Origin of the sequence: Faecalicatena orotica (assembly GCF_003149245.1) — a bacterium.
Classification (GTDB): Bacteria; Bacillota; Clostridia; order Lachnospirales; family Lachnospiraceae; genus Faecalicatena_A; species Faecalicatena_A orotica.
In genome coordinates this window covers 115343-230685 of record NZ_QGDL01000005.1, presented here as the reverse complement: position 1 = coordinate 230685, position 115343 = coordinate 115343, and the positions used below count along the sequence as shown (strand labels likewise).

Below are 115343 nucleotides of genomic sequence, written 5' to 3'. Positions count from 1 at the left end.
ACCGCCATCCGGCACATCTTGCGGGCATTTTCATAATACCGTTCATCCCACCTTGTAAAATCAAACGTATATCCATCCTTTGTCGCAAACGGGTACAACTTCTGATTCGATGCACAGCGGTCCCACTGGGGCATTGTATTGATCTGGAGCACAGTAAATCCCTGTTCCTTCCGTTTCTTCAGATAGTACTCCCATTCTTCCGTCGTGATGTTCGTAAAAGCGCTCCATACCGTATCTCCAAGGTAAAAGAACGGTTTCCCGTCCAGAACAAAATTACTTTGATTCTGATCCACTTCTAATCTGCTCATCTGATACTCCTCTTCTTCCGCGCTATTTCCCAATACATGCCAGCAGACGTTCCCCCTGCCTGACACTTTCCTGTTTAAATGGCCTGACTTCCAGATATTCTTCTGTATTTGCTATAATTACCGGTGTCGTAATGTCGAGTCCTGCCTCTTTAATCTGAGCTAAATCGGCCACCACCAGAAGTTCACCCATCCGGACCCTCTGTCCTTCCTTAACTTTTATATCAAATCCCTTTCCGTCCAGTGTTACCGTATCCATTCCGATGTGAATCAGAATCTCTGCCCCGGTATCCGAAGTAATACCGATGGCATGACCTGTGGGATACATTACACTGACGATGCCGTCACAGGGGGCACAAACTTTTCCATCCTCCGGGATGACCGCAATCCCCTGTCCTAAAGCACCTCCGGAAAATGCTTCATCCTTCACGTCTGACAGCAAAATGACTTTCCCGCTGACGGGAGCCGCAATCTCGGCATCCGTAATTTTCCCCTTAACTGCACCTGCCTTTTCTTCTCTGGTAACCGATTCAGAAGAAGCTGCATCCTGTTTTGGTTTTGGAAGCATGTTATCACTGTATCCAAAGAAATAGGTCACGATTGCTGATCCGAAGTAAGCGATTGCACAGGCAATCAGAAATCCAACGAATCCGACTCCGATATACCCCGGCAATGTCAGGATACTCGTCCCAAGCAGCGTAGGGGCACCTGTGCCGGCTGCCGCTACGATTGCGCCCGCTATGCCGGAGAACACCGCACCGATGAAAAATGGTCTCTTAAAGCGCAGGGTAACACCATATATTGCGGGTTCTGTGATTCCCGCCAGAACCGCTGAAAGAGCCGCCGGTCCCGCAATTTCCTTCACTGCTTTATCCTTTGTCTTTAAGAATACACCTAATGTTGCACCTGCCTGAGCCATGTTATTTGGTCCCGTAATCGTAAATAAGGTATCTCTTCCATATTCCGCAATGTTATTCATAACAATCGGCACAAATCCCCAGTGTACACCGAACATAACTGCCGCCGGCCAGATCAGGCCGAGTAAGCCTCCCGCAATAACCGGGTTCAGGGCCACAAGTCCTGTGTAGCCGGATGCGAGTAATTTTCCTGCTGTATCCGCAATCGGCCCGATGAGCAGATACGTCGCCGGGACCATGACAGCCAGACTGACAAGTGGTGTCAGGAACGTCTTACAAACAGCCGGTACGATTTTCTTCAGTACCTTTTCCAGCTTACTCAGGGCATACACTGCAATAATAATCGGAATAACAGAAGATGTATAGCTGACAAGGACAACCGGAATCTTTAGGAATGTCAGTGCTTCTCCTGCTGAATACGCCGCCGTCAGGTCAGGATACACAAGGGCCGCCGCAATACCAACCGCAACAAATTCATTCGCCTTGAATTTTTTAGCCGCTGTAAAAGCCAGAAATACCGGTATGAATGTAAATACACCATCTGCCGCCGCATAAAGAATGCGGTAGGTCCCCATATCCGCCGTGAGCCATCCAAATGTCGTGCAGAGAATCAGCAGCGCCTTTAGCATACCTGCGCCGCTCATTGCGCCCAGTACCGGTGCAAAGATCCCGGATATCGTATCCATAAAAGTATTTAACAGATTCTTCTTAGTTCCCTCTTCCGGCTGAGCCTCCTGATTTGCCTGTTTTAAATCTGTATTTTTGAAAACTGCCTCGTAAACGTCTGAAACATGGTTTCCAATTACCACCTGTATCTGCCCGCCGCTGTCCAGCACTGTAATCACACCTTCCAGCTGACTTAAATTTTCTTTATCGACACAGTCATGATCCTTCACCTTGAACCGCAGTCTGGTTGCGCAATGGACGAGGGAAATGATATTTTTCGTTCCCCCTACATATTTCACGATGTCTTTTGACAGAGTATCGTAATTCTTCTTAGCCATGATTTTACCTCCGCTATCTTTCCACTTTTCTTACATTCGATACTAAAGCGCGCTCTCTTTATCTGAATCCACCTTATCATTTTTTCTTTTTACCCTCAATCCCCTTTGCTTTTTTCTATGTTTTCGAGAATTAGAAAATAAATTCCGGGGCCGTGGCTAAAAAAATTTATACAAAAATAACATGTTTTTAAATTTTCTTTAAATGAATGCTAGTGTGTACTGTTTGCATTGCATATTGTTTTTCAATACAAGGGAGGATATAATACAAAGCAACAGGTTACTATGCACGTAAATGGGGGCAGGTATATGCGTATAAAATCAAAGGAAATTGCAGAGGAGCTCGGTGTATCCCCGGCGACCGTCTCTCTTGCATTAAACAACCGTCCGGGAGTGAATGCAGAGACGAAAAAACGGATACTCGAATATATACGGGAAAAAGAAGAAACTTTCTTAAAAGAGACACGCCTGACGGAAAAGTCTCCGAAAGGCGCTGTTATGATGATAAATTATATCAAGAACGGCATTATCATGAACCGCAGTGATGAGAACCACCCTGTCCTGCTTGAAATCAAACGGACCGTCCAGAACAGCGGTTACCAGTTTTACCACAGGGTATTTCTGGAACAGGCACAGAGTCTGGATGAACTGCTCCTGGAATGCCGCAGGCTGGACGTGAAGGGGATCTATATTATGGCTGCGGAAATGCGCCACAGTGACATTTACCCGTTCCTAAAATTAAATATACCGATTGTCACCGGAGATAATCTGTTTTACGAAGAAGGCATTGACAGCTTTCTCATAGATAACAGAGAAGGAATCGGCCGGGCGGTGGATTATCTGGTAGACAAAGGACACAGCCACATCATCTATCTTGCCGAGAATATAGATATTTTTAATTTTATCGAAAGAAGAGAGGCATTTGTACTGGAAATGGCAAAGCGGGAATGCGGGGATGCGAGCAGCCGGATCTGGCATCTGGGAAGTGATGTAGACACAGTATATGAATCGATGTGCCATCATCTGGACGAGGGGCTAAAGCAGACAACCGCCTTTGTTCTGGAAAGCTCGGTCGTATCATTAGGCGTGAGTAAGGCTCTTTTAGAGCGTCATATTCGTATTCCAAGAGACATCTCACTGCTCGGCTTTGATGCCCTGCCCCCGGTCAGCCTCCTGGGCATGGAGCTGACACTTGTGAAAGGGACACATACGAAAAGGCATCTGGCTGCAGTGAAGCACCTGCTGAGACATATTGAAGATGAGAACGAAGAGATCATGAGAGTTTATTATAAGACACGGCTTATTGAGGGCAGCAGTGTTCATAATAAAACAAAATATATTTATACTTAAGGCCGGACCGTTTTCGTGTTCCGGCCTTAAACAGTTTTCATGTATATCAGTATGGATCCGGCGCCCCGGATTCCTGCGCGGATTCGAGACCGGCCTCGGCCTCTTCCTTCTGCATCCTTTTCATCATCATTTTATTCTGGTACATGGCTTCATCCGCCCGTTTGAATACATTATCAACGGACAGGTCAATGTATTCATCATATACGGCAATGCCGCGTGCAATAGACAGTTTGCCGTCGTGTCTTGCATATTCATTAAACTCATCCAGTGCCATCTGGAACCGGTCAAGAAGTTCTTCATAGTGGTCGTAATCACCGTTCTCCAGAATAACCACAAATTCATCCCCGCCGGTGCGGTAGACAGGACTGCGCTTAAAGACCTTGCAAATGACCTTACATGCCTCGATGATAACCATATCTCCAAAGTCATGGCCATAGGTATCATTAACCGTCTTCAGGTTATTGATATCGAGGACAACCATTGCAAACTCTGGCTTTCCTGTCCGGGATTTCTCTTCCAGAAGGGCCACTGCTTCCTGATAAGCCGTTTTATTCTTAACCCCGGTAAGGCCGTCGCGATAGGCCAGACCGTTAATGTAATCAATGTATTTCCTAAGATGGTTGACTGTCTGCTGGAAGCTGTCTGCCAGTGTGCCGACTTCGTCTTTTGTCTGGTAAGACAGGGAAACGGAGAGGTCTCCTCCCGCAATCTTCTGTGCCGCCGTATTAAGTTCACGGAGCGGCTTGATCAGGCGGCGTGTCATATAAATTGTCAGCAGGACCGCCAATAGTGCAATTACCACCGATGCAATACTCATCTGCAAAATCAAAGTATTTTTAGTTGCATTGATCTCAGAGGCAGGGGCAGTAATTGCAAGTCTCATTCCATTAATCAGAGTAGCAAAGGTCATCTCCTTCTTTTCAGATCTCCATGAATAAGGAAACAAGTGATTAATTCCGCCGCCGTTTTTCAGTTCCTCTGCCACCGGCTGAAGAGTGGTTTCCAGACCGGACATGGCCGTTCCTTTTTCCAGTTCTTTATGATACATGATGTTTGCATCCTCATCAGTCAGAAATGCATATCCTGACTGGTAGACCTTGGTCGATGCGATAATTTCTTTAATAACGTTGAAATCAATATCCATACCCACGACACCGATTGTTGTATTATCTGCATAGAGCGGGACAACATAGGAGATCATCTCAACATTGATATTCTTATTTTCATAGGGCTCCAGCCAGGTTGCTTTCCCGCTCTTTACCGGGATGTAATACCAGCCTACATGTTCCACATCATCCGGGCTGTAGCGGGAAAAATCTGTAGGTGTCAGCTGCTGAAAGGTATTATCCAGAGCAGTCCTGCTCCAGAAAAGTCCCGATGTAGGCTCCGTAAATTCTGGGTTGTACCGGACATAAACGGCAAGGGCTCCCTCAGTATTATTGGCTGCATTTACGGCGACAGACCGGATATTTTTAGTATACTCACTGACATAAGCAGGATCTGTCTTGAGCCGTTCCACATCCGTCAGTTCTTCGCTGGCATAGACGGCAAGCGTATTAACGGATTGTTCAATCAGCGAAAGCAGGCCATTGATGTCCTCTGCATTATTCTCACACTGGAGATTCATAATACGTGCAGAATCTTCATCTGCTACTTTCTTGGAACTGAGAATCCCCGCACCTCCGATGACAAATGATGAACTCAGGACACAGCCTAATATTAAAATAATAAATTTTGTCTGAATTGACTTCATAAATTCGATTCCCCCTCCGCGAATTTTGGGACCATTATAGCAGAGAGAGCGCAAAAGAAGCGCAAAAGAAGGGAAAGCAGGCAGAAGACCTACTCCCGCTGTTCCAAAGTGGCCAGTGTCATTTCCGCCCAGCTGTACTGCGACATATATTCCCCATTGTAAGAATTGACCGCATAAGTCTCCCGGCGCAGGAAATCATACAGGTCACAGTCAAGCTGCTGACAGTCAATGGAAAAGCTGTTTCGTTTTTTGATCAGAATTTCTTCCGCTCCGGCATCCGACAGCGTGTGGTTTAAATCGGCTATCAATGTCCGCAGATGGCTCCTGACAGATCGGCTGTCCGGCTTTTGTTCCCATAACACCGCACAAAGTTCACTTGTGTTCACGGCAGAGCCGCGGCGGTCGATCAGGAATGCAAGGAGCTCTTTCGTTTTTGAATGTTTAAAATGGAGCGGCTTACCGTCTGCAAATATTTCAAAATTGCCGAAAGTCTGTACATGGATGCGTCCATAATCCTGCAGTGGGGGGCTTTTTAACTCTTCCAGCTCCGCGCGGACCTTTTTGACGGATACCGGTTTCAGCAAATACCCCCTTGCATGGAGCCGGTAAGCCTCCAGTGCGTACTGGGGATATCCGGTCACAAATACGATATTAGTTTTGTTGGAAACCTCACGGATATGTTTCGCCAGCTCAAGGCCGTTCATTCCGAACATCTCAATGTCCAGGAAAGCCACATCCGGCCGAAGGCCGCCTTCCAGAGCTGCCAGGACTTTTCGTGCACTGCCGAAGCTGTGTATGTCACTGGACGGCTCAGCCTCGGCCAGAACCCGGGTCAGGACACTCAGGACGATTGGTTCATCATCTACAGCAATAAATATCATAGATTTTCCTCCTTCGGGATTGTTATGACTGCCGTTGTTCCCTGCCCCACTGCGCTCTGAATCGTGAGTTCACCGCCGCACTGCGACTGCAGCCTTTTCCTGACATTGGACGTACCGATGTGACGTGCGTTGTCTTTTACAGGTTTGGCCGTATTATAACCAGCCCCATTGTCTGTTACAATAATTCTATAGGCGGATGGTGTTTCTTCGGTAGCAATTATAACCGTCCCCCCGTCCTCACACTTCGTGATGCCATGCCGGACGGCATTTTCTACGATAGGCTGCAGCGTAAGGGGCGGAACCATAAACTGAAGGGCAGGTGTATCGTAGACTACCTTAACCCGTTCGCCGAAACGCATCTGCTCCAGTTCCAGATAATGCTGCGTATGCAAAAGCTCCTGTTCGAAAGGAATCAGATCCGGATTGGTTAAAGAGTCCATATTCCCCCGCAGGAAGTCCGAGAAGTGGTCTACCGCCAGCTCTGCCTGCCCGGGATCTGTCTGGCACAGGCCTTTCACAACAGAGAGGGAATTATATAAAAAATGAGGCTGGATCTGCGAGAGCATAATCGCGGTGCGTTTTTTTTCTAGTTCAAGCTCCTCCTGCTCAAGTTTATGTGACTGCTCCACCTGTATGCTGATATAAATACATAGTGCAGAAAGTGTCGTGGCCAAATACAGGACGGCAACCCCGTAAATAAACATCTGGATCACAAGGGCAATAACCGGCATGGTGATGTATGCCCCCAGAGCGCCCAGTTCCCGGCCCGTCATCCATTTCCTGTAGCGGATCAGGAGGGTACTGTTCAGCAGCATGCAGATGACTCCAAACATCTGGGATACCCAGAACCATTCCTGCCGGTGGTAAATATTCCCATTGTCTATGAAGTAATACATATGTGTAAACTGGGAAACAATGACAAGACAAATGGCCAGAGACGTAAAACACCACATAATCCGCAGTGGGGTCCTCGTAATCTTTGCCCCTCTGGAAGCAATAAAACCGGTCAGATAATCCGTAAACACGGCCAGAAGCACATACCCAAAAACATATACGCAAAAATTCGCAGTCCGCACGGCCCAGAAACAGAAGGTACCGGATCTGCCTTTAAAAAGCCATGCAGCGGCATCGCAGAATAATACTATGGTATTTACAGCAAGAACCCGTATATACAGCCGGCCCAGCTTCTCCTTTGTATGGTTGGACATACAGAGGCAGAGTATAAAAATAAGGGAAAGCAGGCCGCCAAAAAACTCCAAAGCAACATTGATATACCCGATTGTACTCATAAAAGATTCTCCTTGCTGTTTCTTTTGTATAACATTGTATCAAATAATGTATAAAATGTATAGAACTGATCCTGTCAGCAGGCTTTCACCAAAATACTTAACGAGGTATTTCACGAGTTTAGTATTTATGGTATAATATTCAGCAGGAAATGTCATAAAAAAAGGAGAATGTCATTATGAGAGCTTATGAAAGACTTTTGAAGTACGTCACTGTGCGTACACCAAGTGATGAGAGCAGCGAGACTGTTCCATCTTCTGCCTGCCAGTTTGACCTGGCACATGTGCTTGTACAGGAGTTAAAGGACCTTGGGGTGTCTGACGCAAGAGTGGATGAGCAGTGTTATGTATACGGCCACATCCCTGCAACTCCCGGATATGAGGACAAGACAAAGCTGGGCTTTATCGCCCACATGGACACAGTTTCCGATTTCTGTGACCATGATATCATCCCGGTCGTTACAGAAAATTATGATGGAAAAGACTTTGTTCTGGGGACAAGCGGACGTACCATCAGCACAGAAACATTTAAACATCTGCCTGACTTAAAGGGACGCACCCTGATCACAAGTGACGGGACGACCATTCTGGGAGCCGATGACAAAGCCGGCATTGCAGAGATTATGACCATGATCGAGCGTCTGAATGCGGAGAACATCCCGCACGGGCCGTTGTCCATTGCGTTCACACCTGATGAAGAGATCGGTACCGGGGCAGCACATTTTAACGTCGAGGAATTCGGTGCAGAATTCGGTTATACTCTGGACGGAGATACCGAGGGAGAGATCCAGTTTGAGAATTTTAATGCATGCAAGGCGGTTTTCGAAATTGAAGGTGTCAACGTGCATCCCGGTTCCAGCAAGGATACGATGGTCAATGCCAGCCTGGTAGCTATGGAGATCAACTCCATGCTTCCGTCAGGGGACACTCCGCGCGGCACGGAAGATTACGAGGGATTCTATCATCTGGTCAGCATGTCCGGTGAAGTTGGACATGCCGAATTGAATTACATTGTCCGCGACCATGACCCAGCGGTATTCGAAGTACGTCAGGAGACACTCCGCCACATCGAGAAACTCATCAATGAGAAGTGGGGCGCAGGAACGGCAAAACTGACGATTACACAGCAGTACCGCAATATGTCAGAAGTTATCGATGGCTGCAGGCACCTCATCGAGAATGCAAAAAAAGCATGTGAGAATGCCGGAGTCACACCGCTCGTACTTCCAATCCGCGGAGGCACAGACGGGGCACAGTTAAGCTTTAAGGGCCTGCCGTGCCCGAATCTGGGAACAGGCGGACATGGTTATCATGGGCCTTATGAGCATATCACTGCCGAGGGAATGGATCTGGCAGCGGATATCACTGTAGAACTTGTAAAGATTTACGCACAATAGCTGGTATTTTTTATAATCAATGAATGAAAGACAGAGAAAACCTTATTCTATAGGAGCCCAGACGCCCGCGGGAATAAAGCATTCTCTGTCTTTTCTTATATTCCGGCGATTTTTAACAGCTCCCGGAATGACTGTATTTTATAGTCTGCCCGTTCATCTCCTGAAGCGGTTCCGATTCCGGCTGTTTTCATTCCGGCCGCTCTGGCTGCCTCAATCCCTGCATATGCATCCTCCACGACCATGCAGTCTGCCGGTTCGACCCCCAGATATTCAGCCGCCTTCAGGAACACCTCCGGATCCGGTTTGGAACGGGTAATATGGTTCCCATCTGCTATTGCATCGAATATATCCATCAATCCTGTCTGTTCAAGAATAAAAATGGCATTCTTGCTGGATGAGCCCACTGCCAGTTTAAACCCTGCCTCACGCAGACTCAGCAGCGTTTCCCTGACCTCCGGTGAAACATGCTCGGGTGTCATTCCAGAGAGATATTTTCTGTAGATTTGGTTCTTCTCTTCTAGCAGGTCCCTTTTCTCAGAATCTGACAGCAATGCTTTGTCATACTTTTCCAGAATAATCTCCAGACTCTCCGCCCTGCTTATTCCCCGAAGACGGTCATTCACCGACTCGTCAAAGGAAATCCCCATACGGTCTGCAATCGTTTTCCATGCCTGATAGTGGAACCGGTCCGTAAATACCAGCACACCGTCTAAATCAAATATAAATGCTTTCATCTATTTTTTATCTCCTGTATGATTTAAAAATGAATTTTCTGCCTGCATCTGTTCCAGCAGAAGGGTTGCTTTTTCGGCCAGGATTTCGGCTGCTCCTGCATAGAACGGCGAATTCATTGCTTCATATGTACAGCGCTCATACGATTTTTTATCTGCCATATATTTTGCAGAACCATTGACCATAGTGGCAATGATTGTATAAGGGAAGGGCGACCGTTCCTTAATCCCAATGGCTGTAATACAGTTCAGTTCGGGCTTTACTCCTATAACTGCGAGATTCCCGAGGCATAAGGCCTCCACACAAACTTCCCGCTCCTGGTCCGGTACATAGACGTAATCTCTGGCCGGATAAAGGTGTTTCACATTGGCTTCCATTTTCTTGCCGCGAACTCTGAACGAAATCTTTCCCAGTGAAATTTTACCGTTTCCGCGCACACACTGCGTATGCTGTGATATTTCAATCACAGTGCGTCCCAGCTTCCTCCCCAGCTTCTCGCAGACAGAAATTGCTTGTTCCCCCGCATCCGTTATAACCTTGTTTCCATTTTTATATGTTTCAGCAACTGCCTTTTCAACCGGTGCCTGATCCCCTGCCGCCCCGACAAGGAACAGGGCATATGCACCGTCTTCCTCATAATATTTTTCAATAGTATTGCCGGCGATTCCTGTAATGTCCGGTGAAACGACTTTCATTCCTGAACTCAAACGCATTCCGTCCAGGACAGAAGACTGCACGGCATAGTGGTAGAGTATGGCAATTGTCCTGCCATGCCGGCCGAGGAAACGAAGAACAGTAACCTCATGGTCAGTCAGCCCATCCCCTTTCCCGATCCACCATCCGTCCGGAAGTTCGACATCTCTTCCGGTATTGATATCACAGTACCCCGTTCCGATTTGCAAACCTGCGTCCTCCAGACTGTCCGCTGCCATCCGGACTGCCTCTGATACGGCTGTTTTCACAGCTTCCAGATATCCGTATTCCACGGACACTCTATCTTCCTTTTTTCCATCACGGACTATCCCAAGATGTGGCGCGGAAAAGGTATGCGTCGTGCATATCCATATCTGTTCTTCCCCCAGCCCGGTATATCCGGCAATCTCCCGTTTCATCTCATTGGCTTCTGTATCCGGCAGCGATGTCAATTCCAGTGAGACGATCAGTACGCAGTTCACACTTTCGATGAAAAGTGCCCGGGCATGAAGCGGGAGATGAATGCTTCCAAATTCCTCCGGCTCCATGAATTCCTCTTTTAAAATTATTCTCGCTTTCCCCGCACCAACTCGCATATACTGCTCTCCTTTCTACGATTCTGCAATGAGGCGCTTCCGCCCTTTCCATGTTCCGGCCAGATAATAAACCACCTGCGGGACAGCAGTCACATAAGTAGCCAGCGTGTATCCTAAGAAGCATCCAAAGGCACCGAGTCCCAGCTTATTTCCAAACAGCCAGGTCAGGAATATTCTTCCGGCAAATGCATCACACAATGCCAGCGTCATAGACAGCCTTGTATTTCCTACGCCGCTTATCAGGGCGCTCCCGCTCGGCATGAAGATCTTGGCAGGTATTTCAATCAACAGGGTAAACATAAATACGGGTGCATATTCAAGCACTCCCTTATCCGTAGTAAACAGACGGAAGGATGCCTCCGGAAAAAGAAAGAATACAACGGTTATCACGGTTCCGATCGCTGCATTTACCATGCAGCCACTCTTATAGATTTTTGACACCCGATCTGTTAACCCCGCACCAAAGCTCTGCCCGATCATCGCGGTGGCCCCAAGCCCGATTGCCTGCGTCATGATGCCCGGTATATTCCTCAATTTCTGCCCTGCCCCGAATACAGCAGACACAGATACGCCGAGCCCGTTAATCATACTATTAACAAACAGAAATGAAATCTGTACTGCACTGGACTGTAAACCAAGAGGGATGCCCAGACTCAGCAGCATCTTTGCCATTTGCCTGTCTGGTTTGAAATTCTGAAGCTGGAAAGAAAAATAAAATTCTTTCTGATGCCGGTACAAAAAAATGACAGAACATATTACAGAGGATGCCTGTCCAATCACCGTTGCGGCAGCGGCGCCCGCCACCTGCCACTTCAGAACCCCGATGAAGAACAGATCCAGTACAATATTAATAACAGATGCAATGGCGATAAAGAGCAGCGGATGTCTGCTGTCCCCCATCCCCCGGAACACTGCCGCAATCATATTGTAGAATCCTGTAAACAAAATTCCCAGACTGCAGATGGTAACATATGTATGTGCAAGGCCCTCCGCTTCCGGCGGTATATTCAAAATTTTCAGAAATACATCTGCCCCCAGAATACCCACTGCCGTTAAGAAGAGAGCCAGTCCTGCCAGTATTGTACATAGAGTACCGCTGATCCTGCAGACTTTTGCTTCCTGATGCGCCCCCATATGCTGGGAGATGATAATCTGTCCCGCTGTAGAAAACCCGACACAGAATACGGTGATAAGCTCCATAAGCTGTCCGCCCGTCGCTACGGCAGACAAACCTTCCTTCCCGACAAAATTTCCGACCGCCATCATGTCCACCATACTGTACAATGTCTGAAGTAATGTAGAGAGCATAAAAGGAAGTGAAAATACGATCAGTGTATGAAACACACTCCCGCTTGTCAGATCCCTTTTCTCAATATTAGACTGCGTTTTCATGCTTTCAGAACTTCCCCCTGACACTTATCCGGCTTTTCTCTTACTGCCTTACTGAATACCCATGTCACGAGCATGACAACCAGTACGCCGTAACATGTTGAAATGAGCCTGAACACTGCATAGCATATCCTGGCATTTCCGGACAGGGTGCAGGATACCAGTACGAAAGTGACCCCGCCAATCCTCGCATTGATATAAGGTACTTTGGCTGCTTTACACAGGAACAGGGTCAGCAAAACCCCCACCCCGACCATGACAGAAAGCCCCCACTCATTTCCCAGTGCACCATCAATAAGGATGACAGCGATACCGACAATCCCGCCCAGCGCCGTAATGATCAAACGGTTTATTCCTGCCTTCAGGCTGATCTTCGTATTATCCTGGCAGCACAGCAGGCATGCTATACATGCTGTCATTTTCTGTATCACCTCCAGTTTCATCTCTCCAAACGTAAATTTGATTCCAAAATGATTTAGCATTGCCGCAGTCAGGCTGCAGAGCATAACTGCCACCGCTATCCTGACATCCAGCCAGCTTACTTTTACTTCTTCAGGCTGCAATTTCGTTCCCTCCTTTTGGTATTTGTACTGTTATAATCTCGTATCCGTAAGCCCGCAGAATGCATCTACCGGACTCACGCCTTTGAATTCACTTTTTCCCATAATTTTATCGAGTACTGCATAAATGCTATCTTCGGTTGCCGTATAGACATTGATATATGTACGGATTCTTGGGATATCCTGCAAATGGTAAGGATTTGCAAAGGATACAAAAATTGCATCCTCCTCCATAACAAAGCGCGGTATTTCGAGGGCATGCTTCGGACACCACCCGATACGTACCGTTGTCTGGTTGCTCGCCGTTTCCATGTTCGCCAGATACAGTGTCAGCCTGTCTCCGGGAAGACCTTTACTGCCGTGGAGGTCATCCCTGAGAGGTTCGTATACCTCCACCCTGAAGCCTTCCTGTTCAAGATAGGAAACGGCTGTCGCAGTCATACTTTTTCCCCGTATATCATCCCTTCCGATTACAATCAGCCGAATTACGGAGTATTTATCTGTTGTCACCGGCAGAATGTGCTGGATATCCTTTACCAGTGTCACCGCCTTATCTGCACACTCTCTGTGCCATCCGCGGGCATCTGTCTCGGGCTGAACAAATACCTTTTGACACACAGCTGCTTTTAATGCAAGAACACGCAGAACGGCCTCATTCAGTCTTTCTTCTGTCAATGCACCACTTTCTAAAGCATCCATCATATACTGATAATCCTCCTGAAAATCCGTGTTAAAAACAAGCATATCACTGCCCGCCATAACGGAAGCCACGATAGCTTCCCGCCGGGGCATCGTCATACAATAACCGCCCATAATTGTAGCATCGGTTGTTATCACCCCATTAAAGTGGAACTCTTCCCTTAAAACTCCCGTCAGCAGTTCCCTGCTCTGTGATGCCGGCAGGCACTGCCCGATGGTAAGATCCGGATTTTTTTTCATTGCCACATTCGGCTGTACAATATGGCCCGCCATGATACTGAGAAGTCCCTTGTCTATCATGTTTTGGTAGATTCTTCCATAGGATGCATACCACTCTTCTGATGAAAGACTATTATAAGTAGGGTGCAGATGATGATCTCTGAAATCGACACCGTCCCCGGGAAAATGTTTTGCACATGCCGCCACGCCGCATTCCTGTACTGTCTTCATGTAAACCTCGGTAAACGCCATGACGCGCTTTAGGCTGCTTCCATAGGACCTGACATTCGTAATGGGATTCATGAAATTCAGATCCAGGTCCGAAACCGGAGAGAAGGTCCAGTTTATACCGGTTTCCCGCCCCTCTGCCGCACAGACCTGTGCAAATTTCTCCGCCATCGACAAATCATCTGTCGCTGCGACCATCATCGGCCATCCGAACAGTGTTCCCTCCGCAGTTCCTCCCGCACCACCCTCTTCCAGGTTGGCTGCTTTCAGTAACGGTACCGGGGCTGCCTCATCGAGCCTTGCATAGTTCTCCCGGATTTCCCCTGACGGGGCCGGACGGTAGAGCACGGCTCCTACTCCCTGCTCTGCAGCCATATTCGTCAACTCCTCAATACTGTAATCCTGCCCCATAACACAAAACAATTGTCCTATCTTTTGTTTCACAGTAAGTTTCTGATAAGCATCTTCTACCCACTTGATTTGCTCTCCCGTTAAGTAGAACGGGTTCCCTGCCAGATTGATTTTCTCTGTCATCCTTATTTTTACCTCCTTGCATCCTTCCGCAGAACTGTAAATACAGCCCTTCTTTCTTTATATTGTAAACAGGAAATAAAAGTTTGTATGATGCACATTTCAGTCTCTGTAATGCAAAATATAAGGGGCTCTCTCCTTCATATACATTTATAATCAAATAAGAAGAGAAAACTTTTAGGAGGAGATTTTATGTTTCATGGAGATTTTAAAAAACGCAACACCCTTTTTCTGCTGGCGGTCCTTGTACTGATTAGCGTATATTATTTCTTTTATTCCCAGCCCGTTGCCTCCATGCAGTTCTCAGAAAATGACCTTTCCGTCACATTTTCCGGTGGGGAATCTGACTCCGCCACATTTCTTCTGAAGAATGTACAGGAAATCTCATTCGTAGAAGAACCTGATTACGGAAAATGTCTGGACGGCAGTATATCAAACGGCGGTAACATGTACGGTCTGTGGTGCAGTGACCTTCTTGGCACATATCAGGCCTATGCCTCATCCAGAGCTGGCTCCTGTATTCTGATAAAGGATGCGGAAAAAACGGCTGTTTTTAATTATGAAAATACCGATACTACTTACTCGGCATATGAGGAGCTTAGGAAGTATTGGAAAAGGGCCGGAGCAATTTAAATACTGCTTTACCGGCATTTACAGCCAAATAAAAAGAAGGAGCTGTTTTATGGCAGCTCCTCCTTTTCCTTTCAAAACGGCTGTTGTGTCTCTTTTTCCTGTATGTATTCCAATGTCCCAAAAGCGGGGTCTCTTCGGAATCGTTTCAAATATTCCCATACCTGTACAGCCACATTTTTACAATGTATATGGGGAAGTCCCTCTACACTGATAAATCTGGCCACAGGCATCTTCGATACATTTTCATACTGTCCGCAGTACCAGTAGGTTCCCTCCATATAATCCATCCACGTATGATCAAAATCCAGACCAAATTCACGCTTTACTCTGTCCTCAGAGTTATGGAAGATATCCTGAGATCTGGCGAGGCTGATTTGCTGATAGTTTTCTGCCTGTGCAAATTTCAGCATCCATTGATTAAATGTAGTGATATACGCTTCCTCTTCCAGAGGCCAGATATTTTTCCCGTCCATCTTTCCTCCGATGCAGATAAGAGCCTGTTTCGGACAGGACTCTTTCACAGATTCCTTTAAAATTCCTGCGAGCTCACTGCCTCTGAATATATGTGCTCCACATACGAGGCCCGTGCCTGCAAGCCTGTCCTTTAACCGTACTGTCAGTTTGGCCGAAGCCGATGCCCCATAGCCAAAACCAGTTACGTAGATCCGTTCCCGGTCAACGGCATATCCGTTTTCTTCTAACTGATGCATGATATACCGGAAATCATCCTCCAGCCCTTTCAGTTCTTTCAGATGGTACTCGGGATATACGCAGATGAGCTTCTCCTTTGCAATCAGGTCACTATATCCATAAGTCTCGGCACAGAATATGTCATCCGAGCTGTCATGATAGCAGTAGATAACCGGATAGCTTCGCCCCATCTCTGCCTGAAGGGGGGAAAGGACGGAATATACCCTGCCATGATTCCCCAGATCGTATATTTTCTTCTTCACATCACGTGCTTTCCAGTATTTTAAAACATAAGGATGCAGCGGTGCATCCTTATAGCTTTTATAGACATACTGCATTTCAAAAGCATTCATTCCATACTCAAACGTATTGAATGCCCCGGGATCAAATGTTCCATTTGCAAAAGCAGAAATTGCATTCATAGCCTGCCTCCTTATCCGATTTCTTTGTTCCGGCAGCAAGATACAAAGTGTCCTGGTGATACTTCCTCTAATATCTGCGGCTGATGGCATTTTTCCTGCACATACGGGCAGCGTGAGGCAAAACGGCATCCGGGCCGGGGGTTAATTGGACTTGTAATTTCACCCTTCAGCTGAATCCGCTGCATCGGACGATGAATATCTGTAGAAGGGATTGCTGACAGCAGTGCCTTTGTATAGGGGTGCAGTGTATTGCTAAACAACTCTTTCGTACTGCTTTTTTCCACAAGCTGTCCAAGGTACATCACACATATGTTATCGGAAATATGTCTCACAACCGATAAGTCATGGGTAACAAACATATAAGCCATCCCCATCTGCTGCTGCAACTCTTTAAGCAGATTGAGCACTGCCGCCTGTATTGATACATCCAGCGCGGAGACAGGCTCGTCACAGACAATAAATTCCGGATTGAGCGCCAGCGCACGGGCAATACAGACCCTCTGTCTGCGTCCGCCGTCCAGCTCGTGGGGATAGGACATCCGCAGACGTTCATCAATGCCTACCAGCTCCATCAGCCGGGTCGCCTCTTCCCTCAGTTCTGCCTTCGAATGAAAGCGTCCGGAACGCTTTAAAGGCTCCATCACTGTATTTTCTATGCGCAGACGAGGATTCAGGCTGGAATAAGGGTCCTGAAATACAATCTGCATCTTCTCCCTGATTTTTTTCAGTTCTTTTCCTTTTACATGTGTAATATCCTGTCCCTTGAAACAGATATTCCCGTCTGTTGCCTCTAAAAGATGGATCAAAGTACGCCCCAGTGTGCTCTTTCCACATCCCGATTCTCCTACGACTCCCAGAGTCTCACCTTTTTGAATGGCAAAGCTGACATCATCAACCGCATGGTTCGTTCCGGCAGGTACCTTAAAGTATTTTTTCAGATGTTCTACCTTTATAAACTCTTCACCCATCACTTAAGTCCCCCTTTCCTGATGCATGCGCAGAAATGTCCCGGTGAGATTTCCTGCATCGGAATGTCACCCTCCCTGCAGGCCTCTGACGCATAAGGGCAGCGCGGTGAAAAGGCACAGCCCTGCGGCAGATTTGTTGGGTCCGGAGGCATGCCTGCAATCGGATGCAGCATCTCGTCGTCTCCTGCCAGACTGGGCAGTGAATCAAACAGCCCCTTTGTATAAGGATGTGAGGGATGGTCAAACAAGTCTTCTTTCGAGCCTTTTTCAACGATTTTTCCTGCATAGATGACTGCGACATTATCACAGGTCTGGGCGATCACGCCCAGATCGTGTGTAATCAGAATCATGGAGGTCCTGAACTTCTCTTTCAATTGGTTGATCAGATCCAGTACCTGTGCCTGTATCGTAACATCCAGTGCAGTCGTCGGCTCATCTGCCAGAAGCAGCTCCGGGTTACATGCAAGCGCCATCGCAATCACTACCCTTTGTTTCATGCCACCGGAAAACTGATGCGGATACTCTCCATATCTTTCCGCCGGAATCCCTACGGTCTCCAGCATTTCACCTGCACGCTTCATGCCTTCTTCTCTGCCATAATTATTATGCAGAAGCAGAACCTCCAGAATCTGGTCGCCTACCGTCATCAAAGGATTTAACGCTGTCATAGGATCCTGAAATATCATAGCAATTTTCTGTCCTCTGACATCCAGCATTCCTTCTTCCGGTTTTTTCAGCAGCTCCTCCCCATCCATCCAGATTTCCCCGCTTAGTATTTTCGCGGGCGGATCAGGCAGAATCCGAAGAATTGATTTTGCTATCGTCGTCTTTCCTGCACCGGTCTCTCCTACCAATCCCAGTGTTGTACCTTTTGGCACGCTAAAAGATACACCGTTTACAGCATGGACTACCTTATGGGACTGCGTATAAATCACATTCAGGTCTTTTACAGAGAGGAATATTTCCTTTTTATGATCAGACATCTTGTCTCCTCCTTTTATCAGTCTCTCAGTTTTGGATCCAGTGCATCGCGCACGCCGTCACCCATCAGATTGATTGCAAACACCGCCAAAGCAATGATAATCCCCGGAACCAGTATCAGATGCGGATACGTCCTGATATAAGCGCGCCCTTCGGAAAGCATGGCGCCCCATTCCGGATTCGGCGGCTGTATTCCCAATCCGATGTAGGAAAGAGAGGCTGCCATAATGATGCAGGAGCCGATTCCCATTGTCATAGTCACGATAATCGGCTGTATGACATTCGGAAGCAGATGCTTAAACATAATAGAAAGATTACTGCAGTTAATAGACTGGGCCGCTTCTATATATTCCCTGGACCGCTCCGACAGAATCTGGCCGCGTATCATCCGGACGGTTCCCGGCACGCCTCCCACCGTAAGGGCAAGCACGGTTGCGAAGAATCCTGAGCCCATTGCACTGGAAACAAGAATACAAAGCATGGTCCCCGGAAGTGCTGACCATACATCCATCAGCCTCATAATAACCGTCTCGGTCATGCCGCCAAAATATCCGCCGATAGACCCGATGATGACGCCCACTGCCGCCCCGAATAATGAAGCACAGATTCCCAGTGCCAGTGAATACCGCCCTCCATACATCAGACGGGTGAACAAGTCCCTCCCCATCGAATCGCATCCCAGCAGATGCTGTGAGGATGGGCCGGAATACATATTAGCCAGGTCCACGCCGTTCACTTCATATGGGGAAAAGAACGGACCGGCCAAACAGACCAGGACAATGAGTGCCAGAAGGATAATCCCGAGTTTTGCACTGAATGCCTTTGTCATGCGCTGAAAGAATTCCAGCGTCTGACTCTGTTTATGTACCTTTCTGGTCTTTGACATCTACTTCACCTTCTTTCCTTTGCTGTACTGGGCCTTGATCCTCGGATCAAGAAAGGCATAGCACAGGTCCATAATCAGGATTGCCACGGAGCAGAACAGTGCAAAAAAGATAACACATGCCCGCACCACCGGATAATCGTGCTGATTGACACCTGCAAGCATGTAGGCGCCCACACCTGGGATTGAGAATACAGATTCAATCACGGGAGAACCTGCAACTACCATGGCAAGTCCGCCCCCTACGCCTGTTATAATCGGCATCATGGCATTTGGAAGCATATGCTTTCTCGTGATCACTTTTTCTTTCTGTCCCTTAGCCCTGGCCGTTGTTACAAAGTCCGCCCGGATCACCTCCAGCATACTGGAGCGCGCCTGCCTTGCATTCACTGCGATTCCGCCGAGTGCACACGAGATGATCGGAAGAATATAGCAGGCCATACTCTCAATGCCATATGCAGGGAGCCACCCCAGCTTCAGGGAGAACAAAAGGATCAAAAGCAGCGCCACAAAAAAGTCCGGAGCTGATATGAACACCATAGCAATTATCATCACAAGAGAATCCTGCCATTTCCCCTCATGTGTTCCTGCAAATATGCCAAGGAGCGTACCGATCGTAACGTTCAGCACCATAGCGGAAAGTCCGATCAGCAGCGTTCTCGGGAGCCGGACCGCGAGCTCTGCCATGACAGAGCTGCTGAATATCCAGGAATCCCCGAAATCTAATCGTATAAAAGTATCATACATATATCTGCCCAGCTGGACCAGATATGGCTGGTCCAGTCCAAGCACCGTTCGTTTTTGATTAATTACTTCTACAGTGGCTTCTTTTCCCAGCATCAGGCTTGCAACATCTCCGGGAACCAGATATGTCAACGTAAATATTACCACACCGGCGCACCATAGAATGACGATCATCATCAATATTCTTTTGACAATATATCGAAACATAGGACTCCTCCTGTTTTTTATCTAACCCGGAAAGCATATGCCTGCCAGAATTAGTGAATTATTCCTGTCCAATAAATTTTGCTGCACCCGGAGTGTAATATCCTTCGCGGTAATACATCTCTTCCATATTAGCCGTATAGACAAGTGCGGTACTGACATTTGCAATCGAATACAGATATCCCTTATCAATTACATAGTCCAGAACCTCGCGCATATGCTCCGTATCATGGGTTGCATCTGCAGTCGCTGTCTCATACAGTTCCTGAAGCTTCGAATCCTCAATCAGTGAAAATGTAAGCCCGTTGTTTACTTCATTATCCATCAGCAGGTGCCATGAGCCTACCATGCTCGGTCCTCCGATTGTGTTGATCATCATATCCCACTGGTCCGAATACGTTGGACTTGTCATTGTATTATAGGTGTCATTTGTTACCGCATTGATCTCCAGCTTGATGCCAGCCTGTTCTAGCAGCACCTGTATCATCTGCGCTGCCGCTGTGGCCGTCTCATTGTTTACGCAGATAAGTTTCAGTGTTTCCCCTTTATAACCGGCTTTATCCAGATAATCCTTTGCTTTGTCCACATCATAATCCGTAATATAGGTTCCGTCTAATTCCAGGGCTTCATCATAATCTGCATATGCAGAATTGCCAAGGGATGTGGATGGGACATACTGTCCGCCCATTGCCGTTGAGACAGCCTGATTGTCTATTGCATAATAAACCGCTTTTCTTAAATCTTCTCCCATTCGCTGCCCGTTTGGAGCAATATACCAGTAATCGCCCTGTACGACTTCTTCTACTTTATAGCGTGGATCAGAGGTAAACTTTTCTTCATCCGCAAGCGGCACATAACTGCACACATCCAGTGTTCCGTTTTCCAATCCGACAACTGCCGTTGAAGATTCTGTTACTACATCCAGTTCCAGCGTCTGAACCGTAGCTTTGTGGCGTCCCGTCAGCTGGTCCTGATACTTCAGTCCCCAGTAATCGTCATTTGCTTCCATCACAACTTTGGAACCGGTCACAAAGTCCGTCACCTTATAGCAGCCTGTCCCGACCGGAGTCGTTGCCATCCCGCCGTGGTCCTCATAGGCCTTCTGTGAAAAAATCAGGGTTCGTACCAGTGGAAATTCAATTTCTGAAATAGCCGGCGGCACTTCCTTCCAGTTCATTTTAAAGGTATAGTCATCAATTACTTCGATGGAGTCATAATAATCAAAGCGGATCGCCTGCCCGGCTGCAATAATTTTTTCAAAACAATATTTCACATCATTTGCCGTAATATTATTTCCTTCCCAGTCCGTGATGTCATTGTGCAGCTTGACTGTCCAGGATGTTCCGTCTTCTGAAGGCTCGTATGATTCTGCCATACATGGGACCAGCTCCCCGGAATTGTCATCTGCCATGTCAAAGAGAGACTCATAAATGCCATAAATCCAGTAATATCTTGATCCCAGATTGACATCGTCCCCTTCCAGATCCTGTGGATCTTCCGAGATTGCCACGACCAGCTTATCATAACGTCCGTTCTCCAGAATGTGGCTTTTTGCATCCCCGCTGTCCACTTCCGCAGACGTACCTGAGCTTTTCGAATCTGACCCCTTGTTCGTTACGGAACCGCATGCTGCCAGTGTAACTGTCATCGAAACGGCCAAAAGTAATGCTAACATTTTTTTCTTCATTTCATTTTTCCTCCTTTGATTGAATAAATGATTTCTCAAGACGGCTGTTTAATCCACTGTGATCGGTACCCCGTCATCCCCGTGGGGCTCTGCCGCAGTGCTCACTTCATAAGGAACACGCCTCTCTATAGCGGACATTGCAAGTGCGGACAGCACACATGCTAAAAATTGTGCTGCCGCCATAACTGTACCTTTTCCCGATCCTGTCTGGCTCTGAGAAAAAGACAGCAGTACAAACAACGCATCCGCGGCAAAGCATCCTGCCGCGGCCAGCGAAATCCTGCCCAGAGAAACGGATGCACTTTTATATTGCCCGACAGTCATCGCCCTGGGAGCGAACACATAGTTGATCAGCAGTATATAACTAAGTGCTGTCAGCACAAGAACAGTCATGAATTCCGAGATTGTCAGATACCAGGCTGTAGGGGCTAACCTGCATCCTGCCTGGATCAGCATAAATACCATATCTGCCGACAATAGTACGTACAGGATTCGTATCAGCAGATACGGACACAGCGATAGCTTTTGTCTGTACCAGACACCGGTATATTCCCGAACCAGTTTCATCCTTCCATTGGCACCCATTCTCCGATATTCCGTATAATCCTCAAAATGCTTGTGGTAAGAATGGCTGTGAAATCCTCTGAAATCTGCATCCCGTTCATATAGCTTCTGTCTCAGTCTCCGGTTTGTATGGCTTATCCACTTTTTATCCGCCAAATTAATCCCTCCCGTACCTGAATTTTTCATGCTGTTTCCTTGCCCTAAAATGAATTTACCATATGTCTCCTGCTTTTGTTACTTCACAATCTGGATGCTGTGATGCGCAAAACGCATTGTGCATTTTTACTTTATTTTATTTTTATGTGCAGCAGTTTTTTCTATATATCACAAAAAAAGAAGCCTGGTGAAACCAGACTTCTGTATAATATGCCTATCTTTATTCTAATAGTGTTTGATTGATATCTTTATTGTTTATCTTCCATTTCTTTGCAAACCTGATAAATGATTCTGCCGCTTTGGACAGACTTCCGTCATTGCGGTAGCACATAGCGATATTGTACTCTATATTTGGCACAATATCCAGAATTTTCAGGCCCGGACGGCTGGGAGCATACTCTGGTGTTCCGTGGATCAGCGCAATGCCAATCTTTTGTTCTACCATCTTAAGCACATCATTCCCCACCGGCGCCGTGGCCGTAATGTCTGGTGTAAATCCAAGCTTGTTAAAAAACTCCATAAACATATCGCTGAATGTGGCATCCTCTGTCATGGCAACGAACTTCTCATCCTTCAGTTCTTCAAGCGATACGGCGCCTTTGTCTGCCAACGGGTGGGAATCATATACAACTGCAAGCATGCGGATGCTCATAAAAGGATACAGCACGAGTTCATTATCCAGATTATCTGCCCCAGCCATAAAAACAACATCCAGAAGTCCCTCACGCAGCTTCATATCGGCATGCTCCGGATGATAATATTCCAGCGTATACTGTGGATATTTCTTCTTAAAATCGATCAGCAGATCGATGATTTTACCGAATGCCGTAATCTTTATGACATTGCTTTCCTCATCTTCATGGTGCAGCGCCTTATAGCACTGCTGCTGTGCAAATGCAATCTTTTTCGCATATGGAAGAAATGTCTTGCCCGCCTCATTCAGCACAAAGCCAGTCCTTGTCCTGTCAAACAGCGTGATGCCAAACTCCTCCTCAAAAGACTGGATGTGACGTACCAGAGTGGACTGCGATACAAACAGCTTCTCTGCTGCTGCGTAAGAGCTCCCCAGCTCTGCCAGTGCCAGAAAGTCCTGAATATTTTTTGTCTCCATACCCTAACCTCTACCCTCTTTCGTAAAACCACCACATTGTTGATACCAGTATACCAGAATCTCTTTCTGTATTTCAACAGGCAGATTTACACTCTAGGCCCCCAGTTTATCCAGCCAGACTGCAATGTAGTCAAAACAGTTCTTCACTGTATCTCCAAACGGGTACCCCTTTGCGTCCTCCTGTGGGGTAAAATTATGAGATGCGCCTTCTACAAATGCGATCGTTTTATCCTTTCCCGGTGCCTGCTTATATATTTCTTCAGCAGCCAGAAATTCATAGCTTCCCGTCATCCCCATAATCAAAAGAGGGACCCTCACATGCCGGATATTTCCCGGCGTGCAGCTGAAAGAGGAATCCCAGTCAATACCGGACATATGGGTGCTGTCATATCCGAATCCCTTCGTGCGGACGCAGGAGCAGGTCAAATATGTACGGATTGTTGTGATATCTGTGGCGAATTTATTCATTGTCACCATATTCTTATCGAAGTGCGGGCTTCTCAGAGAACAGATCACCTCATTTGTTACGGCTGCGTCTGCATGGATTAAGTCATATTTTTCCTGCGTGTGGGATAAATACCGGATATCCTGCGGGAACAGTTTATTATTCGGTGCAATCTGTGAGCCGCCGGCAATAATAAACGGTTCATCGTCATCAAAATCACCGGCACCTGCTTCAATCTGCTCCAGCCGCTCCAGAGCATATGCTATCAATGCGTTGTTGCGTTCCTCCTGCGCTTTGTGGTAATTCGCAACAAATTCATCGGAGTACCGGGAGCCCTCCGGATGAAATCCGTTTTTCGGATCAAACAGGTCAAATCCGGGCTTCAGGCTGCGGCTTGATGTCTGAGCTGTAATCCCCGGCTCCAGACTTACCAGCGTCATAACGCCATTTCCCCAGTTTGAATCCAGCAGCATCACCGCATCCGCCTGTGGCAGCTTCTTCATGTCTCTCATCTTCACAATCCGGTGTTCATCCTGAAATATAGAAACTCCGTTCTCTGCAACTGCCTGATATGCGCTCATCAGAGTGGCGCCCCCACTGTGCCCCAGAAGCACAGTCCTCTGGATTCCCTCATACGACTGCATATATTCCAGGGCTCTCCCGACATCCTCCAGTTTATCCTCAAAAGGCCCTCTGGATTCCCCTACATTGGATGCCACCACTGTAAATCCTCTTTTAGCAAGCTCTGGTGCCGGAATGAACCCATAGTAGTCTCCGTCCGAATGCATCAGTACAATCCCCGTGCCTGCACGTTCCTCCTGACGGACCGGTTCATAGACCACACCGCCCTGACGGTGGGTTAGTTGTATATATTTATTTTTTATTTCATAATATTGACTGTTCATAATGATTTCCTTCCTGTCTTCATTTTCTCTTATTTTTCTCTCAATCGAATGTCATACGTGATACTCGTCCCTGCATATTCTACCCGGCGCAGATAGGACATATCTGCCCCTTCCCCGTCAAAATGCATATCTTCAGGATGCGGCATCTGCCTGTGATAGGCCCGGCTGCCGTCAGGTGCCGTGATTTCCGGCAGCCTGAACTTATGGGGGCGGGGAATTTCTCCCTCGTGTCCGTCTAAAATGTATTCCGCACATGCCAGCAGTCTGTCAATGACAGCTGCGTCAAAGTGTCCCTGACCTGCACATAATGTATCAAACTCCCCACGGTGTGCCGCAAGTTTTCTTAAATTTTCCGCAAAAGAGGTAAGCCCCCCGTTCAGATGCTTTTCTCCTTCTGTAAGCTCATCTCCGGAGAACAGAAGCCTCTCCCGGCGGTCCAGCAGTACAATGCTGCCGGCTGCATGGTCCGGAAACGCAAAAACCTCCAGATCCCGTTCCCCCAGATGAAAAATGTATCCTTCCCCGATGATAATCCGCTTATAATCCTGCGGAAATGTAATTCCCGCAAAGCTGGGGGAAGGAATCGTCGCCAGACGCCCTGTCTCCTGCGACATAAATGCCTGTTCAAAATAACCGTTATTCGCCGTATGGTCAAAATGATCATGGGTATTCACCACTGATTTGACTGGTTTTTCGGTAAGGCTCTGCATATATTCACGGATATTTCCGGCCCCGTAGCCCGTATCAATTGCAAGCGCTTCATTTTCTCCCTCCACAAGATAAGAGAAATCTCCTGAACTGAGAATTCTCCACGTCCCCGGGGCTGTTTTCACCGACTCAAAGTATGCTTCATCCATATGGCTGAATGAGCCGTCCGGATTCTGAATATACTGCTCATGTCTGCTGGAAAAATCAATTAATTTTACACTTTTCATATTTGCCTCCTATTCCGGACAGTAAAAGGATATATACGATGCCCCCGGCTGTACCGGCCCCTGGCAGGCGGCTGATAACGTACCATCCTTTGCGATCTCGTAGGAAGTCAGTTCACCGCCGACCAGGCAGGCTGACACGATATACCTTCCATTCGGGGAAATCGCCAGGCCTCTCGGCCGGTTCCCGGGCACCGCAAGATTCTGAATCCGTGTTAAAGCCCCGCTCTCCTGATCGATCGCCATCACTGCGATGACATCGGCCGCATTGATTAATGTATACAGGTACCTTCCTTCGGGATCAATCACAAACCCCTGCTGCTCCAGCCTCGTCGTTTTCTTTACAGGAAGACTCTGGTCCAGTGCATTTTCTATACAGATTTTTTCCACATTTCCGTCTTCCTCATAACGAAAGGCCGTCACATAACATTTGCCGTCGTATGACGCCTCATGGTTCACAAAAAGATACGGTTTTTCCGGGTGGAATACGACATATCGCGGAGAGGCATTCCCGGTATCTGTTAATGTCCTGCTCAGCAGTCTTAACCTTTTTTGATTGTAGTCAAATGAATACAGATACAGGAACCCATTTCCCTTGTCTGCCACTGCAATCAGCTTCCCGGAGGGCGAAAATACCGCACAGTGCGGATGTGCTTCCTTCTTTCCGGTTTCGTCCCCGTGATTGACATTTTCTACCAGGCGCACCGGATTCCCGGCTTCATTCAGGCTGTATACCTGCAGATCGGCCTCCGCATAAGTCACTTCTGTTTCTATTGTACCGTCCGCGCTTCTTCTATGAACCGCTACTCCCATTGGGAATGAATGATGTGCCTCAAATAAATACATCCCGGTTGGATCTACCGTAACATAAGCCGGATTGGGGCACTCCGTAACAAGTCTCATATTTTCCTTTGCTTCGCCGCTTACGGGGTCTAAATCATATATGAAAATACGCCCGGAAGAGCAGGGTGCACCCATGAAATGCATGACCTCGTTGTTCACATACAGTTTGTTTTTCCGGCTGTCAATATATGAGCCGTTAAACGACTCCTTATTACTGATCTGCCTGACAAACCTGATCTCTCCGTTTTGCTGATCAAACGTATACTGTCCCAGGCCCGGAACACCGCCGTGCTCTGCCCAGGAACTGACATACATAAATACTAAATTCTTGTCCATGATTCTGCTGCTCCTTTCTTTTCTTTTTTTCAGAATACACGAAGAAAAGGAAAATATATCAGCCAATAGTTGCAAGTCCTGATTCATATTATGAATCACAAAATTGTCAAATGAGGTACCGTAAACCCTGTGGATATAGTACAATACAGGTAACCGTTCAGAATCCTGATCGGACACATCCTGGGAGGTATGATCAGCATGGAATCCGGCAAACAAGCAAAGGTTTCTGCCCTGTCGAAAACTGCATATGGTCTGGGCGATGCATCAACTACTTTACTAAGGCTGGTTCAGATGTCGTATCTTACCTACTTTTATACTGACGTGGCCGGCATTCATCCGGCAGCCGTAGGTACTATGTTTCTGGCTGCCAGAATTTTCGATGCGGTCAATGATCCGTTTTTCGGTTATCTTGTAGATAATACACACTCCCGAAAGGGGAAATGCCGTCCCTGGTTTTTAGGCGATGCAGTCCCTCTCGGAGTTTTCGGAGCGCTGTGTTTTCTCTCTCCAGACATGTCCGGGGGCTTTAAACTGGCATTTGCCTACATCACATATATCGGTTATGGCATTGCAGCCACAGCGGTTAATATTCCTCTTGGCGCCATTTTGCCTAATATGACTAACGACCCGCAGGAGCGCACAAATGTAAACACCTGGAGGATGGTCTTTGGACAGCTTGCCGGAGCCGTCTCTTCTGTCATCACAATACCGTTAGTTGCATATCTGGGCCGCGGAAATGAAAAGACCGGCTATTTTAAGACAGCTGCCCTCTACGGAATTTTTGCCGGTGCCTGTCTGTTATTCTGTTATACTATGATTCGGGAAACTGTGCCTGAGAAGCAGGCGCATGCGAAGCTGGGGGTAAGGGACTCCCTGCGCGGATTAAGGGGCAATGTACCACTGTACTGCCTGATGGCGCTGACGTTTTTTCATAGTGTGTATATGACTGTCTATAATTCCGGAGCCATGTACTATCTGAAATACAAGGTCCATAACATCGCACTGATGTCTACACTTTCGCTCATGAACTATGCTTCTGTCATTGCAATGCTGACCATACCACGCCTGAACAGAAGATTCGAAAAGAAATCTTGTATGCTTTGGATTTTTTCTGGGGATTCTTGGAAGGATTTTGATTCTGATCTGCAGCAAAGTGCCTGTTTTATATATAGGAATGTTTATTTCGGGATTTGGAAATGGATTTGCAACCGGACTTTTATATGCTATGATTGCAGATGCGATCGATTATGGAGAATACAAGTCAGGAATCCGCACACAGGGAGTCACCTTCTCCGCAGCCACTTTTATGGAAAAGCTTGCGTCCAGTACCGGAGGCGCCCTGACAGGATTTGTTCTTTCAATCGGAGGGTATAATCAAAAACTGTCTGTGCAGTCCCCCTCCGCCATACATTCTATCGAGGCTGTTTACCTGGTAATACCTATTGCTCTATGCGCTGGCGCGATTTTTATAATGCATTTCTATCATTTAGATAAAGAAATGTCCGCAGTTGAAAATGCTTTATAGGATGTACATCCTATGAAACAAAAAAGTCCGGGCGGGAGTCCGGACTTTAACTGATTAGATATACTTTTATAACAAATTCTATCTATGACTACTCATGTTTTTCACTCCTACCGAAAAAGATTTATAAACTTCTCCCATGCACTTTCTTTTTTTGTATCTTCTGTCCCCGGCTTCTCAGTCTCCGGCCTGCTGATCCCTTCTGTAGAGAGTACGAACTGTACCGCCCCGACATTTCTGTTTTTAACAGATGTAAAAGATACCGGCTTAAAATCATTGTTCGTATATTTATCCAGCATTTCATCAATGCCTTTCCTGATTTCTTCCGGCAGCTTTGCCGCGGACTCATTCAGAGTGTCCAGCCCTCCTGACAGCTGGGCCGCCCCGTCCGACAGTTCCTTTGCCCCGTCATCCAGACTGTTTACACCGCCAAGCAGGCCGGATGCACCATCTGCTGTCTGGCTGATACCGCCTGACAGTCCTGCAGTTCCTTCCACCAGACTGCCGATACCGCTGTGAATTTCTGCATATCCCCCTGCAAGGCTTTTTACTCCGTCCATATATTGGGACAGTCCCTCATGGAATCCTGCGTACTGGCCGGCAAGCTGTGTCATCCCATCAGACAGCGTTTTCAGGCCTTCCGGGTCCATACCATCCAAAGCTCCTAGCTGCGTGGACATTCCCCGCAGATTCTGCACCATCTCTGTCATCCCGCCCTGAAGCTGTTCCAGATTTTGTTTGATTCCCTGATAAGTTCCGATTACAGCCATAGCTGCTGTATAGTTGTTTACCAGTTTCCCAAACACCGCCTGTGTCTCAGGAGATGTTCCTTTCAGTTCTTCCGAAGCCGCATATAATTCTTCTGCCGTGACATCCTGCATTGGGTACTGTGCGATAACCTGGTCCATTACCTGAAACAGGCCGGCATATCCTGTCTGCACCTGTTCCAGCGCACCGGCCAGACTGTCCAGTCCTCCGGGCAGCTCCTTCAGCGGTGTAAGATCAAGGTTTCCAAGATCCTGTACCCCTGCTTTCAACATCTGCAGTGCCTGATTGATTTCCCCGGAACCGTTAAGCAGTTCATCGGAGAGGGACGCCATCTGGTTCAGACCTTCCTTAAACTCACCCGACCCTGACTGTAAAAGCCCTGCACCGCTGCTGATACTCTCGGCACCTTCTTTCAGCCGGCCAATCCCCTGATTAAACTCGTTCACACCACTTTTGAGTTCCGCGGTGCCTCCATGCAGGGCCGACGCACCGTTTTTTAACTGTTTTGCCCCGCTGTCCAGTTCTGTTACCCCCTGGCTTAGCTGGTTCAGTCCGTCTGTAAGCCTGTCGATTTCACCGATATCAATCATGTCCGCCCCCGCCGAAAATGGGACGGCCGCTATAGAAATCCCACTCATGGAAAATGTATCCGCATCTGTACTGATCCGCATCTTTCCAGCAGTCTCAGGCATGACAGTAAACGTGATCTGCTTATCTGACCCGGCATTTGCCAGCACCGCATCCTCTGCCTTTATATTACGGCAGATAGACGTATCCAGTGTTATTGTTACCTGCAGCATATATTTTTCATAAAATATCTTATCCGCCTCCGGGTTCTGCCTTGTGTCAATCCCGATTCCGATTTTCCCTGATGCGCCGCCAAGTTTTTCCGCAGGGACCGCTTTTCCGTCCAGAGTATAAGTAATCTCTATTACCCACGGAAGATTTTTTCCAGTCATATTCCCCTGATAATAAAATCTTCCCTTTCTGGCATCCACACTCACTTTATCACCTGTATAATGAAGTTCACCCATATCCGTCAGGTTTTCCAGAAGGGCATAGTCCCCATAGTCCGTAATTGTGCCGTCCTGAGGCATATCAAATGCATTTACAACGTATATTTCCTTCACCTGCCCGTCCGGCTTCATTGAAGAATATACGACCTCTTCCTTCGTAATCTGCGCGGGCTCCCCGGCATGCACCTGCATGCCCGTCATGCAGAGTGCTGCAGACAACAGGATTGATATCGCGGACAGGAATCTGCCTGTCCCCGTTCTATGTTTTCTCATTTCTTCACCTCCCGGTAAAATGTACAGTGGTACGTTACTGCCCCGATTGCCTTGTCCAGCAGAAGCAGCAGCATAGGAAGTATGACGGCAACCATCGCCAGTGAAAGGAATGTCCCCCGGCCCAGCAGCAGTCCCAGCTCGGCTACGATGGGGTTGGAAGAGGTCAGTTTCAGGCAGAACCCCGCGGAGGCGAGGATCAGCGCAGAAGTCATGATTGCAATGAGGTTCCGGTTCAGCACACCCGTTATTGCCTCTTTCTTCCCCATTTCCTTTCTGCGGTTCATGTAATTGCTGGTAATAAAAATCGCATAGTCTATGGTTGCGCCCAGCTGTACCGTATTGATGACAAGGAAGCCGATGTATACAAGAGAATTCCCTGCAAAATATGGCACCGACAGGTTAATCCAGATGGCTGCTTCTATAATGAACAAAAGGATAACCGGAATGAGCAGTGACTTAAAGGTCAGGAAAAGTACGAGGGCAATCGCCGCAATTGCAATGCCATTTACCAGTTTCGTATCACTGGATACGACCTGCTTCATGTCATACAGATTCGTGCTCTGACCGCATGAATAGTACTCACTGTAATAGCTCCCTGCCGTCTTCCTGATTTTGCTTACCAGATCAAATGCTTCTTTCCCTTCCTCCTTTGTATCCGTATCGACCACAATCCGTGCATAGTGCTCCGAATAGAAGTTATCTAAAATCCGGCTGTCCAGATACCCTGGCGGAATCGTACTGCCTACACTTACCGCATAGGAAACGACACTGTTCACATGGTCCATCTTTTCCAACTCCCTGCTCAGCAGAAGTTCCTTCGCCATATCGCCCTTCGGCACCAACAGCACGACAGACGTCGACTGTCCGAATACTTCGTTGATTTTCCGGCTGTCCTGTCCCAGCTTCATGGCTGCATTGGCTTCCCCCATGCCATAGATGAAATTCGATCTGGCCTGCGCCAGGTAGCATGGAACAATCAGCAGAAGCACAACGATAAATGCCGGTATCCGCAGCTTAAGCAGCACACCCCCTGCCCGTTTCAGTTCCGGAATAAGCTTCCTGTGTTTCGTCCGGTCAATCAGACCACAGCATAATAATGTAAGCGCCGGCAGGAACACCATAACCGACAGATAACTGAAGATTATGCCTTTTACAAGGTTCAATCCCAGATCTGAACCGATCCTGAAGCGCATAAACATCAGCGCCATAAAGCCGAACAAAGTAGTTGCCGCACTCGCCGCTACCGAAGGAAATGCCAGATGCATCGCCTTTACCATCGCACTCTCCACATCATCCGTGAGTTTACGCTGCTCTTCAAAGTTATGAAGCAGGAAAATCGCGTAGTCCAGAGATACCGCCATCTGGAGAATCGGGCTTATTGCCTGGGTAATATAAGAGATTTCCCCGAGGAAGAAATTACTTCCCATATTAATCAGGACTGAGATCCCGATGGTCGCAAGAAAGAGAACCGGCTCAATCCAGGAAGATGAGGTCAGCAGCAGAATCACAATAATCAGGGGAACCAGAATCATCATCGCGTTCATCGATTCCTTCACCGAGATTTTCTGTGAGAATGCATTGGAGGCTGCGTCTCCGTCGACAGCATTTTCTTCGCCAATCAGCTCATAGACTGCATTGGTGGCATCCATCTCTTTTCCCTTATGTACCGTCACTGTAAACAGCGCATTCCCGTCCCTATAGTAGGACTGCACCGTATCTCTGTCCTGTGTTTCAAGGGGTTCCTTCAGGTTTACCACATCATCCAGCCACATCACGGCATCCACGCCGTCAATTGCTTCGAGCTGTTCTTTATACTCCAGCGCCTCCGGTAAAGTGACATCATAGATCATGACCCGCTCGTTCGGCACTGCTGCATGGAACTCCTTATCCATAACCTTGAGGGCCACCGTAGATTCTGCATCTTCCGGCAGATAATCTGCTAAAGTATAATTGACCTTTACCTTTGTCATCAAAACAGCGCATATGCAGGTGAGCACAAGGAAAATCCACACGACCAGCTTCCTGTGTATCGTCACCTTGCGGGCTATCCGTTCCATTCAACCACCTCCCGGTCAGACGTGTACAATGAATTATGAAATCGAAATATTCTGATTTTTCAGTTATTTATATTAATATAATTTTACTCTTTTAGTTTTATTCCGTCAATTGATATACATTATATTTCATTTGGGATTGTAAAAGATATGATAGTAATACTCATAACGAAATACATCGTCCGACTGGTTACCGGACGATGTATTCTTAAATATTTAGGAGCAACACTAATAGAAGTAACGGAAAAGTTTCTATTCTTCCTTGAACCCTTCCCCCACAACCTCGTTAGATTCCATGATGACCGTGAATGCTGAAGGATCAACCTCCCGTACCATCTTGCGGATGGTATACATCTGCTTATTGTTGCAGGCACACATAACCACCTCTTTTTCAATTCCTGAATAACTGCCGCGTCCTTTCAGAAGGGTAGACCCCCTGCCGGAATACTTGTCTATCTTGTCAGCCACTTCCTGTCCTTTTTCCGTTACGATAAGAGTCATCTTTCCGGAATCAATACCGTACATAATCTTATCAATAACAAGGGTCAGCAGATAGGTAATAATAAATCCATAAATCGTCCCATCCACATCTTTAAAGATTGCCCCGCCGATAGCTACAATAATCGCATCTGTTATGAATACGATTCTCCCTAATGTAAGGTGCGGACGCTTCACCTTGATTGCAACCGTAATGAAATCCATCCCCCCTGTGGAAGAGTTGTTCATGAAGATCAGTGCATATCCGAGCCCTGAAAAAATACCGGTACAGATAGCAGCCAGCATCCTGTCACCGGAATATACAGGCAGAAGCGGCACTACATAGTCAATGATCAGGGATGTAATAATAACCGACCTTACCGACCGGATGAAGAACTCCTTCCCAAGAGTCTTGTAACACCCAATCGCGATCGGCACATTTAGAAGCATGGTCACCCAGCCAATCGGAAGTCCGAATAAATGATAGAAAATCAGGGCAATACCTGAAATTCCCGCCAGTGGAAATGACGCGTTTGCCGCAAAATTGTAAATACCGATACCGATCAGAATGCCTCCGGCCACGTCAATCATAATATCATACGCAAGTTTTTTTATGTTCGTTTTTTTCATCTGTCTCACCTCTCTGAATCATAGTTTTCCCCAATTAAGCACAAAAAAGAACACCTACAAATTATAAATTATAATTCGCATGTGCTCTTCTATCCTTTAGTCTAATCTAATTCCGTTCTTTTGTCAACACCCGCAAAAGGAATTTCTTTTCCAATACAAGAGTTACCGCTTACGCACCTTCTATCTACAGTCTTTCGCCGTCTTCGCGCATAAACTTGTACTCTGCAACAGATGTATCAAACCCTTTGATATGTCTGTACAGCCATTCAATCACGTTCTTATTCACCTGCTCAACAAATGCTGCTGATGGTCCTTCTTCTTCCTCGAGCATCTCGTAGAGTTCTTTTACGACTATTCTGAGCTTTTCATGCTCTTCTTTATGTTTCTCAATCCCCGGATACTCAATCTCAGCCTGAAGTTTTTCTTCCTCACCGAAATGGAATTCTGTGTAGTCAGCCAGAAAATCCAGCGTCTTGATCGCTGCTACTTTTCCCTCGCCGGTCTCACAACTGTCCAGCAGCTTATTGATCTTGTCAATCAGCTCCTTGTGCTGTGCGTCGATCATTTCATTTCCTGTTACCAAAGATTCATCAAATTCTGCTCTCATATTACGTTCCTCCTATACCTCTCCATTTTTAAATTTCATAATCATCTCGTTTGTCAGGCTGTCCCGGGATGGTTCCACAGGGATATCTTCCCGCTCAAACCACTCGGCGAGTGCAAGCTCTTCCTCGTCCAGCGTAATGCTGTCTTCCCCGTCCAGATCGCAATAGAACCCCATAAGTAACGTATCGCTGAAGGACCACGGCTGGCTCTTATAGTAACGTATGTTCTTTACCTTCAGGCCGACCTCCTCCATGACTTCCCGCTTAACCGTCTCTTCCACCGTCTCACCGATCTCGACAAATCCGGCAAGCAGTGCATACTTCTTATAAGTTCTGCCTGCATACTTTGACATCAGTATCCTGTTACCATCCGTCACTCCGATAATCGTAGCCGGACAGATCTTCGGATACTCCATATTATGGCACTCTTCACAATAGAGCATCCGCTCCTTTGTATCTTTCTTCATCATCGTACCACAGTGCCCACAATATCTGTGGTTCTTGTACCAGGTATAAAGCTGGTATCCGGTGATGCCCGCGAACGCACGGTACTGTGGTTCACCTGCCCTGAAGAGCTCTGTATTTTCCATCGTAAAAGGCGACAGGCGCTCCCGGTTTATCTCTTCGACCAGATAATATCGCTCATTGTCTATGGAAAATAAATATGTATAATCCTCATAAATCTCTTCATTTAAATGCTCCAGATCTGCAAACGTCGGGTATTCGATCCCTTCTGCTGTCTTCTTCATTAGTACGGTATGGTCTTCATAATACAGCGCGATACTGTCTTTCTCGGGAGGCAGAGGCCTGTACTCGTTCCTATACTCGTGTGGTGCTATGTCCTGAATCATGTTTTCTCCCTGCTTTCATAAATTCCTCTTCCATCATACCACACTTTCATATGGACTTAAATATAAAAATAGAGATTCCACCGGATACATCATGTTGACATTTACTCTGGACTAATAAATAATAGAGATATTAATAATGTATTCTATTACAATTATTTTAGTATATGAAGGGAGTCTTATATGAAAATCGTATTTCTGGATGCAAAAACAATTGGGGAAGATATTGACCTTTCCCGCTATGACAGGCTCGGTCAAGTTGTTAAATACCCCTTTACCTCCGCTGCAGAAGTTCCTGAGAGAGTCACCGATGCCGATGTACTCGTGGTCAACAAAATACAGATTAATGAGGAAACCATCCACACGGCCCGGAACCTGAAGCTGGTCTGCGTCACTGCCACGGGCACTAATAATCTGGACAAGGACTATCTGGAAAAAAGAGGCATTGCCTGGCGCAATGTAGCCGGCTATTCTACGGAGTCAGTCGCACAGCATACCTTTGCCATGCTCTTCTATCTGATGGAAAAGCTCCGCTATTATGACGACTATGTAAAAAGCGGGCGGTATGCGGGTGATACCGACTTCTCTCATTTCGGGGAACACTTCCATGAACTGCATGGCATGACCTGGGGCATCATCGGGCTCGGCAATATCGGGCGCAGGGTAGCTGACATTGCCAGCCTCTTCGGCGCAAAAATCATCTATTACTCACCGTCAGGCGCCGCACCGCAGGAAGGTTATCAGCAGACAGATCTTGACACACTGCTGTCCTCCTCTGATATTGTATCTGTCCATGCCCCTCTGAATGAACATACTAACGGTCTTATGAATCAGTCAGCATTTCAAAAAATGCAGCCGCATGCCATCTTCCTGAATCTTGGCCGTGGCCAGATTGTATTAGAAGACGCGCTTGCCGCTGCATTAAATAAAAATCAGATCGCTGCTGCCGGTCTGGATGTGCTCTCAGAGGAACCGATGTCAAAGCACAGTCCTCTCCTTCAGATCCAGGACAGCAAAAAACTCTTTATCACGCCCCACATCGGCTGGGCGAGTGTGGAATCACGCACCCGGCTTATGGATATCATTGCGGGCCAGATCAGTTCTTTCTTTTCTTAACATGGAACAGCGAGGACAAAACCATTAAAATACTGCCCCCGAGGATGAAAAAATCACCGAGATTATACGTAATTTCTGTGATTTTTTTCCATTTGGTACGAAAACCCACGTAATCAATCACATATCCGCGGATCCACCTGTCAAATATATTACTCCATGCCCCCGCTGTCATCAGTGAGAGTCCCGCCTTTTTCAGGAAATGCTTTTTCCGCATCAGAGTGATCAGCTGGTAAATCGTAAGGAGCATTGCTACTACCGTGGATGACACCTTTACAAACTCAGGTTCATTCTCCAGCAGGTTCAGGCACATTCCCTTGTTATACTCCTTGCGCAGGATCACTTTCCCGCCTCCAAAAGTACGTTCCTCACCACGTTTCATGTAACCTTCCACATATGATTTCGCAGCGATATCAATCAGAGTCAAACAGAGGGTCAGACTCATAATAACCAGGATAGCCATAAAATCCCCCCTAATCTTCCATCATCTGTTTTACTTTTTCCTCGGCCTCTTCCGCCATCTTCTTAGCAGATTCTGCAAAGTCCGCTGTCTTATCTTTCACCAGATCGGCCGCGTCTGCCGTTTTGTCCCGCATCATATCCGCTGCATCAGACGCTTTTTCTTTTATTGTTTCAGCCGCATCTGCCGTCTTTTCTTTTATCGTTTCAGCCGCATCTGCTGTCTTTTCCTTCACAGTCTCTGCTGCATCTGCCGTCTTTTCCTTCACAGTCTCTGCTGCATTGGCTGTCTTTTCTTTGACAGTCTCTGCTGCATCCTCTGCCTTATCTTTGACAGTCTCCGCCACATCTTCAGCTTTTTCCTTCACTGCATCGGCATAATCTGCTGTCTCCTGCGCTGCTTTCTCAGGAGCTTTTGCTCCACAGTACGGACAGTAAGCCATGTCCCTTGCCACAGACTTTCCGCATCCGTCACAGGTCACATCGCCTTTCACATCGGAAATCTGCTGCTCATACTTTCCAATACTCTCCTCCCTGTTCTGGATCGCTTCGCAGATACCGATTGCCTCCGCATCTACGACTTCCCCTTCTTTATAATGGTCATATACCATCTTTCCCAGATCCATATAATCTCTCTCATTGCCGCGTTCCAGTGTCCTGATCTGATTCTTCAGGCGCTGTACCTCAACTGCCTCACCCGCTTTATTTGTCACTGTCTCCGCAGTCTCACCAATCTTTCTCCCCAAGTCTTCAAAAAATGATTTCATGTCTGTCAGTCTCCCTTCGTATTTGAATCCGTTATCTTTCCGGATTATAGTCCGGAAACACAATGCAGCGATTCCTTATTTATATACATTATACCCCATAAATGCACAACTTCAACCGATTTTCTTTTATTTAATATTAATATAATAACTTGCCAGCGGGTTATAATTCCAGATGTACCATACATATATTGTTTATAAAAAATGATAGGAAAACAATTATGGATCCTACTATATGCAAAGAACGTATCTTATCCGAAGACTATCGTGATTTTATTATTTCTAAAACCCGCCCTCTTAATATTGGAGAAATTCCTCCTGATCAGCTGTGCGAACAGGAGGCAGACTTCGATTACCGCTGTATATATCTTCCGAAATTCCTTGCTGACCCGCTCAATCTCGACCGCTTTTTTTATACATCAATCCCAAAATGTTATACTCTTTTAAGCATGGACGCAATGAACCAGGCAGGTATTCTGCCAATACAAAATTATCCAACGCTCCAATTGAAAGGAAATAATGTCATGATCGGCTTTGTCGATACTGGCATCGATTATACAAGCCCCCTTTTCCGCAATTTAGACGGCAGCACCCGCATTGCCGGAATCTGGGATCAGACAATCCAAACCGGTATCCCCCCAGAAGACTTTGTCTACGGTTCAGAGTATACAAGAGAAATGATCGACCAGGCATTGAGATCAGATGCTCCAAAATCCATTGTCCCATCGGAAGATATAAATGGCCACGGAACCTTTGTCGCCAGCCTGGCGGCTGGAAGCGGAGAACCCGCAGAACAATTTATCGGTGCCGCCCCCGAATCAACATTGGCAGTTGTCAAACTGAAGCCTGCCAAGCAATACCTGCGCGATTTCTATTACATACCCGACACTGCCCCCTGTTTTCAGGAAACCGATATCCTACTCGCCCTCAAATATCTGAGTGACCTTGCAGCACGCAATAACATGCCTCTGGTCATGTGTACTGCAGTGGGTACTAATATGGGCGGACATATCGGTGTTCTGCCGCTCTCTACTATTTTTGAATATTATGGTACTTCAACGAACCGGATCCCGGTTATCGGCGTCGGTAATGAGGCAGACCAGCGCCATCACTACTCACATACCCTCCGGGACGGCTCCCCTACGGATACAGTCGAAATAAGGGTGGGAGAAAATGTAACCGGTTTTACAATGGAATTATGGACGGAAATCCCTAATATCCTCTCCATATCGCTTATCTCACCTACCGGGGAAGCCACACCGACAGTCCCGCTCCAGACTTCGGCTTCCTCTGTCCTTGATTTTATACTTGACAGGACCCGGGTCACTGTTGATTATCGGATCATTGTTGAGAGAAGCACCTCCGAACTGATCTATTTCCGGTTCAGTACGCCTACGGCCGGTATCTGGAAACTGATCGTAGAACCTGTACGCGTAATCAACGGACTTTTCCACATCTGGCTGCCGGTGAAAGAATTTTTGAGTGGTGAAGTTTATTTCCTGCAGCCTGACCCATACTATACCCTGACGAATCCTGCAAATACCATAAGTACGATTGTTGTATCTTATTATGATGGAAGTAATAACAGTATTGCCCTCAGTTCGGGCAGGGGCTACACGCGGAATGAACGGATAAATCCGGATATTACCGCCCCCGGCATCAATGTAAAGGGAGCGCTTCCCGGCGGGCGTTTTGCCGTGCGCTCAGGCTCCAGTATTTCAACCGCCATCACTGCTGGCGCCGCCGCCCTTCTCATGGAATGGATCATCTACCAGATCGGCACCCCGGGAATCGACTCCTATCAGATCAAAAGCCTGTTTATACTGGGAGCCATGCGGCCAGGATTCATGACATACCCCAACCGGGAATGGGGGTATGGGCAGCTCAATGTGTATAATATTTTCGAAGAAATACGCAGTATATAAAACGTCCTGAAAATAACGAAGGACGCCTTATCAGCGTCCTTCTCCACGTATTTCATTTGCATTTTCATAATAACTTGTAACCATCTCGCTCTCAGGAATCAGCTGCTCCTGTACGGGTGCTGTTCCCGGCCTGAACACGACTTTCAAAAATACCGGTGTAATGATTGTCGTGATTACTACCACAATAATAATCGGACCGAGAAATGCCGTTCCCAGCAGCCCCAGACTCGCTCCCTTGCTTGCAACGATCAATGCGACCTCACCTCTGGAGATCATTCCCACACCAATACGTTTCGCCTGATAGTTCTGGTATTTACACATTTTAGCACCTAAGCCGCACCCGACAACCTTCGTCAGGATTGCCACGATTGTCAGGACAACCGCAAATCCGACGATCGATCCGGACATTTCAGGCAGCACAACTTTCAGACCAATGCTGGCAAAAAATACCGGTGATACGAGCAGATATGAGATCGTATCAAACTTACTCTGTAAATAATCGGACCGCCTTACATTGGAAATAATCAGTCCTGCAATAAATGCGCCTGTAATATCTGCCACGCCAAAGACTTCCTCAGCAATATATGACATCAAAAGGCAGAATACAAAAGCAATGATCGTATGGCGGTGCAGCTCTTTTTTAGCCGTATCCACCCAGTTTTTATATAAACGGTAGAAAATAAATCCGACCACTCCGGCAAACACAAAAAAACCGACAATCTTCAGCATGACCGTCCCCAGCTTTACAGAAGAATCCGCCAGACTTGTCACAACCGTCAGTGCGATAATACCGAGAATATCATCTATAATTGCAGCCCCCAGAATTGCATTGCCAGAACGTGTCTTCAGCTTGCCAAGCTCCTTTAGGGTCTCAACCGTAATACTTACAGATGTCGCTGTCAGAATGACTCCGATAAATATATTCTGCAGGAATACGCTTGCATCTGCATCTGAAACGATCATTCCCGGTTTATTGAAGAAATATGCCGCCGCAAAACCACCCACAAGAGGTACGATGACACCACAGAGGGCGATGACAAAGGAAGCCTTTCCGCTTGCTTTCAGTTCTTTAATATCGGTTTCCATACCGGCACAGAACATCAGTACAATGACTCCGATCTCCGCAATTTCATGGATAAATGACGTCTCACTCAAGATTCCAAACCCTGCCGGTCCTAGAATCAGACCCGCCAGAAGCGCCCCGACGACCTGCGGCATCTGGACCCTCTTCGTCAAAAGGCCCAACACTTTCGTGAATAACAAAATAATTGCCAAATCTAACAAATAACTGTAGCTGCTCATAATTATTTTCCTCACATTTCTTACTCTCATCAACTCGAACAGATACAAGAATACACCTTTTGTATAAGATTTTCAAGCATTTTACGACTATTTTTATGTGTTTTCTACATAATAAAAGAAAAAAAGACAAGCAGATAATTCCGCCTGTCTCTTTGCCATATTTGCTTAACTCAATCTTGGGATCGCCTGTTGTCCGCGAAGCTGTATAATCGGCCCTCCGGTTCCCTCTATATATGCCCTCGTAATGGTAACCTGACCTATATTATCATCCTTTGGTATCTCATACATGATGTCCAGCATGAATTCTTCTATGATCGCACGCAGTGCTCTGGCACCGGTATCTTTCTTCATTGCTTTCTCCGCAATTGCTTCGAGTGATCCGTCGTCAAATTCCAGATTCACCTCATCGAGCGCAAGAAGTTTCTTATACTGCTTAAGGATTGCATTTCTTGGTTCCTTCAGGATCTTCACAAGCATGTCTTTATCAAGCCCTTTCAGGGTAAAGATAATCGGCAGTCTTCCAATGAATTCAGGTATCATGCCGAAGGTTCTCAGATCTTCTACCGTTACTTTGGAAAGAATCTCCTTGTCATGCTCATATTTATCCTTTAACTCTGCATTGAATCCCATCGATGTCTTGTGAGAAAGTCTCTCTTTAATAATCTCTTCCAGATCCGGGAATGCACCCCCGCAGATGAACAGGATATTCTTCGTATTAACCGTCGTAAGAGGCACCATCGCATTCTTGCTGTTTGCACCCACCGGCACTTCCACTTCGCTTCCCTCCAGAAGCTTCAGAAGCCCCTGCTGCACAGACTCACCGCTGACATCACGCTGGCTGGAGTTCTTCTTCTTCGCAATCTTATCGATCTCATCGATAAAGATAATCCCCTGTTCCGCCTTTTCCACATCATTGTCTGCGGCAGCAAGCAGCTTGGAAACAACACTTTCTATGTCATCGCCTATGTATCCCGCTTCCGTAAGGGAAGTCGCGTCCGTAATGGCAAGCGGCACATCCAGAAGCTTTGCAAGAGTCTTGACCAGATATGTCTTACCGCTTCCTGTCGGCCCGATCATCAGCATATTGGACTTCTCTATCTCTATATCATCCATCGTATCTGTAGCCACACGCTTGTAATGATTATAAACCGCTACAGACATCGCCTTCTTGGCATACTCCTGTCCTACCACATATTCATCCAGCTGTGCCTTAATCTTATGCGGGGCCGGGATATTGTTAATATCAAGTTTACGGAACTCTTTTGGTTTTTCTTTTTTCTTCTTAATCTTCTGACTCTTCGGGGTCATGTTCTCGAGATCAGACATATTCATAAATTGAATCCCCGGTGTATTAAACAGCTTCGTATAATCGATGGAACCATTCGTCATTGCATCAAAACTCTTCTGCATACAGTCAGAGCAGACTGTAATATTATTCGGAAGATCGATCATCTTGCCGGCAACACTCTCCGGACGGTGACAGATCAGACAGTATTTCTCATATCCGTCGTCATCCTTGTCCGCTTTCTCCTGCGTTACTACAGAATGTCCCTTCTTCTCGTCTGCCACATCGACATCATATTCATCCTTTTTCTCATTTTCCAGTTCATCTATAATTATAAAATCTTTATCTGACATAATTCTCCCTTCTTTCAATAACAAATTATGTCTTACATTATAACTCAGAATATCGTTATATACAAATGAAGTTTTTCTAAAGCCGCTGACAGGGAGATTAATTCCCCTCCAGCAGTTTCAGGAAATCTTCCTCCGATATGATCGGGATCCCAAGGTCTCTTGCTTTTTTATTTTTAGACGAGGTGGACTGCACATCATTGTTGATCAGGTAGTTTGTCTTTGATGTGACCGATCCGGTTACTTTGCCGCCCTTTGATTCGATGAGTTCCTTTACTTCGCTGCGGTTGGTAAAGTGCTCCACGCTTCCCGTGATTACAAAGTTCATGTTCTGGAATATCTGTTCTTCTTTCTCTACTTCTTCTTTCGGGATGTTAACCTCTTTCAAGAGCTTTTCAAAGATTTTACGGTGTTTTTCATCCGCAAAGTAATCGACGAATGTTTTCGCAATAACTCCCCCCACCCCGGAGATTTCGTTTAGCTCTTCTATGGTTGCACTGTACAGTCTGTCCACATTATAATCAAGGGCCCGGCATATGACTTTTGCGTTTGCAAGCCCTATGTTTGCAATACCTAGACTATAGACCAGTTTCGGGAGGGTCGTTGTTCTTGAGTTTTCCACACTGTTAATCAAATTTACATAGGATTTTTCACCAAATCCTTCCATTGTTTTGATTTCTTCCTCATAACGGTCCAGATGGAAGATGTCTGCAAAGTCTTTGATGTATCCCCTTACGATAAACTTTTCAAGGGTTGCCTCGGAAAGCCCCTCTATATTCAATGCATCACGGCTGACGAACAGGGCGAAAGATTTGATCTGTTTTGCCTGGCACTCCGGGTTTGTACAGTATAAAGTCTTTGTGTCATTCTCCATCGAAATCTTTGTCGCGCCTCCGCAGACCGGACAGGCACATGGTATGTCTTTTACTCCGCTGCGCGTCAGGTTTTCTGCGATCTGGGGGATGATCATGTTCGCCTTGTATACCTGAATCTTGTCGCCGACTCCCAGCTCCAGTTCCTCCATAATACTGATATTATGGACACTCGCACGGCTGACAGTTGTCCCCTCCAGCTCGACCGGGTCAAAGATCGCGACGGGATTGATGAGTCCTGTACGCGACGGGCTCCACTCGATCTCCTCAAGCGTGGTCTCTTTTATTTCATCGGCCCATTTAAACGCATAGGAATCACGCGGGAACTTGGCCGTCGTTCCCAATGACTGCCCGTATGCGATGTCATCATAAATCAGTACGAGGCCGTCGGATGGGAAGTCATTACCGGCTATTTCCCCTGCAAACCACTCAACTTCTTTTTCTATTGTATCTGCTGTTACCATGTGGTGCTCAACTACTTCGAACCCCTGCCGTCCCAGCCATTCAAGCTGTTCATAGCGGGAGTTTTTAAAGTCTGCCCCTTCTGCACTCACAAGCGTAAATGCAAAGAAACACACATTTCTCTTTGCGGTGATTTCATTATTCAACTGACGGACGGAACCGCTGCACAGGTTACGTGGATTTTTATACTTTGCGTCTACATCCTCAATCTCTGCATTGATCTTTTCGAAATCCTTATATCCAATGACAGCCTCTCCGCGCAGGATCAGTTCCCCTTTAAACGGAATATGAAGGGGCAGGTTTTTGAACACCCGTGCATTATTCGTAATGACCTCTCCCACCTCGCCATTTCCTCTTGTAACAGCTTTCGAAAGCGTCCCGTCCTGATAAGTCAGCACGATTGTCAGTCCGTCCAGTTTCCATGAAATAACGGCCTTTTGATCCCTTAGGAAATCTTTAAGCTGTTCTACTTCTTTTGTCTTATCCAGTGACAGCATAGGCCTTTCATGGCGTTCCTTCGGGAGTTCACTCAGCACCTCGTAGCCTACATTAATGGTAGGACTGGATGCAAGAGTCGTTCCCAATTCCTGTTCCAGTCCCAGTAATTCATCATATAATTTATCATATTCAAAGTTGCTCATGATTTCCGTGTCTTCCTGCTCATATGCACGGCGCGCATGATTCAGAAGCTCCACCAGCTCCTGCATTCTTTTATTCTTGTCTGCCATATATACTCTCCTGCCTGTTCTTAATCTCTTCCATCTATCACCGTTTCACTGGATGAGTCCTTGATCTGCTCATAGAGTTCATTCAGTTCCCGGTCGGTCAGCTTCCGGTATTCCCCTTCTCTTAGCCTTCCCAATTCTATGTTCATGATTCGCGTTCTCACAAGATCTTTCACCTGGTATCCGAGTGCCTCGCACATCCTTCTAATCTGTCTGTTTAGCCCCTGCGTAAGAATAATCGTAAATGTATACTTTCCGATCTTTTTTACGGTACACGGCCTCGTCACAGTATCCAGAATCGGAACTCCATTGGACATCTTTTCGATAAATGCCGGTGTCAGTTCTTTGTCCACGGTCACTTTGTACTCTTTCTCATGCCGGTTGCCCGCACGCATCATTTTATTAATGATATCGCCGTTATTAGTCATAAGAAGCAGGCCTCTGGAGTCCTTGTCCAGACGGCCCACATATGTTATCCTGACCGGATAATTCAAAAAACGGATGATGCTGCTGCGTTCCCTGCGCTCTTCTGTGCAGACAATCCCCTTCGGTTTATTTACCGCAAGCACGACCATCTCTTCACTGCGGGACACAGTCTTTCGCCCGACCTTCACGGTCTGCCCCGGGGACACCTTCATCCCCATATCCGCCCGTTTCCCGTCAACGCTCACCTGTCCGCTTTCGATCAGCCTGTCTGCCTCCCGTCTGGAGCAGACGCCTGCCTCGCTTAAATATTTATTCAGCCTTACTGGCTCCTTTTTCTCTGTAAACTCCTGTTTAATCCGATTGCTCACTGCTCAGTACTCCGCTTATATTATTGTCCTGGAAAAAAGTATTGCCGTTGTAAAGGAATAAAACATCCGTAATGTTATATGTATCCATCACATCCTGTATATTCCCTGTATAGTATCTTGGATCCAACATGACGATTTCCCTGAAGTAAGGAGTCAGAAACGGAACAAAACTGTTGGCGTAGGAATCCTTTACCACCAGAAGCCGTTTCTGTCCCGGCGCCAGTGTTTTAATGTCGATAAGAGACGTATTGCCGCCAAGGAAAACTGCGTATTTATCCCTTGTTTTCAGCATATCTGCCTCATAAAGCGTCGTCTCCTTCACCTGCTCATCCACATAATTCACGATGACATCATTATCCGCATCCTTCGGCACATAGATGTCAATCTCTTCTTTTTCACCCATCCTGCACCCGCTCTTTGCCGCCAGTGTCCCGTTAAAATCTGTGGCTACCGGGTAGGAAACGAAGGAACTGGATACATCTGTACTGATTCCCAGCGTCGGTGCTGCTTCCTGAAAAGTATAAAAAGCACCAAGCGTGGTCCAGTGATGATCTGTCTTATAGTATATCTTTTCTTCCTTATGCTTATTCATTGCCTGTACGGCATCGATCCACTGTACAGAACTGCCCAGTTCCTTTTTTACCTGGCTGATGCATGCATTCTGGTCTGCAACGGACGCAAGCGAAGGCAGTCTGCTGCTTAACACACTTGCCGCATCCGGTACAAGAATCATGCTGACCGGAATATCATCGTAAGATTCCGCAAAGTTCTTAATTGCATCAACATTACTTTTTAAAGAGTCTTGTTCAGGCACAGCTATATCTTCCAAAAGCTGCCCCTTTTTCCCGATGAATACGCCGTTCTCTTCCTTGCTGCCACCGATCCGGTTCAGAGTGACTTTCAATTTCCTAAGGAAATTACGTCCTATAAACTGGTCCGCCTGATAGCTCTCGTACTGTTTCATATAACTGCCTGAAACCAGACCACTTACCGTCATTTTCGGCCTTTCTGTCAGCATTCTATTCTCTTCTGTAGATTTCTTTTTCGAAGGATACAAAAGATTTGCCGCAATCAATACAAGCAGGCAGATTATAAATGCCTTACCAACAAAGCTTTCCGGCCATCTTTTCTTTTTTCTCTTATTATTGTTCATATTCCCACCTAGAATCTAAAGTATAAAAATGGATTGAATGTCTCTGTCACGAGATATGCCACCGAAATCAGAAATATACTAATGTAGACTACTCCTGCAGCCACTTTTCTGATCCGGGCGCTGTTAAACCCACCAATTATCTGCTTTAAGAGGTTTAATCCAAGGGCAGAAGACCCAAGAATTGCAATCAGGTAAAGCAGCCAGTGTGTAAACACGTAGAACAGTGCCTGTTTGTCGGCAAACGCACTCGCCCCGGCGCCGAACATCACTCCGATATAATTGAATGCATACCCAAGGCTCGGACTAAAGAAGAACACCCACCCGATGAGAACGAATACCATCGAATAAATATGCTTTGCAGCTGAAGGGAGCCGCTCCAGCTTCCTGCCCCACACAAACTTCTCCAGCACAAGCAGTATACCGTAGTAAAGTCCCCAGAAAAGGAAGTTCCATGCCGCCCCGTGCCATAACCCTGTCAGCATCCATACAACAAGCAGATTCATGATCTGTCTGGACTGTGTGCACCTGTTGCCTCCCAGCGGTATGTACACATATTCCCGAAACCATGTGCTTAAGGATATATGCCACCTTCTCCAGAATTCGGTGATACTGGTAGAAATGTACGGATAATCAAAGTTTTTCCGGAATTCGAAACCAAACATTTTCCCGAGCCCGATAGCCATATCCGAGTATCCACTGAAGTCAAAATAGATCTGGAATGCATAGGAGATACAGCCGACCCATGCAGTTAAAACGGAAAAGCTTCCCATCTGCAGACTAGCGATCTGCTCATAAATCTGGCCGATAGAGTTGGCCAGAATCACTTTCTTCGCCAGACCGATAATAAAATACTCGGCACCAAGGCCAAACTTCCTCATGGAAAGCACCCTGTTCTTAAGCTGCGCTTCGATATCGACGTAACGTACAATCGGACCTGCTATCAGCTGTGGAAACATACTGATATACAGAGCAAAATACAGAATATTTTTCTGGCTTTTCGCCTCTCCCCTGTAAACATCTATGATGTACGACATTGCCTGAAATGTATAGAACGAAATCCCTATCGGCAGCGGCAGGTCCCTGTAAGGAATATCAACAGGCAGCACCGCATTCAGACTGTCCAGCAGGAATCCGTAATATTTGAAAAATCCCAGCAAAAGCAGATTCACCACTACCGCAAATATCAGGCTTCTGCGCATCTTCCGGGGATCATCCCGCTTATCTTCAATGTCCAGACCACAGATATAATTCAGCAGTATAGACAGAACCATCAAAACAATATAGATCGGCTCGCCCCATGCGTAGAAAATCAGGCTGGCAATCAGCATGATTACGTTTCTGAACTTTTGAGGGACGATATAATACAATGCCATTGTAACCGGCAGAAACACAAATAAAAAAGTAACACTGCTAAATAACATCTTTTAGCTTCCTCTCCCCGTATTTAAAGACTCTTTGCAAAGGCATCCTTGTAGGCTTCTGCCTTAGGAGCAATGGCCAGGAAAAGGTATTTTCCCCGCACAGACAGCTGCGCCTGCTCAAGCAGCTTTACCTGCTCAGGCGCATACCCCTCAAAATCATTCTTCCTGTTCTCAATTCTCTTCTGGACCGCATCTCTTACGTGCTGCATCTGCCCGTCATTCTTCACCTTAATCAGAAGGACTTCCTCTGTCGACATACTTTTCTGTGAACTGTAAAGCATAACACCGTCATAGTCCGCGCTGTTAAGCCCGTAGTAACGCTTAAGGCCCTGAACATCCACTTTCGTGAGATTTTCCGTATCAAGGGACGACTCAACAGCCTGTTCAATCTTATCGAACGACTTGGTGCTGCCACTCGTATAAATCATAAGGACGACGATATAAGCAATGATCATCACCAATACGAAGTATTTCAGTATCATATTCTTTCCGGGTCCACGCCTCTGTATATTTTTCTCCTGCATCATAATGCGGCCACCTCCGCCATCCGGTTCAGCCAGTAAGGATAGAATTCTGCCTTAAAATGCACACCATCCTCTTCATAATCACTATCTGAAGCCAGATCTGTATTGTCGATATAGGCGATTTGTCTCTTGTCACAGAGTTCACGCAATACTTCATTATAATCGGCCAGCTTTTCATAAACCGGCTGCCTCTCTATCTCCTGATCCTGAACCGGGAAAATCGAATTCACAAACAGCTTCGTGTCCGGGAGCTTCTTTTGCAGCTCCTTCAACAGGGCGTCATACTGCTTCACGAACTCATCTGTATTCCCATTTGTCGCGATAATATCATTCATACCGTATGACAGGAAAATCACCTGCGGATTCAGCTTCTCCACCTTAGCCACCTGGTCATCCAGTTCATCCAATTCCACACCGATCTTCGCAATCACACTTGAGGCGTTCAGAATATCATACTCTGTAAATGCCTCTGAGATAGAGTCTCCCATAATCACGGCGTTTGCGAATATCGCTTTATAGTTTCTGTCTGTATCCTCATCTTCCTTGTCTTTCTCCTTGTTGTCCGCCTTATCCTTCTCCTCCAGCTTCTCAATCTTATTCTCTATCGCAGTCACATCTGCTTTCTTAGCCTGCTTTATAATCTTGAGTCCCTCCGAAGTATCAACCTTCCCGCGGGACAGGCTGCTGATTCCTTCTGCAATCAAAATTCCAAGGATCAGAACGCCTACAGCTATACAGCAGTATTTAGCCACTTTATGTTTCTTTTTCTTCATCATCCGTATTTAAGACCTCTCCTGCAAAATACCTTCATTATTTATAACATAGTAAATATACATTTTATCATACTTTTTTTGCCTGCAAAAGTCAACGTTTCTGTCCCGTGGGAACCGAATTTTAAGAAAATCATAAAAACTTAACGAGGTATTTCACGAGTTTCGTATTTATGGTATACTATTTACACTTAGCGAGGTATTTTCGAGCTTAGTGGAAATGCATACCTGAACACTTGATGAGGTACTTTCGAATCTAGTGTTCACGGTATACTATTTATACTTAGCGAGGTATTTTCGAGCTTAATTCAAGAACACACTACGGAGGTTAACATATATGATATCCCTGCACCTTACCAGCGTAAAAGATTTTATGTCCCACTTACTGTTATCCGAAACATTCGACAGTTTCCTATTTATAGAAGGGGAAATCGTAACCTTCAACACCTTTACAATAGACGGCTTCATCCAGAAGCCCTTCTTCCCCGAAGAAGAGGACCTGCCTGAATACTCCAGCTGGAAATCTCTGCGGGACTATTGTTTTTCCCTTATCAAAGGCAAAAAGACTCCATTAAGTTTCAAATTCATATTCAGTCTGTCCCCTAAAAATATAGCCCGGCTCATCGAGCAAAATAATTTAGATTTCCACCCCGGCCAGGTACAGGGGCTTTACATGAATATACGCTATGACGGAACCATGCTCCAGTGTATTACCGGAACTTCCCTGAAAAGCTTCTCGATGGACAAGTCTCTGGAGCACGCATGGGACAATATGGTGCAAAGATACCTTGCACAAAAACAGATTCCTTTCGAAAGTTTATCCTGATGCAGTTATGATTACGATGAACTATATAAAATGAAGAAAAGCCCTGACGGGCCCCATCCGTAATTTCAGTCTACAGATGGGCCCGTCAGGGCTCTTCTTTTATATAAATAGTCTTTTACTTCGTAAGCAGCAGCATAATCTCATTACTGCGCTGTACGAATGCGGTCATCTCTTCCGGACTCAGCGGCTTATGTGCCAGCATCGCCAGATCATAGAGCTGTTTGCAGATTACCGGTACACTCTTACTGCGTTTATGCTCCACAACAAACTGTACCAGCGGATGGTTCGCATTCAGGATCAGTGTTGCCTGGCTTCCGAACATACCTGCATCCATTCCGCCCATGCCGTACATCTTCATCATCTCTTCCATACGTCTGGACTGTTCCGGCAGCACTGCCATAGACGCAACATTATCATCTTTGAGCTTTTCAACTTTTACGTCCAGTTTATCATTGTTCAATTCCTTACGGAAAATTTCTACCAGACTGTCTGTTGTTTTCTGGAATACTTCCTTCTCTTCCTCTGTCACTTCATCTTTCAGTGAATCATGCACCTCTGCATCAATTCTCTGGAAGCTTACATTCTGATTGCGCTGCTCCAGATAAGTGATAAATGCGGAATCGATATTATGCGTCAGCAGGATCGCATCCTGTCCCTGTTCCTTGAACATCTTGATATACTGGCTCTGCTGCTGTTCATTTGTTACATAGTAAATATTTGTCTTCTTTTCTTCTGCTTCATTCTCGTCAGCATTCTCTGCCGCATCGGAATCTTTATTTTCTGCCTCTGGCTCCGCTGCAGTGTCTTTTCCCTCTTCCGGAGTCTCTTCCAGACCGCCATTAGCCTTAATGCACTCTTCCAGAGTCAGGTACTTGTGGTCCAGATTCTTAAAGATGATGGAATCTTTGATCTTTTCACCAAATTTCTCGTCTTTCAGGCATCCGAACTTGATAAACGGACTAATATCGTCCCAGTATTTTTCATAATTTTCTTTGTCGGTCTTGAACATACCGTTCAGCTTGTCTGCAACCTTCTTGGAGATGTAATCTGCAACCTTATTTACGAATCCGTCATTCTGCAGCGCACTTCTTGATACATTCAGCGGCAGGTCCGGACAGTCGATCACGCCCTTTAAGACCATCAGGAATTCCGGAATCACTTCTTTGATATTGTCCGCAATAAAGACCTGGTTATTGTACAGCTTGATTGTTCCCTCGATGGAATCATATTCTGTGTTGATCTTCGGGAAATAGAGGATTCCTTTCAGGTTAAACGGATAGTCCATATTCAGGTGGATCCAGAACAGTGGTTCTTTATAATCCATAAATACCTTGCGGTAGAAATCAATATATTCTTCTTTCGTACATTCACTTGGACTCTTCGCCCACAATGGGTGGATATCGCTTAAAGAAACAGGACGTTTCACGATCTTTGCTTTCTTCTTCGGCTCGCCCTCTTCTCCTTCTTTTGGTTCCTCCGTGATATGTTCTACAACTTCATCTGTATCGAGAATGTCTTCTTCGTCGATTGTCTCATATTCAGGCTCTGCATTCGCCTTTGACAGGAAAATTTCCACTGGCATGAAGGAACAGTATTTCTCAAGCACTTCTCTTGCCCTGTATTCATTGGCAAACTGGAGGCTGTCCTCATTCAGGAACAGTGTGATCTCAGTTCCGACTTCTGTCTTATTCCCTTCCTGCATCTCATATTCGGTACCGCCTTCACTTACCCAGTGTACCGGAGCGGCATCCTTCTGGTAAGATAAAGTATCGATGTGAACCTCGTCAGCAACCATGAATGAGGAATAGAATCCCAGACCGAAGTGTCCGATCATATCATCTTCTGTCGTCTTGTCTTTATATTTCTCTAAGAACTGTGTTGCACCTGAGAACGCGATCTGTGTAATGTACTCTTCTACCTCGTCGGCCGTCATTCCAAGACCGTTATCAATAAACTTTAAAGTCTTCTCTTCCGGATTGACAATTACCTGAATCTTAGCCTTGTAATCATCCGGCAGTTCATATTCTCCCATCATATCAAGCTTTTTCAGCTTTGTGATGGCATCACAGCCGTTTGATACAAGCTCACGCATAAAAATATCATGGTCAGAATATACCCATTTCTTAATAATCGGAAATATATTCTCACTGTCAATGGATAAGTTACCTTTTTTTGTTCCCATATATAACACTCCTTTTCATTATAGTACAAGTTTATGTGACCCTTTGTCATCTAGTAGATATTCTAATACACTGGTTTTTAAAAGTCAATAAGAAATTAGCACTCTTTTGGAGTGAGTGCTAATAAAATTATTAAAAATATAAAATATTTATAAACTTCCCGGACATTTACCTTTCACCGTAAAAAGTGTTATACTTATTTACAGCTATTTTAGCATGTATTTGATTCATACACAGTATGTTTCATCTTATTTAATTATTATACATAAAAGGAGTATCAACTATGACCGACACATTTCAGACAATCAAAGTAGACACCGACAATCAGGTTGAAGAATTAGCCGCACTGGCAGACATCATCTGGCATGAACATTTTACACCGATCATCGGAACCGGACAGGTAGAATACATGGTAGACAAATTCCAGTCTGTACCGGCCCTGAAATCCCAGCTGGGAGACGGATATGAGTATTACCAGCTTTTTGACGGCGGGGAATTCTGTGGTTACTGCGGCATACACCCAGAGAACGGGAAACTGTTCCTGAGCAAACTCTATGTAAAAAAAGAATGCCGCGGACGCCGGCTGGCATCAAAGGCATTTGACTTCTTAAAGGCACTGTGCAGGGAAAGAGGGCTAACCTCCATATGGCTCACCTGCAACAAACATAATGATGGAAGCCTGGCTGTATACCGTCATTTAGGCTTCGAGACAATCAACACACAGCAGGCTGATATAGGTAATGGCTATATCATGGATGACTATATTATGGAATATGTAATCTGATATGGAAAGAATTTGTTTACAAAAAAGGCGCACCGGCCTGTCATGGGCCGGTGTGCCATTTCCTTTTACGATCATCCTTCAATCGCTATATAGTCGTTCTTCTCTACAGCAGGTGCATCCTTTTTCGGAACCTGCAGGCGCAGAATACCGTCTTCATACTTCGCATGTATATCCTCCTGCGTTACTTCTTCTCCAACATAGAAGCTTCTGCTCATGCTGCCCGCGTAGCGTTCACGGCGGATATATTTACCATTCTCGTCCTTCTCATCTTTGTCAAGTCCTTTTGCTGCGGATATGGTAAGATATCCATTCTCCAGTTTCGCATTAATCTCCTCTTTCTTGAATCCCGGAAGGTCAATGTCTACTTCGTATCCATTGTCCGTCTCACGGATATCGGTCTTCATCATGTTCCTTGCATGCTTTCCATACAGCGGGTTCTTGCCGCCAAAGAAGTCCTTCTCAAACGGGAAATCCATCAGGTCATCAAATAAATTTTCTCCAAAAATACTAGGCATCATCATAAGTCATATCTCCTTTCCTATTAAACCTTTCATGCTGCCGCATATCTTCCCAGGGTCTCAAACAAAGATCTCTGGGTATGACATTAGTTGATCTTGTTACATAGCACTGTCGGAGAAATCCGAGGTGTTATCTATTTAGAAAGAACAAGAAGGAGATTACATTTATCTCTTTTTGTTCTACTTGTAATATAACACGCATTTTTAGCACTGTCAACCCCTGAGTGCTAATTCTAACAAAATATAAATAGCCAGAACCATTAATTTTCTGGTTCTGGCTATATGGTAACTAACTATTCAGCGCCGCAATGAGCTGCTCCAATGTTTCTTTCTGAATCCCCGGCACAAAGCTTAAGAGCTGTCTGAGCGGCATGCCGTCCATCATGGCTTCCATCATTTCTTTGCCGATGGCTCCTCCGCCGTCATCTTCAGCCATTGTATCCGGCACCATTCCGCCGGACAAAGCCCCCATTGCCTGTTCCAGAATTGCTTTACCTTTCGGGTCTGCAAGGATCTCACCCATTGTGGAGTTCATGTTATACTCCTTTGGTATCACAGTCCCGGATTCCACCTTCACATTCTCTTTCAGGACGATCTCACTGGCTGACTTTCCAATCTGTATTTCATAATTTCCGCTTTCCACATGCCAGTTATGGATATACATATTCCAGTATGTGTAAGCACGTGCATCAAGTTCGAAACGGACTGTCTTCGTCTCTCCCGGGTTAAGTGCAATCTTATCAAATGCACGCAGTTCTCTTACAGGGCGTATCACCTTGCTGTCTTTTGCCGATACATAGAGCTGGACCACTTCTTTTCCGGCGCACTTGCCGGTATTGGTCACATCGACAGAGACACAGAGCTTTTCACTTTCCTTAATTTCTTTCTTGTCAAGTACCAGATTGCTGTACTCAAATGTTGTATAGGAAAGCCCATAACCGAATGGAAATAATACCGGCATATCCTTTGATGTATAATAACGGTATCCAACAAAGACACCTTCCGTATATGCAGACTTATCATGCTCTCCGCCATATGTCAGATAGCACGGTGTATCATTCAGGCGTACCGGGAAGGTCTCTGCCAGCCTGCCGCTCGGATTTGTCCTGCCGTACAGGATGTTGACAACCGCGCCTCCGACTGCCTGTCCGCCCAGATAAGCTTCTACAACCGCTTTCACTTTACTGAGCCACGGCATTTCCACAGGGGCGCCATTGTGCAGAACAACAATGACATTAGGCTGAACTTCTGTAACTGCTTCAATCAGACGATTCTGGCAGTCCGGCATCCTCATATGCTTTCTGTCATATCCTTCGGACTCAAAGTTATCCGGAAGTCCTGCAAAGATTACGGCAGCATCTGCATTCTTCGCGTTTTCCACGGCTTCTTTTAAAAGTGCCTCATCTGTCTCATCCTTGATATCGTCAAATCCCTTTGCATAGGAAACTTCTATACCGGCAGACTCTTCCAGTCCGCGGGCAGCCTCGAGAGCTGATTCTACTTTAAAGCTGTTAATATGGGAACTTCCGCCGCCCTGATATCTCGGTGTCTCAGCATACTTCCCGATAAATGCAGCTTTCATATTGCCACTCAGAGGCAGGATCGAATCCTCATTCTTTAGAAGCACGATGCACTCTTCTTCAACTGTACGTGCTTTCTCATGGTCCTCTTCCAGATGGAAAACAGCTTCCTTATCCCTGTTGTCTTCAAATCTGTATACAATGTTCAGGATTCTCTCACAGGCCCGGTCCAGTACTTCCTCTTCTAGTGTCCCGTCCTGTACCGCCGCTGCGATCTGTGCGTCCGTGATTCCGTGTGAAGCAGGCATCTCAAGGTCACAGCCTGCCTTTAACGCGGTTACGCGGTCATTCATAGCACCCCAGTCTGTCATGACGTATCCGTCAAATCCCCACTCTTCCCTCAGAATGTCTGTAAGCATTTCTTTATTTTCACAGAGGTAGGTCCCGTTCAGACGATTGTAGGAATTCATGATGGTCCACGGTTTTTCTTTGCGGACCATCCCCTCAAAGGATGCCAGGTAAATCTCTCTCATCGTCCGCTCATCCATCTCGGAAGAATTGGTCATTCTGTGGTACTCCTGGTTATTTGCCATAAAATGCTTGGGGCTCGTACCTACATTTTTACTCTGCACGCCATGTACAAATGCCCCCGCTATCTCGGAGGATAAAAACGGGTCTTCTGAATAATACTCAAAATTACGTCCGCACAGTGGAGAACGCTTGATATTCATTGCCGGCCCGAGTAATGTACTGACTCCCTCTGCCTGGCACTCTTCTCCAAGAGTCTCTCCCATCTGCTCCACTAATTCCCTGTTGAAACTGGATGCCGTGGCACAGCCTGCCGGGAAACATACCGCCTTAATACTATCATTGACTCCCAGATGGTCCGCTTTATCATCCTGTTTTCTCAAACCGTGAGGTCCGTCGCTTACCATTGCTGACGGAATACCAAGGCGTTCTACTCCTTTCGTATGCCAGAAATCCGCACCGGAGCATAACCCAGCCTTTTCCTCTAACGTCATCTGTGCAATCAATTCTTTTAATTTCTGTTGTTCCATATTGCTGACTCCCTTCTTTTACATGATCTTCTGATTATAAAATTATCATCATAACTAATGCTGCTTTATATAAAATAACATATAGCCGCCCGGAAGTATTGTAATTATAATCATTTTATTATAAAATCATCTCATCAGGGAAAATATCGCCATCACAGCATTCATACGATTATCAGATACCGAAAGGAGTTTATCCATAAATGATTGAGAATCTAAAAGAGTTTTGCCGCCTGTTTTATGCGTCTACTTTTATACCTGTTAGTGTGTGCAAGACCCCTGGAAATGTACTCTATTCTTATCCCACAGTTTTCGAGGGCCTGCACGATACGCACTCATCGCTTCCGTCACTCCTTCATTTTGAAAAGAACCCGGACTACGTGATTATGCAGTCCTTCAGTTATTTTGGATATGTGGCCCGTGAAGGCCATGACGAATTCATCGTGATCGGCCCTGTCTTCAGTGTGCCTGTCACTGAAAGCACGGTTCGGATGTTTATGAAAGAATGTACAATTTCCATGCAGTACAAAGATTTTATCACAAACTTCCTGACGAATACTCCTCTGATTTCTTTCAACCAGTTTATGCAGATACTGGCATATCTTGACTTTTGCCTGAACAACCGGGTAACAGACCCGGAACAGCATTTCCGGCTGACAGATATACCGTCATCAAAGGATATCTCAGCCATGCATTCGGCTAATGTGTATGAGGCGAAAGAGGGGCATATCTACCATAATACATATTCCTTTGAACAGCAGTATCTGGAATGCGTCCGTGAGGGTGAGACCTGGCGTTTAATGAAGATGATAGAAGAGGCAAAGCACAATCTGGTTACCGGCCTGATTGGTGATACCCCGTTAAGAAATGCCAAAAATCTGCTGATTGCATGCACAACCCTTACCACCAGGGCAGCAATTGCAGGAGGCATGGATATCGAACAGGCTTACCAGCTCAGTGACATATATATCCAGGAGGGGGAAAAGATGCAGACTGTGGAGGCCGTACTTGGGCTCCAGCGCACAGTCATTTATGATTTTACGGAGAGAGTTGCCCAAAGTAAGATTCCCCAGGGCCTGTCGAGGGATATTTTTGACTGTGTACAATTCATCTCGCAGCATACGAATGAACTGATACGAGTCGATGATGTTGCGGCATTTCCGGAAAAAGCAGGTCCTACATCACACAGAAATTCAAGAAAGAACTCGGCTTCGATATCAGCAGCTTCATTATGCGCTGTAAACTGGAGGAAGCGAAAAGTTTACTCTCCTACTCCGACAAGACTCTGAGCGAAATCAGTAATTACCTCTGTTTCTCCAGTCAGGCCTACTTCCAGAATGTGTTTAAGAAAACATATGGCCTGACACCGAAGCAGTATCGGAATCAGACCATATAGTGTCTCTGTTTGAAATGATTGCAAATTATGAATCACTTTCTGTGACTGCCTGTTTGAGCATCTGGCTGACCATCTGGGGATTTGCCTTCCCTTTCATTGCCTTCATCGCCTGACCTACAAGGAAGCCGATTGCTTTCTCTTTTCCACCCTTGTAATCGGCCACGGATTGTGGGTTATCTGCGATGATTTTTTCTATGACTGATTTCAGGGCCCCCTCATCGTTTACCGTTTTCAGGCCATTTTCTTCCACATACCGCTCTGGGTCTGTATTGTCAGCGAATATTTTTTCAAACACTTCCTTCGCCACAGAGCTGTTGATCGTGCCCGCCTCTGTAAGATCTACAAGCTTTGCCAGATTCCCCGGTGAAAAACGGATGTCCTGCGGCTCCATATTATGTTCCTTCAAGAGACGCAGTGTTTCCACCATCAGCCAGTTGGAGACTTTTTTCGGTTTTCCACATAAAGCTGCCGCCGATTCAAAGATATCCGCAATGATTCTGGAATCTGTGATGATTTCCGCATCATATTGGGGGATATCGTATTCTCTTTTATACCGCTCCAATTTTTCAGAGCGCAGTTCCGGCTGCTTCGCTTTTATTTCTTTGATCCATTCCTCGCTGATCACAATCGGGACAAGGTCCGGCTCCGGAAAATAGCGGTAATCCTGTGCATCTTCTTTCGAACGCATCGCATAAGAATGCTCTTTATTATCATCCCAGCGCCTTGTCTCCTGAATTACCGGTTTTCCTGCCTCCAGCAGTTCGATCTGCCGATTGCGCTCACCGTCAATGGCTCTGGCAATCGCTTTGAAAGAGTTCAGGTTCTTCATCTCGGTTCTTGTACCAAACTGCGTGCTTCCTGCCTCCCGCACGGAAAGATTGACATCCGCCCGCATAGAGCCTTCCTGAAGCTTACAGTCAGATGCCCCCAGATACTGGATGATCGTGCGCAGCTTCTCTAAATAGCTGATCACCTCGTCTGCCGAACGCATATCCGGTTCTGAGACGATTTCCACCAGAGGGATGCCGCTCCGGTTATAGTCCACCAGTGTTGTATCATCCCACTCATCATGAATTAATTTTCCGGCATCCTCTTCCATGTGCATCTCATGGATTCTCACTTTTTTGGGGACACCACCGCTCTCTATTTCCACATATCCGTTTCTGGCAATCGGCAGATAAAGCTGTGAAATCTGGTAGTTCTGCGGATTATCAGGATAGAAATAATTCTTCCTGTCAAATTTGCTTACCCTGGTGATCTCACAGTTTGTCGCCAGGCCAATTGCCATCGCGTATTCTACTACCTGTTTATTCAAAACCGGAAGTGACCCCGGCTGTCCAGTACACACTGGGCATGTATGGGTATTGGGCGCGCCCCCGAACGCAGTGCTGCACCCGCAGAATATTTTTGTCTTTGTCGCCAGTTCCACATGGACCTCTAATCCGATGACGGTCTCATACTGTTTTCCCATATTATTCACGCCCCTTTCCTGCTGCCGGAGTAACAAACTGTTTCTCTGTCTCACATTCAAAAGTGTAGGCTGCGCGAATCAGCGTTTTTTCCTGAAAACTGTTTCCTATTAGCTGCATCCCGATGGGAAGCCCCCTGCTGTCTTTTCCGGCCGGAACGGACATCGCGGGAAGTCCGGCCAGATTGACCGCTACCGTATAGATATCCCCCAGATACATTTTCAAAGGATCTTTCAGTGATTCACCGAGCTTTGGCGCCGTAGAAGGAGCCGCCGGGCCAAGGATCACATCGTATTTTTCAAATGCCCGGTCAAAAGCCTGCTTGATCAGCGCCTTTGTCCGCAGCGCCTTCAGATAGTAGGCATCATAGTAACCGGAGCTTAATACATAAGACCCCAGCATAATCCGCCGCTTCACTTCCGGCCCGAAGCCTTCTGAACGGGTCTTCTTGTACATATTATGGAGCCCTTCATAGTCCCCCGCCCGATATCCATATTTCACACCGTCAAACCGTTCAAGGTTGGAGCTTGCCTCCGCAGATGCGATCACATAGTAAGCCGGGATCGCATATTTCACAAGGCTTAAGTCAAACTCCTCGACAACCGCCCCTTTTTTCCAGAGAAGCTTTGCCACATCCAGAAGCGCCTGCCTGACTTCCTGATCCAGCCCTTCCCCGATATAATCTTTCGGGATTCCGATACGGAGCCCCTTTACATCTGCCTTTAAGGCATCGGTAAAACGGATGTCCTCACGTTTCACTGAAGTACTGTCCTTCACGTCATGGGAAGCGAGTGTCTCCAGTATGGCCGCACAATCGGCAACATCCTTCGCAACCGGCCCGACCTGGTCCAGAGAAGAACCGTAAGCGATCAGCCCATAGCGGGAAACCGTCCCGTAGGTTGGTTTCAGTCCCACAACCCCGCAGAAAGCACTCGGCTGGCGTATGGAACCGCCTGTATCGGAACCAAGCGCGTACCAGCACTCCTGGGCTGCCACGGCCGCACAGGAGCCGCCGGAAGAACCGCCCGGAACATGTTCCGGATTATGCGGATTCCTCGTAGGGCCAAAGTAAGACGTCTCTGTCGTACTGCCCATAGCGAACTCATCCATATTTGTCTTTCCTAAAATGACCGCCCCTGACTTCTGAATATTTACGACTGCCTGTGCCGTAAATATAGGCCTGAAGTTGGATAAGATTCTGGAACTGCACGTGGTAAGCTGTCCCTCGATGCACAGATTATCCTTTACTGCTGCCGGCACACCTGCCAGCGGTCCTGTTAATACACCATCTTCTATCTTCTTCTGAATCTCTTCTGCACGTTGTACGGCGCCTTCCTCATCCAGTGTCACATAGCTGTGAATCTTCGGCTCCACGGCCTTTGCCTGTGCAATGGCTGCTTTTGCCGCCTCCACTGCTGAAATCTCCCTATCCTGAATCTTTTTTGCAAGTTCTAAAGCTGTAAGACTTAATATCCCCATCTTTCCTGTCTCCTCCTAACCAATCGTTTTCGGTACTTCAAAGCTGTCATCCTTCCTAAGAGGTGCGTTTTCCAATATTTTCTCCCTGTTGTCACCATTGGTAACAACATCCTCACGGAAAACATTATTTACAGGGAATACGTGGGACATCGGTTCGATCCCGTCCGTGTCCAGTTCGTTTAATATATCGATATAATCCAGCATCTTCTCCATGTCTGCCTTTGCGTCCTCCTTCTCCTCACCGGACAGCTCCAGTTTGGAGAGGATACCCACATATTCTATTGTCTCGTCTGAAATCTTGTTGGACATAAAAACCACCTTTCATTTACTCTCAGGGTCATACCCCTTTACATGTTCTGACTATCTGTACTCATCATAGTAAGCATCGTAATCTTCTGTCTCTATCACTTCACTCGGTATAAGGCGTGCATCTGCATCCAATGCGCATATCTTCGTCCCCCCGGGGAGAACGGTGTTGCGGTATACGGAATCAATCTCGTCGGCCGATACAAATCTGCTGCGGCTTAAGAAATTCATCTCCTCATCCTCATAATCTGTATATAAAGGAACCTCGTACCTGATGTTGGTCCACCCGCCGCCGGACCCTATGTCATAAACTCCGGCCGGGAAGTCTTTCCCTGCCGTTAACTCGGTGCCCTTTTTCAGTACTACCTGTTCTGTCAGAGGATTCTTTGTCTGCTCTTCCATGCAGTCGGTCCGGCCATTTTCTGTCATAAATTCTACACGCAGGTTACCACTTACTTCCACCATCGCGCCCTGATACAGCCTCACATCAATCCATTCCTTAAGCTCATCGTACTCCTCATCCGGTCCGATCCCCTGCCACAGGTAGATAGAATTCTCATAATCGTCTACAGATACTGTCCCGCTCCCATCATCCAGAATTACCTGGTAATTCCCTTCCGGGAGATGTACACCGACCCGGTATTCCCCGGGATCCAGCGTAACACGATAGTCTTCTCCCTCAGCTAACAACTCCCTTTCGGCAAACTGATACGGATCTTCATCCTCTACTAAAGTTACATTCCCATAATCAGCAGGAAGGCTCTCATCATATTGCTTTTTCATATTGAAAACAATTCCTGATACCATGACTACTAATACAAGAATCATGCCAGCCGCTTTTAGCACATTTCCATTCTGCTGCGTCCCTGCCTTTTTCCCCAGACTTACAGGAGGATTGATTCTGTCCGTACTGCTCTTATGCTTTGCAGCACGCGGGGCATTTGTATTGTCTGCACTTTTCTGGCCCTCCCCGCTCCTGTCATGCTTCCCCCATGTAGATTCAATGTGGGAACGCTCCTTCGCCATCCTTGAGCTGCTGCTCTGGTTCAGGCGGTACGTCATCTTCTCATTTCTTGTATTATCGAGTCCGCAGTCTATACATTTTCCATCTGCAAGTTTCCCTCCGCATAAATAACATCTCTTTTCAAACATAGGCCCCTCTCATTCCGTATCCGGTCTCTTTTGCAAAGGTGTCTGTGCCCTGCAGTTCAGCCCGGTATCTGAAAACTGTTTATGGTTCCAGCCTGCCTAAGTCTCTTGGGAACAATGTTGTCTCTCGTACGTTCTCTTCTCCAACCAGTTTCATGGTCAGCCGCTCCAGCCCTATACCAAGGCCTCCGTGCGGCGGCATGCCATGTTTGAATGCACTCAGGTACTGCTCCATCCCTTCATCTTCCATCCCCCTGGCCTCCATCTTAGCCATTAGGGATTTGTAATCATGGATACGCTGTCCGCCTGTTGTAATCTCCATTCCCCTGAATAAAAGATCAAAGCTTAAAGTACAGGTCTCATCTTCCGGGTCATCCATTGCGTAGAACGGACGTTTTCTGGATGGATAGTGAGTCACAAATACGAAATCTGCATCCCATTCCTCTTTTGCATATCGGCTTATTAATTGTTCTTCCTCCGGCTCAAGATCGTATGGAGTCCTGATCTTCCGGCCGTATTTTTCCGCTGCCTTCTTCTTAATCTCATCAAATCTGACTGCCGGGATCTCATCCACTTTCGGGAGTTCGACATCCAGAAGCGCAAGCTCTGCCGCATAATCCTTCTCGAGAAGCTTCATCGTGTATTGAAGAAATCCAGTCTCCATCGCCATGATATCTTCAAAACCATCGATAAATCCCATCTCGAAATCCAGGCTCGTGTACTCGTTCAGATGCCGTTTCGTGTTATGCTTCTCGGCCCGGAATACCGGTGCCGTCTCAAACACTCTGTCAAACACGCCCACCATCATCTGCTTATAGAACTGCGGACTCTGCTGGAGGATCGCCGGTCTGTGGAAGTAATCGAGCTTAAACAGGTTCGCCCCTCCTTCTGCGCTCTTTGCCCCGATCTTCGGTGTGTGGATCTCTGTGAATCCTTCCTCATACAAAAAGTCCCGAAATCCCCTGACAATGCCCTCCTGTATCTTAAACTTCGCCCGCTCCCTGACATTGCGAAGTGCAATCGGCCGGTAATTCAGCTTTGCCTCAAGGGAAGTCTTCATCTTCCACTTTGCGATTGGCAGCGGCATCGTCTCTGCCGGACTGCTCAATACTCTTATATCTTCAATCCTGATCTCAATGCCCCCGGGAGCCTTTTCTGACTGTGCAGGTATTCCTGTTACTTCGACTGTATCAGCTTCCCGCAGATCCTTCAAGTCAAATTTTGAAAATCCCTCCTCAAAAATGCATTGTACCAGTCCCTCACGTTTTCTCAAAATGATGAATGCTACCGTTTTCATGTCCCGGATTGTATGGACTGTACCGTTTACTTTGACACGATTGCCAGTAATTCCCTCTCTAAGCAGTTCATGAAGTTCCAGTGTGTCTTTTTTCATTCTTCCAGTTACAATTTCCATTTTCTTTCTCCTTTCTGTCTCATATTTTGATACATCCCGGATTGAAATGGTATTTCTGTAAACACAAAAAGTCCCGGGATGCATCTGCATCCCGGGACGGATTCTTATCATATAATCCGCGGTACCACCCGCATTGAACAGGCAATAAATAACACCTATCCCACTTTTGTGCATGTAACGTATGCAAAACGTACCGGCCTACTTTGAATCATTCAGCGGGTCAGCTCCCAAGTGTTCCCTTAATCTTCTCCACTGTCCGGCGCTCTCAGTCGGTGACGCCTGCTTCCTGTCAGCTTCTGAAAATCAGAGTCTTGTTCACAGCCTTTTTCGTTTAACACTTTAATCTGTTAAAACTTTTACCAATAATAGCACACAACTTTCCAAATTGCAAGAGGAAATTTATTCCCCCTTAATAACTTCCAGAGCCTTATCAAGCTGGTTATCTGCTTCTTTATTGTTTTCATCGGCCGTAAATTTTACTTCTACATCGGGTGTAATCCCTTTTTTATGAATGTTTCTGCCGTTTGGTGTGAAGTATTCTGAAATCGTTACCTTCAGGCAGGTTCCGTCCCCGAGGTCAAAGAGCTGCTGTACAATTCCTTTTCCATAAGTGGTGACGCCTACTATCTGCCCTGTTCCGTAATCCTGCACGGCTCCGGCGAATATTTCGGCTGCACTCGCACTATACTGGTTTACCAGAACAGCAAGCGGTTTCTTAAATTCGTGGTCTTCTTCGTTTGAATACTCGGTTGTATTACCGTACTTATCTTTCGTGGATACAATCATTCCCTTTGGCAGTATCAGTTTCAACATATCCACGGCAGTATCCAGATTCCCTCCGGGATTAGAACGAAGGTCAATCACAAGTCCGGTCATGCCCTGATTCTCCAGATCAGCCAGAGCATTCTTAAACTGCTCGTAAGTAACCGTATCAAACTCGGTCACACGGATATATCCGGTACCGCCGTCCTTCATTTCATACTCTACAGTCTGTGCTTCCACTACGCCGCGTATCGCTTTGCATTCTACCTTTTCCAGCTTATCCCCGCGGTAAACGTGCAGTGTCACACCGGTTCCTTCGTCCCCCTTGATCCACGACACAATTTCTGTCAGGTCCTCATCCGCAATCTCGTGGTCATCTACCTGATACAGAATGTCACCGTCTTCCAGTCCGGCCTTCTCCGCCGGCGAATCTTTGTATACATTTACAATTGTGACCAGACCAGTAGTAAGATCCTTTGTCAGGACGGCTCCCACTCCTGAATACTCACCCGTTGTCGATTCCATCAGGTCTTTTGTCTGTTCCTCGTTGTAATACACGGTATAGGGGTCGCCAAGGCCGCTTACATAACCGCTGTAAATGCCGTCCTGAAGAGCCTTTGTATCAATATCATCGGAATACAGATAGTTTTTATCAATCAGCTCTCCCAGCTGTTTTAATTTCTCATCTGTTGCACTGTCTGACTCCGCTTTTACGGCTGCCGAACCCGGGGACTGGGTCCTGTCACTCACAAACCTCCATGCACAGCCGCCCATTGTAACGATTAATAGCATAATGAGGGCGCCATACAGCGCCCCCTTTATAAAACTTTTATTACGATTCTCCATATTCTATGTCCAATCTTCGAGATTTTCATATACGAAAGCCCATTGGCTTTCCTTCCTCTGCGGATACCCGTAATCTCTTACAGATACCCCTGCGGATCAACTGCCACATCATTCAGTTCCACCTGAAAATGCAGATGTGCCCCGAATGAATTTCCAGTATTTCCTACGTATCCGATCTGCTGTCCTTTGGATACTGTCTGTCCTGCTGAAACAGCAAGAGCTGAGTGGTGCATATACTTTGTTACCAGTCCGTTTCCATGATTGATAACAACCCAGTTCCCGGCGCTGTCGCTCCAGCCTGCAATGACAACATAGCCGTCCGCCGCTGCATATGTAGGGGTTCCTTCTCCGGCTGCCAAATCCAGCCCCTTATGGAAAGCTCCGTCAAAATCTCTGTATCCAAATGTACTGGATATCGATGAGCCGGGGCAGGGATTCGTAAACTGTCCGCTTCCGCTGATTACCGGCGTACTGCTAGGTGGTGCGTAGCTTCCGCCCCCACCGCTGTTATTCGCCGCGGCCCTTGCCGCCTCCTGCTGCTGAATCTGCTTCTGGCGCTCCTCCTCGGCCTGCTTGATCAATTCATCAAGCTTCGCCGCGTTCTCCCCGATCTGCTTATCCAGACTGGAGATCTGAACCTTCTTATCCTCCAAAAGTGTCTGAACTTCATTCTGCTTCGCGATCAGGTCATCCTGCAGTCCCTTCAGCTCTGTATATTCACTCTGAAGTGCCTCTTCTTTAGCCTCTACATCTTTTACAACATCCTGAAACTCAACGAGCATCTCTCTATCATATGCAGATATCTGAGAAACATACTCCGCCTTATTTAAAAAATCACCAATATTATCACTTTCTATCAAGATTTCAATCAACTGGGAATTACCGTTCTCATACATAAACTTGATACGCTTCTTCATGCTTTCGTATTGGTTGTTCTCATCAACCTTAGCCTGCACAAGCTCTTCTTCTGCCTGCTCGATCTCAGCCTGCTTCTTTTCCAGTTTTTCCCTCATCTTATCCATGTCACTGATGACTGCATTCAGCTGTGCGGCAAGTGCTTCTTTTTCTTTTTCCGCCGCATTCTTCTTGTCTTCCAGCTCCTGTGCCTTCTTCTTTGCCTCATCGACTGTCTCGGCATTCACATTCAAAGCCATGCCAAAACAAAGGACAATCACCAGTACCGCGCTTATTATACTCCTCTTTCGTCTGTTCATAGGCTCCCCCTATACTTTTAAGTGCTTGCGTACTGTGAAATAACTTCCGATAAAACCAATACCAACACCTAATAACAAACCAATCGGAAGCAGGAAACGATATACATACGTTACCGGCAGGAAATTGATAATGTTATTCAGTATCTGGAACTTCGTCAGTACATACTCTACCGCCTTGCCATACAATCCGTACAGTAATGCCAGCGGTATAACCGCACCAATCAGACCCATGATCAGACCTTCAATTACGAACGGTGAGCGGACCACAAAGTCCTTCGCACCAATATATTTCATAATTGCAATCTCTTCCTTGCGGACCGTAATACCCATCGTAACCGTATTACTGATCAGGAAGATGGAAACACCAAACAGGATGATGATAATTGCAATGGAAACATATCCGACGAGCACATTCACGCTGGACAATGTATTTGCCACAACATCAGACTTGTTGACCTTTCTGACCCCGTCGAGACTCTTTGCAAACTTCACAAGATCCTGCTGTGTCGCCGCAAGAGACTTGCTCCTGACCGAAAGGCTCTCTTCATCATTATCACCTGTCTTCATATATACTTCATAGTTATCAGATCCGGCCAGCGGGTTATCATTCTTAAAACCGTCCGCCAGTTCTGCATTATCACCAAAATAATCATTCTTAAATTTGTCCCATGCATCATCTGCTGAAACAAACTTCACATCTGCAACATCGTCTCTGCTCCTTAACTGCTCCCCGATGTTGTCGATCTGGTCCTGTGTTGCCTCATCATCAAAAAATACGGTGATGGCCACCCCTTCCTCTGCTGACTTAATAATATGCTGGAAGTTCAGCAGGATGGAGAAGAACAGACCAAACAGGAAGATACAGGCTGACATCGTTGCGACAGATGCAAGCGAGAACATCTTATTCCTGCCGATATTCTTAACACCTTGTTTTCCTACGTATCCTAAAGTACTAATCCTCATCGAAATACCCACCTTTTTGTTCATCACTGACGATAACGCCCTGTTTCATCGTTATGACGCGCTCGTTCATCTCGTTTACGATTTCCTGGTTGTGAGTAACAACCAAAACAGTTGTCCCTCTCTCATTCGCCTCTTTCAACAGACTCATGATCTCCCATGAATTTGTTGGATCCAGGTTACCAGTCGGCTCGTCGGCCAACAAAATAGCAGGTTCATTTACAATTGCCCTTGCAATTGCTACACGCTGCTGCTCTCCCCCTGACAGCTCCTTCGGGAATGACTTATACTTCTGTGCCAGTCCCACAAGTGAAAGTGCCGCCGGCACCTTCCTTTTGATCACACGCGTAGGTGTCTCTGTAACACGCAGTGCAAATGCAATGTTCTCATAAATATTACGGTCTTTCAACAGACGGAAGTCCTGGAAAACGACTCCCAGCCCCCTTCTGTACTTTGCAATGTGACGATGTCTCATCCGGTTCAGGTTCTGCCCGTTAACGATAATCGTCCCTTCCGTCGGATCCAGTTCTTTCATAATCAGGCGAATCAGAGTTGATTTACCTGAACCGCTGTCTCCCACAATGAAAACGAATTCGCCACGCTCAATTTTTACAGACACGCCGTTTAGCGCAGCATTGCCTTTAGAGTACTCCTTCGTTACATTTCTTAATTCAATCATATGTTCCTCCTAATTATTCATACTCCGTGTATATCATCCCAAGCGGTCCCCATGCGTCCCGCCCCTCTTATCTGATAGATTCTAGTATTCCAATGATTCCATATACTTCATGTACTTCACTACCATAAGGGCAATCTTGAACGTGATCGCATCCTCAAAGACACGAAGGTCAAGGCCTGTGCTCTTCTGCAGCTTATCAAGCCGGTATACCAGAGTATTTCTGTGAATATACAGCTGTCTTGACGTTTCTGATACATTCAGGCTATTCTCAAAGAACTTATTGATAGTCGTCAATGTCTCCTCATCAAAATCGTCCGGAGATTTCCCCTCGAATATCTCCTTGATAAACATCTTGCAAAGCGGAATCGGAAGCTGGTAGATCAGTCTGCCGATACCGAGCGTGCTGTATGCCACTATGTCTTTCTCATCGAAGAAGATCTTGCCTACATCCAGTGCAAGCTTTGCCTCTTTGTAAGACTTGGAAACTTCCTTGATATCGCTGACGATGGTTCCATATGCAATATGGATATGTTCTTCATCACTCTCATCCCTCAGTGTATCAAGCATATCTTTTGCCATCTTCTCAAGTTCCCTGCCGCCGTCTTTGTCAGAAAGTTCCTTTACGACAATAATATTCTTCTCGTCAACAGCTGTAATAAAGTCCTTGGACTTTCCTCCGAGAAGGTTCCTTACATTGTCGAGTGCCACGCTGTCTTTTTCATGAGATGTCTCAATAATAAAGATAACACGTTTTACTTCTGTGTCAATATGTAATTTTTTGGCCCTGTTATAAATGTCCACCAACAGAAGGTTATCCAGAAGAAGATTTTTAATAAAGTTATCTTTGTCAAACCTCTCCTTATAAGCAACTAACAGGCTCTGAACCTGAAATGCTGCAATCTTGCCGACCATGTATACTTCTTCGCTCTCACCGCCGGCAAGCAGTACATACTCTAACTGCTGCTCGTCAAAAATCTTAAAAAACTGGCATCCCTGAATCACCTGGCTGTCAGCAGGAGATTCTACAAAAGATAAGACAGCACTCTCATATTCCTTCGAATCATCAAATGTAGTGGCAAGCGCCTTCCCTTCCGTATCCAGAACACAGAAATCAATTCTGGAAATCCCTTTAAGGCCTTCAATCGTGTTTTGAAGTATTTGATTTGAAATCATACTTTATCTCCTCCGCTCATTCTCATGTGCATTTTTCACAAAGTTTTAGTTCCCGTAAGATTGAGAACGCACATATATAAATTATATATTAATGCATAACGTCAAAAAAATAAAGAGGAAATCCACCTTTTTTATGCATTTCCTCATATATTTTACAAAAAATTCATATTTTCGAAACTATACATAGTTCACAAAATTATTCTTCGTTCAAAAATGCTTCCATAATTTTCCGGGGCCGCCGGAGAGTCCGGGCTGCTTTTTAACAGTAACTTTTAATTCTCTTTCTTTTCTTTTTCCACCCTGTAGCGGAATATCTTTTTGATAAAAAACCGGCGTACCCTGCCCGTCTGTCTCTCGCCGTAATTGCGGACAAGTGTCTGGCCACACCCCAGCCACACTCTGGCATTGAGCAAAGCACTGTTATTTACAATGAACTCTTCCTGAAGCGGTGACGGCAGCACGGAAAATATACAGTCCGTCTCCGCGCCGTTCACTTCATTGATCACTTCTTCCTTTGATTTTCCTTCAGCATCCAGGATGCCGGTTCCAACGACTATGATTCCTTTATTATACTTCTCAAGGGCCTCTCTGAGTTTCTCAAGCTCCTGTTCTGAACCTGCAACCAGAAATATCCGCTTCCTGTTCCTCTGGAGATAACGGAGGAACATCTTTAAAAACATTTTATTTGTAACATCTTTCAATAAACTTTTATCCAGTATCTCAGCGGCTTCCAGGATTTCTTTTTCACCTGGGAGCACGAGGTCTATCTCTTTCGTCTCTTCTTTCCATTCAGGGCTGTCCTGTCCCTGCATGAGCATATCCAATGTAACAATTTCTATCGTATTGATGGACTCACTCTGCATGTACTCAACGGCCGCCTTCATGGCAGCCTTTGCTGTGAAGCCGTCAATCTCCACATCAAAGATATTAATCCTCTTTTCCATTCACATCACCTATGCTTCTTCTCCCCAGTCGTACAATTGTATCAAAAAATCATAGTTTTTTCAACTCTTTCGTTTTCTTTTCGTAATGAGGCCTCCGATCCTGCCTGTTTCTTTTGAGGATAATGAACGCCATCCTTCCGCCATCACTTTATCAAGAAGCCCTAATTCTTCGGCTATTTCGTACTTTACTTTTTCATCCGGTTCCAGATTTTTCAAGTCTATTGGTTTTTCTTTTTTTGCTGACATATTTTTTTACCTACCTTTCTTGTTTGGTAGGAGTATTGCCTGTATGCCGGAAGACATTCAAAGAAGGTGCAGAAAAAATGATAGAATGCATAAAAACCGCCGCGGAACCGTTTGCTTCCCGCGGCGGATTTTTATGTTTCATATCCTGATATTATACTGTGCCGTTTACCGTAGTCCATCTGGCACAGCGCCTGTTTTCAAGATGCTTTGTATTAAACCGGCTCATCCGGAATGATGATAGCGGCTATAAAATACGCCACAATCCCTGACCCTGTACAGCCCAGCAGGACTAACAACAGACGTACCAGAGTTGCGTCAATATTGAAGTACTCCCCTACGCCTCCACATACTCCACAAATCATGCGGTTGCTTCTTGAACGGTATAATTTTTTCTGTGACATAATGATTCCTCCTCTATTATTGATACTAAATGTGATTGGTTCTCCCGTAACTGCAAAGGACAGGGGACTTTATAATGATGCTCCGAAGGATACTTCTATTTCTCCTATACCGCAGTCTATCTCCATTTTTTTGCCGGTGCCATTGTCTATATGGCGCTTATTGCTCAGACCGGTGTAGCTGTCATTTCCCACTTTCAACTGGCCTATACCACAGTCTAATTCATAATCATAATCGTTTTGACCGTCTGTCAGGGCGAGTTCTATACGGCCTACCCCGCACTCAATTTCTGAATTGCGTGTTACGGTCCCAGATAATTTTGCCTCACCGGCACCACAGTCAACATTGAGATCCTTTACTTCAAACTGCTTCACAACTGCCCTGCCTGCCGACACATTGAGATCCAGGCACCCGGCATTTATACTTTCTATTGAAAGCTGGCCCGCGCCTACTTCCAGCGATACATCTTCCAGGGCCCTGTCCTTCGGAACCTGAATGACCATTGTCCCTGCATCTTTTATGCTGATTTTTTTCCATAGGTTATGAGTTGTTTGATCTTCTATTTTCAATTCACCGTCTTCCTGTTCCAGAATCAGGCGGTCTTTCAGCTTTTCATTTACATCACTTGTGTCTACTATGACTGAATCACCACTGCCTTCCTTGACAACTACCTGCATGTAACTGAGCTCCAGATCAATTTCTCTGATTCCCTGAAAGTTATGCACATCCTGTCCAGACGCTGACACATGCGATTCTCCATCGTAATAGTCCTCATGGTCTTCCATGTCATAATGATCGTAATCGTCGTAATCTTCCCAATTATTATGGTACCATAAAACTCCGTGTCTGTAGTATTCCTCTGTTCCGTAGGCACTGCGGACTTCCGACAGCGTAGCCCCCATAATAGTGCCTGCAATACATAATACGATGCCTGCGCCTAAAACAGATATACACACAATCCAGAAAATCTTCCATCCTTTTTTCATTGGTTATGACACCGCCTTTCTGTGGAACGGCCATCTGCAGATATTCACAATGCATCTGAAAATTGCCGGGTATACTATAAAGCAGAGTCTGACCGACGCTACAACGGCAATCAGGCCCAGAATAAAGATGATTAATCCTGATCCGCTTGTCAAAAGTGCAACCGGAAGTGCAGCAATTATCTTGGTCAGGCCCAGAATAAAGATGAAAAGTCCCGCTCCCATCAATACCAGGGCACCTATAACTAATCCGGCGAACAGTCCAAACGAGGCACATACAAGTCCGATGCAGATTCCCACGATACCGAGCAGGATCGGCCATCCTACAGGGATAACCGCCAGAGCGATCAGGATAATCAGAACAATTTTTAACGTCTTGCTTGTTCTGGGCCCTTCTTTGTATTCTTCCCCGTTCTTATATGAATCACTGCCGTAGCCCTGCTTTCCATATGACTGGCCGCCGTCTGTACTGTGGTAGGTATAGCCGCCCTCTGCCCTCTTATAACGGTTCGGCCTCGGTACCGGGTTGTTTTTCTGGTCAAATCTGGAATCTGAGTATCCATGTTCCGTAAATTCACCGCTGTCACTGTTATCACCCTTTAAATCAGCTTTGATCATCGCAGCTACCTGCTCCGGGCTTCCTAGTTCTTTTATCACCTGTGCCTCATTCTCTTCCCCGGCATCTTCAAAGTAATCCGTATAAAACTGAAGAGCCTCACTTCTCTCCTCCGCCGGAATTACTGCCAGCAATGCCTCAAGCCTATCCATAAATTCTTTTCGACTCATGCCGTTACACCTCCCTCAAATATCTCGTTAATCTTGTTCGAATAAGTCTTCCATTCAACTCTGTACAAATTCAGCTGTGCCATTCCCTTTTCTGTTACTTTATAGTATCTCCTGTTGCGGCCGTCAAACTGTCTGTCATAAACTTCCAGGCATTCATCCTTCTGAAGACGCCTCAGTACGGGATACAGCGTTGATTCCGATACATCAATCGCCCTGCGTACGTCCTGGGTAATTTTATAACCGTAAGTACCTTCACTTTCTCTGGAGACAACCGCAAGGACAATTGCATCCAACAGTGCTGCACCGGTGTTAAATACCATATAATCACTCCCTTATCATAGTATTATGAATCTTTTAATATTATCATGTGCTTAATATTACGAACTCATTAATATTATTTATTTTTCTATATTATATTATGTATAATATCATCTGTCAATCATTATTATAAACCTTTAGAATATCTTTAGGAATCTTTGGAAGATTTTTATGAATAAAACAGTATGAACCGTACCAGAAGGGCGGCATGAAGCAGTATGATTATGGGGATTCCGATTTTGAATTTGATTTTTTGGGTTTTGTGACGGAAGGTCTGCATTGCGAGGTATGCCCCTATGGAGCCGCCGGAGAGGGCAAGTAGGATAAGGGTATTTTCAGGAATGCGCCATTTGTTTTTTCTGGCTTTTTGTTTGTCGGCACCGTAAGTGAAAAAGGTAATGAGGTTTATTAGTATCATGTATATGATGATGTATTTATGCTGCACTATCGTTCTCCTCTCTTGTAGTTTTTTTGGCGGCTGAATCATTGCTGTGCCCCCTGCGGGTGTGCAGAATAGTGATTCAGCCGCCTATTTTAAACCTGAATTTCTTTTTTCAGGGTGAATGAATAGATAATTTTTTCTTTCACTTTCTTTCCGAGAAGCTGCTCCAATGCCTGAGCGTAGTAGTCGAGCTGGGCATGGTATTTTTCTTTGAGCTCCAACGCAGTACGCACCTTGTCGGTCTTGTAGTCGAGCACGGTCAGGGCACCGTCTTCTTCAAAATATACGTCTATGATTCCCTGAACAAGGATGGTCTCGCCACTTTGTTCTTCGGGATAGATTTCTTCGGCTTTTACGCCCAGCACGAACGGCTGCTCTTTTCTTAGCTGATTTCTGGCAGCGGCCTGATGCATTCTCTGCCCGCTTTCACAGTTCAGGAAGCCCAGTATGTCTGCTATGCGTATACACTGCGCCATGTCTTCGGAAAGTCTGCCTTCTTTTGCCAGCCTTTCGATCTCCTGCCCCAGTGTTTCTTCATTATATTGTTGTCTGAAATCCAGAAGCTCGAGCAGCCTGTGGTAAGCGCTTCCCCGGGATGCACCGCTGAGTTCGGCTTCCTCTTTCAGAAATCCGGGGAGAAGAGGTACGACCTCAGCCTCTTTGTATAACTCCTCTGCCGGCTCTTCTTCGAGGTAGGCACGTTTCTTTAACTCAGATACGGTAAACTTAAGCTTCAGTTTTCCTTCCAGCTCATACGGGTAAATATACCCCAATTGTTCCTTCAATTGATTTCCAAGCTGTTCATGATAAACTTTCCCAGTATCCCAGTGCTGAAGCACGTCTTTTGCTATTTCTTCGGCTTTTCTGTCCGCGGTTTCATTCACAGACAGATTCCAGCAGTCTTCTATACGGACTTCCAGAGGGATTTCCTCCGTAACCAATGGAACCAGCGGAAGGACCCAGTCCAGATAAGACCGGGCACTGGCCAGCATGTAGTACGGAAGGGCCTCTGTCTGCTTTCCCTGCCGCGGGTCTGCGCTTAATTTTTCCAGTACTTCCCGGGCATGGGGAAGCTGCGCCGTCATGATTAGTTTTTCCTTTGCCCTTGTCAGGGCAACATAGAGCACCCGGAGTTCTTCACCGAGATTCTCCCTTGTGATCTCTTCCTGAATCACTTTTTTCAGAATTGTCGGAATCTTTGTCCGTTTTTCCAGATCGATGGAATCAATTCCCACTCCCCACTCAGGGTGGATCACAATACTGCCTTTTACATCCTGTGTGTTAAACTGTTTTCCCATCCCCGCAACGAACACGATCGGGAATTCCAGTCCTTTACTCTTGTGGATCGTCATGATTCGCACCGTGTCGGACTGCTCATCTGCTATATTCGCCTCCCCGTAATCCACGTCGTATTTCTGAAGCTGCTCAATATAGCGCACAAAATTAAAAAGACCCTTATAACTGGTACCTTCGAAGGCCGACGCTTTCTCTACCAGCATCTCTACATTTGCCATACGCTGGGCACCGCCTGGCATGGACGCGATATAGATGCCGTAGCCGGTATCTTCAATAATATGCCAGAGAAGCTCATGGATTGCCGTGTATGGCACGGTATCGCGAAACTGCCGGTACACCTTTAAAAACTGCTGAAGTTTTTTTCTGATCTCAGAGTTTATTTCTGGTCCGTCCTCTGTGTGAGCACTTTCGTCTCCTGCATTTTCCAATGCTTCACAGGCATATCTGTTGACTGCATCATAAAACGGGACCTCCGGGAATGTGTTCCGGATATCTGCGAGCTGTTGTGCATCCAGTCCTGCAAATGGTGATGTCAGCACCGCCGTCAGCGGAAGTTCCTGACGGAAGTTATCCAGAATCTGGAGATAATCCAGCAGAATGCTGACCTCATAAGTTTCAAAATACCCCTCCCTGCTCCCCGCATAGGCCGGTATTCCCTCCTCCCCGAGTACTTCGGCAAACACATCCGCCCAGCCTTTGATGCTTCTGGTCAAAATCACGATGTCTTTATACATGGGAGTGCGGTAATTTCCCGTTGCCTTATCGAGAACACGGCCGGACTGCATCAGCTCTTTGATGCGCTTTGCCACAGCCCGGGCCTCCATCTGTTTTCCGGTCCCTTCTATAATATCCATGCTGTCGTCTGCATTCTCACGTACCCCATCCGGTATCTGGTCCGCGGACGTATCCACCAGCAGAAGTTCGGCCTGATTGATTGTGTTCCCCCGTTCATCTGTCTGGGGGTCGTAAGCAGCCCCCGGATAAAGTGCCGCCTGCTCATCATAGAGTATTCCGCCCAATTCTTTCCGCATGATATGTTCAAAAATAAAGTTGACACTGCTTAAGACTTCCTCCCGGCTTCTGAAGTTCTTGTGTAGATCAATCCTCTGCCGGTCGCTGTCTTTTTGACTGTAAGTGTCGTATTTCTCCATAAACAGCTCCGGCCTTGACAGACGAAACCGATAGATACTCTGCTTCACATCACCGACCATGAACACATTATTTTTCCCTCTGCTCACGGTAGAGACACTTGTCAGGATTGCCTCCTGAATCAGGTTGCTGTCCTGATACTCGTCGATCATGACCTCTGTGAACTGTTCCTGATATTCACGGGCTACCGGGGACGGGACAAGCTCCCCGTCCTTTGTAACGGTCAGTATCTTCAATGCAAACTGCTCCATATCGCTGAAGTCAATCATATTTTTGCTCTGTTTTTTCTCCGAAAAATGATCCCCGAACTGCTGTACCAGTCCTGACAAAACGGCCATCGAATCTGCCGCCTCCTGCATATCCTGCATGATTTCCTGTGGTTCTTCATAAAAGTACATAGCCGCCATGTCTTTGCACATTTTTTTGACTTTTTCACGCATGGCCTTGACTTTTTCTCTTTTATCCACATCAACAGACTCATCTTTCTTCACAGAGAGCCGTTTCCAGGTGGTCTGCCCCACTGCCTGATACATTTCCTCAAAGGAACCGGCCTCTGCTATCCGGCCAATCACACTCCGGTCAGCTTCGAGCATGTCCCCGTACATATACGGGCCATCCGGCATATCGCACACCACGAGCCCTTCTTCTAATATAGAAAGCATGTCCCCCGCCTTCTGGCGGACAAGTTCCTTTACGCGCCTCATACATGCAGATTCTTCCAGGTCTTCCCCGTGGGTCCTGTAATCCTGTGCACAGCCTTCCAGCCACGCGTCTGGCTGTGGATAACTTCTGGAATATTCATATAGTTTGAGGATAATTTCCTCAATCTTCCTGTCATTCCTGCCCGTCCCAAACTTTTCGACAAATTCCAGAAATGGAATCCCACCTTCTGCGTAGCGCTCTTCCAGCAGTTCATCCAGAACATCCTGCTTGAGAAGCTTCAGCTCCCCTTCTTCCGCGATGCGGAATCCCGGGTCAATGTCCAGCACATGGAAATGGTCACGGATTACCGACAGGCAGAAGCTGTGTATAGTTGTGATCTGGGCACTGTGTATGAGAGTTGCCTGACGCTGGAGATGTACATTTTCAGGATGTTCCTCCAGAGATTTTTCGATCGCCTCACGGATTCTCTCTTTCATCTCGGCGGCCGCAGCCTCGGTAAAGGTCACGATGAGGAGCCTGTCCACATCCACCGGATACTCTGCATCTGTAAGCATCTGGATGATTCTTTCTACCAGAACGGCCGTCTTTCCGGAACCTGCTGCTGCCGAAACGAGTATATTCCGTTCTCTTAAATCAATGACCTGCTGCTGTTCGCTTGTCCACTTAACGCCCATTTTCCTGACCCTCCTTTCCTGTTTTCTGTTTCATCTGTTCCACAACCTCTTCCTTACTCAGCTTTTCGAGCCGTTGATACTCGTATCCTTCCAGTCCGGGCTCAAATCCGCAGATGTCGCGGTAAGCGCAGTAGTCACACCCAGTACTGTTTCCCATTTCAAACGGCCGTGCCCCTGCCTCTCCGTTCATGATCCGTGTTCTTAGTTCCTGCTCTTTCTGTTTCGTATACTCTAACAACGTGGAAAACTCTGCCGGAGCAAGCACCTTAGAATAACGGTTCAGGCTTCCGTCTTTATTTTTTCCGACTGGGATCAGATTCGAGGTCCCGCTCAATCCCTTCTCCAAATGTTCAATTACGGCATCGTCTGCATTGACAAGTCCGTCCAGCTTCAGCTCCTTCAGTAATTTTTCCTCCAACAGTACCTCATTCTTCTCTTTCTCCACTATGGGGTCCTTCATGCGGTAATAAAAAACTCCGGCCGGCAGGATTTCCTGCCCGGGATGGCGCTTTTTCTCGATGTCCATCGCCGCATTGAGGTACACCGGGAGCTGCATCTGCAGGCCGTGGTAAAAGGATGTGATGTCAAAACTTTTGGAGCCGGTCTTGTAGTCCGTGACTTTCACATAGACTTTATTCTCGTCCTCGCATGTATCAATCCTGTCGATCTTGCCGCTTCCAAATTTCATCTCATAACCGCTCGGCACAAAATCACCTTTTTTAAGCTGTTCTGTCAGTGCCCATACGGAACGGTGGATCAGTTTTTTAATCCTCGTTACCATATACTCGTTTCTCGCGCTGCTGAAAAGGACCGTATTTCCGTAGTCCACAATACTTTCCTCCACACTCTCTTCAATCAGCTGCGTGCGCATCTTTTCATCCATATCCGGCCATGTAACCCTGCCTGCATCTGCCTTCCTGGCAAACCGTTCCATCGACTGATGTGCGATGTTTCCGAGATCAATTGCCTCAAACTGGTACTGTTCCCTCTCTGAAAGCCGCAGCCCGTATGTGAGAAAATGTGCATAAGCGCAGGATGCAAAACGCTCCAGCCTGGTGACACTGAATCTGGATGCATCACCGTACAGAAGTTCCGCCGCTTTTTTCGTCAGTCTGTCCGGCTCTTTCCTGAAAAACGCGGCTTCCAGCATCATCTCTGCCGCACCTTTGCCGCTGTCTTTCAGACGGTTCTGTGTTTCGCTGGCAATATACCATGAATAGAGTTCCTTCCATTCCCCGCTCAGTCCGAAAGCACGGCTGCGAAGACCATCGATCAGGTATTCCATTGCGGTCTTTTGGGTAAGCTCCTGATCCGTAAGTCCCATCTTCTCCTCATCCACAATCTTCAGTTCAGGGTACAGACGCCTGATATCCTGAATCAGATAGGCTGGGCGGAGGCTTTTTCCTTCCGCCGAAACTTTACTGAAAGAGAGCGACAGATATTCTGTCGGTTTGGTCAGGTTCATGTATAAATAGAATTTTTGAATATAGGTCTTTTCTTTTGATCCCGGTGAGAGTGCGATTTTTTTCTCCGTAAAATGCTCCCTGTCACGCTCCGACAAAAGCCCGCCCTGCCCCAGATTTCCCGGCAGGAGTGTGTCATTGGCCCCCACGAAAAATAAGGCTTTTACATCCTTTAAACGTGTTCTCTCCACATCGCCGATCACCACCTGGTCAAGACTGGGCGGGATGACTCCGACTTTTGCTTCTTCCAGCCCTGCATCCAGAAGTTCACAGTACTCTTTTAAGGAAATCTGCTCATCCCCCAGAAGTTCTACAAACTTATCGAACAGTTCGATGACGATCCTGTATACCTGGGCATACTCCTTGGCAAGTGCAAGCTCCCCCTGCTCCTGAAAGCGGTCTTCCATTTCCTTTAACCGGATCTGGCACTGTTGTTTTACGAGAAACGTGTAAATCGCGGCGGTGATGTCCTTCACGGTCTTTCGCCGCTGCTTTAGTACGTAGACCAAAGCATCTATATTTTCCACAAAGCGGACCCTCAGATGGTTCAGTGTGGCAAGCTCTTCCTCCTCAACCCCGGCCGTCCGGCGTACCCATGCGCCCTGCCATTTCTTATACCCTTTCAGGCCCAGGGCGAGCACATAGTTCTCCATCCGGTCCACTTCCTCGTGGGTAAATCCCGCCATCTGTGTCCGGAGAAACCGGAAGACACTCTCATAAGAAAATCCCTGTTCAGCCATAGCCAGCAGGCTTCTTAAATATTCTACAAAAGCATTCAGGAGAATGCTTTTCTTGTGGTCCATAAACACAGGTATCCCATAACTGTCACAGGCCTTTTCCAGACAAACGGCATAGGCATTCAGGTCACTGGCGATTACCGCGATATCCCGGTAACGCATTCCTTTCTCCCTGACCAGATACCGGATCCGGGAGGCCGTATATTCCGCCTCTTTCTTCGGGTTTCTGGCTGCATGCACAGTAAGCACGTCCTGTTCCCTTTCATACTGCCGCTTCGAATACCGGAAGATTTCCGACTCCAGAAATCCAAGCACCTCGTTGTCTTTAAAGCGGTAAAGGGGCCGCTTGTACAGACAGACCGCGTCTTCAATCTCCACATGGCAGTCTCCGGCAATCTTCACCAGACTCGTAACCATCTGCTTGCTCAGCGCAAAAAGCTGGTAAGGGTGCTGGTACACATATGGGTCTTCCCGCCCATCCAGCACCGCCGTAACCATAACCTTCCTGCAGACACGCATCAGTTCTCCGAGCAGCTTATTCTGCACAGGGGTAAATCCCGTGAACCCGTCCAGCACAACCACACTATCCTTCAAAAGAGCAGACTGCGGAACCGCATCACTCAAAACATCCAGCAGTTCCTCCTTTGTAATATATTGATCCGCCAGATACTCTTCAAAACCTTCATACACCTTCCGGATATCCTGGAGTTTATAGTAAAGATAACTCTCCGGCTCAATTTCCTCCATAAACTCATCCAGCTCATCAAACCCGATGCCATACTGGGTAAACTCCGAAATAACAGACTTCACCTCACTGATATACCCCTGTTTCTTCAGATTCCCCTTCAAAACCTTCAGGTCCTCCTCATAATCCCCCGCAATCTTGCGCAGGATCAGATTCTTCCCCTCATCATCCAGCACCCGCTTCGTATCCCCTCCCGTTTCCTCAAAGATACGGTGCGCCAGCCTTCCAAAGCTCAGTATATCAATATTCATAATCCCATGCCGGGGATGCATCGTACACAGATCCTTCTGCGTCTGCATCGTAAACTGCTCCGGAACAAGAACAAGATAATTCAGGTCCGAATTCTTCATAGATTCTTCAATAACCGTCTGATATAAATAATAGGACTTCCCTGCACCGGAATTCCCGAAAATAAACTGTAATGACATAGTATCCTCCTTTTCACTAACTACATTATTCTAACATAGGTATGAAGATAAACGCAAACACGCAAAGGGGTCAGACCCCTTTGCGCTCCGTTTTCTGAATATTCTAAAATGTATGAATTGTTTTTAACTTCCGTCCCCTGTTGGACCGCCATTGGTATATGATTTTGTATTGACTTCCCAGATTTTTTCTGATACGATATTTTCAGATTATAAAGACAGGAGATGAAAGAATGAAGACTTTTTCTTGCTAATGACACACGCATAACAAAACAGACAGACGAGAGGACATTGTCCGTTTTTTTGTTGTGCAATCGCAGGAAAGTCTATTCATTTTTCTTCTCATAGCATACCAGACTGATTACGCCCGGGAACCGCTTTTTTTGAAGCGGGCATGGTCAGATCCTTTTTATGTGTTATCAGGAGCCGCAGGAATTGACTTTTCTGCGGCTTTTATAATGCATGCAGGGCATGACGGTCCCTGCTGCAACACATCAAAGAACCGACAAGGAGGTATGTTTATGTCCAGAATTCAAGTATCTGATTTAACCTTTGCTTATGAGAGCAGTTATGATCCTATTTTCGAACATGTATCTTTCCAGGTCGACACAGACTGGAAACTTGGCTTTATTGGCCGAAACGGGCGCGGGAAGACTACTTTTCTGAATCTGCTTCTGGGAAAATACGATTACAGCGGACGGATTTCCGCCAGTGTTGATTTTGAATATTTCCCTTATCCTGTAAAAAATCCTGACGATATGACTCTGCAGATTGTGGAGGCGATCAATCCCACGTCTGAGAGCTGGCAGATTATAAAAGAGCTGAATCTTATGGATGCTGATCCGGGAGTTCTTTACCGGCCCTTCTCGACGTTAAGCAACGGCGAGAGGACCAAGGTGCTCCTCGCTGCACTCTTTTTAAAGGAGAATGCTTTCCTGCTCATCGACGAGCCGACAAACCATCTGGATATCAGAGCCAGAGAAAAAGTGGCCGGATATCTGAACACCAAAAAAGGCTTTATACTCGTATCGCACGACCGGACCTTTTTAGACAAATGCATTGACCATGTTCTTTCTATCAATAAGACGAATATTGAAATCCAGAAAGGGAATTTTTCCTCGTGGTATGCGAATAAAGAAGCGGCGGATCAAATGGAAAGAGAAAGAAATGCACAGCTAAAACAGGATATCCGCCATCTTGAGGAAGCCTCACGCCGGACAGAACGATGGTCCGATCAGATAGAAAAGACCAAAACTGGGACGCGGGTAGCCGGGCTGCGGCCGGACAGGGGACATATTGGTCATCAGGCCGCAAAAATGATGAAGCGCTCAAAGTCCACACAAAAGCGGCAGCAGAATGCAATCACTGAAAAACAAGGGCTGCTGAAAAACATAGAAACTACAGACGATTTGAAATTAAATCTGCTTTCGTACCACACCGATGTACTGCTTACAATGGAAGATATTGGCATCTGCTATGGTGAAACGCCGGTCTGCCTGAATATCAATCTTACGATAAGAAAAGGGGACCGGATCTGCCTGCGTGGGAAAAACGGCTGCGGCAAGACAAGCCTGATCAGGCTGATACTCGGAGATCCCATCCCCTATACAGGCACCTTCCGCCTCGGCAGCGGCATCAAGATCTCTTATATCTCTCAGGATACCTCCTGGCTAAGAGGAGGACTTACTGATTTTGCAAAAGAATATCGGCTGAATGAAACTATTTTCAAAGCGCTCCTAAGAAAACTTGACTTTGACAGGATTCAATTTGAAAAAAATATGGAGGAATTTAGCGAAGGCCAGAAAAAGAAAGTCCTTCTGGCCAAGAGCCTGTGCGAACCTGCACATCTGTTTATATGGGATGAACCATTGAATTTTATCGATATCTTTTCCCGCATGCAGATCGAGGCACTCTTGACGGAATACCAGCCTGCCATGCTGTTCGTGGAACACGATGAATCCTTCCAGCAAAAAATCGCAACTCAAATTATTGATGCTTCTAAAAAAGATGAAACGCCTAATATGTGATATTCTGAATATATCATTTTTAAAATTGTGAAATAATCTTAAGCCACCCACAGCATCTCCCAAAATAGTGTATTTTATACTATATAGGGAGGTGCTATGATATGGATCTTTCCTTATTACAGGAAATTCTTGAAATATCGTCATAGTTATTTTTTTCGGTAGCTTGGTTAAATATCTATTTCATTCATGTACCGACGTGCCGTATGTCGATCGGCATGATAATCGCACTTTTTAATATGGGCCGACATTTGTCTGGCCTCCCTGTTGGATTGTTAGTATGAAGAATATCAATAATCCACCAATCTGCAATGTATAATAATTTTTCTGCTACATTTTAAAATCACAATTCTCTATTCCTCACTTCAACAACCATTAATGTAGCTGCTAACTGATCTATGTATTCTGAAACTGCTGCTTGATTATGTATATCCAGATTAGCATTCCATTCATCAAAAAGAAATAGTTTCACTTGACTTTGAATATTATTCTTAATAAGTTCTTCTATGTTCGCTTTAAATCTCTGACCAGTAGAATACTCTTTCACATCGCTCTTTTCAAAGTAAAGTCGCGTATGATTTGGAAAAAGATATGCATCATTACCGAAATATTCTTTTATTAGCATTAGTAACGTAGTTTTCCCACTTCCATTTTTCCCTTTTATAACCACCCTTCCAGATTCACCATTATTTACACATTCCACTAAAAAGTTCATGCATTCTTCCAAATTACAAAATATATACTCTCGTCCACAAATAGAAAAAGAAATATTATTCCATTCTATTGTTCCATAATATTTTTCGGGATGCTCTACTTTTTTCAAAGCATCATTGATATTATTTATCTTTTCCTTAATCCCAACAAGTTCTGTAAGATATTCAATCACAATGCTTAAATATTGTATATTACTAACCTGTCTTGGCAATGTTACAAGTATGGCCGTTAACATCCCTACACTATTCAAATTATTCAAAATCATTTTTACAGTTACAAAAATTATCGGTATAATGCTTCCAGCCATAATGAGAAAGGATATAAAATTATTAAGTATATTATAATTCACTTCTGCTTGTTCAGCTTCTTTCATTTTTGCTTTAAATGACTGCATCCATTGAGACCAGTTATAACGATTGCCGATTAAAAGAGTATCCCATCCATCAAACATTGCCCCCTGCACACTGCTCTGAGTAACTTGTGCAACACTACTTTTTTTTCCAATAATTTTTTTGTCGAAAACAGACCAACCGCAATAACACACGCGGAACAAATATATGCCACAAAAAATCTGATATTTAAAGATAATCCTATTACTAAGATATTAAATAAAACATTTAGAACTGTTGCAGAGAAATCTCCCACAAAAGCATATGTTTCTTCAATGACTTGCCATGTTTGATTGTGAAAAAAGGATTGTCTCTTTTTACAAAATTCATGATTTGTCTTTAAAAAAGGGTAATTATACAAATTTTTTTCATATAAAGAAACATAGCGTTTAAAGGATGCATATTTTGCCTTTACCATACATTTTTGCTTAAATATTCTTGGAACAAAAACAATAACAAGAGATATTACAAACTCCCAAAACCATATTAAACCATGTTCATCCATAATTCCTGTTCCTAGTTTAATCATACAAAAAGTTGAAAAAGCAACTATTATCTGCTCTAATACTACAAAAAACAAAAATGTACCACTATGTTTATTTAAAAAGTTCCTCATTTCTTCTACATAATTCCTTCATATATTTTTTTAAACTTAGGTTTAAAAATCCGATTGATAAAATCATCAAACGAGTTTTTTTCATAAATACAAGCCTCATTTTTACGATATTCTTTTTCTAAAATACATCCTCCTCCACAGAATCCCCTGATTTCACAATGAATGCATTTTGGATCCGAAAAGACATTTTGGGAGAAATTATCTCTCTCCAAATACGAGGAATATGTTGTATCGTCCAATTTTCCAAGACTATATTTTCTATTAGCAACTGTCGTTATGCAGCGGTATGTATTCAACTCACTATCTACGTAATATCCTAACAATATTGGTGATGTTGACCACCAATATTGATATTGCGCTTTCCCATATTCATTTTGATTATAATTCATACCAATTTGTTCTGACAAATATTCAGTTTTATTTCACCAATTTCTTTCGAAAAATGATTTTCTACAATTTTTAATTTTCAAATTTTTCATTATAATTAACAATATTACGTTACCATATATTGTCACATATGTATTAACCACATAATACTCTCATAAAAAAATGTATTCAATGTTAATTTTTCACAAATTCAGTACTCTATATCTGTCTATTTTTTAACATTCTTTTCTTAACTTTCCTTGACAAAATAATATTTTTATCTATACTTTATCACCTTATATGCAGCCCTCTTTCTTCACGTATATTCTGAGGATACGGACAAAAACGAGACTATCATAAGTCGCTAAGGGAGCCATTTTATGTATTCCATAGATCAAAAAGCAACCTCACTAGACGTATTTCACCAAACAAATTCTGTTTCTAAAACGGAACAGGAATGGGTACAGATGCTTCCTAACTACAAAGCCCGTCCCAAGAGGTTCTCATCGCTGGCTGATGTGAACAGCAGGTATTAACATGGGAATTTATAAATATTGGAGAAAAAAGCCCATCCCTCCGTGCATGAAACGTCGGAAAATGGTATTATGAAAGAAGTTAAACACGCAAAAGAAAAAGGACGCGATGAGCCAACAAGAGGAACTGTTCGACTGCGGAAGATGGCAGAGAAATTACAGGGAAGGATCCACTTTTTACCAAAGACATAAATTTATTTACACTACCGATAAGCAGGCACATACGGACTGTGCAGTATATGCACAGTCCGACTAAACAATTACTACTTTTACTCAAATAAAGAGAGAACCGCACTCTTTGGTTTTGCTCCCATATCCTTTTTAGATACATTACCGTCTTTAAACACGATAAAGGTCGGAATACTCATAACGCCATATTTCTGGGCGATCTCCATCTCTTCATCTATGTTCAGCTTGCCGACCTTTACATCTGACTTTTCGGATGCAATCTCTTCGACTACCGGTCCCATCATCTTGCATGGACCGCACCAGTCTGCGTAAAAATCAACCAGCACCGGCTTATCTGACTTTAAAACTTCCTGTTCAAAATTTTCTGTTGTAAGTTTCACTACTGACATTTTTATTTCCTCCTTAGATATATGAATTAAGATTTGTTGACTATGGTTACAGTATACCATGAACACTAGGTTCGAAAGAACCTCACCAAGTGTTCAGGTATGCATTTTCACTAAGCTCAATAAGACCTCGCTAAGTGTAAATAGTATATCACATTCCCGTGTTTCTTCTGTGACAAAATCACAAAACGAGCTTTTTTAGTTACTGTGGCCCCCCAAAGGAAGCTCACCGCAGCCCTTTTTATACTTTGCCCAGTTTTGCTGCATCCAATACTTCAATATGCCCGCGGGTCAGTTTTACGAGACCGTCCGTCTGAAATTGTTTCAGAAGTCTTGTTACAACCTCCCTTGCCGTACCGAGATCGCGTGCAAGGGCATCATGTGTGATTGCCAGTGTATCTGAACCGGCAAGCGCCCGGTGTTCCAGAATCGCATCCGCAAGTCTCGACGCGACATTTGAAAACACATATTGGTTAAACAGCCACATGATGTCCGAAAACTTTTCAGATATCATCTCCAGCGTATAATCCTTAACCTTTGCATTCTGGTCGCTGATTTCCTTGTACAGGCACTTGGGAATCGTACAGATTACGGAATCCTCTTCCAGCTCCATATCCAGTTCAATGTCCAGACCTTTCATCATGCACGCCGCGCTTAAGATGCTGACATCTCCATCAAGCAGGCGGAACAGCGTAATCTCACCGCCACCGGGAGATGTAACAAAGACCCTCGCCTGCCCCTCTTTGATAATCTGCACCCCGGCACATTCCTTGCCGCCATAATGGAGCATGGTCCCTTTTTTCACAGAACTTTCCGTCACCCTTTCAACGAGTGCGTCCTGCTCACTCTTTGTAAGTTCTTCCCAGAAAGGAAGAGTCTGTTCCAGTAATTCTCTCATTTATACCTCACCTATACCAATCCTTTTATTACTGCTCATATGCTGCCACAATCTCCCTCACTTTAGCGGTTACATAGCCGCTTCCGCCCTTATCCTTAACGTCCTCTACCATTCCTGCAACGACTACCGGTTTCGCGATATCCTCTGTTGTCTCACACACAAACCATCCACGCTCCACACCGTCGGTATCATCCTGGCTTTCCTTGATCTCAGCAGTCCCGGTTTTTCCGAGCATCGTCACGCCGTCTATCTTGGCGCTGGCACCGGTTCCTGACGGATTCTCAATCACCTGGATCAGGTCATTTTTTACAAGTTCCGCCGTCTCTGCTGAAACAACATTTTTCTTCCATATCTTGGGCTGTGCATTATCTTCATATAAAATCGTCGGTTCAATCATACTGCCGCCATTGACGAACATCGTGTACATAGACACCATATGGACCGGATTTACCAGAAGCTGCCCCTGTCCGTATCCTGTGTCAGCCAGCTGGATTTCGGAATCTATCTTGTCATCATCGTCATACGTTGAACTGACAATCCCCATCTCAAACGGGATATCCTCATCAAATCCCATTGCCTTGAACTTCTCTTTCAGGGTATCTTCACCAATCATAAGAGCTGCCCTTGCAAAATAAATATTATCCGAATAAACAAGTGCATTTTCCAGATTTACTTCCTGCCCGTAATCTGTCAGCGTCGTCACAAAATAGTCTCCCCAACTCGCATCTTTCTGCCAGCTTAAGCCTACATACCCCAGATTTTCATCCGGTTTAAGCTTCCCGCTGTCCACGCCGATCGCCGCAGTCACGGCCTTAAAAGTTGAGCCCGGAACCCATGTATTATACCATCGGTTGGTGAGAGGTTTATTCTTGTCATCGTTAAGTTCCTTCCAGCGCTTATCGGACATGCCCATGATAAATTCATTCGGGTCATATCCCGGCGTGCTGACCAACGCGAGCACCTCCCCGTTTTTTGGATTCATGGCCACCGCCGTTCCCGGGTCTGAAGCAAACTGCTGGTGTGCATTCTTCTGCATCTGTGAATCAATCGTAACCTTGACATCCTTCCCATTCTCGGCAGGCTTCAGGGCCAGCGTTTCTATTTTCACACCATCGGCATCCACAATATCAATTGTGCATCCGTCAACGGCCCTCAAGTCATCCTCAAGCGCCCTCTCCAGACCTGCTTTTCCAATCACGCTGTTCTCATGATACCCTTTCCCTTTCAGCTCTTCCAGGTCTTCTGCTGTCACGGCCTGAACATAGCCCGTCAGGTGCCCGGCCGCATCCCCGAGTGGATACACACGTTCTTCTTTATCATTAATCATGATGCCTGCAATCTTCAAAAGCGCCTCTTCCGTGGCAGAGTCTTCCTTCCGAATCTCCTTCACAGGAACGAATGAATCATCCTTCACATAAGAAGCTCCCAGCTTCTGGTTGATATTATCTGCAGTTATTCCGAGAATGTCTGCAATCTTTTTCACGGACTCATCCTTATTATCTCCCAGCTTGCCCGGCACAATCCCGACCTCTGACACAATTCCCTGCCCTGCAAGCATCTGTCCGTTCCTGTCCAGAATGGAACCCCGGACAGCCGGTTCTGTATTAATCTGTACCTTGTAATCATTCTTAAGGGACGGAAAGATCAAAGTAGAATCCCAGTCAATCCGATAATATTTATCTTCTTTGACCAGCTTCATTTTATTGTCAAAAGAAATCTCATCCGCCGAAGTCTCCATGACCGTGGAATAGGAAACATATGCCTGTTTCTTCCCATCCTTTAGCTCAGCATCCCCTTTCACTTTAACCTGAATATCAGATGCTTCAATTCCATCATAAATATTCTGGTTGCGCGTCACAAAGTCTTCCTTGGAAATCTCCTTTTTCGAATCTTCACTCAGCATCTCATACATCTTTTCGTACTTCCCCTGATTCAGGTACGAAAAATATTCCGCCACAGTCTCCTCAGGTGTGGCCTTCATCTGGAACATCTTCCAGACAAAGAAACCTGCCACAGCCGCCACCACAAGTATCACGATGATAACCACCGGCAATATCCACTTTTTCCTGTGACCCCTGCTATTCATATTTCCTCTGCTGCTCCCCTTATGGTTCTTCTTTTTAAGATAATCTTTCCTGCTCGCCAAAACGCTCCCCTGCCTTTCTTTGAAACACATCTCCATGCAAACTATATTTCTAATATTACAATTGTAATCTTTGTCTGTCAATCAGAAGCGCCAGAATACTCAAAATTATTTATGAAAAGAAGAAAAAATCGCAGCGGATGAAGAGTGAAACGCTGTTACTTAAACAACTTTCCGGGCGGACCGCACCATCCTCAAAATGATGTGGTAAACTCCGCCGCTGCCCCTTCGGCCGCTGCGCTTTTCGTTAGCAATCCCTTACGCTTCGTCGATCGCTTTTCCGATATCGTGCCTCATGTATTTATTATCAAAATGTACCCACTCCGTTGCAGCATATGCATTGGCGCGTGCTTCTTTCAGGTCTTTTCCTTTCGCGGTCACACCGAGGACGCGTCCGCCGTTTGTCACGATCTGGTCTCCGTCGAATTTCGTTCCTGCATGGAAGCAGTAATATCCTTCATGCTTCTTGAATTCATCCAGCCCTGTGATCGGCAGCCCCTTTTCATACTTAACCGGGTAACCGTCAGAAGCCAGAACGACGCATACAGCGGCATTATCTTCAAACTGCAGGTCGATCTGATCCAGTGTCCCGTCGATGCACGCCTCAATCACATCGATCAGGTCGTTTTTCATACGCGGAAGAACAACCTGTGCCTCAGGATCTCCAAAACGTGCATTATATTCCAGCACTTTTGTCCCGCCCTCTGTCAGCATCAGGCCGAAGAAAATAATCCCCTTAAATTCCCTGCCCTCTGCTGCCATAGCATCGACTGTTGCCTGATATACATATTTATTACAGAAGTCTTCCACTTCCTTCGTGTAAAACGGACTAGGGGAAAATGTTCCCATTCCTCCCGTATTCAGCCCGGTATCCCCGTCTCCTGCACGTTTATGGTCCTGCGCAGAGGTCATGGTCTTAATTGTCTTGCCATCTACGAAAGAAAGCACGGAAACTTCACGGCCTGTCATGAATTCTTCGATTACCATTTCATTCCCCGCTGAACCGAACTTCTTATCCAGCATGATTGTCTTCACACCTTCTTTTGCTTCTTCCAGCGTATTGCAGATCAGCACACCCTTGCCGAGTGCAAGCCCGTCGGCCTTTAAGACAATCGGGAACTTTGCATTCTCCAGATAAGCAAGTGCTTTGTCCGGGTCAGTAAAGTTTTCATAAGCTGCTGTTGGTATATTGTATTTTTTCATCAGGTCCTTTGAAAATGCCTTGGACCCTTCCAGGATTGCCGCATTCTTACGCGGTCCGAATGTCCGGATGCCTGCCGCCTCCATCTCATCGACCAGCCCTCCGACCAGCGGATCATCCATGCCGACGATCACGAGGTCAACCGCCTTCTCTTTTGCAAAAGCAACCAGTCTGTCAAATTCCATCGCGCCGATATCCACACACTCTGCATATTCTGCAATTCCTGCGTTGCCCGGTGCACAATACATCTTCTCAACCTTGTCGCTTTTTGCAGCACTTTCTGCAATTGCATGTTCTCTTCCACCGCTTCCTACAATCAATACCTTCATGGCAGCCTCCTCTATACTTTGTATCTTCTTTTTTTGTCATCTGTTATCATAAGTTACTCTGCAATAATTGTCCTGTTGTCCCTGACAGTTACTTTCCCGTTTGCAATCAGGTCAATTGCCCTCGGCAGGATCTTCCACTCAGCCTGTTCCATCACCCGGCGCTGCAGGATCTTGGGGGTATCCCCGGCTTCCACTTCCACTGCCTTCTGCAGGATAATCGGTCCGGTGTCCGTCCCCTCATCCACAAAATGCACCGTCGCACCGACAACCTTCACACCGCGTGAAAGCGCAGCCTCGTGAACCTTCAGCCCGTAATATCCCTTTCCGCAGAATGACGGAATCAGGGACGGGTGAATATTGATCATACGGTTTCTGTATTTTTCAATCATAGCAGCAGGAATCACGACAAGGAAACCTGCCAAAACGATCAGATCCGGTTCAAAACTATCCACAGCCTCGAGAAACTTCTCATTGAAAAGCTCTCTGGAGTCATAATCCTTCGGCGATACACACAATTCCGGAATTCCATTTTCCTTCGCACGTTCCAGAGCATAAGCATTCTTATTGTTGCTGATTACCCCCGCGATCTCTGTGTTGGAGATTGTACCATCCTTAACACCGTCGATGACCGCCTGCAGATTCGTGCCGCCCCCGGAAACGAGAACTACTATCTTTAGCATAAGCTGACTCCTTTTTCACCTGCTTCGATCTGTCCGACTACATACGGAGCTTCCCCTGCTGCCTTGATGGCATCCATTGTCTTCTCTACGTCAGCCGCATCCACTGCAAGAATCATACCGAGTCCCATATTGAAGGTGTTGTACATCATCTGTTCTTCGATATCCCCGTCCACGGATAACATCTTAAAGATCGGCGGGATCGGGTAACTGTCTTTCTTAATAACAGCATGTGTATCATCTTTCAGCATACGGGGCACATTCTCATAGAATCCGCCGCCTGTGATATGGCTGCATGCCTTAATCGTAACGCCTGCCGCTTTTACGCTGCTAAGCGCCTTTACATAAATCTTGGTCGGAGCCAGAAGTGCCTCGCCCAGCGTGCATCCCAGACTGTCATAATATGTATCAAGCGCTTCTCTCTTCATATTGAATACTTTTCTTACAAGTGAAAAACCATTACTGTGTACACCGGAAGAAGCCATACCGATCAGGATGTCCCCTGTCTTTAAGTCTTTTCCTGTAATCAGGTCTTTTTCGTCCACTACACCTACTGCAAATCCTGCAAGGTCGTATTCATCCACAGGGTAAAATCCGGGCATCTCTGCTGTCTCTCCGCCGATCAGGGCAGCATTGGACTGTTTACACCCGTCAGCCACACCGCTTACGATTGTCGCAATCTTCTCCGGTTCATTCTTGCCGCATGCAATATAATCAAGGAAGAACAGCGGTTCCCCGCCTGCACACGCAATATCATTGACACACATTGCAACACAGTCGATTCCGATCGTGTCATGCTTATCCAGGATAAATGCCAGTTTCAGCTTTGTTCCTACACCATCCGTACCGGAAACAAGGGTCGGTTTCTCCATATCCTTAAACTTTTCCATAGAAAATGCCCCAGAAAATCCTCCCAGATTCGTGAGCACTTCCGGCCTCATAGTCTCCTGCACATGCTTCTTCATAAGCTCTACTGATTTGTAACCTGCTTCAATATCAACGCCCGCGTTCTTATAATCCATACCTATTCTCCAATCTGTTTTTTCACACGCCAAAAACCGCCTGTCCGACGGTTTTTGGTATTTTATCTATTCTTATTTCTGTGCCAGATAAGCTTCGTAGCCGATTTCATTCAGCTTTTCGGCTTTGCCCTGAACCGTCTCCTTCATCTCTACAGAGTATGCTTTCAATTTTTCCAGAAGCTCTGCGTCTGATGTTGCGAGAATCTTTGCTGCCAGAATTGCGGCATTCATTCCACCGTCAATAGCAACTGTTGCCACAGGGATTCCCGGCGGCATCTGAACGATTGAAAACAGTGCATCTTCTCCTGCCAGATTCTTTCCTGACATCGGAACACCTACAACCGGCATCGGAAACAGTGCTGCGCACATTCCCGGCAGATGTGCTGCCATGCCGGCACCTGCGATGATTACTTTGATTCCTTTTCCTTCTGCTGCCTTGGCCCACTCAAAAAATACATCCGGCTCGCGGTGCGCGGAAATGATCGTCATCTCATAATCAATCCCCAGCTTCTCCAGCATACCTGCGGCTTTACTCATGACCTTCAGGTCAGAGTCGCTTCCCATTACAATTCCTACTCTTGGCATATTTATCCACCTTTCTCATTTGGTATTTCTTTTATACATTAAAAGGCTTATTCAGGTCCTCTGTTCCTTCCAGTACAAACCTTCCGTCTTTCAATAGTATAATATTTTTTCCTTCTTTTGTCACTACACTTATTTCTTCTAACTCTTCATAAGGTATGGTTATATCTGTATGGCACTGGAAGTATGCTTTTACCGGGTCTTCCCTGCGCAGAACGGACACTGAATTATCTTTTGCCACAATTTCTTTTCCATTGGGATTATAGACTTTCACGTCCTCGCTCCAGCTGTAGCATGTATCCCCCACCGCAAAATGTGGTCCCATCTTCTCAGCGATCAGGATCGGCATCTTATCTTCTATACCAAACTTTTTAGCCGCCACATAGGCAGTCGTATTTGTTCCGACTGCAAACTCACCAAGCGGGAGTGTCTTATGGTTATGCAGTACATTTTCATAGATATACTTTTTGTTATCTTCTTCTTTCTCGAAATTCGTACATGTATAATCTTCGATCATCCCGTCTTTGAAGACGATTTTCAGATTCCGGTACTGCAGTTCATTAAGGTACACGCGGCTTACATGCAGTGTCCCTTCCGTTCCTTCCAGAACGGGCGAGGTAAATACTTCCCCTGCCGGTATATTGACATCCGCCACGCAGTTCTCGAATATCGTCTCTTTTTCAGGGTCATTCAGATGGAACAGCCTGACTTTCAGATCCGTCTCGTTTCCGCCTTTCCCGAGAATATGGACGTATTCTCCCTGATCCAGCGCATCAATCAGTGTCTGCTGGACCTTCTCATAAAGTGAGGCATCCAGAGTGTTGATACGGATCACCTCATCGAAGATGGCTGCATATTCGTCCCCGATCTCCGGAACCGGATAAGCGATGATTGTGAAACTGCGCTCTTCGCCCTTGATATACTGGTTCGTCAGCTGCCCTGACTTGCTGTCATAGAGAAGAGACAGTGAACGCTGTGACTCGCTGTAACCAACGGCCTCCGGTTTCGCTTCCGGTGAAAACGGCTTCTCCCCGAATATCTCCATTACGGCAGGGCCCGCAAACTGCGCTGCCTGCTCTTTGTTTTTCTCATAAACATTCCGGATGACATCCAGCTTTCGCTCAATATACCGTTTATCCATAAACAGTGCCTGATCCGAGCGGTGGTCATATTCATATTGTTTATTTGCAATTGCACCGTAGTAGCCAACCTTAAATTGTTCTTTTTTCGTAATCACACTGGAAGAAGCGCGGTAAATCACCGGTTTCAATCCCATTTTTTCAAAATTGCGGATGGCCAGCCTGACTACTTTTTCAAAGCCAAGGCTGTAGCGGATATTAACAACTGACTTTTTGGACAGGTCTTTTCCGGTATTGATAAAGCCAACCCGGTAGCCTTCCGTGTAGACATCCGCCATCTTCTGAAGTATATCCACGCTGAGGCTTTGCAGATGTCTGGCCGTTCCAAGCTCATTTTCCGTAATATATTCACCGAAGCGGTACAGGTATCTTTCATCATCCAGATCCGCATTCATGATAATGTCTGCCGCAAAGGAATAATCCGGCCAGATCTGCTCTTCAATACGGTCCGCCAGAAATACATCGCAGTAATCACTGGCATACCAGTAGATAATCTCCTTCAATGTCTTATACTCCGGAAGTTCTTCTGTTTCGAAGCAGTTGTATACTTCGATAAACAGCTCGTTCAAAATCGTCAGGTAATCCATCCGGTTCTCAAAGACATATGGAATTCCCCCGCGCATTTCTGTATACAGCATACTCAGAAGCTGTCCATACTCTTCGCCAAGCAGCCGCACCGCATATGCCGGGTCTGCATAACTTGTTTCATACCGCCCCTCCAGAATATCCGCATAGAGCGCCTGGTTAAAGTTCTGCATCGTTTCAATACTGGCTTCCTCCCACTGCCCGCTCTCAATCTTCCTACGCACAGCTTCCAGTTCCAGCAAAAATGCACTCACAGCCTGAAAATACGGGCGGATCTGTACCCCGGCAGTCTCCTCCGCCGCAATCTGCTTCATCCTTTCTATCGAAAGCTCATGCCTCTCCTGACACTGTAAATTTCTCTCTGCCTGCCATTCCTTCCACACCATTTACTTTAGCCCTCCTATAAATATCGTTAACAGCCCCAGCAGGATGACGATATTCCCCGCCAGTCCCGCCTTACAGGTAATATAATTTTTTTCTCTTTCACGCATCCCCTTAATGGATGCCCGTATTCCCAGAACTGCCAGCACGGCCGACAGAAGGCCGAACCCTCCCAGAAATGCCCATGTCTTTCCACGCATGATGAACGCAACGAGGATACAGCTCAGAATCAGTGCAAAGGATGCGCCTGCATACACACAGGAGTAGATTCCCATACGGGAATGTTTCATTTTCGCCTGTCCGTATTTCCTCGATCCTCTTTTTTTACGCTCTTTCTCCTGTTCCTTCTGCCTGTCCCTAGCGTCTTTTTTTCCTGCGCCCATTATGCCGTCTCCTTATCATATTGCAAATTATGAAAAAAATATACCCCAGCAAGCCTCCGATTGTATTCAGCAGGATATCATCCACATCAAAACTGCCTACTTTTGTGATCAGCTGGAAAATCTCCACACAAAGGCTTAGACCGAAGCTGTAAAATAGTGTCATGAAAAAACCTCTGGCCCTGCTGGCCATTGAGATAAAAAATCCGTATGGCACAAATATCAGTATATTCCCGAATAAATTAGTGAATACCGCGAAGGCTCCCAGTTCTTCCCGGTATTCAATGAATCGCTTTATCTCTTTAAAAAGTATCAAATTATACCGGTATTCCACATAGACACCGGTACGGCCGTACCAGTCTGAAAAAATCAGAAAGTACAGGAGGAAGAAAATGTAAAGTACAAACATCACCTTCCCCATTGTACGAAGCTTCTTAACTTGTTTCTGGCTCAAATTTCTACCCCTTTATACTGTGCACACCTGAAAAATGTGGACAGTAACCTTATTCACGATACATTCTGAACTTAGAATGTAATTTCATTCTTGTTCTTCAGCAGACGTGCCCCATTGATAATCGTAATGATGCCTGCCGCAACGCCTGTCACAATCATAATAATTCCCAGTACAATGCTCCCTGCTCCTGCAGTTGACATTGTCTTATAAGCCTTTTCCATCTTGATTACCTCCTAATATTTATGCTGTCTGTCCCGAAGTTACACTATTTTACGCCGTATTCCTCATAATATGCATCGATCGCTGCCTTTAATGCATCATCGATAATCACCTTGCCTTTGTACGGCCTGTTGTACAGATGTTCAACCACTTCCGCCATTGTTACGATCGCGGTAGTCTCAAGTCCGTACTTCTCCTGAATTTCGGCCAGGGCGCTCTTGTCCCCCTGCCCGCGTTCCATCCTGTCCACAGATACGACCAGTCCGATCGGGGATACATTTCCCTGTGCCTGAATGATCGGAAGCGTCTCCTGAATGGATGTCCCGGCAGTTGTAACATCCTCGATAATTACGACCTTATCTCCATCCTGAATCGGGCTTCCCAGAAGGATTCCCTTATCGCCGTGGTCTTTGACTTCTTTTCTGTTAGAGCAGTATTTAATATCTTTGCCATAAATTTCGCTGATTGCAATTGTAGCTGCAACGGTCAGTGGGATTCCCTTGTATGCAGGTCCGAACAATACGTCGAAATCAAATCCAAACTTCTCGTTGATTGCCTTTGCATAGTACTCGCCCAGCCTGCGTAACTGTGCCCCTGTACGGTAAAAACCTGTGTTTACAAAAAACGGGGTTTTTCTTCCGCTCTTTGTCACAAAATCTCCAAATTTTAATACTTCACAGTCAATCATAAATTCAATAAATTCCTGTTTATACTGTTCCATGATGGTTCTCCTTCTATTATATAACTTCTATTTTACAATCCCTGTCATATCCTGTATGTTTTCAAAATGATATCGTTCCATGTACTTTTCAATGCCTTCTACGATTTCCATTGTTGCCGCCGGATTAAAGAAGTTTGCCGTACCGACCGAAACCGCGCTGGCACCGGCAAGGATGAATTCCACCGCATCCTCATATGTGGAAATTCCGCCCATACCGATGATCGGAACCTTCACGGCATTTGCCACCTGATATACCATTCTTACGGCAACAGGTTTTACTGCCGGGCCTGACAATCCACCAGTCTTATTGGCGATTGCAAAGGTTTGTCTGTGAATGTCTATCTTCATCCCTGTCAGTGTGTTGATCAGGGAAAGCACATCCGCCCCGCCGGCCTCGGCCGCTTTGGCAGTCTCGGTAATGTCTGTCACATTCGGACTCAGCTTCATAATGACTGGCTGTTTCGCATATTTTTTCACTTCTCTTGTAATATCTTCCACTGCCTTCGGGTTCTGGCCGAATGCGATCCCGCCTTCCTTTACGTTCGGACAGGAAATATTGATCTCCAGCATATCCACGGGTTCATCTGCCAGACGCTCGACGACTTCGCAATATTCTTCTGTGGACTTTCCGCAGACGTTAACGATGATCTTCGTATCAAACTTTTTCAGGAAAGGGATGTCCCTCTCACAGAATACATCGATTCCCGGGTTCTGCAGGCCGATTGCATTCATCATGCCGCCGTAAGTCTCCGCGATCCTCGGTGTCGGGTTCCCGGGCCACGGCACATTCGCCACGCCCTTTGTCACGACTGCACCGAGACGGTTTAAATCTACGAATTCACTGTATTCTTCCCCCGAACCAAATGTCCCTGAGGCCGTCATAACCGGGTTCTTTAACTCAACACCGGCAAGATTCACTGTTGTATTCATTAGATTTCCACCTCCGTTGACAAAAATACCGGGCCGTCTTTGCAGACGCGCTTATTATGGACATGGCTGTGGCTGTCAATCTCTCTAGATTTGCACACACAGGCCAGACAGGCACCAATCCCGCAAGCCATCCGTTCCTCCATAGATACATAGCATACAATGTTTTTTTCTTCGGCATACTGCTTAATTGCACGAAGCATGGGAGCCGGTCCGCATGCATAAATAATATCCGCTGACAGGTCATTTGCAGCAATTGCATCCATAACATTTCCTTTTGTTCCCGCGCTGCCGTCCTCTGTTGCAACATAGAAATTACCGCAGATACTGAACTCATCTGCTAAGAACTGTTCATCACGGTAACCCATAACAAGTACTTTCTCTGTATCCAGCTGTTTTGCCAGTTCGAGCATCGGCGGCACCCCGATTCCGCCTCCGATAAGCATTGCCTTTTTCCCTTCCGCTTTATCCAGAGGGAAACCATTTCCCAGAGGGCCCAGAATATCAATCCAGTCTCCCTTGATAAGTTCAGAGAATTGTTCTGTCCCCGTCCCTTCCCCGGTCACCCGGTATACGACGCGGATCAGCTTTCTGTCCCTGTCGATTTCACAGAGGCTGATTGGGCGTGGGAGCAGCTTGCTCCCGTCTTTTGTATACATAGAGATGAACTGTCCCGGCACTGCCAGAGACGCAATCTCTTCTGTCTGAATCCACATACTGTAGATGTCTGCCCCAATATATTCCTGAGAAACGATCATGGCAGATTCTTTACGTTTATTAGACATTGTTGTTCTCCTTTTACCTGTCTTTATCTTCCCGCCAGTGCCTGGCTGATATCAGATACCATCGCTTCTACGGCAGCTCTGGATGCATCCCCGAAATTCGCCGGTCCAAACTTCGCATAGGCTTCCTGCTTATAGGCTGCAATAATACCTCTGGAAGAATTAACAATTGCCCCGAGTCCATCCTCATTGAAGAAATGAACAAGGTCCTTGCCCTGTCCGCCCTGCGCGCCATAACCCGGCACCAGAATATAAGACTTCGGCATCACCCTGCGGAGTACTTTCCCCATTTCCGGGTAAGTTGCGCCGACAACAGCACCGATATAGCTGTACTCGTCTCCCATGCACTGCTCGCCCCACTCTGCCACCTTCTCGCCGACCAGCTCATAGAGAGGCCTGCCGTCGATTAACTGGTCCTGAAACTCTCCGCTGGAAGGATTGGATGTCTTCACAAGAATAAACAGCCCTTTCTTCTCAGACTTGCACACATCAATAAACGGATTCAGCCCGTCTGACCCCAGATAAGGGTTCACCGTTGCAAAGTCTTCATCAAACGGGACATATTCCTTGCTTCCCACTTTTACCCTTCCTAGGTGACCAACTGCATAAGCCGCTGAAGTCGAGCCGATATCGCCCCTCTTAATATCACCGATAACCACAAGATCTTTTTCCTTACAATAATCAACCGTCTTCTTAAAAGCCATGATCCCCGGCACGCCAAACTGCTCATACATCGCAATCTGCGGTTTCACAGCAGGAATCAGGTCATACGTCTTGTCCACAATCTCCTTATTAAACTGCCAGATCGCCTCCGCAGCCCCTTCCAGCGTCTCCCCGTATTCAGCAAACGCCTTCTTCTGCACATGCTCCGGAATATACGAAAGCATAGGATCCAAACCAACCACAATCGGGGCACCCGTCTTCTTAATCTTCTCAACCAGCTTGTTAATCATGAAAAATCCTCCTAAATTATCTGAATGTTCTGAAAACGGACCGCAAAAGGGTCAGACCCCTTTGCGTTCCATTTTTTATTTTGCATATACAATTGCTCCATCTACGATGGTGTACAGTACTTCTCCCTTTACCGGGTATCCGTCAAACGGTGTGTTCTTTCCTTTTGACAGGAATGTATTCTTATCGATTCTGTATTCTGCGGCCGGATCAAAGACTACGATATCGGCCGTCTTTCCTGCGGATATTGACCCTTTGTCCTGGAGTCCGAGTATCTGCGCGGGATTGTAGCTCATCTTCTCTGCCATCTGCATGGGTGTGAGTACTCCCTTTTCTACCAGTTCTGTATAGGTCAGGCATGCGCTTGTCTCAAGACCGACGATTCCGAAAAATGCTTTTTCCATCGGGAGGTTCTTTTCTTCCTCTGCATGCGGCGCATGGTCTGTGGAGATCACATCCATGATACCGTTCTTTAAGCCTTCCCGCAATGCTTCCACATCTTCCGGTGAACGAAGCGGCGGGTTCATCTTATACTGGCCGTTGTTCTCCTTTATATCATCTGTGGATAAGATAAAATGGTGCGGGCAGACTTCTCCGGTTACGGGAAGACCTTCTTTCTTTGCTGCGGCTATCATCTTCACGCTGTCTGCCGTGGAGCAGTGGCACAGGTGCAGGCGGACGCCTGTCTCTTTTGCCAGCAGGATGTCTCTCGCAACGATGACATCCTCCACCGCGTTGCTGATCCCCTTCACGCCCAGTTCTTCTGCCTTTGCCCCGGCGTTCATGACGCCGCCTTCTACCATATTAATGTCCTCACAGTGGGCGAATACAGAGATTCCATTCTCTTTCGCTATCCTCATGGCCTTTCTGTACAGGGAGGCATCCATGACGGACTTTCCATCTTCACTGATGGCATGGCATCCTGCTTCCGCCATTCCCTTAATATCGGAAAGTTCTTCTCCCATCTCCCCCTTCGTAACAGCTCCAAGTTGTATCACATGGACAGGAGATTCTTCTGCCGCCCTTCTGTGCAGGTCAGCTACCATCTCTTTCATATCAGTGACGGGCTTCGTATTCGGCATCGCGCACATGGTTGTAACCCCGCCGCGCGCCGCGGCCCTGCCGCCTGTTTCCAGTGTCTCTTTATGTGTCAGGCCCGGGTCTCGTAAATGCACATGCAGGTCAATAAATCCGGGCATAACATAAGAGCCGGATGCATCGATCGTCTGGTCTGCCGTCTCCTGAATACCCTCAGCAACCTTCACGATCCTGCTGTCTTCCACGAGCACATCACTGATGCCGTCCAGCCCTGTAAATGGATCTAAAACGTGTCCGTTTCGAATCAATAATTTCATATTGTCTTGTCCTTCCTCATTTCTATAACACATTTGTATATATAGATTTATAATACCACAAACAGCGCAAGTAATACAATCCAAAATCAAAGTCCCAAAACCGCATATTTCCGTCAAAAAAGCATAAGACGCAGTCCCCTTCCGGCGATCTGGTCCCAACCGCCCTTTAAAGCCCGCTCCTTATGCTTTTATGACTGCCTTCCGGCACATCACACATGAAACTTCTTATGCATCTCTTCCCTGAATTCTTTTCCCTTAAAAATCACCAGAGCCGCAAGGAACAGAAAACATACCCCGACACAGATTGTACATATAATCTTAAACTTCACCACATTTGTCAATAGCAGGATCAGGGGGAGAATCACCCCGTAGCCGCCCGCCATAACAAAATAGATCATATACTCACGAGCCGTGTTTTTCTGCACCTTTGTAATAATAAACATAGAAAACAGGATGACCATGCACACGATCGGAAGGACAAAATCCACCGACCACCCATGCCAGCCGGTAAAGGCATCCCATAAGATACAGCCCACCGTCACAATAATCAATTGCCACATAGCATTCTTCATAAGGTTATACCGCTTAACAAATCCGATCGCGAGAGCCAGCCACATACTTCCGATTCCCGCCGCCGTAAACAGGGTCCAGCGCACCGATGGATGGTAATTAAAGTCCAGTGCCACAAACACAACCGCAGCCACCAGGCAGAAGAATGAAAAGAACCGGAATACTTTCATCTCAAGTTCACTCGGCACATCCGGCTCCGGAAATTCCGGTTCAACCTTCTCTGCCTCAATCCCCTGCTCCTTCAGAATACGGTAAAAATTCCGCTGGATATTCAAGGTGTCGAATCTGGATGTAAAACCTAAGGAAAGCTTATCTCCAAACGAACACATACACAGTTCAATCTTCGGCGTACTCGTATAGACTCCGAACCTCTCAATATAAACTTCGTAATCCTTTGGCATTTTCACGGCACTCATATTCGAAAATATGGCAGTTACATCACGTTCGGCAAGCCTTGCCCCTGCCCGGATTCCGAGATTTTTCAATTCCAGTGGTGCAAGACGGAGAATCGGGTGCATCTCCAGCGTAATCAATTCGTTCATATGCTTTGCCACACGCTCCGTTGTCAGTTCTTTCTCAAAATATTCCTTCACGTGCTGCAGTACTTCTTCAAAACTGCCGCCTCCTTCTCCGAAATGATATCCCGGCTCAATCCAGTTGAAGAAATTCAGCATAGAATCAGACGCGAAGAACTTCCTCAGATTCACAGGCACCATCAGTACGACCGGATGCTTCTCCTGCTGCTTCGTCATCTCCTTGTGAATCGCCATCAAAAAGACCGTTGTCAGGAAGACCGTCATCGACACCCCCAGCTCCCTGGAACGTGCAAGTACAGCTTTCACCGAGAGAACCGATTCATTTACCTGAAGCCTGCCAGTCTCCTTGCGCGGCTTCTTCAGCTGGTAGGCCCTTGGCTTCTTCTCCTTTTTCTTCTTAACTTCCGAATAATACTTTGAAAAACTGTCATTCTCCTGATCCTGTATCGTCACATCTCCGTCCAGAAGGGGCTGGTCTGCAAGGCCGTCTCCCCGGTGCGTAAGATACAGGTAATTCTTCACAAGTTCACGCAGAAATTCCGTCGCCCCCGTCCCGTCTGTCAGGGCGTGGAACACCTCGAAATTAATCCGCCTTCCATAATAGGTCACCTCAAACAGCAAGTCCTTCTTATCCCGGACATAAAGATTACTGCACGGCTCCCTGTATTCCTCACGCACAACCGGCCTAAGCCCGCTCTTCTCTAGATAATGCCAGAACAGCCCCTTGCGCATGACCGACAAAAATACAGGATAAGTCACAAGGGTCTTGTCCAGTGCTTCCTGCAGTCTCTCCTGGTCTACTTCCTCTTTTAAAACGCAATAGAAGCGGAACACTCTGGTGTCCTTCTTGTTGCTGGTCGCCGAAAATAATTTCGCCGCATTATCCAGTTTTCTCCAATACGCTCTAGTCTGCTGCACACCTTACACCTCCCGGACAAACTCATTTTTCAGGAATTCATTAATATGGTCAAAACTCTCCTGCACATAAAAGTTCTTAATTCCCAATGCAAAATAACCGTGCAGGGCATCTTGAATCCTGCAGATCTCCACCCGGTTACCCGCTTCTTTCAAGCGTTCCCCGTATGCCTCTCCTTCATCCCGAAGTGGGTCATATTCTGCAGTCAGAATCAATGTATCCGGCTGATTCGAAAGATCTTTGGCCAGAATCGGTGCAAAATACGGATTCTGTTTATCTTCCTCACTCCTTGCATAGAGATTAAGGTAGTCTCTCATCTTTCCCGCCGTCAGAAGATAATCTGTTCCATTTTCCCGCACAGATTCGAAAGGAGAATCCTCAGAGTAATCATTGCTGACCGCCGGGTAAATCAGAATCTGCCTCTTCGGAAGGAATTCTCCTTTATCCCTTGCCATAAGCGACAGTGCCGCCACAAGGTTCCCTCCTGCACTGTCTCCAATCAGGGTAATATCATCCGGTTCCACATTCAGAATAAAACGGTTCCTGAAAATAGCCTTCGCTACTGCATAACAGTCTTCCAGACCGTCCGGGAACTTGTTCTCCGGTGCCAGCCTGTAATCCACGGCTACGACCACATGCTCCGTTGCATTTGCCATGCGGGCACAGATCCGCTCGTAATTATCCACGCTCTCGGTCACCCATCCGCCCCCATGTATAAAGAGCATGACCCTGTGCTGGTTCGGCCCCATATTATGAAATGCCTTCTCATTCGGGAAAAAAATCCTCGTCGGCACCTCATGCTCACCGTTATATATCTTATAATCAATCGTCTTATAAAAAATCTTCATAGGGTCCAGCCGTTTCAGATCCGCCAGATGCCTTGACGCCTCGACCTCGATCCCGTCAAAAGAAAGTGCCTTTAAAATCATTCTGGTAGTATTATTAATTGCCATAAATTCTCCTATCATTCCGCCTGTTTCTTTACCATTTTAACATCAAATACTGCAATACACAAACCAGAATTCTCTGATCGTATATGAAAATTCATATTTAAAGTAAAAAGAGGAAACGGAAGTATTCAAAAAACACTTCCGTTTCCTCTTCAAACCAGATATTCATACTCCTTATCTAAGACAGTTCAAAAGCCCCTGTGTAGAGCTGATAGTATTTCCCGTGTTTCGCAATCAATTCCTCATGGCTTCCACGCTCTATGATCTCGCCCTGTTCCAGAACCATGATCACATCAGAATTCTGTACGGTAGAAAGCCTGTGTGCAATTACAAATACCGTTCTTCCCTTCATCAGGGCATCCATCCCCCGCTGCACGATCGCCTCAGTTCTTGTGTCAATCGAAGACGTCGCCTCGTCCAGTATCATAACCGGCGGATCGGCAACTGCAGCCCTGGCAATCGAAATCAACTGGCGCTGCCCCTGTGACAATCCGCTTCCGTCACCCGACAGAACTGTGTCATAACCGTCCGGCAGCATCCGGATGAATCCATCCGCGTTGGCGCGTTTCGCCGCTGCAATACATTCCTCATCCGTGGCGTCCAGTTTCCCGTAACGCAGGTTTTCCATGACTGTGCCCGTAAACAGGTTGACATCCTGGAGTACGATTCCAAGAGACCGGCGCAGATCCGGCTTCTTTATCTTATTGATATTAATACCGTCGTACCGGATCTTTCCATCAGCGATATCGTAGAACCGGTTGATCAGATTCGTAATTGTTGTCTTACCGGCCCCAGTTGCCCCTACGAAGGCCACCTTCTGGCCCGGCTCGGCATAAAGTGTGATGTTATGGAGCACGACTTTATCTTCATTATAGCCGAAATCTACATCAAACATGCGCACTTCACCCGTTAACTCCGTATAAGTCAGGGTACCATCCTCATGCGGGTGTTTCCATGCCCACAGCCCGGTACGCTCTGGCGTCTCTGTAAGCTCCCCGTCGACATATCTGGCATTGACAAGCGTCACATAACCATCGTCAACTTCACTCTCCTCATCAATCAGTTCAAAGATACGCTTCGCACCTGCCAGAGCCATGATGATCGCACTCAGCTGCTGGGAGACCTGCCCGAGCGGCTGGATAAAGCTCCTTGATAACTGTAGGAAGGATGCTATCATACCGAGGGAGATCACGTCCACCCCTGTCAGGCTTATATTGGTAACTCCGCTGATCCCCATTGCACCGCCTGCAATCGCAACGAGCACATACAGGACATAGCCAAAGTTATTCATAATCGGCATCAGCACGTTTGCATAGGTGTTTGCCTGTGCAGCCTCTCCAAAAAGCTTTTCATTCTTCTTATCGAATATTTCCTTTGCCTTTTCCTCATGACAGAATACTTTTACCACTTTCTGCCCGTTAATCATTTCTTCTATATAACCATTCACATCACCAATCGATGCCTGCTGCCTGACAAAATACTTTCCGCTGTTGCCGGCTACTTTTTTCACAACCTGCAGGATCAGCACGATGAATACGAGCACGAACAGGGTCAGCCAGACACTAATGGACAGCATGGCAAAGAATACTGCTACAATAGTAACGATTGAAGAAAACAGCTGCGGAACGCTCTGGGAGATCATCTGCCGAAGTGTGTCTGTGTCATTCGTATAGTGACTCATAATATCCCCGTGGGAATGTGTATCAAAATATTTGACTGGCAGAGTCTGCATATGCGAAAACATCTCATCCCTGATCTTCTTCAGAGTCCCCTGTGAAATAACCGCCATGATCCGGTTATAGAACAGCGTTGCAAGAACCCCGATCAGGTAGACTCCGGCAAGCAGGATAATCGCCCTGAACAACCCGCTGAAATCCGGCACCGCCTGTACAAGCAGCGGAGTGATGTAATCGTCAATCAATACCTGTAAAAATAAGGACGCCATGACACTTGCCCCCGCACTTACCAGAATACAGATCAGTACGAAAAGAAAACGTCCCTTATACTCCTTCAGATAATCCAGAATACGCTTCAATGTACTCATATCCAGTTTCTGAACTTTCTTTTTCTCATTCATCTTCATTTCCTCCCTTCTGCTGGGATTCAAAAACTTCTTTATAAATTGCATTGCTATTCAACAGTTCTTCATGCGTTCCCAGACCATCGATCTTTCCATCATCCAGGACGATGATCTGGTCCGCATCTTCCACGGAGGAAATCCTCTGTGCAATAATAATCTTGGTTGTATCCGGAATCTCCTCACGGAATGCCCTTCTGATCATTGCATCCGTCTTCGTGTCCACTGCACTCGTAGAATCGTCGAGTATCAGTATCTTCGGTTTTTTCAGGAGTGCACGGGCGATACAGAGGCGCTGCTTCTGTCCGCCCGATACATTGGAACCACCCTGCTCAATATAAGTATCATACCCATTCGGGAACCGGCGTACAAAATCATCCGCCTGGGCCAGCTGGCAGGCATGGATCAGTTCTTCGTCCGATGCGTGCTCATTTCCCCAGCGCAGATTCTCCTTAATCGTTCCGGAGAAGAGTTCGTTCTTCTGAAGCACCATAGCAACCTGATTACGGAGTGCTTCGATATCATAATCGCGGACATCCACACCGCCCACCTTCAGGGAGCCTTCGGTAACATCATAGAGTCTTGGGATCAGCTGCACCAGACTCGATTTTGACGTACCCGTTCCCCCGATAATACCGATTGTCTCACCAGAGTGGATGCTCAGATTGATATTATCGAGACATTTTTTATGTGCCTTATTGGAATAGCTGAACGAAACATTTTCAAACTCAATGGAACCATCCTTCACATCCATGACCGGGTTTTCCCCGTTTTTCAGGCTGCTTTCCTCAGTCAGAATTTCATAGATACGCTCTACAGATGCCTTTGACATCGTAATCATAACGAATACCATGGACAGCATCATCAGGGCCATTAATACCTGCATCGCATACGTGATCAGACTCATAAGACCGCCCGTACTCAGACCAACTGCCGGGTTTCCGCCGCTTGCAATGATAGCCCTTGCCCCGAACCATGAAAACACAAGCATACAGGCATACATACAGAACTGCATGAGAGGCATGTTAAATGCGATCGTCTTCTCCGCCTTTGAAAAATCTTTGTAGATCATCTCGGAAATATTCCCGAACTTCTGATCCTCGTAATCCTCCCTGACAAATGATTTTACGACGCGGATCCCGCGTACATTTTCCTGTACGACATTGTTTAATTTATCATAGGTCTTAAACACCCTCCTAAAAATCGGGTGTACCCTTGTCATGATCACATACAGGCCGATTCCAAGAACCGGCACACAGATGAGAAACACCATAGACAGCTTCGCGCTGACGCGGAAGGCACAGACCAATGAGAATATCAGCATAACCGGCGCCCTCATAGCCATACGTATCATCATCTGGTATGCATTCTGTACATTTGTAACATCCGTTGTGAGTCTGGTAACGAGACTTGACGTAGAAAACTTGTCGATGTTCGAAAAAGAGAAATTCTGTACATTATAGTACATATCCTTCCGCAGGTTCTTTGCGAGCCCCGCAGACGCATATGCCGCCGTCTTTCCTGCCGCTGCTCCGAAAAACAGGGAGAGAAACGCTGCTATTAGAAGGGTAATCCCCATTTTCCATATATACCCCATATTACCTTCATCGATACCATAATCAATCAGGTTCGCCATCAGCAGCGGAATGATTACTTCCATTACTACTTCCAGTGATACCAGTATGGGAGTCAGAATGGAATCTTTTTTATATTCTCTGATACTTTTTGCCAATGTTTTAATCATTTCACAACCTCCTTATCTAAATTGTACGACATCAAACTTCTTCAGGAAAAAGGAAGCCGGCATCTGCCGGCTCATCCTTCGCTTACATTCTTTATAATTCTATCAATATAGGAATAAAACTGTTCCAGTTCTTCATCGGAGAATCCTTTGACGATCCGGGCCTCCACAAGATCACGGTTCCGTTCCATCTCTTCGCCAAGTGCAATCGCCTTTGGTGTCAGGAGCAGTCTCTTCAGTCTTGCATCCCCCGGCACGCTTTCACGTGTGATCAGGCCCTTTTCAACCATCAGATTTACTACCTTCGATGCAGTAGACCTCGTGATATTGAACTCACACTCCAGATCCTTCTGGTATACCGGTTCTCCTTCATGATCCCTGAGATATCCGATAATCCATCCATTTGAGCCTGTAATGCGGTTAATCTTTACCTTGTTCATCTGATTATCAATAAAACGCTTGATCAGATTATCCAGCACCCGGAGCTCTCTTCCCATATACTTTTTTTCTTTCATTTCCATCCCTCTGTTAGTTTGAAGTCGAACTGTCATACATTCAACTGTTTGACATCTAACATTTTAACATGAGAATTTCTAAATGTCAACGTTTTATACCTGACTTTTTATAACTTCGTTTCCCGTCCCTATAACCGCTTCGTTTTCAGGCGCCAGCGCCTTGTAGGTGTTCCTTATTACCACCGCAGATATTAAAAATGTCAGGATATCCGAAACCGGCATGGAATACAATACCCCGTCCAGGCCAAAGAAAGCCGGCAGGATAAGCGCAAAACCGATGCCAAAGATAACCTCCCTTATCATGGACAGTATAGTAGAAAGCATTGCCTTCCCCAGTGACTGAAGGTAAATAAAAGTTGCTTTATTCACACATGCAAATACGATCATACAGAGATATATCCGGAAACTCTTCACTGCAAAATCCGTATAATAAACACTCTCATTTGCCGCGCCAAAAACAGCAATCAGCTGGCGCGGAAATGTTTCCACAATCAGCAAGGCAATAGCCCCCACTGCGGCTTCGGCAGCCAGCAGGTAAGTCAGGATATTTCCCGCCCGGTCCCTGCGGCCCGCCCCCACATTATATCCGACAACAGGGATACAGCCTGCCGCCATGCCGACAGATACAGAAATAACAATCTGGAAGAATTTCATGACAATCCCTACTACAGCCATCGGAATCTGTGCATACTGCGTCTGGCCGAATATCTCATCTCCGGCACCGTACTTAAGAATCATATTCTGTACTGCGGCCATACAAAGCACGAGCGAAATCTGTGATAAAAAACTGCAGACTCCCAGAGGCAGGAACCGTTTCAACAGGCTCCCCCTGATTTTAAAGCTGTCCCTGCCCAGCTTAACAGCCTTCATGTGGCAGAGATACCAGACTGCCAGAACAGCTGTCAGTACCTGTCCCGCCACGGTAGCGGCCGCGGCCCCCATCATCCCCCACTTAAATCCGAAGATGAAAACAGGATCCAGTATCATATTCACTGCCGCCCCGGCCAGAGTAGATAACATGGCAAACTTCGGGCTTCCGTCGGACCGGATAACCGGATTCAATGCCTGCCCGAACATGTAGAACGGCACGCCGATCGTAATATAGGTAAAATATTCTTTCGAATAGGCAAAGGTCTCCGCATTTACCTGTCCGCCAAATAGAATTAGTATCTGGTCCTGAAAAATAAAGTAAACGGCAGCCAGTATCATACTGCTGATTATAGAAAGCAGCACTGCATTGCCGATACTCCGATGTGCATTGTCTTTTCTGCCTGCACCGAGACTGATACTTACAAATGCACAGCACCCGTCACCGATCATAACCGAAACTGCCAGCGCAACAACAGTCAGCGGGAAAACAACAGTATTGGCCGCATTGCCGTATGATCCAAGATAATCCGCATTAGCAATAAAGATTTGATCCACAATGTTGTATAAGGCGGCTACTAAGAGAGAGATCACGCAAGGGACCGCATATTTCCTCATTAACACTCCGATTTTTTCCGTTTCCAGATAAGCGTTAGATTTCTGTTCCATTACTCACACCTCTCTTTCGGAATGCTTTTAACCTGTTCTTAATTTCTCGTTTTTCCATTACAACCTCCTGTTAATATAAATTTGGAGCAACTGTTCAGAACCATGAACAGTTGCCGCCCGGAGTCTTTTTCGGAAAGCTGCCACAACCAAAAAAAGCGTAAATCCCGAATCTGGATTTACGCTTTTTGCCACTCGACATACATATTTTATCAATTAGAATCCCAAAAGTCAATTTTATAAATTTAAAATTTTATGTGAACATTTACAGTACAGATGCTATGCTGCCAATTTTGATGTTCTCTAACAGAAGCTGGAGTGGCTTTGTAACATATTTGTTCCTATGAAGCAATACCAGCATTTGATTTTCCATTTCAATACCTTCTATTTGGAGGAAACGCAGCCGCCCAGCCTCCACGGAATCAAGTAATAGTTTTTCCGGCAGGACCGTAATTCCCATTCCAGCTTCTGCTGCTTTGGCCAGTGTAAGTGAATTAACGCTTTCCCAGACCGGCTCTGCTTTCAGATTTGCCGCCACAAGCATATGGTCAAATGTATCACGGACTGCGCTTCCCTGTTCCCTCAGAAGCAAAGGATATCCGCATAGCTGCCGCAGGGTAGCGGACTGGCTGGAAACAGAAAACCCCGGTGAGCAGGCTGCCCGCAGCAGGTAAGACCCCAGTGTAATTGTTTCAAAATCACCTTTCGGCGCAGCGCCTTCCCAAAAAGCAACATCCGCATCCCCACGCTGTAAAATATCAAGGACCGCCTTCGCACTTGCAACTCTGACAAAAATCTGCTGTTCAGGGTATACTGCACGAAATTGGTTCAGTATTTGAGGCAGCACAAATGAGGCAATCGTAATGCTGGAAACGACATGGATTGGCGTGTTCTCCTCTAAATGAGAGATCCGCCTGTCCAGATTTCTGCTGGCAATCAGTATCCCCCGTGATTCTTCCAGAAGAGACCTGCCGCATGGTGTGACTGCCACTCCCTTTGGCCGGCGCTCGAAAAGGGCCGTTCCAGCTTTCGCCTCTAATTCTGCCACGGCATGAGATACCGCTGATTGTGTAATAAACAGCTTTTTAGCGGCGCCTGTAAAAGAACCGGTCTCTGCAATTGCTTCCATAATTTCTAAATATCTAATATTCATATTCACCTCAACAGCATGAGTAAAATTGATGGTAACAGTAAAATTATATCATTTTACAGATTCCACTACAAGCGCTATACTTATGGAAATACGCAAATCAATGCATAGAAAGGATACTTTTATTCATGAAGAACAGAAATACTCATTTATGGCTGTTAGCGGTCAATCTATTTATCAGCACCTTCACATTTGGCGGCGGCTATGTGGTTGTACCTATGGTGCGCCGTTTTTTTGTGTGGAAAAAACGATATTTTACGGAAGAAGAACTGATGGATATGGCTGCAGTCGCCCAGTCTGCCCCCGGCGCAATCGCTATCAATTTATCCGCCCTTGCAGGCTATCACGTTGCGGGGATGACAGGTGTCCTGATCAGCTGCATAGCGGCGGTTCTTCCGCCACTGCTCATTCTCGGCATAGTGTCAGCCTTCTACACCGCTTTTATCTCCAACGCGGTCGCTGCTGCCGTTTTAAAAGGAATGGAGGCCGGTGTGGCCGCCCTCATGGTTGATTTAGTTGCCGATATGTGTGCCCTGATCATAAAAGAGCGCTCTCTTTTCCTTACCATGATGATCCCGGCCGCCTTTCTCGCAAATTTTTTCCTGCATATCAATGTGGCCCTCATATTGATTGTCTGCTGCTTTTTCTGCATTGTGCAGGTTTTCCGTAGAAAGAGAGGTACAAAATGAATACAGCTTTTCGTCTGTTCTGGATGTTTCTAAAAATTGGACTTCTCAGTATCGGCGGCGGTTACGCAATCATTCCCCTGATCCAGGAACAAGTCGTTAAACGCTCCGGCAGCATCAGCCCTAAAATGTTCACGGATATCATCACAATTTCCCAGATGACACCCGGGCCACTGGCAGTAAACACAGCCACATTCGTCGGAATCCAGATCGGAGGCATCGTCGGGGCAGTCGCAGCAACGCTTGGCTGTGTGCTTTGTGGCGTGATTATCTGTCTGTTTCTGCATCGCTTTTTTCAAAAGCACAAAGAATCTTCCTATGTATTTGAAGTACTAAAGGGTCTGAAATCGGCATCTTTAGGCCTCATTATCTCGGCAGCCGTGACCATTATCTCGATTGCATTTTGGGGAACACAGGCACTGGAAATCAAAAATGTCATATCCCTGATGAACTGGACTGCACTGGCGGTCTTCTCCATCATGCTCCTCGTTCTGCGCAAGTGGAAACTGAATCCCGTGCTTGTCATGCTCATCAGCGGAATGGCAGGACTGGTCCTTTACCTGTGATGCAGAAAACAACGAGCAGGCCGCATCCTGTTATCCGCTCACGATACGAAAGCTCGTTCGCTGGTTATGATTTACCACTTTGACGCGTTCCCCCGTGTGTTTGACAAGCCCCCTTAACTTTTCTAAAATAGGGAAATCAAATATTTTTACATTACAGGAGGACCCTCGTTATGGAACAGGATACGATCAGGATACTGGCTTTTGAAGTCAGGGATGACGAAAAAGATATTTTTAAGAAGGCTGCCGGGGATCTGGCTGCCGAAGTCACGCTTCTTCCGGACATACTGAATCTGGATACGGTTGACCAATGTGCCGGATATGCCGGTGTAACAACGCTTGGAATGAGCAGGATCAGCCCGGAAGTGCTGGACCGTTTAAAGGAACTGGGGGTAAAATACCTTTCTACAAGAACGATTGGATACAATCACATAGACGTTAATTACGCTAAAAAGATAGGGATACACATCTTAAATGCGGAATACGCACCGGAGAGTGTTGCTGATTTTACGATTATGCTGATGCTTCTTGTCCTGCGCAAGTATAAACCGGCCGTATACCGCCAGAATGTAAATGACTATTCTCTGAACGGCCTGCGCGGCAGGACCTTGAAGAGCATGACAGTCGGCGTGGTCGGGACCGGGCAGATCGGGCAGACCGTTATTCGTTCACTGAGCGGCTTCGGGTGCAGGATTCTCGCCTATAACCGCACTCCCCGCCAGGAATTAGAGGAGTATGCTGAATTTGTCTCACTTGAAGAATTGTATACCAGAAGTGATGTCATCACGTTTCATCTTCCCCTTACGGAGTCTACAAAGTATATGGTCAACAGGGAAACACTCTCTCATATGAAAGACGGTGTAATCCTGATCAACACTTCCCGCGGAGAACTCATGGACCGGAAAACACTGATACACGGCATAGAATCCCTGAAAATCGGTGCCCTCGGCCTGGATGTGTTTGAAGATGAGCGTTCCATCTATCACGAGAGCAGAATCAACGACATCATAGCCAACCGGGACATGGCGTACTTAAGGCAGTTTCCAAATGTAGCCATGACGCAGCATATGGCTTTCTATACCGAATCCGCCATTGAAGAGATGGTAGACTGCGGCATCCGTGGGATTGTCAGCATGCACAGAGATGGGACGTGGAAAAAGGAGCTGTAATCTCCGTCTTTTCATATCCGCTTCTCCACTGCCTTGAACACCCCGTTGATAACTAGGGCGAGTCCCGCTGACAGTACACTTCCTGCTATGATCTTATAGATATTCAGTGTACGCAGACCGTCAAACAGGATTGTCCCGAGACCTCCCGCATTGATCATGGCTGCAATAGTGGCTATCCCGATCGTTGATACAACCGCGAGCTGTATTCCTGTGAAAAAGGCTTTTTTAGACAACGGCAGGCGCACCTTCCAGAGCACCTGCAGGCGCCTCATCCCCATCCCTTCAGCTGCCTCGATAACTGCAGGATCAACCTGATAAAGCCCGGATATAAAATTTCTCAGGAGCAGGTATTGATTATATGCAATCAAAACAATCTCCGCCGTTGTCTTCCCCAGGCCGGTAACCGGAATCAGCAGGGCAAACAGCGCCAGACTCGGTACGGAATAAAGTACAGAAAAAGCCTGAATCATATATTCTCCCGCCCTTCTCGAATACACCGCCGCAACAGTCAGTACTGCAGCGATCAGCAGGGAAAAAACAAGGGTTACGACTACCAGCTCCAGATGCTCCAGAAGCGCTTCCAGAAGATCATCGTAATGCCTTGACAGGTACTTCATCATGCCGCTCATACATATCCCTCCCACAGCTTTTCCTGCTCTCTGGCAGACCGGATCAGCGCGGCAGTGAACCCGTCTGCCGGATTCCGGATAATATTCTGCGGGGTATCGAACTGGCATATCTTCCCTTCATTCATGATCATGACCTTTGTTCCCAGCTTAAACGCCTCATGTATATCATGCGTTACAAGAAGGAACGTCTTCTTCAGTCCGCCGTGAAGCCGGAGCAGTTCCTCCTGCAGGCCGATTCTCGTAATGGCATCTACCGCGCCGAAAGGTTCGTCCAAAAGCATGATCTTCGGCTCCACCGCAAGTGCCCTTGCAAGTCCTACCCTCTGCTGCTGCCCTCCGGAAAGCTGTGAGGGATATCGGCCGCAGAATTCTTCCGGGTCTAACTCTACCATTTTCAGGAGTTCCCTCACTCTTTCCTTTGTCTTCTCCTTATCCCACTTTAGAAGCTTCGGGACTGTTGCTACATTTTCTTCAATCGTCATATGGGGGAACAGGCCGGTCTGCTGGATCACATATCCAATCCGCCTCCTCAGCTTTACAACATCAAGGCCAGAGGTATCCTCTCCAAATAAGAAGATCTTTCCTGCTTCCGGTTCATATAGGCGGTTGACCATCTTCAGCAGTGTCGTCTTACCGCAGCCGGATGAACCCAATATAGTAATGAATTCCCCTTCCTCTACAGAAAATGATACATGGTCTACCGCATAGTACCCTGATCCATTAAATTTTTTACTAACATCCCGGAATTCAATTGCCGGTACTGACATCTGGGCGTCCTCCTATTTTATCGACTCGTAATAGTCCAGAGCAACATCTTCATACTCTTCTTTATCCACATCAACTTTTGCATTCAGGGCTGTAACGGATTCTGTATCCATCTTCGCACTGATTCCATTTAAAATATCTGCGATATCGGGGTTCGCCTCAAGCACATTGTCCCGCACAACAGGGGCAAGATTATAAGGCGGCCATACCATCTTGTCATCCTCAAGCAGTGTAAACTTGTCTTTATTTGCAAGCTGGCCCTCTGTTGTGTAAGCAGGGGTCACATCTGCTTCATCCTTTGAGAGCACCTCATATTTCAGACCGCCGTCATATACTTTAGAGGACTTCCAGTCAAATTTACCATAAGCCTTTTCCAGCGCTGGAATTCCGTCTTCTCTCTCATTAAATTCTCCCTGAGAGGCAAAACGCAGCTCGGAGGCATGCTTCTGTAGGTCGGAGATTGTCTTGATTCCCAGTTTATCTGCCACTTCCGTCCGTATTACGAGCCCCTGCCCGTCATTCGCCTTAGAATAATCCAGCCACGTCAGCTGGAACTGCTTTTCATACTCATCTTTCACAGTATCATATACTTCCTGCGGATCCGTAATAAAATCCATATCCAGAACAGAAAGAAGCCCGGTTCCCGTGTATTCCGGGTACATATCGATCTCATCATTTACAATAGATGTATGGATAACCGAACCTGCAATATCGAACACACGCTCCACTTCATATCCCGCGTCCTCCAGCGCAAGCGCATACACTTCTGATACGATCATACCCTCGGTAAAATCCTTTGACCCCACCCGGATTACCGTGCTTTTCTTATTTGATGTATCTCCGCCTGTTTTTGCATCCTTTTTGTTCCCGCAGGCCGTCAGTGATAACAGCATGACTATGCACAGACACGCTGCCGTCAGTCTTTTCATTCTTGATTTCATATTCTTTTTTTCTCCTTTTTCTGTATATTTATATTTCATAAGCTGCTTTTCCAACAGGTTAAAGAACACTCCCGTCAGAATAGAAAGTACCGCAACCGAGATCCCGCCTATCAGCAGCAGGTCCGTCCTGTAAAGTCCCAGGCCCGTCAAAATAATCCCGCCCAGTCCGCCTGCCCCTATCTTGGCCGCAATCGTGGCACTGGCTATGATCTCTACCATAGCCGTTCTTGCCCCGGTCAGTATGGACGGCATGGCAAGAGGTACTTTCACCTTCCAGAATATCTGTCTCTTTGTCATTCCCATTCCGGCCGCAGTCTCCAGCATAAACTCCGGGACATTCTCAAACCCGTCCGCCGTGTTCATCAGTATAGACGGCACAGCCAGAAGCACAAGTGCTGTCATTGCAGGCCTGACACCGGTTCCCATAACCGGGATCAGCAGGATCAGGACGGCCAGACTTGGAATAATGCGCAGAACCTGAAACAC

Annotated in this window: 100 protein-coding genes and 1 pseudogene (2 of these 101 running past the window's edge); 14 read left to right on the top strand and 87 right to left on the bottom strand. The window is 46.2% G+C overall.

Translation table 11 applies throughout. From position 1 onward, the window contains the following. Together A8806_RS09980 and A8806_RS09975 are read right to left on the bottom strand one after the other, a co-directional pair. A protein-coding gene (locus A8806_RS09980) for a glycoside hydrolase family 140 protein (protein WP_109731042.1) crosses the window boundary here: on the bottom strand, nucleotides 1–308 show its start. 973 nt of this gene lie to the left of the window's left edge; the window shows 308 of its 1281 coding nt (coding positions 1–308); the start codon lies at nucleotides 306–308; its stop codon lies beyond the left edge, outside the window. 22 nt (nucleotides 309–330) lie between these two features. Beyond that, nucleotides 331–2226, bottom strand: coding sequence for a beta-glucoside-specific PTS transporter subunit IIABC (locus A8806_RS09975; RefSeq protein ID WP_109731041.1), 1896 nt, complete (start codon nucleotides 2224–2226; stop codon nucleotides 331–333). A gap of 306 nt (nucleotides 2227–2532) precedes the next feature. On the opposite strand from A8806_RS09975, the gene A8806_RS09970 reads away from it, so the two are divergent. Further along, a complete protein-coding gene (locus A8806_RS09970; RefSeq protein ID WP_181368652.1) occupies nucleotides 2533–3573 on the top strand; it encodes a LacI family DNA-binding transcriptional regulator in 1041 nt (346 codons plus the stop codon). A gap of 46 nt (nucleotides 3574–3619) precedes the next feature. Here the strand turns inward: A8806_RS09970 and A8806_RS09965 are convergent, their stop codons facing one another. From A8806_RS09965 to A8806_RS09955, 3 genes are all read right to left on the bottom strand, one after another. Then, a complete protein-coding gene (locus A8806_RS09965) occupies nucleotides 3620–5326 on the bottom strand; it encodes a sensor domain-containing diguanylate cyclase (RefSeq protein ID WP_109731039.1) in 1707 nt (568 codons plus the stop codon). A gap of 89 nt (nucleotides 5327–5415) precedes the next feature. Continuing rightward, nucleotides 5416–6207 carry a response regulator gene (locus tag A8806_RS09960; protein ID WP_109731038.1) on the bottom strand — a complete coding sequence of 264 codons (792 nt, stop codon included), beginning with the start codon at nucleotides 6205–6207 and terminating at the stop codon, nucleotides 5416–5418. After that, nucleotides 6204–7496 carry a sensor histidine kinase gene (locus tag A8806_RS09955; protein ID WP_109731037.1) on the bottom strand — a complete coding sequence of 431 codons (1293 nt, stop codon included), beginning with the start codon at nucleotides 7494–7496 and terminating at the stop codon, nucleotides 6204–6206. The genes A8806_RS09960 and A8806_RS09955 overlap by 4 nt, the downstream gene beginning before the upstream one ends. Nucleotides 7497–7672: 176 nt before the next feature. Between A8806_RS09955 and pepT the strand changes: the two genes are divergently transcribed. After that, nucleotides 7673–8890, top strand: coding sequence for a peptidase T (gene pepT, locus A8806_RS09950; protein ID WP_109731036.1), 1218 nt, complete (start codon nucleotides 7673–7675; stop codon nucleotides 8888–8890). A 95-nt stretch (nucleotides 8891–8985) separates the two neighbouring features. Here the strand turns inward: pepT and pgmB are convergent, their stop codons facing one another. The 5 genes from pgmB to A8806_RS09925 are packed head-to-tail and all read right to left on the bottom strand — an operon-like array spanning nucleotide 8986 to nucleotide 14540. Continuing rightward, on the bottom strand, nucleotides 8986–9624 hold the full coding sequence (pgmB, locus tag A8806_RS09945; RefSeq protein ID WP_109731035.1) for a beta-phosphoglucomutase: 639 nt from the start codon (nucleotides 9622–9624) through the stop codon (nucleotides 8986–8988). Then, on the bottom strand, nucleotides 9625–10911 hold the full coding sequence (locus A8806_RS09940; protein ID WP_109731034.1) for a hypothetical protein: 1287 nt from the start codon (nucleotides 10909–10911) through the stop codon (nucleotides 9625–9627). It abuts the gene before it with no gap. Between the two features lie 15 nt (nucleotides 10912–10926). Continuing rightward, on the bottom strand, nucleotides 10927–12303 hold the full coding sequence (locus A8806_RS09935) for an MATE family efflux transporter (protein ID WP_109731033.1): 1377 nt from the start codon (nucleotides 12301–12303) through the stop codon (nucleotides 10927–10929). Continuing rightward, complete coding sequence (locus tag A8806_RS09930) at nucleotides 12300–12863, bottom strand: FUSC family protein (protein WP_109731032.1); 564 nt, start codon at nucleotides 12861–12863, stop codon at nucleotides 12300–12302. Before A8806_RS09930 ends, A8806_RS09935 begins: the two co-directional genes overlap by 4 nt. A gap of 30 nt (nucleotides 12864–12893) precedes the next feature. Then, a complete protein-coding gene (locus A8806_RS09925; RefSeq protein WP_109731031.1) occupies nucleotides 12894–14540 on the bottom strand; it encodes a glycoside hydrolase family 3 protein in 1647 nt (548 codons plus the stop codon). A 189-nt stretch (nucleotides 14541–14729) separates the two neighbouring features. Here A8806_RS09925 and A8806_RS09920 point away from each other — a divergent pair, with 189 nt between their 5' ends. Next, the gene (locus tag A8806_RS09920) at nucleotides 14730–15170 is read left to right on the top strand and encodes a hypothetical protein (RefSeq protein ID WP_109731030.1); all 441 of its coding nucleotides are present in this window, start codon (nucleotides 14730–14732) and stop codon (nucleotides 15168–15170) included. A gap of 71 nt (nucleotides 15171–15241) precedes the next feature. Here the strand turns inward: A8806_RS09920 and A8806_RS09915 are convergent, their stop codons facing one another. From A8806_RS09915 to A8806_RS09865, 11 genes are all read right to left on the bottom strand, one after another. Continuing rightward, nucleotides 15242–16282 (bottom strand): hypothetical protein, encoded by a 1041-nt coding sequence (locus A8806_RS09915; RefSeq protein WP_109731029.1) that lies wholly within the window; start codon nucleotides 16280–16282, stop codon nucleotides 15242–15244. An 11-nt stretch (nucleotides 16283–16293) separates the two neighbouring features. Further along, on the bottom strand, nucleotides 16294–17250 hold the full coding sequence (locus tag A8806_RS09910) for an ABC transporter ATP-binding protein (RefSeq protein WP_109731028.1): 957 nt from the start codon (nucleotides 17248–17250) through the stop codon (nucleotides 16294–16296). Next, a complete protein-coding gene (locus A8806_RS09905) occupies nucleotides 17250–18233 on the bottom strand; it encodes an ABC transporter ATP-binding protein (RefSeq protein WP_109731027.1) in 984 nt (327 codons plus the stop codon). The genes A8806_RS09910 and A8806_RS09905 overlap by 1 nt, the downstream gene beginning before the upstream one ends. A 17-nt stretch (nucleotides 18234–18250) precedes the next feature. Then, the gene (locus tag A8806_RS09900; protein ID WP_242996034.1) at nucleotides 18251–19117 is read right to left on the bottom strand and encodes an ABC transporter permease; all 867 of its coding nucleotides are present in this window, start codon (nucleotides 19115–19117) and stop codon (nucleotides 18251–18253) included. Further along, nucleotides 19118–20065: an ABC transporter permease gene (locus A8806_RS09895; RefSeq protein WP_109731026.1), complete on the bottom strand. Its 948-nt coding sequence runs from the start codon at nucleotides 20063–20065 to the stop codon at nucleotides 19118–19120. A gap of 58 nt (nucleotides 20066–20123) precedes the next feature. Further along, nucleotides 20124–21749 carry an ABC transporter substrate-binding protein gene (locus A8806_RS09890; protein WP_109731025.1) on the bottom strand — a complete coding sequence of 542 codons (1626 nt, stop codon included), beginning with the start codon at nucleotides 21747–21749 and terminating at the stop codon, nucleotides 20124–20126. Nucleotides 21750–21797: 48 nt separating this feature from the next. Next, nucleotides 21798–22469, bottom strand: coding sequence for a hypothetical protein (locus tag A8806_RS09885; RefSeq protein ID WP_146203274.1), 672 nt, complete (start codon nucleotides 22467–22469; stop codon nucleotides 21798–21800). A 220-nt stretch (nucleotides 22470–22689) separates the two neighbouring features. After that, nucleotides 22690–23580 carry a LysR family transcriptional regulator gene (locus A8806_RS09880; RefSeq protein WP_109731023.1) on the bottom strand — a complete coding sequence of 297 codons (891 nt, stop codon included), beginning with the start codon at nucleotides 23578–23580 and terminating at the stop codon, nucleotides 22690–22692. A 93-nt stretch (nucleotides 23581–23673) separates the two neighbouring features. Further along, complete coding sequence (locus tag A8806_RS09875) at nucleotides 23674–24930, bottom strand: alpha/beta fold hydrolase (RefSeq protein WP_109731022.1); 1257 nt, start codon at nucleotides 24928–24930, stop codon at nucleotides 23674–23676. Between the two features lie 29 nt (nucleotides 24931–24959). Further along, nucleotides 24960–25865, bottom strand: a complete 906-nt coding sequence (locus A8806_RS09870; protein ID WP_109731021.1) for an MBL fold metallo-hydrolase — start codon at nucleotides 25863–25865, stop codon at nucleotides 24960–24962. A gap of 9 nt (nucleotides 25866–25874) precedes the next feature. After that, nucleotides 25875–27041: a lactonase family protein gene (locus A8806_RS09865; protein ID WP_181368651.1), complete on the bottom strand. Its 1167-nt coding sequence runs from the start codon at nucleotides 27039–27041 to the stop codon at nucleotides 25875–25877. Between the two features lie 189 nt (nucleotides 27042–27230). On the opposite strand from A8806_RS09865, the pseudogene A8806_RS09860 reads away from it, so the two are divergent. Continuing rightward, a pseudogene (locus A8806_RS09860) lies at nucleotides 27231–28566 on the top strand (MFS transporter). A gap of 107 nt (nucleotides 28567–28673) precedes the next feature. Here A8806_RS09860 and A8806_RS09855 read toward each other — a convergent pair. The 5 genes from A8806_RS09855 to nudC all read right to left on the bottom strand — a co-directional run bounded on the left by A8806_RS09855 (nucleotide 28674) and on the right by nudC (nucleotide 35237). Then, nucleotides 28674–30620 (bottom strand): YhgE/Pip domain-containing protein, encoded by a 1947-nt coding sequence (locus A8806_RS09855; RefSeq protein WP_109731018.1) that lies wholly within the window; start codon nucleotides 30618–30620, stop codon nucleotides 28674–28676. Continuing rightward, the gene (locus A8806_RS09850; RefSeq protein WP_109731017.1) at nucleotides 30617–32677 is read right to left on the bottom strand and encodes an efflux RND transporter permease subunit; all 2061 of its coding nucleotides are present in this window, start codon (nucleotides 32675–32677) and stop codon (nucleotides 30617–30619) included. Before A8806_RS09850 ends, A8806_RS09855 begins: the two co-directional genes overlap by 4 nt. 249 nt (nucleotides 32678–32926) lie before the next feature. Then, nucleotides 32927–33781, bottom strand: coding sequence for a YitT family protein (locus A8806_RS09845; protein WP_109731016.1), 855 nt, complete (start codon nucleotides 33779–33781; stop codon nucleotides 32927–32929). Nucleotides 33782–33965: 184 nt separating this feature from the next. Beyond that, nucleotides 33966–34388 (bottom strand): bacteriohemerythrin, encoded by a 423-nt coding sequence (locus tag A8806_RS09840; protein WP_109731015.1) that lies wholly within the window; start codon nucleotides 34386–34388, stop codon nucleotides 33966–33968. A gap of 12 nt (nucleotides 34389–34400) precedes the next feature. Beyond that, the gene (nudC, locus tag A8806_RS09835; RefSeq protein ID WP_109731014.1) at nucleotides 34401–35237 is read right to left on the bottom strand and encodes an NAD(+) diphosphatase; all 837 of its coding nucleotides are present in this window, start codon (nucleotides 35235–35237) and stop codon (nucleotides 34401–34403) included. 180 nt (nucleotides 35238–35417) lie between these two features. Here nudC and A8806_RS09830 point away from each other — a divergent pair, with 180 nt between their 5' ends. Then, a complete protein-coding gene (locus tag A8806_RS09830) occupies nucleotides 35418–36350 on the top strand; it encodes a D-2-hydroxyacid dehydrogenase (protein WP_109731013.1) in 933 nt (310 codons plus the stop codon). Here A8806_RS09830 and A8806_RS09825 read toward each other — a convergent pair. Together A8806_RS09825 and A8806_RS09820 are read right to left on the bottom strand one after the other, a co-directional pair. After that, entirely contained in the window at nucleotides 36331–36810 is a 480-nt protein-coding gene (locus tag A8806_RS09825; protein ID WP_109731012.1) for a signal peptidase II, read from the bottom strand. The genes A8806_RS09830 and A8806_RS09825 overlap by 20 nt on opposite strands. Before the next feature lie 10 nt (nucleotides 36811–36820). Then, nucleotides 36821–37573: a hypothetical protein gene (locus A8806_RS09820; protein WP_109731122.1), complete on the bottom strand. Its 753-nt coding sequence runs from the start codon at nucleotides 37571–37573 to the stop codon at nucleotides 36821–36823. A 218-nt stretch (nucleotides 37574–37791) separates the two neighbouring features. On the opposite strand from A8806_RS09820, the gene A8806_RS09815 reads away from it, so the two are divergent. Then, nucleotides 37792–39495 (top strand): S8 family peptidase, encoded by a 1704-nt coding sequence (locus A8806_RS09815; RefSeq protein WP_109731011.1) that lies wholly within the window; start codon nucleotides 37792–37794, stop codon nucleotides 39493–39495. A gap of 30 nt (nucleotides 39496–39525) precedes the next feature. Here A8806_RS09815 and A8806_RS09810 read toward each other — a convergent pair whose 3' ends face one another. The 8 genes from A8806_RS09810 to A8806_RS09775 all read right to left on the bottom strand — a co-directional run bounded on the left by A8806_RS09810 (nucleotide 39526) and on the right by A8806_RS09775 (nucleotide 49159). Beyond that, nucleotides 39526–40797, bottom strand: coding sequence for a cation:proton antiporter (locus A8806_RS09810; protein ID WP_109731010.1), 1272 nt, complete (start codon nucleotides 40795–40797; stop codon nucleotides 39526–39528). 165 nt (nucleotides 40798–40962) lie between these two features. Then, nucleotides 40963–42435: an ATP-dependent Clp protease ATP-binding subunit ClpX gene (gene clpX / locus A8806_RS09805; protein ID WP_109731009.1), complete on the bottom strand. Its 1473-nt coding sequence runs from the start codon at nucleotides 42433–42435 to the stop codon at nucleotides 40963–40965. Nucleotides 42436–42532: 97 nt separating this feature from the next. Continuing rightward, entirely contained in the window at nucleotides 42533–44494 is a 1962-nt protein-coding gene (ligA, locus tag A8806_RS09800) for an NAD-dependent DNA ligase LigA (protein WP_109731008.1), read from the bottom strand. A 20-nt stretch (nucleotides 44495–44514) separates the two neighbouring features. Then, the gene (rluF, locus tag A8806_RS09795; RefSeq protein WP_109731007.1) at nucleotides 44515–45285 is read right to left on the bottom strand and encodes a 23S rRNA pseudouridine(2604) synthase RluF; all 771 of its coding nucleotides are present in this window, start codon (nucleotides 45283–45285) and stop codon (nucleotides 44515–44517) included. After that, nucleotides 45269–46438, bottom strand: coding sequence for a DHHW family protein (locus A8806_RS09790; protein ID WP_109731006.1), 1170 nt, complete (start codon nucleotides 46436–46438; stop codon nucleotides 45269–45271). The genes rluF and A8806_RS09790 overlap by 17 nt, the downstream gene beginning before the upstream one ends. Before the next feature lie 8 nt (nucleotides 46439–46446). After that, nucleotides 46447–47859, bottom strand: coding sequence for an MBOAT family O-acyltransferase (locus A8806_RS09785; RefSeq protein WP_109731005.1), 1413 nt, complete (start codon nucleotides 47857–47859; stop codon nucleotides 46447–46449). 23 nt (nucleotides 47860–47882) lie between these two features. After that, a complete protein-coding gene (locus A8806_RS09780) occupies nucleotides 47883–48386 on the bottom strand; it encodes a DUF4358 domain-containing protein (protein WP_242996031.1) in 504 nt (167 codons plus the stop codon). After that, nucleotides 48383–49159: a GDSL-type esterase/lipase family protein gene (locus tag A8806_RS09775; protein ID WP_330405324.1), complete on the bottom strand. Its 777-nt coding sequence runs from the start codon at nucleotides 49157–49159 to the stop codon at nucleotides 48383–48385. Before A8806_RS09775 ends, A8806_RS09780 begins: the two co-directional genes overlap by 4 nt. A 331-nt stretch (nucleotides 49160–49490) precedes the next feature. Here A8806_RS09775 and A8806_RS09770 point away from each other — a divergent pair, with 331 nt between their 5' ends. Then, entirely contained in the window at nucleotides 49491–49979 is a 489-nt protein-coding gene (locus tag A8806_RS09770) for a DUF5721 family protein (protein WP_109731004.1), read from the top strand. A 115-nt stretch (nucleotides 49980–50094) separates the two neighbouring features. Here the strand turns inward: A8806_RS09770 and htpG are convergent, their stop codons facing one another. Further along, nucleotides 50095–52161 (bottom strand): molecular chaperone HtpG, encoded by a 2067-nt coding sequence (gene htpG / locus A8806_RS09765; protein ID WP_109731003.1) that lies wholly within the window; start codon nucleotides 52159–52161, stop codon nucleotides 50095–50097. Between the two features lie 281 nt (nucleotides 52162–52442). Here htpG and A8806_RS09760 point away from each other — a divergent pair, with 281 nt between their 5' ends. After that, the gene (locus tag A8806_RS09760; protein ID WP_109731002.1) at nucleotides 52443–52943 is read left to right on the top strand and encodes a GNAT family N-acetyltransferase; all 501 of its coding nucleotides are present in this window, start codon (nucleotides 52443–52445) and stop codon (nucleotides 52941–52943) included. A 71-nt stretch (nucleotides 52944–53014) separates the two neighbouring features. On the opposite strand, the gene A8806_RS09755 is transcribed toward A8806_RS09760, so the two are convergent. Continuing rightward, entirely contained in the window at nucleotides 53015–53464 is a 450-nt protein-coding gene (locus A8806_RS09755; protein ID WP_109731001.1) for an Hsp20/alpha crystallin family protein, read from the bottom strand. Between the two features lie 286 nt (nucleotides 53465–53750). After that, a complete protein-coding gene (locus A8806_RS09750) occupies nucleotides 53751–56039 on the bottom strand; it encodes a glycoside hydrolase family 3 C-terminal domain-containing protein (RefSeq protein WP_109731000.1) in 2289 nt (762 codons plus the stop codon). Between the two features lie 200 nt (nucleotides 56040–56239). Between A8806_RS09750 and A8806_RS26625 the strand changes: the two genes are divergently transcribed. Continuing rightward, a complete protein-coding gene (locus tag A8806_RS26625) occupies nucleotides 56240–57325 on the top strand; it encodes a hypothetical protein (RefSeq protein WP_242996029.1) in 1086 nt (361 codons plus the stop codon). Then, a complete protein-coding gene (locus tag A8806_RS27120; RefSeq protein WP_354016683.1) occupies nucleotides 57253–57432 on the top strand; it encodes a helix-turn-helix domain-containing protein in 180 nt (59 codons plus the stop codon). Before A8806_RS26625 ends, A8806_RS27120 begins: the two co-directional genes overlap by 73 nt. 25 nt (nucleotides 57433–57457) lie before the next feature. Here A8806_RS27120 and gatB read toward each other — a convergent pair whose 3' ends face one another. The 19 genes from gatB to addB all read right to left on the bottom strand — a co-directional run bounded on the left by gatB (nucleotide 57458) and on the right by addB (nucleotide 80156). Continuing rightward, on the bottom strand, nucleotides 57458–58903 hold the full coding sequence (gene gatB / locus A8806_RS09740; RefSeq protein ID WP_109731119.1) for an Asp-tRNA(Asn)/Glu-tRNA(Gln) amidotransferase subunit GatB: 1446 nt from the start codon (nucleotides 58901–58903) through the stop codon (nucleotides 57458–57460). 1 nt (nucleotide 58904) lies between these two features. After that, nucleotides 58905–60380 carry an Asp-tRNA(Asn)/Glu-tRNA(Gln) amidotransferase subunit GatA gene (gene gatA / locus A8806_RS09735; RefSeq protein WP_109730998.1) on the bottom strand — a complete coding sequence of 492 codons (1476 nt, stop codon included), beginning with the start codon at nucleotides 60378–60380 and terminating at the stop codon, nucleotides 58905–58907. A 15-nt stretch (nucleotides 60381–60395) separates the two neighbouring features. Further along, nucleotides 60396–60689 (bottom strand): Asp-tRNA(Asn)/Glu-tRNA(Gln) amidotransferase subunit GatC, encoded by a 294-nt coding sequence (gene gatC / locus A8806_RS09730; protein ID WP_109730997.1) that lies wholly within the window; start codon nucleotides 60687–60689, stop codon nucleotides 60396–60398. 51 nt (nucleotides 60690–60740) lie between these two features. Beyond that, entirely contained in the window at nucleotides 60741–61838 is a 1098-nt protein-coding gene (locus A8806_RS09725; RefSeq protein WP_109730996.1) for a hypothetical protein, read from the bottom strand. Nucleotides 61839–61917: 79 nt separating this feature from the next. Beyond that, nucleotides 61918–63249, bottom strand: coding sequence for an aspartate--tRNA(Asn) ligase (aspS, locus tag A8806_RS09720; protein ID WP_109731118.1), 1332 nt, complete (start codon nucleotides 63247–63249; stop codon nucleotides 61918–61920). Nucleotides 63250–63648: 399 nt separating this feature from the next. Further along, a complete protein-coding gene (locus A8806_RS09715) occupies nucleotides 63649–64857 on the bottom strand; it encodes a S41 family peptidase (RefSeq protein ID WP_109730995.1) in 1209 nt (402 codons plus the stop codon). 77 nt (nucleotides 64858–64934) lie between these two features. Next, nucleotides 64935–66071 (bottom strand): murein hydrolase activator EnvC family protein, encoded by a 1137-nt coding sequence (locus A8806_RS09710; protein ID WP_109730994.1) that lies wholly within the window; start codon nucleotides 66069–66071, stop codon nucleotides 64935–64937. Nucleotides 66072–66080: 9 nt separating this feature from the next. Then, entirely contained in the window at nucleotides 66081–67034 is a 954-nt protein-coding gene (gene ftsX, locus A8806_RS09705; RefSeq protein ID WP_109730993.1) for a permease-like cell division protein FtsX, read from the bottom strand. Continuing rightward, a complete protein-coding gene (gene ftsE, locus A8806_RS09700) occupies nucleotides 67024–67710 on the bottom strand; it encodes a cell division ATP-binding protein FtsE (protein ID WP_109730992.1) in 687 nt (228 codons plus the stop codon). Before ftsE ends, ftsX begins: the two co-directional genes overlap by 11 nt. Nucleotides 67711–67791: 81 nt before the next feature. After that, a complete protein-coding gene (locus A8806_RS09695; RefSeq protein WP_109730991.1) occupies nucleotides 67792–68883 on the bottom strand; it encodes a PucR family transcriptional regulator in 1092 nt (363 codons plus the stop codon). Nucleotides 68884–69155: 272 nt separating this feature from the next. Further along, complete coding sequence (locus A8806_RS09690) at nucleotides 69156–69827, bottom strand: WecB/TagA/CpsF family glycosyltransferase (RefSeq protein WP_109730990.1); 672 nt, start codon at nucleotides 69825–69827, stop codon at nucleotides 69156–69158. A 60-nt stretch (nucleotides 69828–69887) separates the two neighbouring features. Beyond that, on the bottom strand, nucleotides 69888–70073 hold the full coding sequence (locus A8806_RS09685; RefSeq protein WP_109730989.1) for a small, acid-soluble spore protein, alpha/beta type: 186 nt from the start codon (nucleotides 70071–70073) through the stop codon (nucleotides 69888–69890). Nucleotides 70074–70285: 212 nt separating this feature from the next. Continuing rightward, nucleotides 70286–70474 carry a PspC domain-containing protein gene (locus A8806_RS09680; RefSeq protein WP_109730988.1) on the bottom strand — a complete coding sequence of 63 codons (189 nt, stop codon included), beginning with the start codon at nucleotides 70472–70474 and terminating at the stop codon, nucleotides 70286–70288. 69 nt (nucleotides 70475–70543) lie between these two features. Then, nucleotides 70544–71458 carry a DUF4097 family beta strand repeat-containing protein gene (locus A8806_RS09675; protein ID WP_109730987.1) on the bottom strand — a complete coding sequence of 305 codons (915 nt, stop codon included), beginning with the start codon at nucleotides 71456–71458 and terminating at the stop codon, nucleotides 70544–70546. Between the two features lie 3 nt (nucleotides 71459–71461). Continuing rightward, a complete protein-coding gene (locus tag A8806_RS09670) occupies nucleotides 71462–72241 on the bottom strand; it encodes a DUF1700 domain-containing protein (protein ID WP_109730986.1) in 780 nt (259 codons plus the stop codon). After that, entirely contained in the window at nucleotides 72238–72561 is a 324-nt protein-coding gene (locus A8806_RS09665) for a PadR family transcriptional regulator (RefSeq protein WP_109730985.1), read from the bottom strand. The genes A8806_RS09670 and A8806_RS09665 overlap by 4 nt, the downstream gene beginning before the upstream one ends. A gap of 167 nt (nucleotides 72562–72728) precedes the next feature. Next, nucleotides 72729–73046 (bottom strand): DUF1294 domain-containing protein, encoded by a 318-nt coding sequence (locus A8806_RS09660; RefSeq protein ID WP_109730984.1) that lies wholly within the window; start codon nucleotides 73044–73046, stop codon nucleotides 72729–72731. A 47-nt stretch (nucleotides 73047–73093) separates the two neighbouring features. Next, nucleotides 73094–76783, bottom strand: coding sequence for a helicase-exonuclease AddAB subunit AddA (gene addA / locus A8806_RS09655; protein WP_109730983.1), 3690 nt, complete (start codon nucleotides 76781–76783; stop codon nucleotides 73094–73096). Next, on the bottom strand, nucleotides 76773–80156 hold the full coding sequence (gene addB / locus A8806_RS09650; RefSeq protein WP_109730982.1) for a helicase-exonuclease AddAB subunit AddB: 3384 nt from the start codon (nucleotides 80154–80156) through the stop codon (nucleotides 76773–76775). The genes addA and addB overlap by 11 nt, the downstream gene beginning before the upstream one ends. Nucleotides 80157–80674: 518 nt before the next feature. Here addB and abc-f point away from each other — a divergent pair. Next, on the top strand, nucleotides 80675–82180 hold the full coding sequence (gene abc-f / locus A8806_RS09645; RefSeq protein ID WP_109730981.1) for a ribosomal protection-like ABC-F family protein: 1506 nt from the start codon (nucleotides 80675–80677) through the stop codon (nucleotides 82178–82180). 340 nt (nucleotides 82181–82520) lie between these two features. Here the strand turns inward: abc-f and A8806_RS09640 are convergent, their stop codons facing one another. The 26 genes from A8806_RS09640 to A8806_RS09520 all read right to left on the bottom strand — a co-directional run bounded on the left by A8806_RS09640 (nucleotide 82521) and on the right by A8806_RS09520 (nucleotide 110107). After that, on the bottom strand, nucleotides 82521–83342 hold the full coding sequence (locus A8806_RS09640; protein WP_109730980.1) for a hypothetical protein: 822 nt from the start codon (nucleotides 83340–83342) through the stop codon (nucleotides 82521–82523). Beyond that, nucleotides 83315–83785, bottom strand: a complete 471-nt coding sequence (locus A8806_RS09635; protein ID WP_181368650.1) for a hypothetical protein — start codon at nucleotides 83783–83785, stop codon at nucleotides 83315–83317. The genes A8806_RS09640 and A8806_RS09635 overlap by 28 nt, the downstream gene beginning before the upstream one ends. A gap of 116 nt (nucleotides 83786–83901) precedes the next feature. Next, nucleotides 83902–84285: an SPASM domain-containing protein gene (locus tag A8806_RS09630; protein WP_109730978.1), complete on the bottom strand. Its 384-nt coding sequence runs from the start codon at nucleotides 84283–84285 to the stop codon at nucleotides 83902–83904. Between the two features lie 779 nt (nucleotides 84286–85064). Next, a complete protein-coding gene (trxA, locus tag A8806_RS09625; RefSeq protein ID WP_109730977.1) occupies nucleotides 85065–85373 on the bottom strand; it encodes a thioredoxin in 309 nt (102 codons plus the stop codon). Between the two features lie 238 nt (nucleotides 85374–85611). Next, nucleotides 85612–86268: a Crp/Fnr family transcriptional regulator gene (locus A8806_RS09620; RefSeq protein ID WP_109730976.1), complete on the bottom strand. Its 657-nt coding sequence runs from the start codon at nucleotides 86266–86268 to the stop codon at nucleotides 85612–85614. Nucleotides 86269–86296: 28 nt separating this feature from the next. Further along, on the bottom strand, nucleotides 86297–88354 hold the full coding sequence (locus A8806_RS09615) for a penicillin-binding transpeptidase domain-containing protein (protein WP_109731117.1): 2058 nt from the start codon (nucleotides 88352–88354) through the stop codon (nucleotides 86297–86299). A 315-nt stretch (nucleotides 88355–88669) separates the two neighbouring features. Next, a complete protein-coding gene (purD, locus tag A8806_RS09610; RefSeq protein WP_109730975.1) occupies nucleotides 88670–89941 on the bottom strand; it encodes a phosphoribosylamine--glycine ligase in 1272 nt (423 codons plus the stop codon). A gap of 53 nt (nucleotides 89942–89994) precedes the next feature. Then, on the bottom strand, nucleotides 89995–90621 hold the full coding sequence (gene purN, locus A8806_RS09605) for a phosphoribosylglycinamide formyltransferase (protein ID WP_109730974.1): 627 nt from the start codon (nucleotides 90619–90621) through the stop codon (nucleotides 89995–89997). Further along, nucleotides 90615–91640 (bottom strand): phosphoribosylformylglycinamidine cyclo-ligase, encoded by a 1026-nt coding sequence (purM, locus tag A8806_RS09600; RefSeq protein ID WP_109730973.1) that lies wholly within the window; start codon nucleotides 91638–91640, stop codon nucleotides 90615–90617. Before purM ends, purN begins: the two co-directional genes overlap by 7 nt. Before the next feature lie 72 nt (nucleotides 91641–91712). Next, a complete protein-coding gene (purE, locus tag A8806_RS09595) occupies nucleotides 91713–92225 on the bottom strand; it encodes a 5-(carboxyamino)imidazole ribonucleotide mutase (protein ID WP_109730972.1) in 513 nt (170 codons plus the stop codon). A gap of 31 nt (nucleotides 92226–92256) precedes the next feature. After that, the gene (locus A8806_RS09590) at nucleotides 92257–94332 is read right to left on the bottom strand and encodes an aminopeptidase (RefSeq protein WP_109730971.1); all 2076 of its coding nucleotides are present in this window, start codon (nucleotides 94330–94332) and stop codon (nucleotides 92257–92259) included. Continuing rightward, complete coding sequence (locus A8806_RS09585) at nucleotides 94333–94710, bottom strand: DUF6142 family protein (protein WP_109730970.1); 378 nt, start codon at nucleotides 94708–94710, stop codon at nucleotides 94333–94335. Beyond that, complete coding sequence (locus A8806_RS09580; protein ID WP_416388172.1) at nucleotides 94685–95128, bottom strand: VanZ family protein; 444 nt, start codon at nucleotides 95126–95128, stop codon at nucleotides 94685–94687. Before A8806_RS09580 ends, A8806_RS09585 begins: the two co-directional genes overlap by 26 nt. 104 nt (nucleotides 95129–95232) lie before the next feature. After that, nucleotides 95233–95382, bottom strand: a complete 150-nt coding sequence (locus tag A8806_RS26155) for a hypothetical protein (protein ID WP_181368649.1) — start codon at nucleotides 95380–95382, stop codon at nucleotides 95233–95235. 44 nt (nucleotides 95383–95426) lie between these two features. After that, complete coding sequence (pyrE, locus tag A8806_RS09575; RefSeq protein ID WP_109730968.1) at nucleotides 95427–96101, bottom strand: orotate phosphoribosyltransferase; 675 nt, start codon at nucleotides 96099–96101, stop codon at nucleotides 95427–95429. Nucleotides 96102–96128: 27 nt separating this feature from the next. Continuing rightward, on the bottom strand, nucleotides 96129–97031 hold the full coding sequence (locus A8806_RS09570) for a dihydroorotate dehydrogenase (RefSeq protein ID WP_109730967.1): 903 nt from the start codon (nucleotides 97029–97031) through the stop codon (nucleotides 96129–96131). Continuing rightward, nucleotides 97031–97813 carry a dihydroorotate dehydrogenase electron transfer subunit gene (locus tag A8806_RS09565; protein ID WP_109730966.1) on the bottom strand — a complete coding sequence of 261 codons (783 nt, stop codon included), beginning with the start codon at nucleotides 97811–97813 and terminating at the stop codon, nucleotides 97031–97033. Before A8806_RS09565 ends, A8806_RS09570 begins: the two co-directional genes overlap by 1 nt. 23 nt (nucleotides 97814–97836) lie before the next feature. Further along, nucleotides 97837–98763, bottom strand: coding sequence for an orotidine-5'-phosphate decarboxylase (gene pyrF / locus A8806_RS09560; RefSeq protein WP_109730965.1), 927 nt, complete (start codon nucleotides 98761–98763; stop codon nucleotides 97837–97839). 75 nt (nucleotides 98764–98838) lie between these two features. Beyond that, nucleotides 98839–100116, bottom strand: a complete 1278-nt coding sequence (locus tag A8806_RS09555) for a dihydroorotase (RefSeq protein ID WP_109730964.1) — start codon at nucleotides 100114–100116, stop codon at nucleotides 98839–98841. Between the two features lie 209 nt (nucleotides 100117–100325). After that, entirely contained in the window at nucleotides 100326–102140 is a 1815-nt protein-coding gene (locus A8806_RS09550) for a DUF6320 domain-containing protein (RefSeq protein ID WP_109730963.1), read from the bottom strand. A gap of 3 nt (nucleotides 102141–102143) precedes the next feature. Then, nucleotides 102144–103091 (bottom strand): alpha/beta hydrolase, encoded by a 948-nt coding sequence (locus A8806_RS09545; RefSeq protein WP_109730962.1) that lies wholly within the window; start codon nucleotides 103089–103091, stop codon nucleotides 102144–102146. Nucleotides 103092–103266: 175 nt separating this feature from the next. Further along, complete coding sequence (locus A8806_RS09540; protein WP_242996027.1) at nucleotides 103267–105165, bottom strand: ABC transporter ATP-binding protein; 1899 nt, start codon at nucleotides 105163–105165, stop codon at nucleotides 103267–103269. Then, nucleotides 105158–106909, bottom strand: a complete 1752-nt coding sequence (locus tag A8806_RS09535; RefSeq protein ID WP_109730960.1) for an ABC transporter ATP-binding protein — start codon at nucleotides 106907–106909, stop codon at nucleotides 105158–105160. Before A8806_RS09535 ends, A8806_RS09540 begins: the two co-directional genes overlap by 8 nt. Before the next feature lie 71 nt (nucleotides 106910–106980). Further along, entirely contained in the window at nucleotides 106981–107421 is a 441-nt protein-coding gene (locus A8806_RS09530) for a MarR family winged helix-turn-helix transcriptional regulator (RefSeq protein ID WP_181368648.1), read from the bottom strand. 93 nt (nucleotides 107422–107514) lie between these two features. Continuing rightward, nucleotides 107515–108957 carry an MATE family efflux transporter gene (locus A8806_RS09525; RefSeq protein ID WP_109730958.1) on the bottom strand — a complete coding sequence of 481 codons (1443 nt, stop codon included), beginning with the start codon at nucleotides 108955–108957 and terminating at the stop codon, nucleotides 107515–107517. Between the two features lie 262 nt (nucleotides 108958–109219). Further along, complete coding sequence (locus A8806_RS09520) at nucleotides 109220–110107, bottom strand: LysR family transcriptional regulator (protein ID WP_109730957.1); 888 nt, start codon at nucleotides 110105–110107, stop codon at nucleotides 109220–109222. A 125-nt stretch (nucleotides 110108–110232) separates the two neighbouring features. Between A8806_RS09520 and A8806_RS09515 the strand changes: the two genes are divergently transcribed. The 3 genes from A8806_RS09515 (at nucleotide 110233) to A8806_RS09505 (ending at nucleotide 112522) form a co-directional block, all read left to right on the top strand. Beyond that, nucleotides 110233–110793 (top strand): chromate transporter, encoded by a 561-nt coding sequence (locus A8806_RS09515; RefSeq protein ID WP_109730956.1) that lies wholly within the window; start codon nucleotides 110233–110235, stop codon nucleotides 110791–110793. Further along, a complete protein-coding gene (locus A8806_RS09510) occupies nucleotides 110790–111356 on the top strand; it encodes a chromate transporter (protein ID WP_109730955.1) in 567 nt (188 codons plus the stop codon). The genes A8806_RS09515 and A8806_RS09510 overlap by 4 nt, the downstream gene beginning before the upstream one ends. A gap of 170 nt (nucleotides 111357–111526) precedes the next feature. Continuing rightward, nucleotides 111527–112522 (top strand): D-isomer specific 2-hydroxyacid dehydrogenase family protein, encoded by a 996-nt coding sequence (locus A8806_RS09505; protein WP_242996025.1) that lies wholly within the window; start codon nucleotides 111527–111529, stop codon nucleotides 112520–112522. 11 nt (nucleotides 112523–112533) lie between these two features. On the opposite strand, the gene A8806_RS09500 is transcribed toward A8806_RS09505, so the two are convergent. The 3 genes in view from A8806_RS09500 to A8806_RS26870 are tightly spaced (at most 12 nt apart) and all read right to left on the bottom strand, a layout consistent with a single transcriptional unit that may run on beyond the window. Then, nucleotides 112534–113151, bottom strand: a complete 618-nt coding sequence (locus A8806_RS09500) for an ABC transporter permease (protein WP_330405323.1) — start codon at nucleotides 113149–113151, stop codon at nucleotides 112534–112536. Then, nucleotides 113148–113918 (bottom strand): ABC transporter ATP-binding protein, encoded by a 771-nt coding sequence (locus A8806_RS09495; protein WP_109730954.1) that lies wholly within the window; start codon nucleotides 113916–113918, stop codon nucleotides 113148–113150. The genes A8806_RS09500 and A8806_RS09495 overlap by 4 nt, the downstream gene beginning before the upstream one ends. Before the next feature lie 12 nt (nucleotides 113919–113930). Further along, nucleotides 113931–115343 carry the 3' portion of a glycine betaine ABC transporter substrate-binding protein gene (locus A8806_RS26870; RefSeq protein ID WP_109730953.1) on the bottom strand. 180 nt of this gene lie beyond the right edge of the window, so 1413 of the gene's 1593 nt are visible here — the last part of the coding sequence; its start codon lies off the right edge, out of view; its stop codon occupies nucleotides 113931–113933.

Bases quoted from the DNA above. Each gene is read 5' to 3' on its own strand.
- A8806_RS09975 (WP_109731041.1), bottom strand. From the start codon at position 2,226: ATGGCTAAGAAGAATTACGATACTCTGTCAAAAGACATCGTGAAATAT.
- A8806_RS09970 (WP_181368652.1), top strand. From the start codon at position 2,533: ATGCGTATAAAATCAAAGGAAATTGCAGAGGAGCTCGGTGTATCCCCG.
- A8806_RS09965 (WP_109731039.1), bottom strand. From the start codon at position 5,326: ATGAAGTCAATTCAGACAAAATTTATTATTTTAATATTAGGCTGTGTC.
- A8806_RS09960 (WP_109731038.1), bottom strand. From the start codon at position 6,207: ATGATATTTATTGCTGTAGATGATGAACCAATCGTCCTGAGTGTCCTG.
- A8806_RS09955 (WP_109731037.1), bottom strand. From the start codon at position 7,496: ATGAGTACAATCGGGTATATCAATGTTGCTTTGGAGTTTTTTGGCGGC.
- pepT (WP_109731036.1), top strand. From the start codon at position 7,673: ATGAGAGCTTATGAAAGACTTTTGAAGTACGTCACTGTGCGTACACCA.
- pgmB (WP_109731035.1), bottom strand. From the start codon at position 9,624: ATGAAAGCATTTATATTTGATTTAGACGGTGTGCTGGTATTTACGGAC.
- A8806_RS09940 (WP_109731034.1), bottom strand. From the start codon at position 10,911: ATGCGAGTTGGTGCGGGGAAAGCGAGAATAATTTTAAAAGAGGAATTC.
- A8806_RS09935 (WP_109731033.1), bottom strand. From the start codon at position 12,303: ATGAAAACGCAGTCTAATATTGAGAAAAGGGATCTGACAAGCGGGAGT.
- A8806_RS09925 (WP_109731031.1), bottom strand. From the start codon at position 14,540: ATGACAGAGAAAATCAATCTGGCAGGGAACCCGTTCTACTTAACGGGA.
- A8806_RS09920 (WP_109731030.1), top strand. From the start codon at position 14,730: ATGTTTCATGGAGATTTTAAAAAACGCAACACCCTTTTTCTGCTGGCG.
- A8806_RS09915 (WP_109731029.1), bottom strand. From the start codon at position 16,282: ATGAATGCAATTTCTGCTTTTGCAAATGGAACATTTGATCCCGGGGCA.
- A8806_RS09910 (WP_109731028.1), bottom strand. From the start codon at position 17,250: ATGGGTGAAGAGTTTATAAAGGTAGAACATCTGAAAAAATACTTTAAG.
- A8806_RS09905 (WP_109731027.1), bottom strand. From the start codon at position 18,233: ATGTCTGATCATAAAAAGGAAATATTCCTCTCTGTAAAAGACCTGAAT.
- A8806_RS09900 (WP_242996034.1), bottom strand. From the start codon at position 19,117: ATGTCAAAGACCAGAAAGGTACATAAACAGAGTCAGACGCTGGAATTC.
- A8806_RS09895 (WP_109731026.1), bottom strand. From the start codon at position 20,065: ATGTTTCGATATATTGTCAAAAGAATATTGATGATGATCGTCATTCTA.
- A8806_RS09890 (WP_109731025.1), bottom strand. From the start codon at position 21,749: ATGAAGAAAAAAATGTTAGCATTACTTTTGGCCGTTTCGATGACAGTT.
- A8806_RS09880 (WP_109731023.1), bottom strand. From the start codon at position 23,580: ATGGAGACAAAAAATATTCAGGACTTTCTGGCACTGGCAGAGCTGGGG.
- A8806_RS09875 (WP_109731022.1), bottom strand. From the start codon at position 24,930: ATGAACAGTCAATATTATGAAATAAAAAATAAATATATACAACTAACC.
- A8806_RS09870 (WP_109731021.1), bottom strand. From the start codon at position 25,865: ATGAAAAGTGTAAAATTAATTGATTTTTCCAGCAGACATGAGCAGTAT.
- A8806_RS09865 (WP_181368651.1), bottom strand. From the start codon at position 27,041: ATGGACAAGAATTTAGTATTTATGTATGTCAGTTCCTGGGCAGAGCAC.
- A8806_RS09855 (WP_109731018.1), bottom strand. From the start codon at position 30,620: ATGAGAAAACATAGAACGGGGACAGGCAGATTCCTGTCCGCGATATCA.
- A8806_RS09850 (WP_109731017.1), bottom strand. From the start codon at position 32,677: ATGGAACGGATAGCCCGCAAGGTGACGATACACAGGAAGCTGGTCGTG.
- A8806_RS09845 (WP_109731016.1), bottom strand. From the start codon at position 33,781: ATGAAAAAAACGAACATAAAAAAACTTGCGTATGATATTATGATTGAC.
- A8806_RS09840 (WP_109731015.1), bottom strand. From the start codon at position 34,388: ATGAGAGCAGAATTTGATGAATCTTTGGTAACAGGAAATGAAATGATC.
- nudC (WP_109731014.1), bottom strand. From the start codon at position 35,237: ATGATTCAGGACATAGCACCACACGAGTATAGGAACGAGTACAGGCCT.
- A8806_RS09830 (WP_109731013.1), top strand. From the start codon at position 35,418: ATGAAAATCGTATTTCTGGATGCAAAAACAATTGGGGAAGATATTGAC.
- A8806_RS09825 (WP_109731012.1), bottom strand. From the start codon at position 36,810: ATGGCTATCCTGGTTATTATGAGTCTGACCCTCTGTTTGACTCTGATT.
- A8806_RS09820 (WP_109731122.1), bottom strand. From the start codon at position 37,573: ATGAAATCATTTTTTGAAGACTTGGGGAGAAAGATTGGTGAGACTGCG.
- A8806_RS09815 (WP_109731011.1), top strand. From the start codon at position 37,792: ATGGATCCTACTATATGCAAAGAACGTATCTTATCCGAAGACTATCGT.
- A8806_RS09810 (WP_109731010.1), bottom strand. From the start codon at position 40,797: ATGAGCAGCTACAGTTATTTGTTAGATTTGGCAATTATTTTGTTATTC.
- clpX (WP_109731009.1), bottom strand. From the start codon at position 42,435: ATGTCAGATAAAGATTTTATAATTATAGATGAACTGGAAAATGAGAAA.
- ligA (WP_109731008.1), bottom strand. From the start codon at position 44,494: ATGGCAGACAAGAATAAAAGAATGCAGGAGCTGGTGGAGCTTCTGAAT.
- A8806_RS09790 (WP_109731006.1), bottom strand. From the start codon at position 46,438: ATGAACAATAATAAGAGAAAAAAGAAAAGATGGCCGGAAAGCTTTGTT.
- A8806_RS09785 (WP_109731005.1), bottom strand. From the start codon at position 47,859: ATGTTATTTAGCAGTGTTACTTTTTTATTTGTGTTTCTGCCGGTTACA.
- A8806_RS09780 (WP_242996031.1), bottom strand. From the start codon at position 48,386: ATGATGCAGGAGAAAAATATACAGAGGCGTGGACCCGGAAAGAATATG.
- A8806_RS09775 (WP_330405324.1), bottom strand. From the start codon at position 49,159: ATGATGAAGAAAAAGAAACATAAAGTGGCTAAATACTGCTGTATAGCT.
- A8806_RS09770 (WP_109731004.1), top strand. From the start codon at position 49,491: ATGATATCCCTGCACCTTACCAGCGTAAAAGATTTTATGTCCCACTTA.
- htpG (WP_109731003.1), bottom strand. From the start codon at position 52,161: ATGGGAACAAAAAAAGGTAACTTATCCATTGACAGTGAGAATATATTT.
- A8806_RS09760 (WP_109731002.1), top strand. From the start codon at position 52,443: ATGACCGACACATTTCAGACAATCAAAGTAGACACCGACAATCAGGTT.
- A8806_RS09755 (WP_109731001.1), bottom strand. From the start codon at position 53,464: ATGATGATGCCTAGTATTTTTGGAGAAAATTTATTTGATGACCTGATG.
- A8806_RS09750 (WP_109731000.1), bottom strand. From the start codon at position 56,039: ATGGAACAACAGAAATTAAAAGAATTGATTGCACAGATGACGTTAGAG.
- A8806_RS26625 (WP_242996029.1), top strand. From the start codon at position 56,240: ATGATTGAGAATCTAAAAGAGTTTTGCCGCCTGTTTTATGCGTCTACT.
- gatB (WP_109731119.1), bottom strand. From the start codon at position 58,903: ATGGGAAAACAGTATGAGACCGTCATCGGATTAGAGGTCCATGTGGAA.
- gatA (WP_109730998.1), bottom strand. From the start codon at position 60,380: ATGGGGATATTAAGTCTTACAGCTTTAGAACTTGCAAAAAAGATTCAG.
- gatC (WP_109730997.1), bottom strand. From the start codon at position 60,689: ATGTCCAACAAGATTTCAGACGAGACAATAGAATATGTGGGTATCCTC.
- A8806_RS09725 (WP_109730996.1), bottom strand. From the start codon at position 61,838: ATGTTTGAAAAGAGATGTTATTTATGCGGAGGGAAACTTGCAGATGGA.
- aspS (WP_109731118.1), bottom strand. From the start codon at position 63,249: ATGGAAATTGTAACTGGAAGAATGAAAAAAGACACACTGGAACTTCAT.
- A8806_RS09715 (WP_109730995.1), bottom strand. From the start codon at position 64,857: ATGGAGAATCGTAATAAAAGTTTTATAAAGGGGGCGCTGTATGGCGCC.
- A8806_RS09710 (WP_109730994.1), bottom strand. From the start codon at position 66,071: ATGAACAGACGAAAGAGGAGTATAATAAGCGCGGTACTGGTGATTGTC.
- ftsX (WP_109730993.1), bottom strand. From the start codon at position 67,034: ATGAGGATTAGTACTTTAGGATACGTAGGAAAACAAGGTGTTAAGAAT.
- ftsE (WP_109730992.1), bottom strand. From the start codon at position 67,710: ATGATTGAATTAAGAAATGTAACGAAGGAGTACTCTAAAGGCAATGCT.
- A8806_RS09695 (WP_109730991.1), bottom strand. From the start codon at position 68,883: ATGATTTCAAATCAAATACTTCAAAACACGATTGAAGGCCTTAAAGGG.
- A8806_RS09690 (WP_109730990.1), bottom strand. From the start codon at position 69,827: ATGGAAAAGAGGATTAATATCTTTGATGTGGAGATTGACGGCTTCACA.
- A8806_RS09685 (WP_109730989.1), bottom strand. From the start codon at position 70,073: ATGTCAGCAAAAAAAGAAAAACCAATAGACTTGAAAAATCTGGAACCG.
- A8806_RS09680 (WP_109730988.1), bottom strand. From the start codon at position 70,474: ATGTCACAGAAAAAATTATACCGTTCAAGAAGCAACCGCATGATTTGT.
- A8806_RS09675 (WP_109730987.1), bottom strand. From the start codon at position 71,458: ATGAAAAAAGGATGGAAGATTTTCTGGATTGTGTGTATATCTGTTTTA.
- A8806_RS09670 (WP_109730986.1), bottom strand. From the start codon at position 72,241: ATGAGTCGAAAAGAATTTATGGATAGGCTTGAGGCATTGCTGGCAGTA.
- A8806_RS09665 (WP_109730985.1), bottom strand. From the start codon at position 72,561: ATGGTATTTAACACCGGTGCAGCACTGTTGGATGCAATTGTCCTTGCG.
- A8806_RS09660 (WP_109730984.1), bottom strand. From the start codon at position 73,046: ATGATTCAGCCGCCAAAAAAACTACAAGAGAGGAGAACGATAGTGCAG.
- addA (WP_109730983.1), bottom strand. From the start codon at position 76,783: ATGGGCGTTAAGTGGACAAGCGAACAGCAGCAGGTCATTGATTTAAGA.
- addB (WP_109730982.1), bottom strand. From the start codon at position 80,156: ATGTCATTACAGTTTATTTTCGGGAATTCCGGTGCAGGGAAGTCCTAT.
- abc-f (WP_109730981.1), top strand. From the start codon at position 80,675: ATGTCCAGAATTCAAGTATCTGATTTAACCTTTGCTTATGAGAGCAGT.
- A8806_RS09640 (WP_109730980.1), bottom strand. From the start codon at position 83,342: ATGTTTGATGGATGGGATACTCTTTTAATCGGCAATCGTTATAACTGG.
- A8806_RS09635 (WP_181368650.1), bottom strand. From the start codon at position 83,785: ATGGATGAACATGGTTTAATATGGTTTTGGGAGTTTGTAATATCTCTT.
- A8806_RS09630 (WP_109730978.1), bottom strand. From the start codon at position 84,285: ATGAATTATAATCAAAATGAATATGGGAAAGCGCAATATCAATATTGG.
- trxA (WP_109730977.1), bottom strand. From the start codon at position 85,373: ATGTCAGTAGTGAAACTTACAACAGAAAATTTTGAACAGGAAGTTTTA.
- A8806_RS09620 (WP_109730976.1), bottom strand. From the start codon at position 86,268: ATGAGAGAATTACTGGAACAGACTCTTCCTTTCTGGGAAGAACTTACA.
- A8806_RS09615 (WP_109731117.1), bottom strand. From the start codon at position 88,354: ATGAATAGCAGGGGTCACAGGAAAAAGTGGATATTGCCGGTGGTTATC.
- purD (WP_109730975.1), bottom strand. From the start codon at position 89,941: ATGAAGGTATTGATTGTAGGAAGCGGTGGAAGAGAACATGCAATTGCA.
- purN (WP_109730974.1), bottom strand. From the start codon at position 90,621: ATGCTAAAGATAGTAGTTCTCGTTTCCGGGGGCGGCACGAATCTGCAG.
- purM (WP_109730973.1), bottom strand. From the start codon at position 91,640: ATGGATTATAAGAACGCGGGCGTTGATATTGAAGCAGGTTACAAATCA.
- purE (WP_109730972.1), bottom strand. From the start codon at position 92,225: ATGCCAAGAGTAGGAATTGTAATGGGAAGCGACTCTGACCTGAAGGTC.
- A8806_RS09590 (WP_109730971.1), bottom strand. From the start codon at position 94,332: ATGGTGTGGAAGGAATGGCAGGCAGAGAGAAATTTACAGTGTCAGGAG.
- A8806_RS09585 (WP_109730970.1), bottom strand. From the start codon at position 94,710: ATGGGCGCAGGAAAAAAAGACGCTAGGGACAGGCAGAAGGAACAGGAG.
- A8806_RS09580 (WP_416388172.1), bottom strand. From the start codon at position 95,128: ATGGGGAAGGTGATGTTTGTACTTTACATTTTCTTCCTCCTGTACTTT.
- A8806_RS26155 (WP_181368649.1), bottom strand. From the start codon at position 95,382: ATGGAAAAGGCTTATAAGACAATGTCAACTGCAGGAGCAGGGAGCATT.
- pyrE (WP_109730968.1), bottom strand. From the start codon at position 96,101: ATGGAACAGTATAAACAGGAATTTATTGAATTTATGATTGACTGTGAA.
- A8806_RS09570 (WP_109730967.1), bottom strand. From the start codon at position 97,031: ATGAATACAACAGTGAATCTTGCCGGTGTTGAGTTAAAGAACCCGGTT.
- A8806_RS09565 (WP_109730966.1), bottom strand. From the start codon at position 97,813: ATGTCTAATAAACGTAAAGAATCTGCCATGATCGTTTCTCAGGAATAT.
- pyrF (WP_109730965.1), bottom strand. From the start codon at position 98,763: ATGATTAACAAGCTGGTTGAGAAGATTAAGAAGACGGGTGCCCCGATT.
- A8806_RS09555 (WP_109730964.1), bottom strand. From the start codon at position 100,116: ATGAAATTATTGATTCGAAACGGACACGTTTTAGATCCATTTACAGGG.
- A8806_RS09545 (WP_109730962.1), bottom strand. From the start codon at position 103,091: ATGGCAATTAATAATACTACCAGAATGATTTTAAAGGCACTTTCTTTT.
- A8806_RS09540 (WP_242996027.1), bottom strand. From the start codon at position 105,165: ATGAATGAGAAAAAGAAAGTTCAGAAACTGGATATGAGTACATTGAAG.
- A8806_RS09535 (WP_109730960.1), bottom strand. From the start codon at position 106,909: ATGATTAAAACATTGGCAAAAAGTATCAGAGAATATAAAAAAGATTCC.
- A8806_RS09530 (WP_181368648.1), bottom strand. From the start codon at position 107,421: ATGAAAGAAAAAAAGTATATGGGAAGAGAGCTCCGGGTGCTGGATAAT.
- A8806_RS09525 (WP_109730958.1), bottom strand. From the start codon at position 108,957: ATGGAACAGAAATCTAACGCTTATCTGGAAACGGAAAAAATCGGAGTG.
- A8806_RS09520 (WP_109730957.1), bottom strand. From the start codon at position 110,107: ATGAATATTAGATATTTAGAAATTATGGAAGCAATTGCAGAGACCGGT.
- A8806_RS09515 (WP_109730956.1), top strand. From the start codon at position 110,233: ATGAAGAACAGAAATACTCATTTATGGCTGTTAGCGGTCAATCTATTT.
- A8806_RS09510 (WP_109730955.1), top strand. From the start codon at position 110,790: ATGAATACAGCTTTTCGTCTGTTCTGGATGTTTCTAAAAATTGGACTT.
- A8806_RS09505 (WP_242996025.1), top strand. From the start codon at position 111,527: ATGGAACAGGATACGATCAGGATACTGGCTTTTGAAGTCAGGGATGAC.
- A8806_RS09500 (WP_330405323.1), bottom strand. From the start codon at position 113,151: ATGAGCGGCATGATGAAGTACCTGTCAAGGCATTACGATGATCTTCTG.
- A8806_RS09495 (WP_109730954.1), bottom strand. From the start codon at position 113,918: ATGTCAGTACCGGCAATTGAATTCCGGGATGTTAGTAAAAAATTTAAT.